The organism is Brevundimonas sp. FG128 (assembly GCF_057809775.1).
In genome coordinates, this window is the sequence record NZ_JBMDKP010000004.1 from 279,416 (window position 1) to 393,163 (window position 113,748).

The 113,748-nt window shown below is 68.2% G+C and carries 97 protein-coding genes and 2 tRNA genes (2 of these 99 only partly in view); 43 read left to right on the forward strand and 56 right to left on the reverse strand.

Going from position 1 to position 113,748, the window contains the following annotated elements; genetic code table 11:
• Both ACODSC_RS12885 and ACODSC_RS12890 read right to left on the reverse strand, forming a co-directional pair.
• Positions 1-1,467: the 5' portion of a M1 family metallopeptidase gene (locus tag ACODSC_RS12885; protein ID WP_488814379.1), read on the reverse strand. 489 nt of this gene lie to the left of the window's left edge; the window shows 1,467 of its 1,956 coding nt (coding positions 1-1,467); it begins with the start codon at positions 1,465-1,467; the stop codon falls past the left edge of the window.
• 61 nt (positions 1,468-1,528) lie between these two features.
• Complete coding sequence (locus tag ACODSC_RS12890) at positions 1,529-2,791, reverse strand: multidrug effflux MFS transporter (protein ID WP_488814380.1); 1,263 nt, start codon at positions 2,789-2,791, stop codon at positions 1,529-1,531.
• Positions 2,792-2,933: 142 nt separating this feature from the next.
• Between ACODSC_RS12890 and ACODSC_RS12895 the strand changes: the two genes are divergently transcribed.
• Positions 2,934-4,379 (forward strand): AMP nucleosidase, encoded by a 1,446-nt coding sequence (locus ACODSC_RS12895; protein ID WP_488814381.1) that lies wholly within the window; start codon positions 2,934-2,936, stop codon positions 4,377-4,379.
• 168 nt (positions 4,380-4,547) lie between these two features.
• Here the strand turns inward: ACODSC_RS12895 and ACODSC_RS12900 are convergent, their stop codons facing one another.
• Both ACODSC_RS12900 and ACODSC_RS12905 read right to left on the reverse strand, forming a co-directional pair.
• Complete coding sequence (locus ACODSC_RS12900; protein ID WP_488814382.1) at positions 4,548-5,399, reverse strand: metallophosphoesterase family protein; 852 nt, start codon at positions 5,397-5,399, stop codon at positions 4,548-4,550.
• The gene (locus ACODSC_RS12905) at positions 5,399-6,310 is read right to left on the reverse strand and encodes a diacylglycerol/lipid kinase family protein (protein ID WP_488814383.1); all 912 of its coding nucleotides are present in this window, start codon (positions 6,308-6,310) and stop codon (positions 5,399-5,401) included. Before ACODSC_RS12905 ends, ACODSC_RS12900 begins: the two co-directional genes overlap by 1 nt.
• A 207-nt stretch (positions 6,311-6,517) precedes the next feature.
• Between ACODSC_RS12905 and ACODSC_RS12910 the strand changes: the two genes are divergently transcribed.
• The 3 genes from ACODSC_RS12910 (at position 6,518) to ACODSC_RS12920 (ending at position 9,664) form a co-directional block, all read left to right on the forward strand.
• Positions 6,518-6,874 carry a YMGG-like glycine zipper-containing protein gene (locus ACODSC_RS12910; protein ID WP_488814384.1) on the forward strand — a complete coding sequence of 119 codons (357 nt, stop codon included), beginning with the start codon at positions 6,518-6,520 and terminating at the stop codon, positions 6,872-6,874.
• Positions 6,875-6,989: 115 nt separating this feature from the next.
• A complete protein-coding gene (locus tag ACODSC_RS12915; RefSeq protein ID WP_488814385.1) occupies positions 6,990-7,436 on the forward strand; it encodes an OmpA family protein in 447 nt (148 codons plus the stop codon).
• Positions 7,437-7,501: 65 nt separating this feature from the next.
• Positions 7,502-9,664 carry a protein-disulfide reductase DsbD family protein gene (locus ACODSC_RS12920; protein ID WP_488814386.1) on the forward strand — a complete coding sequence of 721 codons (2,163 nt, stop codon included), beginning with the start codon at positions 7,502-7,504 and terminating at the stop codon, positions 9,662-9,664.
• Positions 9,665-9,667: 3 nt separating this feature from the next.
• On the opposite strand, the gene ACODSC_RS12925 is transcribed toward ACODSC_RS12920, so the two are convergent.
• Genes ACODSC_RS12925 through mutM form a run of 5 tightly spaced genes read right to left on the reverse strand, consistent with a single transcriptional unit; the run spans position 9,668 to position 13,368 of the window.
• Positions 9,668-10,579: an alpha/beta fold hydrolase gene (locus ACODSC_RS12925; RefSeq protein ID WP_488814387.1), complete on the reverse strand. Its 912-nt coding sequence runs from the start codon at positions 10,577-10,579 to the stop codon at positions 9,668-9,670.
• Positions 10,580-10,631: 52 nt separating this feature from the next.
• Positions 10,632-11,420, reverse strand: a complete 789-nt coding sequence (locus tag ACODSC_RS12930; RefSeq protein ID WP_488814388.1) for an enoyl-CoA hydratase-related protein — start codon at positions 11,418-11,420, stop codon at positions 10,632-10,634.
• A 25-nt stretch (positions 11,421-11,445) separates the two neighbouring features.
• Positions 11,446-11,928 (reverse strand): hypothetical protein, encoded by a 483-nt coding sequence (locus ACODSC_RS12935; RefSeq protein ID WP_488814389.1) that lies wholly within the window; start codon positions 11,926-11,928, stop codon positions 11,446-11,448.
• 38 nt (positions 11,929-11,966) lie between these two features.
• Complete coding sequence (locus ACODSC_RS12940) at positions 11,967-12,500, reverse strand: DUF1697 domain-containing protein (protein ID WP_488814390.1); 534 nt, start codon at positions 12,498-12,500, stop codon at positions 11,967-11,969.
• A gap of 4 nt (positions 12,501-12,504) precedes the next feature.
• Positions 12,505-13,368 carry a bifunctional DNA-formamidopyrimidine glycosylase/DNA-(apurinic or apyrimidinic site) lyase gene (gene mutM, locus ACODSC_RS12945; protein WP_488814391.1) on the reverse strand — a complete coding sequence of 288 codons (864 nt, stop codon included), beginning with the start codon at positions 13,366-13,368 and terminating at the stop codon, positions 12,505-12,507.
• A 258-nt stretch (positions 13,369-13,626) separates the two neighbouring features.
• Between mutM and ACODSC_RS12950 the strand changes: the two genes are divergently transcribed.
• Both ACODSC_RS12950 and ACODSC_RS12955 read left to right on the forward strand, forming a co-directional pair.
• On the forward strand, positions 13,627-14,295 hold the full coding sequence (locus tag ACODSC_RS12950) for a phosphatase PAP2 family protein (RefSeq protein WP_488814392.1): 669 nt from the start codon (positions 13,627-13,629) through the stop codon (positions 14,293-14,295).
• Positions 14,296-14,356: 61 nt separating this feature from the next.
• The gene (locus tag ACODSC_RS12955) at positions 14,357-16,402 is read left to right on the forward strand and encodes an OPT family oligopeptide transporter (RefSeq protein ID WP_488814393.1); all 2,046 of its coding nucleotides are present in this window, start codon (positions 14,357-14,359) and stop codon (positions 16,400-16,402) included.
• Between the two features lie 54 nt (positions 16,403-16,456).
• Here the strand turns inward: ACODSC_RS12955 and ubiG are convergent, their stop codons facing one another.
• Positions 16,457-17,272 carry a bifunctional 2-polyprenyl-6-hydroxyphenol methylase/3-demethylubiquinol 3-O-methyltransferase UbiG gene (gene ubiG, locus ACODSC_RS12960; protein ID WP_488814394.1) on the reverse strand — a complete coding sequence of 272 codons (816 nt, stop codon included), beginning with the start codon at positions 17,270-17,272 and terminating at the stop codon, positions 16,457-16,459.
• Between the two features lie 56 nt (positions 17,273-17,328).
• Between ubiG and ACODSC_RS12965 the strand changes: the two genes are divergently transcribed.
• The 4 genes from ACODSC_RS12965 (at position 17,329) to ispG (ending at position 23,336) form a co-directional block, all read left to right on the forward strand.
• The gene (locus tag ACODSC_RS12965) at positions 17,329-18,603 is read left to right on the forward strand and encodes an aspartate kinase (protein WP_488814395.1); all 1,275 of its coding nucleotides are present in this window, start codon (positions 17,329-17,331) and stop codon (positions 18,601-18,603) included.
• Positions 18,604-18,665: 62 nt separating this feature from the next.
• Positions 18,666-20,924 carry a phosphoenolpyruvate--protein phosphotransferase gene (gene ptsP, locus ACODSC_RS12970; protein ID WP_488814396.1) on the forward strand — a complete coding sequence of 753 codons (2,259 nt, stop codon included), beginning with the start codon at positions 18,666-18,668 and terminating at the stop codon, positions 20,922-20,924.
• A 112-nt stretch (positions 20,925-21,036) separates the two neighbouring features.
• Entirely contained in the window at positions 21,037-22,152 is a 1,116-nt protein-coding gene (locus tag ACODSC_RS12975; protein ID WP_488814397.1) for a helix-turn-helix domain-containing protein, read from the forward strand.
• A gap of 47 nt (positions 22,153-22,199) precedes the next feature.
• Positions 22,200-23,336, forward strand: coding sequence for a flavodoxin-dependent (E)-4-hydroxy-3-methylbut-2-enyl-diphosphate synthase (ispG, locus tag ACODSC_RS12980; protein ID WP_488814398.1), 1,137 nt, complete (start codon positions 22,200-22,202; stop codon positions 23,334-23,336).
• A gap of 30 nt (positions 23,337-23,366) precedes the next feature.
• Here ispG and ACODSC_RS12985 read toward each other — a convergent pair whose 3' ends face one another.
• On the reverse strand, positions 23,367-24,143 hold the full coding sequence (locus tag ACODSC_RS12985) for a sulfite exporter TauE/SafE family protein (RefSeq protein WP_488814399.1): 777 nt from the start codon (positions 24,141-24,143) through the stop codon (positions 23,367-23,369).
• A gap of 34 nt (positions 24,144-24,177) precedes the next feature.
• Positions 24,178-24,615 (reverse strand): RrF2 family transcriptional regulator, encoded by a 438-nt coding sequence (locus ACODSC_RS12990; RefSeq protein ID WP_488814481.1) that lies wholly within the window; start codon positions 24,613-24,615, stop codon positions 24,178-24,180.
• 149 nt (positions 24,616-24,764) lie between these two features.
• Between ACODSC_RS12990 and prfA the strand changes: the two genes are divergently transcribed.
• Complete coding sequence (gene prfA, locus ACODSC_RS12995) at positions 24,765-25,832, forward strand: peptide chain release factor 1 (RefSeq protein ID WP_488814400.1); 1,068 nt, start codon at positions 24,765-24,767, stop codon at positions 25,830-25,832.
• Here the strand turns inward: prfA and ACODSC_RS13000 are convergent, their stop codons facing one another.
• From ACODSC_RS13000 to ACODSC_RS13035, 8 genes are all read right to left on the reverse strand, one after another.
• Positions 25,833-26,171, reverse strand: coding sequence for a hypothetical protein (locus tag ACODSC_RS13000; RefSeq protein WP_488814401.1), 339 nt, complete (start codon positions 26,169-26,171; stop codon positions 25,833-25,835).
• A 153-nt stretch (positions 26,172-26,324) separates the two neighbouring features.
• Positions 26,325-26,948 carry a glutathione S-transferase family protein gene (locus ACODSC_RS13005; RefSeq protein ID WP_488814402.1) on the reverse strand — a complete coding sequence of 208 codons (624 nt, stop codon included), beginning with the start codon at positions 26,946-26,948 and terminating at the stop codon, positions 26,325-26,327.
• Between the two features lie 62 nt (positions 26,949-27,010).
• Positions 27,011-28,531: a 2-oxoglutarate dehydrogenase complex dihydrolipoyllysine-residue succinyltransferase gene (gene odhB / locus ACODSC_RS13010; RefSeq protein ID WP_488814403.1), complete on the reverse strand. Its 1,521-nt coding sequence runs from the start codon at positions 28,529-28,531 to the stop codon at positions 27,011-27,013.
• Between the two features lie 42 nt (positions 28,532-28,573).
• Positions 28,574-31,582, reverse strand: coding sequence for a 2-oxoglutarate dehydrogenase E1 component (locus tag ACODSC_RS13015; protein WP_488814404.1), 3,009 nt, complete (start codon positions 31,580-31,582; stop codon positions 28,574-28,576).
• A gap of 233 nt (positions 31,583-31,815) precedes the next feature.
• A complete protein-coding gene (sucD, locus tag ACODSC_RS13020) occupies positions 31,816-32,718 on the reverse strand; it encodes a succinate--CoA ligase subunit alpha (protein ID WP_488814405.1) in 903 nt (300 codons plus the stop codon).
• Positions 32,719-32,777: 59 nt separating this feature from the next.
• Positions 32,778-33,968, reverse strand: a complete 1,191-nt coding sequence (sucC, locus tag ACODSC_RS13025; protein WP_488814406.1) for an ADP-forming succinate--CoA ligase subunit beta — start codon at positions 33,966-33,968, stop codon at positions 32,778-32,780.
• Between the two features lie 86 nt (positions 33,969-34,054).
• Positions 34,055-35,590, reverse strand: a complete 1,536-nt coding sequence (locus ACODSC_RS13030; protein ID WP_488814407.1) for a spinster family MFS transporter — start codon at positions 35,588-35,590, stop codon at positions 34,055-34,057.
• 137 nt (positions 35,591-35,727) lie between these two features.
• Positions 35,728-37,953 carry a TonB-dependent receptor gene (locus ACODSC_RS13035; RefSeq protein WP_488814408.1) on the reverse strand — a complete coding sequence of 742 codons (2,226 nt, stop codon included), beginning with the start codon at positions 37,951-37,953 and terminating at the stop codon, positions 35,728-35,730.
• Between the two features lie 176 nt (positions 37,954-38,129).
• On the opposite strand from ACODSC_RS13035, the gene ACODSC_RS13040 reads away from it, so the two are divergent.
• On the forward strand, positions 38,130-38,888 hold the full coding sequence (locus ACODSC_RS13040; protein WP_488814409.1) for a TetR/AcrR family transcriptional regulator: 759 nt from the start codon (positions 38,130-38,132) through the stop codon (positions 38,886-38,888).
• Here the strand turns inward: ACODSC_RS13040 and ACODSC_RS13045 are convergent, their stop codons facing one another.
• Positions 38,889-39,419 carry a DUF2306 domain-containing protein gene (locus ACODSC_RS13045; protein ID WP_488814410.1) on the reverse strand — a complete coding sequence of 177 codons (531 nt, stop codon included), beginning with the start codon at positions 39,417-39,419 and terminating at the stop codon, positions 38,889-38,891. It lies immediately after the preceding gene.
• 156 nt (positions 39,420-39,575) lie between these two features.
• Between ACODSC_RS13045 and ACODSC_RS13050 the strand changes: the two genes are divergently transcribed.
• Positions 39,576-40,337, forward strand: coding sequence for a LytTR family DNA-binding domain-containing protein (locus ACODSC_RS13050; protein ID WP_488814411.1), 762 nt, complete (start codon positions 39,576-39,578; stop codon positions 40,335-40,337).
• 4 nt (positions 40,338-40,341) lie between these two features.
• Here the strand turns inward: ACODSC_RS13050 and ACODSC_RS13055 are convergent, their stop codons facing one another.
• Positions 40,342-40,785: a COG3650 family protein gene (locus tag ACODSC_RS13055; protein WP_488814412.1), complete on the reverse strand. Its 444-nt coding sequence runs from the start codon at positions 40,783-40,785 to the stop codon at positions 40,342-40,344.
• 81 nt (positions 40,786-40,866) lie between these two features.
• On the opposite strand from ACODSC_RS13055, the gene ACODSC_RS13060 reads away from it, so the two are divergent.
• On the forward strand, positions 40,867-41,985 hold the full coding sequence (locus ACODSC_RS13060) for a DNA cytosine methyltransferase (RefSeq protein ID WP_488814413.1): 1,119 nt from the start codon (positions 40,867-40,869) through the stop codon (positions 41,983-41,985).
• Positions 41,986-42,272: 287 nt separating this feature from the next.
• Here the strand turns inward: ACODSC_RS13060 and ACODSC_RS13065 are convergent, their stop codons facing one another.
• The 3 genes from ACODSC_RS13065 to ACODSC_RS13075 form a co-directional block, all read right to left on the reverse strand.
• Entirely contained in the window at positions 42,273-42,632 is a 360-nt protein-coding gene (locus tag ACODSC_RS13065; protein WP_488814414.1) for a DUF1318 domain-containing protein, read from the reverse strand.
• Between the two features lie 32 nt (positions 42,633-42,664).
• The gene (locus tag ACODSC_RS13070; protein ID WP_159847615.1) at positions 42,665-42,853 is read right to left on the reverse strand and encodes a YnbE family lipoprotein; all 189 of its coding nucleotides are present in this window, start codon (positions 42,851-42,853) and stop codon (positions 42,665-42,667) included.
• A 77-nt stretch (positions 42,854-42,930) separates the two neighbouring features.
• Positions 42,931-46,149: an intermembrane phospholipid transport protein YdbH family protein gene (locus tag ACODSC_RS13075; RefSeq protein ID WP_488814415.1), complete on the reverse strand. Its 3,219-nt coding sequence runs from the start codon at positions 46,147-46,149 to the stop codon at positions 42,931-42,933.
• A 377-nt stretch (positions 46,150-46,526) separates the two neighbouring features.
• Here ACODSC_RS13075 and ACODSC_RS13080 point away from each other — a divergent pair, with 377 nt between their 5' ends.
• Positions 46,527-47,882, forward strand: coding sequence for a M23 family metallopeptidase (locus ACODSC_RS13080; protein WP_488814416.1), 1,356 nt, complete (start codon positions 46,527-46,529; stop codon positions 47,880-47,882).
• A 6-nt stretch (positions 47,883-47,888) separates the two neighbouring features.
• Here the strand turns inward: ACODSC_RS13080 and ACODSC_RS13085 are convergent, their stop codons facing one another.
• The 3 genes from ACODSC_RS13085 to ACODSC_RS13095 form a co-directional block, all read right to left on the reverse strand.
• Positions 47,889-49,553: a TadG family pilus assembly protein gene (locus tag ACODSC_RS13085; RefSeq protein ID WP_488814417.1), complete on the reverse strand. Its 1,665-nt coding sequence runs from the start codon at positions 49,551-49,553 to the stop codon at positions 47,889-47,891.
• Positions 49,550-49,978: a TadE/TadG family type IV pilus assembly protein gene (locus ACODSC_RS13090; RefSeq protein ID WP_488814418.1), complete on the reverse strand. Its 429-nt coding sequence runs from the start codon at positions 49,976-49,978 to the stop codon at positions 49,550-49,552. Before ACODSC_RS13090 ends, ACODSC_RS13085 begins: the two co-directional genes overlap by 4 nt.
• A gap of 95 nt (positions 49,979-50,073) precedes the next feature.
• The gene (locus ACODSC_RS13095; protein WP_488814419.1) at positions 50,074-50,658 is read right to left on the reverse strand and encodes a helix-turn-helix transcriptional regulator; all 585 of its coding nucleotides are present in this window, start codon (positions 50,656-50,658) and stop codon (positions 50,074-50,076) included.
• A gap of 844 nt (positions 50,659-51,502) precedes the next feature.
• On the opposite strand from ACODSC_RS13095, the gene ACODSC_RS13100 reads away from it, so the two are divergent.
• The 5 genes from ACODSC_RS13100 to ACODSC_RS13120 all read left to right on the forward strand — a co-directional run bounded on the left by ACODSC_RS13100 (position 51,503) and on the right by ACODSC_RS13120 (position 57,323).
• Complete coding sequence (locus ACODSC_RS13100) at positions 51,503-52,093, forward strand: hypothetical protein (RefSeq protein ID WP_488814420.1); 591 nt, start codon at positions 51,503-51,505, stop codon at positions 52,091-52,093.
• Between the two features lie 68 nt (positions 52,094-52,161).
• On the forward strand, positions 52,162-52,899 hold the full coding sequence (locus tag ACODSC_RS13105) for a fimbrial biogenesis chaperone (protein WP_488814421.1): 738 nt from the start codon (positions 52,162-52,164) through the stop codon (positions 52,897-52,899).
• A gap of 9 nt (positions 52,900-52,908) precedes the next feature.
• Entirely contained in the window at positions 52,909-55,512 is a 2,604-nt protein-coding gene (locus ACODSC_RS13110; RefSeq protein ID WP_488814422.1) for a fimbria/pilus outer membrane usher protein, read from the forward strand.
• Complete coding sequence (locus ACODSC_RS13115; RefSeq protein WP_488814423.1) at positions 55,484-56,431, forward strand: hypothetical protein; 948 nt, start codon at positions 55,484-55,486, stop codon at positions 56,429-56,431. Before ACODSC_RS13110 ends, ACODSC_RS13115 begins: the two co-directional genes overlap by 29 nt.
• A gap of 217 nt (positions 56,432-56,648) precedes the next feature.
• Complete coding sequence (locus ACODSC_RS13120; RefSeq protein WP_488814424.1) at positions 56,649-57,323, forward strand: helix-turn-helix transcriptional regulator; 675 nt, start codon at positions 56,649-56,651, stop codon at positions 57,321-57,323.
• A gap of 109 nt (positions 57,324-57,432) precedes the next feature.
• Here ACODSC_RS13120 and ACODSC_RS13125 read toward each other — a convergent pair.
• A tRNA-Arg gene (locus ACODSC_RS13125) sits at positions 57,433-57,509 on the reverse strand.
• A 146-nt stretch (positions 57,510-57,655) separates the two neighbouring features.
• Between ACODSC_RS13125 and ACODSC_RS13130 the strand changes: the two genes are divergently transcribed.
• Complete coding sequence (locus tag ACODSC_RS13130; RefSeq protein ID WP_488814425.1) at positions 57,656-59,407, forward strand: gamma-glutamyltransferase family protein; 1,752 nt, start codon at positions 57,656-57,658, stop codon at positions 59,405-59,407.
• A gap of 4 nt (positions 59,408-59,411) precedes the next feature.
• Here ACODSC_RS13130 and ACODSC_RS13135 read toward each other — a convergent pair whose 3' ends face one another.
• Positions 59,412-60,287, reverse strand: coding sequence for a lipid A-modifier LpxR family protein (locus tag ACODSC_RS13135; protein ID WP_488814426.1), 876 nt, complete (start codon positions 60,285-60,287; stop codon positions 59,412-59,414).
• A gap of 172 nt (positions 60,288-60,459) precedes the next feature.
• The gene (locus tag ACODSC_RS13140) at positions 60,460-62,349 is read right to left on the reverse strand and encodes a ribonucleoside-diphosphate reductase subunit alpha (RefSeq protein WP_488814427.1); all 1,890 of its coding nucleotides are present in this window, start codon (positions 62,347-62,349) and stop codon (positions 60,460-60,462) included.
• Positions 62,350-62,659: 310 nt separating this feature from the next.
• Here ACODSC_RS13140 and ACODSC_RS13145 point away from each other — a divergent pair, with 310 nt between their 5' ends.
• The 3 genes from ACODSC_RS13145 to ACODSC_RS13155 are packed head-to-tail and all read left to right on the forward strand — an operon-like array spanning position 62,660 to position 66,146.
• Positions 62,660-63,421, forward strand: a complete 762-nt coding sequence (locus tag ACODSC_RS13145; RefSeq protein ID WP_488814428.1) for a phosphatase PAP2 family protein — start codon at positions 62,660-62,662, stop codon at positions 63,419-63,421.
• Positions 63,422-63,478: 57 nt separating this feature from the next.
• Complete coding sequence (locus ACODSC_RS13150; protein WP_488814429.1) at positions 63,479-64,798, forward strand: acetyl-CoA hydrolase/transferase family protein; 1,320 nt, start codon at positions 63,479-63,481, stop codon at positions 64,796-64,798.
• Between the two features lie 46 nt (positions 64,799-64,844).
• Positions 64,845-66,146: a PQQ-dependent sugar dehydrogenase gene (locus ACODSC_RS13155; RefSeq protein ID WP_488814430.1), complete on the forward strand. Its 1,302-nt coding sequence runs from the start codon at positions 64,845-64,847 to the stop codon at positions 66,144-66,146.
• On the opposite strand, the gene ACODSC_RS13160 is transcribed toward ACODSC_RS13155, so the two are convergent.
• Positions 66,143-67,381, reverse strand: coding sequence for an argininosuccinate synthase (locus ACODSC_RS13160; protein WP_488814431.1), 1,239 nt, complete (start codon positions 67,379-67,381; stop codon positions 66,143-66,145). The two genes, ACODSC_RS13155 and ACODSC_RS13160, sit on opposite strands and share 4 nt — an antisense overlap.
• Before the next feature lie 205 nt (positions 67,382-67,586).
• Between ACODSC_RS13160 and ACODSC_RS13165 the strand changes: the two genes are divergently transcribed.
• Entirely contained in the window at positions 67,587-70,454 is a 2,868-nt protein-coding gene (locus ACODSC_RS13165; RefSeq protein WP_488814432.1) for a M16 family metallopeptidase, read from the forward strand.
• Between the two features lie 242 nt (positions 70,455-70,696).
• Here the strand turns inward: ACODSC_RS13165 and yihA are convergent, their stop codons facing one another.
• From yihA to rpmH, 4 genes are read right to left on the reverse strand one after another with little or no spacing between them, the layout of a single operon-like run.
• Positions 70,697-71,350, reverse strand: coding sequence for a ribosome biogenesis GTP-binding protein YihA/YsxC (gene yihA / locus ACODSC_RS13170; protein WP_488814433.1), 654 nt, complete (start codon positions 71,348-71,350; stop codon positions 70,697-70,699).
• Positions 71,347-73,143, reverse strand: coding sequence for a membrane protein insertase YidC (gene yidC, locus ACODSC_RS13175; RefSeq protein WP_488814434.1), 1,797 nt, complete (start codon positions 73,141-73,143; stop codon positions 71,347-71,349). The genes yihA and yidC overlap by 4 nt, the downstream gene beginning before the upstream one ends.
• Positions 73,140-73,544: a ribonuclease P protein component gene (rnpA, locus tag ACODSC_RS13180; RefSeq protein WP_488814435.1), complete on the reverse strand. Its 405-nt coding sequence runs from the start codon at positions 73,542-73,544 to the stop codon at positions 73,140-73,142. The genes yidC and rnpA overlap by 4 nt, the downstream gene beginning before the upstream one ends.
• 29 nt (positions 73,545-73,573) lie before the next feature.
• Entirely contained in the window at positions 73,574-73,708 is a 135-nt protein-coding gene (gene rpmH, locus ACODSC_RS13185; protein WP_003164000.1) for a 50S ribosomal protein L34, read from the reverse strand.
• Between the two features lie 126 nt (positions 73,709-73,834).
• Here rpmH and ACODSC_RS13190 point away from each other — a divergent pair, with 126 nt between their 5' ends.
• The 3 genes from ACODSC_RS13190 to ACODSC_RS13200 all read left to right on the forward strand — a co-directional run bounded on the left by ACODSC_RS13190 (position 73,835) and on the right by ACODSC_RS13200 (position 76,653).
• A complete protein-coding gene (locus ACODSC_RS13190; protein WP_488814436.1) occupies positions 73,835-74,584 on the forward strand; it encodes a TVP38/TMEM64 family protein in 750 nt (249 codons plus the stop codon).
• A complete protein-coding gene (locus tag ACODSC_RS13195; RefSeq protein ID WP_488814437.1) occupies positions 74,581-76,053 on the forward strand; it encodes a sensor histidine kinase in 1,473 nt (490 codons plus the stop codon). The genes ACODSC_RS13190 and ACODSC_RS13195 overlap by 4 nt, the downstream gene beginning before the upstream one ends.
• A 105-nt stretch (positions 76,054-76,158) precedes the next feature.
• Positions 76,159-76,653: a hypothetical protein gene (locus tag ACODSC_RS13200; RefSeq protein WP_488814438.1), complete on the forward strand. Its 495-nt coding sequence runs from the start codon at positions 76,159-76,161 to the stop codon at positions 76,651-76,653.
• A 10-nt stretch (positions 76,654-76,663) separates the two neighbouring features.
• Here the strand turns inward: ACODSC_RS13200 and ACODSC_RS13205 are convergent, their stop codons facing one another.
• Both ACODSC_RS13205 and ACODSC_RS13210 read right to left on the reverse strand, forming a co-directional pair.
• Complete coding sequence (locus tag ACODSC_RS13205) at positions 76,664-77,713, reverse strand: ribonucleotide-diphosphate reductase subunit beta (protein ID WP_488814439.1); 1,050 nt, start codon at positions 77,711-77,713, stop codon at positions 76,664-76,666.
• Between the two features lie 233 nt (positions 77,714-77,946).
• A complete protein-coding gene (locus ACODSC_RS13210) occupies positions 77,947-80,112 on the reverse strand; it encodes a hybrid sensor histidine kinase/response regulator (RefSeq protein ID WP_488814440.1) in 2,166 nt (721 codons plus the stop codon).
• A gap of 136 nt (positions 80,113-80,248) precedes the next feature.
• Between ACODSC_RS13210 and ACODSC_RS13215 the strand changes: the two genes are divergently transcribed.
• From ACODSC_RS13215 to ACODSC_RS13240, 6 genes are all read left to right on the forward strand, one after another.
• Positions 80,249-81,028 carry a nucleotidyltransferase family protein gene (locus tag ACODSC_RS13215; protein WP_488814442.1) on the forward strand — a complete coding sequence of 260 codons (780 nt, stop codon included), beginning with the start codon at positions 80,249-80,251 and terminating at the stop codon, positions 81,026-81,028.
• An 11-nt stretch (positions 81,029-81,039) separates the two neighbouring features.
• Positions 81,040-81,828, forward strand: a complete 789-nt coding sequence (locus tag ACODSC_RS13220; protein ID WP_488814443.1) for a metallophosphoesterase family protein — start codon at positions 81,040-81,042, stop codon at positions 81,826-81,828.
• Positions 81,829-81,907: 79 nt separating this feature from the next.
• Positions 81,908-82,354 carry a translation initiation factor IF-2 gene (locus ACODSC_RS13225; protein ID WP_488814444.1) on the forward strand — a complete coding sequence of 149 codons (447 nt, stop codon included), beginning with the start codon at positions 81,908-81,910 and terminating at the stop codon, positions 82,352-82,354.
• Between the two features lie 78 nt (positions 82,355-82,432).
• Positions 82,433-83,005 (forward strand): hypothetical protein, encoded by a 573-nt coding sequence (locus ACODSC_RS13230; RefSeq protein WP_488814445.1) that lies wholly within the window; start codon positions 82,433-82,435, stop codon positions 83,003-83,005.
• Positions 83,006-83,085: 80 nt separating this feature from the next.
• Entirely contained in the window at positions 83,086-83,718 is a 633-nt protein-coding gene (locus tag ACODSC_RS13235; protein ID WP_488814482.1) for a LysE family translocator, read from the forward strand.
• A 100-nt stretch (positions 83,719-83,818) separates the two neighbouring features.
• Entirely contained in the window at positions 83,819-84,388 is a 570-nt protein-coding gene (locus tag ACODSC_RS13240; RefSeq protein WP_488814446.1) for a CC0125/CC1285 family lipoprotein, read from the forward strand.
• A gap of 165 nt (positions 84,389-84,553) precedes the next feature.
• Here ACODSC_RS13240 and ACODSC_RS13245 read toward each other — a convergent pair whose 3' ends face one another.
• A complete protein-coding gene (locus ACODSC_RS13245; RefSeq protein WP_488814447.1) occupies positions 84,554-85,321 on the reverse strand; it encodes a DUF6065 family protein in 768 nt (255 codons plus the stop codon).
• Between the two features lie 38 nt (positions 85,322-85,359).
• Here ACODSC_RS13245 and ACODSC_RS13250 point away from each other — a divergent pair, with 38 nt between their 5' ends.
• Positions 85,360-85,884, forward strand: a complete 525-nt coding sequence (locus ACODSC_RS13250; protein WP_488814448.1) for a prolyl-tRNA synthetase associated domain-containing protein — start codon at positions 85,360-85,362, stop codon at positions 85,882-85,884.
• A 91-nt stretch (positions 85,885-85,975) separates the two neighbouring features.
• On the opposite strand, the gene infB is transcribed toward ACODSC_RS13250, so the two are convergent.
• From infB to trmB, 8 genes are all read right to left on the reverse strand, one after another.
• The gene (infB, locus tag ACODSC_RS13255) at positions 85,976-88,975 is read right to left on the reverse strand and encodes a translation initiation factor IF-2 (RefSeq protein WP_488814449.1); all 3,000 of its coding nucleotides are present in this window, start codon (positions 88,973-88,975) and stop codon (positions 85,976-85,978) included.
• Positions 88,976-89,083: 108 nt separating this feature from the next.
• Positions 89,084-89,758 carry an RNA-binding protein gene (locus tag ACODSC_RS13260; RefSeq protein ID WP_488814450.1) on the reverse strand — a complete coding sequence of 225 codons (675 nt, stop codon included), beginning with the start codon at positions 89,756-89,758 and terminating at the stop codon, positions 89,084-89,086.
• A gap of 18 nt (positions 89,759-89,776) precedes the next feature.
• On the reverse strand, positions 89,777-91,534 hold the full coding sequence (gene nusA / locus ACODSC_RS13265) for a transcription termination factor NusA (protein WP_488814451.1): 1,758 nt from the start codon (positions 91,532-91,534) through the stop codon (positions 89,777-89,779).
• Positions 91,534-92,133 (reverse strand): ribosome maturation factor RimP, encoded by a 600-nt coding sequence (gene rimP / locus ACODSC_RS13270; RefSeq protein ID WP_488814452.1) that lies wholly within the window; start codon positions 92,131-92,133, stop codon positions 91,534-91,536. The genes nusA and rimP overlap by 1 nt, the downstream gene beginning before the upstream one ends.
• Positions 92,134-92,234: 101 nt before the next feature.
• A complete protein-coding gene (locus tag ACODSC_RS13275; protein WP_488814453.1) occupies positions 92,235-92,762 on the reverse strand; it encodes a hypothetical protein in 528 nt (175 codons plus the stop codon).
• Between the two features lie 9 nt (positions 92,763-92,771).
• On the reverse strand, positions 92,772-93,275 hold the full coding sequence (locus ACODSC_RS13280; protein ID WP_488814454.1) for a DUF1993 domain-containing protein: 504 nt from the start codon (positions 93,273-93,275) through the stop codon (positions 92,772-92,774).
• Between the two features lie 72 nt (positions 93,276-93,347).
• Positions 93,348-95,285 carry a methyl-accepting chemotaxis protein gene (locus tag ACODSC_RS13285; RefSeq protein WP_488814455.1) on the reverse strand — a complete coding sequence of 646 codons (1,938 nt, stop codon included), beginning with the start codon at positions 95,283-95,285 and terminating at the stop codon, positions 93,348-93,350.
• 96 nt (positions 95,286-95,381) lie between these two features.
• Positions 95,382-96,098 (reverse strand): tRNA (guanosine(46)-N7)-methyltransferase TrmB, encoded by a 717-nt coding sequence (gene trmB / locus ACODSC_RS13290; RefSeq protein WP_488814456.1) that lies wholly within the window; start codon positions 96,096-96,098, stop codon positions 95,382-95,384.
• A 102-nt stretch (positions 96,099-96,200) separates the two neighbouring features.
• Here trmB and ACODSC_RS13295 point away from each other — a divergent pair, with 102 nt between their 5' ends.
• On the forward strand, positions 96,201-98,507 hold the full coding sequence (locus ACODSC_RS13295) for a GH92 family glycosyl hydrolase (protein ID WP_488814457.1): 2,307 nt from the start codon (positions 96,201-96,203) through the stop codon (positions 98,505-98,507).
• A 218-nt stretch (positions 98,508-98,725) separates the two neighbouring features.
• Here ACODSC_RS13295 and ACODSC_RS13300 read toward each other — a convergent pair whose 3' ends face one another.
• The gene (locus ACODSC_RS13300; protein ID WP_488814458.1) at positions 98,726-100,120 is read right to left on the reverse strand and encodes a glycoside hydrolase family 47 protein; all 1,395 of its coding nucleotides are present in this window, start codon (positions 100,118-100,120) and stop codon (positions 98,726-98,728) included.
• 148 nt (positions 100,121-100,268) lie between these two features.
• On the opposite strand from ACODSC_RS13300, the gene ACODSC_RS13305 reads away from it, so the two are divergent.
• Entirely contained in the window at positions 100,269-101,741 is a 1,473-nt protein-coding gene (locus ACODSC_RS13305) for an amidohydrolase (protein ID WP_488814459.1), read from the forward strand.
• Entirely contained in the window at positions 101,741-103,081 is a 1,341-nt protein-coding gene (locus ACODSC_RS13310; RefSeq protein ID WP_488814460.1) for an amidohydrolase family protein, read from the forward strand. Before ACODSC_RS13305 ends, ACODSC_RS13310 begins: the two co-directional genes overlap by 1 nt.
• A gap of 55 nt (positions 103,082-103,136) precedes the next feature.
• Here ACODSC_RS13310 and ACODSC_RS13315 read toward each other — a convergent pair whose 3' ends face one another.
• Together ACODSC_RS13315 and ACODSC_RS13320 are read right to left on the reverse strand one after the other, a co-directional pair.
• Complete coding sequence (locus ACODSC_RS13315) at positions 103,137-105,755, reverse strand: HWE histidine kinase domain-containing protein (RefSeq protein WP_488814461.1); 2,619 nt, start codon at positions 105,753-105,755, stop codon at positions 103,137-103,139.
• On the reverse strand, positions 105,752-106,300 hold the full coding sequence (locus ACODSC_RS13320; RefSeq protein WP_488814462.1) for a biliverdin-producing heme oxygenase: 549 nt from the start codon (positions 106,298-106,300) through the stop codon (positions 105,752-105,754). The genes ACODSC_RS13315 and ACODSC_RS13320 overlap by 4 nt, the downstream gene beginning before the upstream one ends.
• Positions 106,301-106,727: 427 nt before the next feature.
• Here ACODSC_RS13320 and ACODSC_RS13325 point away from each other — a divergent pair, with 427 nt between their 5' ends.
• Together ACODSC_RS13325 and arfB are read left to right on the forward strand one after the other, a co-directional pair.
• On the forward strand, positions 106,728-107,186 hold the full coding sequence (locus ACODSC_RS13325) for a YaiI/YqxD family protein (RefSeq protein WP_488814463.1): 459 nt from the start codon (positions 106,728-106,730) through the stop codon (positions 107,184-107,186).
• On the forward strand, positions 107,183-107,587 hold the full coding sequence (gene arfB, locus ACODSC_RS13330) for an alternative ribosome rescue aminoacyl-tRNA hydrolase ArfB (RefSeq protein ID WP_488814464.1): 405 nt from the start codon (positions 107,183-107,185) through the stop codon (positions 107,585-107,587). The genes ACODSC_RS13325 and arfB overlap by 4 nt, the downstream gene beginning before the upstream one ends.
• On the opposite strand, the gene ACODSC_RS13335 is transcribed toward arfB, so the two are convergent.
• The 5 genes from ACODSC_RS13335 to ACODSC_RS13355 form a co-directional block, all read right to left on the reverse strand.
• Positions 107,584-108,282 carry an EF-hand domain-containing protein gene (locus tag ACODSC_RS13335; RefSeq protein ID WP_488814465.1) on the reverse strand — a complete coding sequence of 233 codons (699 nt, stop codon included), beginning with the start codon at positions 108,280-108,282 and terminating at the stop codon, positions 107,584-107,586. The genes arfB and ACODSC_RS13335 overlap by 4 nt on opposite strands.
• Positions 108,283-108,371: 89 nt before the next feature.
• Positions 108,372-108,833 carry a hypothetical protein gene (locus ACODSC_RS13340; RefSeq protein ID WP_488814466.1) on the reverse strand — a complete coding sequence of 154 codons (462 nt, stop codon included), beginning with the start codon at positions 108,831-108,833 and terminating at the stop codon, positions 108,372-108,374.
• Between the two features lie 13 nt (positions 108,834-108,846).
• The gene (gene ubiB / locus ACODSC_RS13345) at positions 108,847-110,427 is read right to left on the reverse strand and encodes a 2-polyprenylphenol 6-hydroxylase (protein WP_488814467.1); all 1,581 of its coding nucleotides are present in this window, start codon (positions 110,425-110,427) and stop codon (positions 108,847-108,849) included.
• The gene (locus tag ACODSC_RS13350) at positions 110,415-111,203 is read right to left on the reverse strand and encodes a class I SAM-dependent methyltransferase (protein WP_488814468.1); all 789 of its coding nucleotides are present in this window, start codon (positions 111,201-111,203) and stop codon (positions 110,415-110,417) included. The genes ubiB and ACODSC_RS13350 overlap by 13 nt, the downstream gene beginning before the upstream one ends.
• A 52-nt stretch (positions 111,204-111,255) precedes the next feature.
• Positions 111,256-111,957: a Crp/Fnr family transcriptional regulator gene (locus tag ACODSC_RS13355; protein WP_488814469.1), complete on the reverse strand. Its 702-nt coding sequence runs from the start codon at positions 111,955-111,957 to the stop codon at positions 111,256-111,258.
• Between the two features lie 153 nt (positions 111,958-112,110).
• Here ACODSC_RS13355 and ACODSC_RS13360 point away from each other — a divergent pair, with 153 nt between their 5' ends.
• The 3 genes from ACODSC_RS13360 to ACODSC_RS13370 all read left to right on the forward strand — a co-directional run bounded on the left by ACODSC_RS13360 (position 112,111) and on the right by ACODSC_RS13370 (position 113,469).
• Complete coding sequence (locus tag ACODSC_RS13360) at positions 112,111-112,416, forward strand: 4a-hydroxytetrahydrobiopterin dehydratase (RefSeq protein ID WP_488814470.1); 306 nt, start codon at positions 112,111-112,113, stop codon at positions 112,414-112,416.
• Complete coding sequence (locus tag ACODSC_RS13365; RefSeq protein ID WP_488814471.1) at positions 112,413-113,207, forward strand: SDR family oxidoreductase; 795 nt, start codon at positions 112,413-112,415, stop codon at positions 113,205-113,207. Before ACODSC_RS13360 ends, ACODSC_RS13365 begins: the two co-directional genes overlap by 4 nt.
• 185 nt (positions 113,208-113,392) lie before the next feature.
• A tRNA-Arg gene (locus tag ACODSC_RS13370) sits at positions 113,393-113,469 on the forward strand.
• 277 nt (positions 113,470-113,746) lie between these two features.
• Here ACODSC_RS13370 and ACODSC_RS13375 read toward each other — a convergent pair.
• A protein-coding gene (locus ACODSC_RS13375; protein ID WP_488814483.1) for a transposase crosses the window boundary here: on the reverse strand, positions 113,747-113,748 show a 2-nt sliver of it. It continues 136 nt past the right edge of the window; just 2 of its 138 coding nucleotides fall inside the window; the start codon falls outside the window, past its right edge; its stop codon straddles the right edge of the window (only 2 of its three bases are visible, at positions 113,747-113,748).

Here is a 113,748-nt window from a genome sequence, read left to right on the forward strand (position 1 = left end):
CTGATAGACCCAGGCGTCCAGTTGCAGTTCGGATTCCAGGGCCGCGTCGCCCTTCACCAGATGGGTGCGGATGTCGTCCAGGAACATGGCCGTCGTCATGGGCCGATAGGCGTTGCGGTCGAAATAGCCGCGCAGCCAGGCGTCGAACCGCTCACGGCCCGTGATCCGCTCGATAGTGCGCAGGAAGGCCGAGCCCTTGTCGTAGGCGATGGTGTTCATGCCGTCGTCGGGGTCGCGCCCCTTCAGGTCCAGATGCAGCCGGGTGTCGGCGGCCGGCAGGGACTTCAGCTCGTCCTGAAGCCCGTCCCAGCTGAGCACCTGTTCCTGCACCGCGCGGTCATGGCCGTAGAGCGACTCCATGATGCGGTTCTCGAAATAGGTGGTGAAACCCTCGTTCAGCCAGAAGTCGTTCCAGGTGGCGTTGGTCACCAGATTGCCCGACCACGAGTGCGCCAGTTCGTGCGCCACCAGCGACACCAGCGAGCGGTCGCCGGCGATGATGGTGGGGGTGGCGAAGGTCAGTTTGGGGTTCTCCATCCCGCCGAACGGGAAGGAGGGCGGCAGGACCAGCAGGTCGTAGCGGCCCCAGCGATAGGGGCCATACAGCTTCTCGGCCGCCGTCACCATCTGGGCGGTCGGCTCCAGTTCCCAGGCGGCGGCGCGCAGGCGGCCGGGCTCGGTCCAGACCCCGGTGCGGCCGTCGAACGGCGCGAAGGCCAGGTCGCCTATGCCGACCGCGATCAGATAGGGCGGGATCGGATTGTTCATCCGGAAGCGCCAGGCCTTCATGCCGTTTCCAGCAGGTTCGCCCTGCGGCGTCAGATGGTCGGCGCTCATGACCACGGTCAGATCCTCGGGCGCGACGATGCGGGCCGAATAGGTCTGGCGGATGCCGGGGCTGTCCTGGGTCGGGACCCAGGTTCGGGTCAGGATCGCCTGGCCCTGGCTGAACAGATAGGGCTTTTCGCCGCCCGCCGTCTGGGCGGGGTTGAGCCATTGCAGGGCCGCCGCATCCGGCCGCGTTGAATAGCGGACGGTGATCTTGCGCCGCTCATTGGCGGCGAAGGCCGGGAAATAGACGGTCAGGGGCTGGCCCTTGATGGCGTCGTTGTCGCCGACGACATAGCGCAGCGGCTGGCCGGCGGCGTCGCGCACGTCCTGAATGTCCAGGTTGCGGATGTCCAGGATCACCTCATTGGCCCCGGGGACGGCCAGGATGTCCAGGGTCGCCGTACCCGACAGGGTCTTGGCCTCGAAGTTCGCGGTCAGGTCCAGCGCCACATCGACGACGCGGGCGATCTCGGGCCGGGCGTAGGTGTGGCTGTCCACGGCCTCAGGGCCGGGCGCGGGGGCGATGGCGGGCGGGGTCATCGAGGCGCCTCCTGCGGTCGTGGTGGAACAGGCGCTGACCCCCAGGGCGGCGGCGAGGGCGAGGGCGGAGACGAGACCGAAGGCTTTGCGCTTCATCGAGGCTTTCCGGGGCTGACCGTAAGGATTGGCCGGAGAACGCGCGGAAACGCCGAAAAGATCAAGCCTTGGCGGTCGTCTTCGCGGCCGGCGGCAGATGATGGGCCCGGAACAGCCGCCCCCGTTCGGCGAACAGCACCCAGCCCAGGGCGATCAGGCCGAAGACCGTGAAGCCCAGCGACATGGGGATCGTCGTCCCATTGAACTGCTGACCCACAGCGAAGCCCAGCAGCGAGCCGACGACGGTGGAGACGAAGCCCTGGATCGAGGCGGCGGTGCCGGCGATATGGCCCATCGTCTCCATGGCCATGGCGCCGAAGTTGCCGGCGATCAGGCCGAAACAGAACATGGTCAGGGTCTGCAGCACCGCGAAGGTCCAGATCGATTCATGCCCGCTGATCGCCACCGCCGCATGGACGGCCGAGATGGTCGTGAAGCCGATCAGGGCCGTGTGCGAAATCTTGCGCGACCCCAGTTTCACCACCATCCGCGCATTGACGATCGAGGCCACGGCGATGCCGCCCGCGATCAGGGCGAAGACCGCCGGGAAGGCCGCCTCGGCATGAAACACGTCGGCGAAGATTTGCTGCGAGGAGTTGATGAAACCGAACAGGGCGCCGGTGATGGCCGACATGGCCAGCATGTAGCCGACGGCGGTCCGGTCGGTCAGGGCGGTCTTGTAGGCCGCCGTCAAGCGCTTGACCTGAATGGGCAGGCGATCCTCGGGCTTCAGCGTCTCGGGCAGGCGCAAGCTGGCCCAGACGATCAAACCCACGCCGATCAGGCCCAGCCCGGCGAAGATCCAGCGCCAGGGTCCGACCAGCATGATCATCTGGCCGATCGACGGCGCCAGGATCGGCACGCCCAGGAAGACCAGGAAGCTGAAGGACATGACCCGCGCCATCGTGCGGCCGTCGTACCGGTCGCGCACGATGGAGACGGCCAACACGCGGGTGCAGGCGCTGCCCAGACCTTGACCGATGCGGGCCAGGATCAGCATGTCGAAGGTCGGCGCTAGCGTCGCCAGCAGGCTGAAGGTCACATAGACGCCCACGCCGGACAACAGGACGGGCTTTCGCCCAAACCGATCCGCCAGAGGGCCGTAGAACAGCTGGGCGCCGCCGAAGCCGAGCAGATAGGCGGTCACCACCCACTGACGGCTGTTCTCGTTCGCCACCCCCAGATCCGCGCCGATGTGCGGCAGGGCGGGCAACATGGAATCGATCGCCAGGGCGTTCAGCGCCATCATCAGGGCGATGAGACAGACGAACTCGACGAAGCCGAGCTCCTTCTTGGCGGGCGCTGACGCGAGGGAAGAGGACATTTGCGCCAGATGCTCCGTCACGCCCCGATCCGCAACCGCAACCCTGTCATAAATTGCTGCAATGCAGCGAAATCGGGGCGGCGAAATCGAGATTGAAGCCGCGACGCCTCGCCATTGTCACGAAGCTTCGCTAGAGGAAGTCATGACAGAACAGATGACAGCACAGGCGGCGCTGGACCGCCTCGAAACCCTCTACACCCAATCCGTGACCAACCTGCGCGACGCCGTGCGGGATTTCGTCAACACCGGCGAGCGGCCCGATCCGCTGAAACGCGCCGACGGGGTGTTCGCCTATCCCGAACTTCGCATCCGCTGGGACGGGGATCGCCCCCAGGACCTGGAGCCGCGCGCCTACGCCCGGCTGTCCAAACAGGGCGCCTACGCCACCACCATCACCCGACCGGACCTGTTCCGCCCCTATCTGACCGAACAGCTGGGCCTGCTGGAGCAGGAATATAATGCGACCTTCGAGGTCGGGATCTCGCGCCAGGAAATCCCCTTCCCCTATGTGACCGACGGGCTGGAGGTCGCGCTGGACCGGTCGATGACGGCCGCCCTCGCGCGCTGGTTCCCGACCACCGACCTGGCCCATATCGGCGACGAGATCGCAGACGGCCTGTTCGAGATGGGCGGCGACTTCCCCCTGTCGCACTTTGACGGTTTGCGGACCGACTTCTCGCTGGCGCGGCTGAAACATTACACCGGCACGCCGGTCGACGATGTTCAGTCCTATGTCCTGTTCACCAACTACAATCGCTACGTCGACGAGTTCGTGCGCTGGGCCATCGAACAGCTTCAGACGCCGGGCTCGCCGTATGAGACCCTGTCCTGCGCCGGCGGCGTGGTCATCACGCGCGACACGCCCAACCCCGAGGCGGCGATCAGCGACACGGCCTGGAAGAAGCACCAGATGCCGGCCTATCACCTGACCGCGCCGGGCCATAAGGGCGTGACCCTAGTCAATATCGGCGTCGGCCCGTCCAACGCCAAGACGATCACGGATCACCTGGCCGTCACCCGTCCGCACGTCTGGCTGATGATCGGTCACTGCGGCGGCCTGCGCGCCAGCCAGACCATCGGCGACTATGTCCTGGCCCACGCCTATCTGCGCGACGACCACGTGCTGGACGCGGTTTTGCCGCCAGACATCCCCATCCCCTCGATCGCCGAGGTCCAGCGCGCGCTTTACGACGCGACCAAGTCGGTCAGCGGCATGCCCGGCGACGAGGTCAAGCTGCGCCTGCGCACCGGCACGGTGGTCACGACCGACGACCGGAACTGGGAGCTGCGCTATTCCAAGTCGGCGCTTCGTTTCAACCAGAGCCGCGCCGTCGCCATCGACATGGAAAGCGCCACCATAGCCGCGCAAGGCTACCGCTTCCGCGTGCCCTACGGCACGTTATTGTGCGTGTCGGACAAGCCGCTGCACGGCGAGATCAAACTGCCGGGCCAGGCCAATCGCTTCTACGAAGGCTCGATCTCCGAACACCTTCAGATCGGCATTCAGGCCGTGGACCTGATGCGCAAGGAAGGCCCGCGCCTGCATTCGCGCAAGCTGCGCGCCTTCGACGAGCCGCCGTTCCGGTGAACCAAACCGTCTCCTCCCCACATCGTGGGGAGATGGCGCGGCGCGCCTTCGCGCCGTGACGGAGGGGCTCTTTACCGCACTACCAGCGCCTGTGGGACGTCGAGAGCCCCTCCACCGCTGCGCGGTCCCCCTCCCCGCAAAGCGGGGAGGAGACGGATTTGCGGGTCGTCAGACCGCCGCCTTCTCCAAGGCCCCCGGCTCGATGGGACTCGGGGCCGTCTGGGCCTTGCGGGTGTCCTGACGACGCGGGAGTCGCCAGATCTGGTGCGATCGGTAGCTGACGCCGTCCCAGGCCAGGGCCGTGACCGTGATGGTCTTGGCGTCCCAGTCGATCTGGTTGAAGCCCGGCGGCGCGCCCCGCTCGCGGTGCGACAGGGTTCCGCAGCCGACCGCATAGGAGCAGCGATCCGCCAGCGGGATCGGCATGGCGAAGGGCACATGGACATGGCCGGTCATGATCAGATCGACGCCCGCCTCGGCGAAGATCAGCGCCGCCTCGTCGCCGCGCTTGACGTCGCCGGTCATGGGCGTGCCGACCATCTCGATCAGCGGATGGTGGCAGGCCAGGATTCTTAGCGCGCCGATGGGCGCCTGGCGCAGGGCCTCAGCCGCGCGCCGCGTCTGATCCAGATCGATGACGCCCTTGGACCAGTTGGGCCGCGCCTGCCAACCGCGCGCGGTGACCACGCCGCGCACCATGACCGTATCGCTGAGGAACTGACCGTCGTGGGCGGGAAAGCCGGTCGCCGTCTCGAACGCCCGCCACGGATGCAGCACCCGCGCCACCGCGTCCCAATAGGGCACGTCGTGATTGCCCACGATGACGAAGCGCGGCTCGGGCATGGCCCGCATCCATTCGCCCGCCGCCGTGAACTCGTCGGGGAAACCCTTCTGGGTGATGTCGCCGGTGATCAGCACCAGATCGTTGGGCGTGGCGTGGGCGTAATCCAGGGCGGCGGCGCAGGCGTGTTTGTGCTCGCAGCCGAAATGGACGTCGGAAAACTGAAGAACGCGCCCCATCAGACGCTGTCCTCGGCCGAAGGCGGGCGGGGCGCAAGAGCCCTGAAGGCCTTGGGCACGAAGCGGATCACGGCCTCGGGCTTCAGCAGGATCGGCTCGCCGTCGATCACGGCCGGGATTTTGGAGCGGGCCCGCACCTCGATCCGTTTGGCAGGCCGGGTCGAGACCGCCGGATCCTGGCGCCAGTCGCTGAACAGGGCGGTGGCCGCCAGCCGGAAGGCCTGGGTCGTGTCGCTGGGGTCCATGGCCGCCGCCTCCAGTCCGACGAGATCGTCCATGGCCTTGGAGATCATCGGGCTGATCAGCACAAGGGCCTCGGTGCGCCGCTTCTCGCCGCCGTCCAGGCTGAAGCGCAGCCGACCGGAGAAAGCGCGCTTCAGGGCGCGGCGGCCATACTGCCAGGCCAGCTTGATCTTGCCGGTCCGCATCGCCTCACGCGCCGGCGCCCACAGGGCGGGCGATCCGAGAATGGCGGCACAGTAGAAATATTCGCCCTGCACCTCGCCGCCCGAGACGGACTGGGGCTCGCCCTCCTCCAGCGCGCGCTTCAGCGCCAGCTTCCAGTCGGCCGTGCCGTAGAGCGCCTTGGGCAGCATGTTCATGGTCCCGCCCGGCAGGGGCGCGATCATCGGGCCGTCCGGCTTGGCCTTGGACGCCACCGAGCGCGCCGTACCGTCCCCGGCCAGCACGAAAATGACGTCCGGCTTGGCGGCGAAGGCTTCGGCGATAGCCTGATCGAAGTTCCCGCCTTCCAGCACCACGACCTGGGTTTCCAGTTCATAGTCGGCCAGAATGTCCTCGGCCTCGCCAGCGGCGCGCGGCCCTACGCTGCCGGACAACGGATTGACCAGGATGACGGCGCGCTTCAGCGGCGCGTGTGGCGTCAGGATGCGCGTTTCGGCGGCTTCCATCGGGGGACTCGAAACGTCTGTCATGGCGGCCGAACGTCCCGCAGCGCCGCCCGTTCCGCGCAAGCGTGGCCATATTTCAATTGCGCTCGCCCGACGCGCCGACGATTGTGAGTCCATCCTCCGGCCGGCGTGCAGGCGCAAGGAACCTAAGCGGGACCGATACGTTTGCCGATCCAGGGGACACCCCAGGGACAAAAGGATTTCACCATGAACAAGGCGATTATCGCGATTGCAGGCGCCGGCCTTCTGGCTTCGGCCTGCGCCAGCGACCCGTACGGCTACAATAGCGGCGGCGGCACCAACCAGACCGTACGCCAGGGTGCCATCGGCGCAGGCCTCGGCGCTGTCGCCGGCGCCATCATCGGCAACAACGTCGGCGGCGGCAACGCAGCGACCGGCGCCCTGATCGGCGGCGCCCTCGGCGGCGCAGCTGGCGCGGTCCGTGGTTCCAACCAAGACCGCAACAACCAGCAGCGTTACCGCGACAGCCAAGGCCGTTACTACTACTGCTACGACAACCGCCAGGACGAATGCTACTGGGACAACGGTCAACGTCGTTATTGATCAATGACTTGCCGGTCGCGGAACTCAGCGATCGGCGGTAGGTTGAGGAGGCGGTCGGTCGGAAGACGGGCCGCCTCTTTTGCGTTTGGGCCGGCGTCGCCGGAGGAGGGCTGAGATGAAGCGATCGACCGGACTTGCGATGGGGGCCGTGGCGGCGATGACGCTGGCGGCGTGTGCGCCGACGCCGAAGCGGGCGGCGCTGGTGATGGGCGAGTCGCCATGCATGTCGGGGCGGTTCGATGTCTATTTCGTCGAGAACGAAGCGCGGCTGACGGACGCGGCCGAGGTGGTGCTGCAGGCCGCCGCCCAGAAGGCCGAAGGGTGCGACGTGCGGCGGGTGCGGGTGCTGGGCCTGGCCGATGCGACGGGAGCGGCGGACGCCAATATGAGCCTGTCGCAGCGGCGCGCCCGCGTGGTGGCCGAAGCTTTGGCGCGCGCCGGAATGCCCGCGCCGGCCTTCGAACTGAGCGCCGCCGGGGATGCGGGCGCGACGACAGCGTCCGGCACGGACGAGCCGCTACGTCGCCGCGCCGAGGTGGTGATCGAGGCCGGCCCGCGCTGAGGCGATGGCGCGGGGCCGCCCGAGGGGTTAGTTAGGCGCCAGTCCTCAACTCCGGAACCTGCCGCTTGCGTCCCTTCGCCCTCCTCGCCGGCCTGTTGCTGGGCCTGTTGTCTCTTTCGACGGTCCAGGCCCAGCCGGTCCAGAGCCAACCCTCCGGCCTGGTCGCGTTCGGCCCGCAGCGAACCGAGCGGATCGAGGCGGAACTGGTCCCCCTGTCCCAATGGACGGCGCCGGGATCCACCGCTGTCGTCGCCGTGCGTCAGAAGATCGCGCCGGGTTGGCACACCTATTGGCGCAATCCCGGCGATTCGGGCGGGGCGACCAGCCTGGTCTGGACCCTGCCCGACGGCGTGACCGCCGATCCCATCCTGTGGCCCCTGCCCCGCCCCCAGCGGCTGATGAGCCTGATGAACTACGGCTATTCGGACGAGGTCCTGCTGCCCGTGCCGGTCCATGTGCCGGCCTCGGCCCGACCGGGCGAGGTGCTGACCCTGACGGCGGACGCCCTGTTCCTGGTGTGCAGCGACCAGATGTGCGTGCCCGAGCCGCTGACCCTGTCGCTGGCCCTGCCGGTGCGCGACGGCGCCGCGCCCCTGGCCCAGCCTTGGGGGGCCGAGATCGAACGGCTGGTGGAGACCGCTCCGCGTCCCGCCGGGATCGAGGCACGCCTGACGGCGGACGGCGGCCGTCTGACCTTGAGCGCCACGGGCGGGCCGCTGGCCGGCGCGGATGTCGGACAGGCCTATTTCTTCCCCTATGACGGCGGGCGGATCGACCATGCCGCGGTCCAGACGGGCGAAAAAGGCTCAGCAGGCCTGAGCCTGACGCTGACGCCCGGCCGGGGCGCCGCCGCTTCGCCCTTGGCCGGGGTGCTGGCCACCGACAAGGGCGCCTGGGAGATCACGGCCCAGCCCGGTCCGCCGCTGGCCGGCGCACAAGGACGCGGTGCGCTGGCGCCGCTGGACGAGGCGGCCAAGCCCGAGGCGAGGAGCCTGCTGGCCTTCGCCCAGGCCCTGGGTCTGGCCCTGCTGGGGGGGCTGGTGCTGAACCTGATGCCCTGCGTCTTCCCGGTCCTGGCGATGAAGGCCGCCTCGCTGTCGGCGGCGGCGCATGATCCGGCGCAGGCGCGGCGCGACGGCCTGGCCTTCACCGCCGGGGTGCTGGTCAGCTTCTTGGTGCTGGCGGGGGCGCTGCTTGCGCTGAGGGCGGCGGGTCAGGCGATCGGCTGGGGGTTCCAGCTTCAGTCGCCGGGCGTGGTCGCGGCCTTGGCCCTGATCATGCTGCTGGTCGGGCTGAACCTGTCGGGCGTCTTCCATGTCGGCGCTGGGATGCAGAACGCCGGGTCCGGGCCGCTGTCGCGCCTGCCCGGCGCGGCCGGCGCCTTCTTCACCGGCGTTCTGGCCGTGGTTGTCGCGGCCCCCTGCACCGCACCCTTCATGGCGGCGGCCCTGGGCGCGGCCCTGGTCCTGCCGTGGCCGATGGCGTTGGCGGTCTTCCTGATGCTGGGGCTGGGCCTGGCCCTGCCCTATCTGGCGATCAGCCTGTCGCCGGGCCTGCTGTCGCGTCTGCCCCGGCCGGGCGTCTGGATGGAGCGGCTGAAGGGCGTGCTGGCCTTTCCCATGTATGGGGCGGCGCTGTGGCTGATCTGGGTGTTCACGCGACAAGGCGGCGTGGATGCGCTGGGCCTGTTGCTGATCGCGGCCCTGATGCTGGCCTTCGGCGCCTGGCTGTTCGGTCTGGCGCAGAGGAGTCGTCAGGAGGGCAGGCGGTCGGTGATCGCCACGGTCGCCGCGACCCTCGCCTGCGTCATCGCCATCGGCCTGGCGGGCGCCGCAGCCGGCGCAGCGCGCGAACCGGGCCCATCATCGCCCGACGGCGAAGGCGGCCCCCTCGCCGCCCAGCCCTGGTCGGCCGAGGCGGTGGCCCAGGCGACGGCGGCGGGACGTCCGGTGCTGGTCAATCTGACCGCCGACTGGTGCGTGACCTGCAAGATCAACGAGCGCGCGGCCCTGTCCTCGCCCCGCGTCGCCAAGGCGATGGCGCAGGCGAACGCCGCCTATCTGGTCGGCGACTGGACCCGCCGCGACGACGCCATCACCCGCGAGCTTCAGGCCCACGGCCGATCCGGCGTGCCGCTTTATCTGCTGTATCGACCGGGCCGGGCCGAGCCCGAGGTTCTGCCGCAACTGCTGACCGAGGGCGTGGTGATCGAAGCGCTGGAGGACTGAGCCTCAGCTCAGGAACCGCTGCACCGCCGCCATGAACCGCTGCGGCTGCTCGATCATCACCTGGTGTTCGGCGCCCTCGATCCGCTCGAACCGGGCCGTACGCGGCAGTCCGTCGAAGCCGTAACGATAAAGCCCCTCCAGACGGTTGCGCGGACTGTCGGGATTTGGGGTCCAGCCATAGACCGCCGTCACGGGGGCGGTGATCTGGGCCAGGCGGGGCCGCAGATCGACGGTCAGGGCCTCGTACAGCCCCTGGGCCAGCACCCGCCGGTCGCCGCCCTGAAGGCCCAGGCCCTGGAACACCATGTCGCCCGCCAGGCCCAGGTCGCCGCCCAGGGCCGCCACCTGGGACTTCAACGCCTGGTCGCCGAACAGCAGCAGAGCCTGATAGCCCAGCCGCGCCAGAGGCTCGACCTGGGCCGAGGTGGCGCGGGCGTCCACCAGGGACGGGAAGAAGGGCGAGGAATCGACCACCATCACCCGTCCGATACGATCGCCCATGTCCGCGGCGACGCGCAGAGCGATCTGACCGCCCAGCGAATGGCCGATCAGGGCGGGACGATCGATCCGCTGCTCGCGGATATAGCGTTCGATCTCGGCCGCCGCCGGGCCAGCGAGGCCCCCGCCCGCATTCGCGCCGATATCGGTCTGGCCGAAGCCGCGCAGGGTCACCAGATGGACCCGGTATCGGTCGTCCAGCCGGTCCGCCGTCGAGCGCCAGGCGTCGCCGGTCGATCCCAATCCCGGAATGAACAGAATGTCCGGCCCCGCCCCCCGCGTCTCGACGATGATCCGGCTCGACTGGAAGACGGGCGCAGGCGTCGCAGGATAGGGCTGGGGGGCCGTTTGGGCCTGGACGGCGGCGGGCAGGACGACGAACAGCGCCGCCAGAAGCGAGACGAAGGGACGGATCATGATCCGCTCCTAACGCCGGATCGCGGCGATCGGTTGACGGATCACCTAAGGATCACCGCCCCTTGAAGTCGGGTTTGCGCTTTTCGACGAAGGCGGACATGCCTTCCTTCTGGTCTTCGAAGGCGAATAGGGAGTGGAACAGGCGGCGTTCGAACTGGACCCCTTGCGTCAGGGTGGTCTCCAGGGCGGCGTTGACCATTTCCTTGTTGGCCATGACCGCCAGCGGGCTTTGCGAGGCGATCCTGGCGGCGATCTTGCGGGTCTCTTCCAGCAGGGTCTCGTGCGGGAAGACGCGCGAGGCGAGGCCGGCGCGTTCCGCCTCCGCCGCGTCCATCATGCGGGCGGTCAGGACCATGTCCATGGCCTTGGACTTGCCCACCAGACGGGTCAGGCGCTGCGAACCGCCGATGCCGGGGGCGACGCCGAGATTGATCTCGGGTTGGCCGAACTTCGCCTTGTCCGACGCCACGATGAAGTCGCACAGCATGGCCAGCTCGCAGCCGCCGCCCAGGGCGAAGCCGTTGACGGCGGCAATGATCGGCTTTCTGAAGCGTGTGATGCGGTCGTGGCCGAGGGCGAAATAGTTGCCCGTGTACATCTGGGCGTAGGTCTGGTCCGCCATCTCCTTGATGTCGGCGCCGGCGGCGAAGGCCTTGTCGCCCGCGCCGGTGAGGATGAGGCAGCGCACGCCGTCGTCGTGCTCGACGCTGTCGAGGAAGTCGGCGAGGTCCTTGAACAGGGCCGAGTTCAGGGCGTTCAGCGCCTCGGGCCGGTTCAGGGTCACTACTGCATAGCCGTCGGCATGACGTTCGATCAGCAGGTTGGAATAGGTGTCGGCCATGTCGGTCTCCTGTTTTGGCGTCGGTCTAGCGCCTGGCGCGCAGCAGGGCGAGGGTCATGGCGAAACGGATCAGCTCCGACAACACGACGCAGCCCATCAGGCCGTTGGCGATCAGCACCAGCAGATTGGCCGGCGTCACCGCCGTCAGCAGCCGCGACAGGACCGGCTGGTCGATCCAGCCGACGACGAACAGGGCGGCGGCCGCCACTGTGATCATGGCGATCAGCGCCATCAGCGAGATGTGGCTGGCCTGAAGCGAGGCCTTGCGCTCGGCCGCCCCCTCGCGCGTGTCGGCATGGGGCAGCAGGCGGGCGACCAGGGTCAGCGCCCCCTCGGCGATCCCGATCAGCAGCAGGCCGAACAGGAACAGCCCGCCCATTTCGCCCGCGAACCCCGGCGTCGCCAGATCGCCGACCCGGATCCGTTCGATCAGTTGCCAGAGATAGAGGCCCCAGACGACCACCGTCGTGACGATGGCGATCCACAGGTGACGTTCGCGAAGGCTCATCCGGCGATCTGGCACGAAAGCGGCGGCGAGATGAAGGCCTAAAGCCCGGCCATTTCCGCCAGTTTCAGCACGGTGTTCCAGTTGCGCCCCGTGCCCATGCCCAGCATCCGGGGCGTGGCCTTCTTGAAGATGGCCGACTGGCCCTGGCCGTTCGGGAACCAGAAGTAGAGGACGTCGCCTACGGCCTCGACCCGTTCGCCGCCCTCGGCCAGGGCGCCGGCGGCCTCCACGGCGCCGGTCTTGATCCCGGCCTTCATCACCATGGCCAGGACCTTGGCGGGATGGGCCGCCGCCTCCGTGGCGAAGGGATTGGCGGCGATCAGGGCGGCCCACTGATCGGGGGTGCGGACCATGGCGGAGATCGTCAGGTCGAAGCGGCGCTTCATCTCCGCCTCGACGGCGGCTTCCAGATCGGCCGGCGCGCGGTCGCTTTCGACCACCAGATTGCCGCTGGCCTGGAGAGTGCGCGGGTTGGTCAGCCCCATCGCCTCGGCCATGGCCCGCTGCTCGCCCACGGGCGCGCGGACGCCGCCCGTGTTCATGCCGCGAAACAGGATGATGCGCTGGCTCATCAGCTTACCGCTTCTGGCAGGACGGGCAGTAGAAGGTGGAGCGGCCGCCCTGGACGATGCGGGCGACGACGCCGGTGCATTTTTCACCCCGACAGGGCTCGCCCTCGCGGCCATAGACGTCGAACCGGTGCTGGAAATAGCCTTGGCCGCCCTCGGCGTTGGCGAAGTCGCGCAAGGTCGAGCCGCCCGCCGCGATGGCGTCGGTCAGGACGTTCCGGACCTCGGTCGCCAGCCGTTCCAGCCGCGCCTTCGACACCGATCCGGCCGCGACCAGGGGCGAGATGCGCGCGCGGTACAGGGCCTCGCACACATAGATATTGCCCAGGCCGGAAACGATCCGCTGATCCAGCAGACTGACCTTGATGTTCTGTTTCTTGCCCGCGAACGCCTCGACCAGATGCGCGCCGGAAAAACCGTTGCCCAGGGGTTCGGGGCCCAGGCCGGCGAACCAGGGATGGGTCTCGACCTGGTCGGTGGGGATCAAGCCCATGAAGCCGAACCGGCGGGCGTCGGCATAGCCGATGCGGGTCGCGGAGCCGTCGCGTATGGCGCAGCCGCTGAAATGTTCGTGCTTGCCGGCGATGGGCGCCGCCTCCTCGAACTCGCCCAGCAGGGTTCCGTCCAGGGTGAAGCGGCCGGTCATCCCCAGGTGGGTGATCCAGGTCTCGCCGGTCGACAGGGGCATGAGCAGATATTTGGCCCGGCGGTCGATCCGCTGGACCGTGGCGCCCTCCAGACGTTCGACGAACCGCTCGGGGAAGGGAAACCGCAGGTCGGGCCGGTTGATCCTGACCCGCGACAGCCGCGCGCCCTGAAGCACCGGCGTCAGGCCGCGTCGGACGGTTTCGACCTCGGGAAGTTCAGGCATGAAGCGGTCCTAGCCCGCCCACGCGGCCCCGCCAAGCCGAGGCCATCACGTCGCCGTCGCAAGACCGACACGGCGACGACGCGGTTTCCTCATCGGGGCGACACGACCGGCGGGCATGGAGGGCGGACGACTATCCGGGGGGACGATCGTGACCGACTTCACCATCGACGCCTTGCCCACGCCCACGCGCAAGGCCGCAGCGAGATCGAAGACGCGGCCGTCCAGCGAAGAGGCCGCCATCATCGCCGCGCCGCCATCGTGGGACTGAGCGTCGCCTTCCTGATGTTTCCCGGCGCGGACCTGGCGGTCAGCGGCCTGTTTCACCGTTCGCGGGACGGCTTCTATCTGGCGCACGATCCCGTGCTTCGCGCGCTGAGGAAAAGCTCGACCCTGGTCATGTCGCTGATGCTGGCGACGGCGATCGGGCGGTGGGGCTGGCGGGTCATGCGACGGCGCAAGTCCGATCTGGCGGCGCGGCGAGCCCTGTTCGTGATCGCCGGCCTGGCCCTGGGGCCGGGGCTGGTGGTCAACAGTCTGTTCAAGGAAGTGTGGGGTCGGGCGCGGCCCGTGGACATACGGATTTTCGGCGGCGACGATGTCTTCACCGCCGCCTGGGCGCACAGCACGGCGTGTCAGTCCAACTGCTCCTTCATCTCGGGCGAGGGGGCGGGCGCGGCCTGGATGGTGGCGGCGGCCCTGGTGCTGGCGCCGCGCCGCTGGCGGCCGGTCGCGGGCGGCCTCGCCCTGGCCTACGCCGTCAGCCTGTCGGCCAATCGCATCGCGTTTGGCGGGCATTTCCTGTCGGACGTGCTGCTTTCCTGGGCGGTGACGGCCCTGGTGCTGGCCCTGCTTTATCGCGGCCTGAAGATCGCCTCCGCCGCGTTTCGTCGGCGCAAGCTCCGCACCCTGAGCGTCGCGACCGCCTGAGACCGGTTGCCGCCTGAGACAGAATGCGCTTACGTCCGCCGCGAACGTGGGGACTTTTTCGATGACTGACGCCGCCGCCGCCCCGAAGGGCCGGCTTGAGCTTACCCTTCGCGCCCTGGTGCTGGGCGTGCTGCTGGCGGTGGTCTTCACCGCCGCCAACACCTACCTGGGCCTGAAGGTGGGCCTGACCTTCGCCTCGGCCATTCCGGCGGCGGTCATTTCGATGGCCATCCTGCGCAGTTTCCGCACCTCGACCATCTGGGAGAACATGACCGTCCAGACCGTCGCCTCGGTCGGCGGCGCCATGAGTTCGATCATCTTCGTCCTGCCCGGCCTGGTGATGATCGGTTGGTGGCTGGAGTTTCCGTTCTGGGAATCGACCCTGATCTGCATCTTCGGCGGGATCTTAGGGGTGACCTTCTCGATCCCGCTGCGACGCGCCCTGGTGACCAATGGCGGCCTGCCCTACCCCGAAGGCGTCGCCGCCGCCGAGGTGCTGAAGGTCGGCTCGCGCGGCGCCGAACAGACCGAAAGCGCCGTACGCGAGAACAAGTCCGGCCTGTGGGTCGTGGTCGCCGGCGCCGTGGTGTCGTCCGGTTACGCCCTGCTGGTCGCGGGCCGCGTCTTTGCAGGTGAAGCGGCGAAGTTCTTCAAGCTTCCGGCCGCCCTGGGCGGCGGCGCGACGGGCGTGGGCTTCGGCATGCAGTTCGCCCTGCTGGGCGCCGGGCATCTGATCGGCCTGACGGTCGGCCTGGCGCAACTGTTCGGCCTGATCCTGGCCTGGGTCATCGCCGTGCCGATCCTGACCAGCCCCGACACCATCGCCTGGCTGACGGCGCACGGCCTGCCCTCGATCGCCGCGACCCTGCCGGCCGGGACGGGCGCCGAAGAACTGGCCATGACGGTGTGGAGCCGCGAAGTGCGGTTCATGGGCGCCGGCGTCATCGGCGTCGCCGCCATCTGGACCCTGATCAAGCTGGCCGGGCCGCTGATCGGCGGCCTGACCTCGGCCCTGGCGGCCCAGTCCAAACGCTCGCACGGCGAGGTGCTGGAACGCACCGAACAGGATATTCCGATCAAGATCGTCGGCGCCGTGTCGGTTGCGGCCCTGATCGCCATCGCCGGCCTGTTGACCTGGGTCGCCCTGGCCTCGCCGACGCTGGCGGCGTCCGCGCCCCTGCTGGTCATCGGCGGCCTGGTCTATGTGGTGCTGATCGGCTTCGCGGTCGCGGCCATCTGCGGATACATGGCCGGCCTGATCGGATCGTCCAACAGCCCGGTGTCCGGCGTCGGCATCCTGGCCATCATCGTAGCGTCCCTGCTGATGCTGGGCGTGATGAAGATCGCGGGCGTGCCGGCCGACGGCTCCATCATCGCCTTCGCCCTGATCGTGACGGCGGTCGTCTTCGCCGTCGCCGTCATCGCCAACGACAATCTTCAGGACCTGAAGACCGGCCAGTTGGTCGACGCCACGCCGTGGCGCCAGCAGCTCGCCCTGATCGTCGGCGTCATCGCCGGCGCCCTGGTCATCCCCTTCATCCTGAACAAACTGAACGGCGCCTTCGGGTTCGAGGGCGGCCCTCCCGGCATCGCCAACGAGCCGCTGGCGGCGCCCCAGGCGACGCTGATCTCGGCCCTGGCGCGCGGCGTCATCGGCGGCGATCTGCGCTGGGACCTGATCGGCCTGGGCGCGGTGATCGGCGTGATCATCATCGTGCTGGACGCCGTCGTGTCCAAGTCCACGAACGGCAAGATCAAGCTGCCGCCCCTGGCCGTGGGCATCGGCTTCTATCTGCCGGCGGCCGTGACGACGATGCTGGTCATCGGCGCCGTGGTCGGCTGGTTCTACGACAAGGCGGTCAAGACGACCCGGTTCGCCGACGTGGCGCGCCGCATGGGCGTGCTGCTGGCGTCCGGCCTGATCGTGGGCGAGAGCCTGTTCGGCGTCTTCTACGCCAGCGTCATCGTCGGCACGAACAGCGAGGCGCCCTTCGCCATGATCCCGGAGGGCTCCGGCTGGCCCGCCATGCTGGTCGGGATCATCGTCTTCGCGGCGGCGGTGTTCGGGCTTTACAGCTGGACGCGCAAACGGGCCGAGAAGGTCTGAGCCTGACGCCTGATCAAAGAAGAAAGGCCGCCCTTCGGGGCGGCCTTTTGCATTTCAGGTCCGCGTCGCCACCATCATGTAGTTGATGCCCGCGTCGTCGGTCTGGCTCCAGCGGTCGTGCAGCGGGTCGTAGTTGAGACCGTAGGGGCCTTCGACCGTCACGGGCTCGGCCGCCAGCATCGACCGGATCTCGTCGGGCTTCAGGAACTGGCGCCAGTCGTGCGTCCCGGCCGGCACCCAGCGTAGAATGTATTCCGCCGCCACCTTGCCCAGAGCCAAAGACTTCAGCGTGCGGTTCAGCGTAGCGACCATCATGACCCCGCCAGGCCGGACCAAACGCGAACAGGCGCGCACGAAGGCTTCCGGGTCGGCGACGTGCTCGATCACCTCCATGGTCAGAACCACGTCGAACGGCCCCGCGCCCTCGGCCTCGATCTGTTCGACCGTGGCGGCGCGATAGGCGATGTCCAGGCCGACCATGTCGGCGTGCGCCCGCGCCGTGCCGATGTTCTCGGACGAGGCGTCGATAGCGGTGACGGTGAAACCCATCCGCCGCATCGGCTCGGCGATCAGTCCGCCGCCGCAGCCGACGTCGAGCAGGGTCAAGCCCTCGAAGGGCGCGCGCGCCTTGGGATCGCGGTCCAGGCGCGTGCAAAGCTGGTCGCGGATCAGGGCCAGACGCGCCGGATTGAACCGGTGCAGAGGCGCGAACGGCCCCTTTGCATCCCACCATTCGGCCGCCTGGGCGGAGAAGCGGGCGACGTCGGCAGGGTCGATCGATGCGCCGAACGCGGCGTCTGACGAATTTTGCGAAAAACCATGCCCTTCGCGGGGTAGGCGAGACGGTGCGGCGTCGCTAGAAGCGGTCATGACGCGAGGGATGAACCTTCGCGCCCTTTCACGCAAGCAGGGGGCGGAACGCCACGATGACGCGGCCTGATAGCACACGACTGGTGATGAAGTTCGGCGGCACCTCGATGGGTGATCTCGAACGGATTCGTCGCGCGGCGCGGATCGTCGCGGCCGAGGTGTCTGCGGGCAAGAAGGTCGCCGTCGTCGTCTCCGCCATGGCGGGCAAGACCAACGAACTGGTCGCCTGGACCGACGGCGCGGGTCCGGCCGCCGCCGGCCTGCCCCTGTCGGACGACGAATATGACGTGGTTGTCGCCTCCGGCGAGCAGGTCACCTCGGGCCTGCTGGCCGCGACCCTGCGCAACATGGGCTTCAACGCCCGCTCGTGGATGGGCTGGCAGGTGCCGATCATCACCGACGACGCCCATGCCCGCGCCCGCATCATCGACATCCCCGGCGAGAAGCTGGGGGCCGCCGTCGATTCGGGCGAGATCGCCATCGTCCCCGGCTTCCAGGGCGTGACGACGGACGGCAAGATCACCACCCTGGGCCGGGGCGGATCCGACACCTCGGCGGTCGCGGTCGCGGCGGCCCTGGGCGCCCCGTGCGACATCTACACCGACGTGGACGGCGTCTATACGACCGACCCGCGCATCGAGAGCCGCGCGCGCCGCCTGGCCAAGGTGTCGTACGAAGAGATGCTGGAGATGGCGTCCCTGGGGGCCAAGGTGCTGCAGACCCGCTCGGTCGAGCTGGCCATGGCCAAACAGGTGCCGGTCCGCGTCCTTTCAAGCTTTATCGAACCCGACGCGAATGGCGTCATGCCCGACAAGGGTGGAACCCTGATCTGCGACGAGGAGGAGATCGTGGAAAAACGTATCGTGTCCGGTGTGACCATGAGCCGTGACGAGGCCCGCATCACCCTGCTGGGCCTGTCCGACCGCGTGGACGCCCCCGCCGACGTCTTCACGCGGCTGGCCGAGGCCAACGTCAATGTCGACATGATCGTGCAGAGCCAGTCGCGCACGGCGGGGACGGTCAACCTGACCTTCACCACGGGGCGCCGCGACGCCGTGCGCGCCGCCGAACTGATGAACGCCGCGCAGGCGCAGCTCGGCTTCGAGGAAATCCGCGTCGACGAGGACGTGGCCAAGGTCTCGGTGGTGGGCGTCGGCATGCGCAGCCATGCGGGCGTCGCCCAGACCATGTTCAAGGCCCTGGCCGACAAGGGCGTCAAGTTCCAGGCCATCTCGACATCCGAGATCAAGATCAGCGTGCTGATCGATGCGGCCTACGCCGAACTGGCCGTGCGCGCCCTGCATTCGGCTTATGGGCTGGACGCGGTATAGGGTGATTTCAGAAGGCGCATGAGCGCCGGGGCGCGGGAGACATGATGCCGGCAGGCGGCGCGATGACCAGGGGACCTCGGATCCTCCTGCGCCAGATCCGCGAGGCTCTGGGCGGGGCCGGCGCGGGCGCGACCCCCGCGCAGGACCGTCTGAACATGGTGGTGAAGATCATCGCCCGGTCGATGGTCGCCGAAGTCTGCTCCATCTATCTGCGCCGCGCCTCGGGCGAACTGGAGCTGTTCGCCACCGAGGGCCTGAACCCCGACGCCGTTCACAACACCCGCCTGCGGCCCGGCGAGGGTCTGGTCGGCGAGGTGGCGCGGCTGGCCCAGCCGATCAGCCTGTCGGACGCCCCGTCACATCCGTCCTTCTCCTATCGGCCGGAGACGGGCGAAGACCCCTATCACGCCTTCCTGGGCGCCCCCTTGCTGCGCGGCGGCCGGGCCATCGGCGTGCTGGTCGTCCAGAACCGCACCGAGCGGCGCTATGACGAGGAAGAGGTCGAGGACATCCAGACCATCGCCATGGTCCTGTCCGAGACGGTGTCCTCCGGCGAACTGCTGGATCAGGACGAGCTGCGCGACGTCGAACTGGCGCCGCACCGACCCGAGCGGCTGAAGGGACAGAAATTCTCGGACGGCCTGGCCTTCGGTCATGTGGTGCTGCACGAGGCGCCCCTGCCCCCCGAAAAGCTGCTGTCCGAAGACCCGGCGATGGAGGAGGCGCGGCTGAAGCTGGCGCTCGCCACGCTGAAGACTGGCCTGGACGTCATGCTGGACAAGGGCCAGGGCCTGGCCGGTCCCTCGTTCGAGGTGCTGGAAACTTACCGGATGTTCGCCGACGACCGGGGCTGGAACCGGTCGCTGGAAGAGGCGGTGCGCAACGGCCTGACGGCCGAGGCGGCGGTGGACCGGGTGCGTAATGAACACCGCGCCCGCTTCGCCCAGGCGCGCGACCCCTATATTCGCGAACGGCTGCACGACTTCGAGGATCTGGCCAACCGGCTGCTGCGGGTGCTGGCGGGCGACAAGCCGGGCGAGCGCGAACTGCCCGACGACGCCATTCTGGTGGCCCGGAACCTGGGGCCGGCCGACCTGCTGGAATATCCGCGCGACAAGCTGAAGGGCCTGTTGCTGGAAGAAGGCTCGGCCGCCAGCCACGCCGCCATCGTCGCCCGCGCGCTGCAAATCCCTTGCGTCGGTCGCCTTATGGGCCTGCGCGACCGGCTGTCGGAAGGCGACATGGTCATCGCCGATGGCGAGACCGGCGAGACCTATCTGCGGCCCCGCCCCGACATGCTGGAGGCCGTGCAGTCGCGCATGGCCGTACGCGAGCAGCGCCAAGCCGAGTTCGCCCAGCTGCGCGACGTGCCGGCCGTCACCCTGGACGGCCAGAGGATCACGGTCCTGACCAATGCGGGCCTCGCCGTCGATCTGGAGAACATGGTCGAGACGGGCGCGGAGGGCATCGGCCTGTTCCGTACCGAGTTCCAGTTCATGGTCTCGGACGAACTGCCCCGGCTGAATGCCCAGACGGCGCTCTACAAGCTGGTGCTGGACGCGGCGGGCGACAAACCCGTCACCTTCCGCACCCTGGACATCGGCGGCGACAAGGTCCTGCCCTATCTGGAGGCCGAGCGCGAAGAGAACCCGGCCCTGGGCCGTCGCGCCATCCGGCTGGGACTGGACCGGCCGTCGCTGTTGCGGATGCAGCTTCGTGCGTTGCTGGCGGCGGGGGCGGGGCGCGAGCTGAGGGTCATGTTCCCGATGATCGCCACGGTGGACGAGTTCCGGGCCGCGCGCGAACTGGTCGACATCGAATGCGCCTGGGCCAAGCGTCGCGGGCGCGCCCTGCCGGCCCTGCTGCGGGTCGGGGCCATGGTCGAATGCCCGTCGCTGCTGTGGCATCTGGACGCCCTGTTGCCGCTGACGGATTTCGTCTCCATCGGCACCAACGACCTGTTCCAGTATATGTATGCGGCCGACCGGACCAATCCGCTGGTCTCGGACCGTTACGACCCGCTGTCGCCGCCGACCCTGCGCGCGCTTCAGTCGATCCAGAAGGCCTGCGCCGACACCGGCACGCCGGTGTCGATCTGCGGCGAACTGGCGGGCCGGCCGCTGGAGGCCTTCGCCCTGATCACGCTGGGCTTCACCCGCCTGTCTGCTCCGGCGGGCGGGGTCGGGCCGGTCAAGCGGATGATCCTGTCGGCGGACCTGACGGCGGCGCGGCGCGGCATGGCCAATCTACTGAACCTGTCCACCGGCTCGGTGCGCAACGAGATCGAATCCCTGGCGCGCAAGCTGAACGTCGCCGTCTGATCCTGGCCGCTGCGACGTGCGCGGCGTTGCTGGCAGGCCTGCAATCCGCTATCTCCGCTCCTATCCAGACGGCGCTCGGGCGCGATGTCGTCCGAACATGGGATCAGGCGTAATGGCGCGGAATGCGGGGCCCGCCCCCGACACGGTGAACACGGGTTCGGACGGGCACGATCTGACGGCCGCCTTCACCGACGCCGCGACCCTGGGCGACGGCCTGCGCGACGCGCGCGAACGGTCGGGCAAGGCCCTGGCCGAACTGGCCGCCGAGACCAAGGTGCATCGCCGGTATCTGGTCGCCCTGGAACAGAGCGACTGGTCCTCCCTGCCCTCGCGCGTCTTCGCCCTGGGCTATGTGCGGGCCTACGCCTCGGCCCTGTCGGTGGACGAACAGCTGGCGGTGGAGCGGTTCAAGCGCGAAAGCCCCGACACCTCCGTTCCGCTGAAGGCGCCGATCGGCATCGCCTTCGAGGACGTGAAACGCCATTCGCCGCGCATCGTCGCCGGGGTCGTGGTCGTGGCCCTGGGCGTGATCGGCTGGAACGTGTTCCAGCGCATCAGCCTGCATCAGACGGCCCACCCCTCGGACATCGCCGCCGTACCGAAAAGCTGGGCCGGCGGGGATGATCCCGATCCGCAGATCGCCCTCAGCGCCCCCATGGCCGCGCCCCCCGACCAGACGACGCCCGCCCTCTACATCACGCGCGGGCTGGAGGCGGAACTGACCGGCGTCGATCCGACCGATCCCGCCGTGATCGCCGCCGCCGCCAACCCCGAGCCGGTGCAAAAGGCTTTCAATCCGCGCGGCGCCGTATACGGCGCCGCGGCCAACGCCTCGCAGGTGGTGATCCAGGCCAAGACGGCCGGCGCCCTGGTCGTGCGGCTGGGCGACGGACAGGCCCTGTTCGCACGGCAGATGGCCCCGGGTGAAGCCTGGCGCGCGCCCATCGGCGTGTCGGCCACGGTGGACGTGTCGGACCCCGCCGCCTTCGACGTCTATCTGAACGGGGAATACGACGGCGCCCTGGCCGGTGTCCTGACCCCCCTGGCCCAGTTGAACAGCCGCGCCGAACAGGCCGCGCGCCAGCTGGCCGCGAACCAGGCTCGCATTCAGGCACAGGCCCAGGCTCAAGCCCAGGCGCGCGCCAAGGCCCTCGCGCAGTCGCAGGCCCAATCTTCGGCCCAATCGTCGGCCCAGACGACGGCTCCCGCCCCGACCACGGCGAACTGAGCAGGCGCCGTGGTCCCGCCGTCATCATCGGCCTATATGATCCTTCCATGAGCGATCACACGCACGTCCGACCCTGGCGCCATATCGAGCGTCGCAAGAGCCGCCAGATCCGCGTCGGCTCCGTCCTGGTGGGCGGCGACGCCCCAATTAGCGTCCAGTCGATGACCAATACGCCGACGACCGACGCGGCGGCGACGATCGATCAGATCCGGCAGTTGGAAGAGGCCGGCGCCGACATCGTGCGCGTCTCCTGCCCCGACGTGGAATCGACCCAGGCCTTCAGGACCATCGCCCGCGAGGCCAAGGTCCCCTTGGTCGCCGACATCCATTTCCACTACAAGCGCGGCATCGAGGCGGCCGAGGCGGGCGCCGCCTGCCTGCGGATCAATCCCGGCAATATCGGCTCGGCCGACCGCGTCCGCGACATGATCCAGGCCGCCAAGGACAACGGCTGTTCGATGCGGATCGGCGTCAACGCCGGGTCGTTGGAGAAGGAACTGCTGGAGAAATACGGCGAGCCCTGCCCCGACGCCATGGTCGAGAGCGCGCTGAACCATGCGCGCATCCTGCAGGACCACGACTTCCACGAGTTCAAGATCTCGGTGAAGGCGTCCGATCCCTTCCTGACCGTCGCCGCCTACCAGCAGCTGGCCGAGGCCATCGACTGTCCGTTGCACCTGGGCGTGACCGAGGCGGGTCCCTTGCGCACCGGCACGATCAAGTCGGCCATCGGCATGGGCAATATGCTGTGGTCCGGGATCGGCGACACCATCCGCGTGTCTCTGGCCGCCGATCCGGTCGAGGAGATCAAGGTCGGCTTCGACATCCTGAAGTCGCTGGGCCTGCGTCACCGGGGCGTCAACATCATCGCCTGCCCGTCGTGTGCGCGCCAGGGCTTCAACGTCATCGAGACCGTGACCCTGCTGGAAGAGAAACTGGCCCATATCTCGACGCCGATGAGCCTGTCGGTGATCGGCTGCGTCGTGAACGGCCCGGGCGAAGCCCTCTATACCGACGTGGGCTTCACCGGCGGCGGCAAGGGCGCGGGCATGATCTATCTGAACGGCAAGATCGCCCACAAACAGGCCAACGACGGCATGATCGACCACATCGTCGACCTGGTCGAACAGAAGGCGGCCGAACTGAAAGCCGCACGGGCGGCGGAGCTTCAGGCGGCGGAATAGGCGAACTTTTCTCCGCCTCCGCTCTCGACTTCAGATCACCTTGAACAGCCGCAGGGCCTGATAACCGGCGGACAACAGCACGACCGCGCCGACGCCGTAGGTCAGCACCCGGCGGGGCGCGATGCGGGCGATGATCCCGGCGAAGGGCGCCGCGATCAGGCCCCCGAGGATCAGGCCCAGCACCGCCATCGCATGGCTCGAAACGCCCTCGGCCTCCTGCCAGTGGCCGGTCAGCAGGGCGGCGAGGAAGGTCGCCGAGATGGCCGAGGTGACGAAGAACTCCGCGGTGTTGGTCGTGCCGATGGAGGCCCGTGGGTCCTGCCCTGAGCCGACCAGGGTGGTGGTGACCGTCGGCCCCCAACCGCCACCGCCGATGGCGTCGAAGAAACCGCCGACGACGCCCAGCGGACCGGCGAACTTCAGCGGGAAGATACGCTCTCGCGTCTGGCGGGTGGCGCGCCAGATGATCACGGCGCCCATGACGGCCAGATAGAGGGTGATCCACGGCTTCAGCAGGTCGCCGTCGATGCTGGTCAGGACGAAAGCGCCCAGGCCGCCGCCGACCACCCCGCCCAGGGCCAGGGGCACGAACAGCTTCCAGTTCACGTTCTTGTTGACCGTGTGCGACCCCGCCGAAGCCGCCGTGGTGAAAACCTCGGCGGCGTGGACGCTGGCCGAGGCGGTCGCGGGCGGCACGCCGAACGACAGCAGCACGGTGGAAGAGATCACGCCGTAGGCCATGCCCAGGGCGCCGTCGACGACCTGGGCCAGGAATCCGACGAGCAGGAAGAGAAGGAAATCTTGCATGGTCGCTCCGCGTGTCGGGCGACGTTGGGATCGATTACCCTAGTGCGTCAATAGGAGAAGAATTGGCGACGGCTTGCAGCAGGGTTCGCGTCTCGAACACCGTCGCCATCGCATCGCGCCCTTCGGTCAGGATCGGCCGCAGGGGACAGGTCTCGACATCGGGACAGGTCTCGCACGGTCGATAGGCCGTGCGAGAGGCGCAGGGCGCCAGGGCCAGCGGCCCCTCCAGCGCCCGGATGACATCGGCGAAGGTGATGGCGTCCGCCGCCGCCGCCAGGGCGTAGCCGCCGGTCCGCCCGCGGCGCGACACCAGCAGATGGCGCCGACGCAGGTCCAGCAGGATGGCCTCCAGAAACTTGCGCGGCGCGCTGGCGGCGTCGGCGATCTCGGCGATCGTCGCCGGGCCTCCGCCAGGAAGCCCCGCCAGATGGATCATGGCGCGCAAGGCGTAGCGTGACCGGTTCGACAGCATCGCCCGTGATCGCGCGCCGCGCGCCGCGACGCAAGGCGGTTCGACCAGCGGCATCGTTGGGCTGGTTTGGCCGGCATGACGTTCCAATCGACATGACCGGCCCTGCCGGGGTAAGGACGGCCCCTCTCGTTCTCCAGGATATTTCCGACTTGCGACTGCCCCAGGCCCGTCTCGATCAGGTGCTCGACCGCTTCCACGAAGTCGAGGCGCGCATGGGCGCGGTCACCGACGGCGCCGAGATCGTGCGGCTGTCCAAGGAACATGCGGAGCTGAAGCCCGTCGCCGACGCGGTTCAGGGTCTGGCCCGCGCCCGCGCCGAGATGGCGGATCTGGAAACCATGATGGCCGACCCCGAAATGGCGGCGATGGCGCAGGACGAGCTGCGGACGCTGGGCGAGCGCCTGCCCGATCTGGAGCGCGAGGTCGCCCTGCTGCTGGCGCCCCGCGACGCCGACGAGAACGCCTCGGCCGTGCTGGAAGTGCGCGCCGGCACCGGCGGGGACGAGGCCGCCTTGTTCGCCGGCGACCTGTTCCGCATGTATTCGCGATACGCCTCCACGCGCGGCTGGCGGGTCGAGCTGGATTCGGCGACCGAGGGCGACGCCGGGGGCTACAAGGAAATCATCGCCACCGTCACCGGCGACGGCGTGTTCGGCCGGCTGAAGTTCGAGAGCGGCGTCCACCGGGTGCAGCGCGTGCCGACGACCGAGTCGCAGGGGCGCATCCATACCTCCGCGGCGACGGTCGCGGTCCTGCCCGAGGTCGAGGACGTCGAGATCGAGATCCACGACAAGGACATCCGCATCGACACCTTCCGCGCCTCCGGCTCGGGCGGCCAGCACGTCAACACGACCGATTCCGCTGTGCGCATCACCCACCTGCCCACCGGCATCATGGTGACGTCGTCGGAGAAGTCCCAGCACGTCAACCGCGACAAGGCGATGAAGAACCTGCGCGTCCGACTGTACGACATGCAGCGACAGGCCAAGGACCTGGCCCGGTCCGATACGCGCAAGTCCCAGGTCGGATCGGGCGACCGGTCGGAGCGGATCCGCACCTACAACTATCCGCAGGGCCGGGTCAGCGATCACCGCATCAACCTGACCCTGCACAGCCTGCCCCAGATCATGGAAGGCGACATCGACCCCCTGCTGAACGCCCTGATCGCCGAGGATCAGGCCGCGCGCCTGGCGGACCTGGAAGCCGAGTTCGGCTGATCAGCCCAGCACGCCGGTCATCGGCAGCCACAGCACCAGGCCGGTGACGACGGTGTAGCCGGCGAAGGCGTGGACCGATCGATGGCGGCCGCAGGCGGCGGGATCGTTCAGATTGAAGCGGTTGGCCCACAGCAGATAGAGGGCCTGGATGGCCCACCCCGCCAGAAAGGCCGCCACGGCCCAGGCGCTGAGAGCCGTAAGCGCCACGCCCGACGCCAGAACCAGCACGCCGCCCAGAGCGATGACGCCGTCGGCCAACCGGTCGTTGGTCGAGACGGACATCAGTTCCGACAACGCGCGTTGCAGTCGCCAGTTGAGCCAAGCCTGATACAGAAGCATCAGCCCGCCCAAGACGTAAAACACCCCTATCGCGCGCGCCGCCCACTCCATGGCAGGAATAAGGCGCCATTTTCGGCGGTTGTAATGCACGAAAACGCGCGCAGGTTCAGGATGGTGACGGACCGGCGCAAAATAGACACAACCGTTGGTCTCTCAACCTTCCCGCCGCGCCTCTGCGGCCAGGGCGCGCACCACGGCGGGTCGGGCCTGCATCCGCTCGAAATGGGCCTGGACCTTGGGGAACCGGGCGATGTCGACGCCGTCGCCTTCCAGCCAGGCCGAAAAGGTGAACAGATAGGGGTCCGCCACCGTATAGGCGTCGCCCATCACCCAGTGCCCGTCCAGACCGGCCTCGATCAGGGCGAAGCCGTCACTCATGTTCTGCGTCACCTTGGCGGCCATGGTCTTCTGGGCGGCGACGTCGTCGCTCCAGCGCGAGGCGCGCGGCCCGTGGGCGTGGGCGACGTGGACCGTCGTCGCCAGATAGAGGTTGAAGGCCTGCATCCGCGCAAAGGCGAAGGGATCGACGGGCGCCAACAGGCCGGACGGCGCCAAGGCGGCGATATAGGCCAGGATGGCCGGGCTTTCAGTCAGCACCCCCTGGTCGGTCGCCAGGGCGGGGACGCGTCCCTTTGGGTTGATCGACAGAAACGCAGGCTGGCGCTGATCGGCCTTGGCGAAGTCCACCAGCCGGATGTCGAAGTCCAGGCCGGACTCCTCCAGCGCGATATGGCTGGCCCGGCTGCACGAGCCCGGCGACGTATGGAGGGTCAGCATGATCGAACCTCGGATCGAAAAAAGAAGAAGGCGGCGAGATCGTCGCCGCCTTTCAGGGTCTTTTACAGGTCCAGCAGGGCCCGTTGCGGATCTTCCAGCAGTTCCTTGACCCGGACCAGGAAGGTCACGGCTTCCTTGCCGTCGACGATCCGGTGATCGTAGCTGAGGGCCAGATACATCATCGGGCGGATCTTGACCTCGCCGTTGATGGCCATCGGGCGCTGGACGATGTTGTGCATGCCCAGGATGCCCGACTGGGGCGCATTCAGGATCGGCGTGGACATCAGCGAGCCATAGGTGCCGCCGTTGGTGATGGTGAAGGTGCCGCCCTGCATCTGGTCCATGGTCAGGTCGCCGTCGCGGGCGGCCTTGCCCAGGGCGCCGATGCCCTTTTCGATGCCGGCGAGGGTCAGGGTGTCGGCGTCGCGCAGGACCGGAACCACCAGACCCTTGTCGGTGCCGACGGCGACGCCGATGTCGTAGTGGTTCTTGTAGATGATGTCCGTGCCGTCGATCTCGGCGTTGACGGCCGGGATCTCATGCAGGGCCGCGACGACGGCCTTGGTGAAGAAGGACATGAAGCCCAGCTTCACGCCGTGGCGTTTCTCGAACACGTCCTTGTACTGGGCGCGCAGCGCCATGACGTTGGTCATGTCCACCTCGTTGAAGGTGGTCAGCTGGGCGGCCGTGTTCTGCGATTCCTTCAGGCGACGGGCGATGGTCTGACGCAGGCGCGTCATCTTCACCCGCTCTTCGCGCGGACCGACGGCACGCGGGGCCGACGGGGCGGCGGCGGCAGGGGTCGGCGCGGCCTGGCCGATGGCGGCGATGGCGTCGGCCTTGGTGATGTTGCCCTTGGGCCCGGTGGCGGCGATGGCCTTCGGATCCAGATTGTTCTCGCCGACGACCCGCGCGACGGCCGGCGACAGGGTCTCGTTCTTGGCGCCGGAGACCTGGGCCGAGCCGGTGTTGGCCGGAGCAGCAGCCGCAGAGGCGGCGGCGGCCGGTGCAGCAGCGGCGGCGCCCGAGCTCGAGCCCGAACCCGAGATGGAGCCTATCTTCTGGTTCGGGGTGACGGTCGCGCCCTCGTCGGCGGCGATGGTCAGAACGCCGTCGGCGGGGGCCGAAACCTCGACCGCGACCTTGTCGGTCTCGATCTCGACCAGCAGTTCGTCCTTCTTGACCTGGTCGCCGGACTTCTTGAGCCACTTGCCCATCGAACCCTCGGCGACGCTTTCGCCCATCACCGGCACGGTAATGTCGATCGCGGCGGCTGCAGCGGCTGCGGGCGCCGATTTGGTTTCAGCCTTGGCGGCGGGAGCGGCCTTGGCTGAGGCGGGAGCCGACGCGCCTTCGGTCACGGCGCCCAGAACCGTGCCGGGAACGACGGTGTCGCCCTCGGCGGCGTTGATGGCGCCCAGGACGCCATCGGCGGGCGAAACGACTTCCAGCGAGACCTTATCGGTCTCGAGCTCGACCAGCAGTTCGTCCTTCTTGACCGGATCACCGACCTTCTTGGTCCATTTGGCGATCGAGGCTTCGGTGACGGATTCACCGAGTGCGGGGGTCAGGATGTCGGCCATGTCAGGTCCAGCTCGTCTCTAGGTCGGTCTTTTATACGTGTATCAGGCGAAGGCTTCGGTCGTGAAGGCGTCGAGTTCCTTCAGGTGCCGGCTCATCAGGCCAGCGGCGGTCGAGGCGGAACCGGGACGGCCGACGTAGCGGGCGCGCTTGGAGGCGACGTCCAGCTTGTCGAGCGTCAGCTCCAGCCACGGATCGACGAAGGTCCAGCCGCCCATGTTCTTGGGCTCTTCCTGGCACCAGACGACCTCGGCCTTCGGGAAGCGGGCCAGTTCCTTGCGCAGGGACTGGATCGGCCACGGATAGAACTGTTCCAGACGCAGGATGTAGACGTCGTCCACGGCCTGGCCGTCCTTGGCCTTCTTCTCGCGCGCGTCCAGCAGGTCGTAATAGACCTTGCCCGAGCACAGGATGACGCGGCGGATGTCCTTGTCCGCCTTGATCTTGATCCCGGCGACGTCGGGGCGGGTCTGGGCGTCGTCGTGCAGGACGCGGTGGAAGGCCGAACCCTCCGCCAGGTCCGCCATCGACGAGACCGCCTTCTTGTGACGCAGCAGGGACTTGGGCGTCATCAGGATCAGCGGCTTGCGGAACGGCCGATGCATCTGGCGACGCAGGATGTGGAAATAGTTGGCCGGCGTGGTGCAGTTGGCGACCTGCATATTGTCTTCGGCGCACTGCTGCAGGAAGCGCTCGAGGCGAGCTGAGGAGTGTTCCGGACCCTGGCCTTCATAGCCGTGCGGCAGCAGCATGGTCAGGCCGCTCATCCGCAGCCACTTGCGTTCGCCCGAGCTGATGAACTGGTCGATCACCACCTGGGCGCCGTTCACGAAGTCGCCGAACTGGGCTTCCCACAGGACAAGCGTATTGGGGTCGGCCAGCGAATAGCCGTACTCGAAGCCCAGCACCGCCTCTTCCGACAGGGCCGAGTCGATGACCTCGAAATTGGCCTGGCCTTCGCGCAGGTTGTTCAGCGGGATGTAGCGCTCTTCGGTCGTCTGATCGATGATGCCCGAGTGACGCTGCGAGAAGGTGCCGCGCACCGAATCCTGACCCGACAGGCGGATCGGGAAGCCTTCATCGACCAGCGAGGCGAAGGCCAGGCTCTCGGCCGTGGCCCAGTCCAGACCCTGGCCCGAGGTGATGGCCTCGCGGCGACCGTCGATGACGCGCTTCAGCGTCTTGTGCATATCGACGCTGTTGGGGATCGTGGTCAGGCGGTGACCCAGGTCCGTCAGCTTGGCCAACGGCACGGCGGTGTCGCCGCGCAGCTCGTCCTTGGGCGTCTGGAAGCCCTGCCACTGGCCGTCCAGCCAGTCGGCCTTCTCGGCGGACCAGGTCTTGCCCGCATCGAACTGTTCGTCGAGGAAGGTGTCGAACCGCTCCAGTTCGGCGTCCACCTCGGCCTGGGTGATCACGCCCTCGGCGACCAGGCGCTGCGAATACAGTTCGCGCGTGGACGGCTGGGCGCGGATCTTCGAATACATCAGCGGCTGGGTGAAGGTGGGGTCGTCGCCTTCGTTGTGGCCGAAGCGGCGGTAGCAGAACATGTCCACCACCACGTCCTTGTGGAATTTCTGACGGTATTCGGTGGCCACCTTGGCGGCGAAGACGACCGCCTCGGGATCGTCGCCGTTGACGTGGAAGATCGGCGCCTGAACCATCAGGGCGACATCCGACGGATAGGGCGAGGAGCGCGAGTTCCGCGGGCTGGTGGTGAAGCCGATCTGGTTGTTGATCACGAAATGCATCGTGCCGCCGGTGCGGTAGCCCTTCAGCCCCATCAGGGCGAAGCATTCGGCCACCACGCCCTGGCCGGCGAAGGCGGCGTCGCCGTGGATCAGCAGCGGCACGACCTTGGAGCGATCCAGCGCCCACTGGCCCTCGGGCACGCCCTCGTTGGCCTCGCGGATATCGAACGCCTGTTTGGCGCGCGCCTTGCCCAGGACGACCGGGTTGACGATCTCGAGGTGCGACGGGTTGGCGGTCAGCGACAGGTGAACGTGGTTGCCGTCGAACTCGCGGTTCGACGAGGCGCCCATGTGGTATTTGACGTCGCCCGAGCCGTCGATGTCGCTCGGCACGGCCGAGCCGCCCTGGAATTCGTGGAAGATGACCTTGTAGGGCTTGCCCATCACAGCGGCGAGCACGTTCAGACGGCCGCGGTGGGCCATGCCCAGCACGACCTCGTCGACGCCCAGATTGCCGCCACGCTTGATGACCTGCTCCAGCGCCGGGACCATGGCCTCGCCGCCGTCCAGGCCGAAGCGCTTGGTGCCGGGGAAACGCTTGTGCAGGAAGCGTTCGAAGCCCTCAGCCTCGATCAGCTTGTTCAGGATCGCCAGCTTGCCTTCCTTGGTGAAGGCGTTCTGCTCGAACTTGTCGGCCCCCTCGAAGCGCTGCTGAAGCCAGGACTTCTCGTCCGGCTCGGCGATGTGCATGTACTGGATGCCGATATTGCCGCAGTAGGTGCGCTTCAGGATGTCCAGCACCTCGCGGATGCTGCCGGTCTGAAGGCCCAGGACGCCGTCCAGGAAGATCGGGCGATCCAGGTCGGCTTCGCTGAAGCCGTAGAAGGCTGGCGTCAGCTCCGGGTTTTCGACCGGCTGTTCGATGCCCAGCGGGTCGAGATTGGCCTGCAGATGGCCGCGCACCCGGTAGCTGCGGATCAGCATCAGGGCGCGGATGGAATCATGGGCGGCGGCGCGGATGGCGTCGCCTGAAACCTCAGTTGGTGCGGCCTTGGCGGACGCGGGCGCTGAGCCCGGCTTCTTGGGATCGGGTTTCGGAGCCGGCCAACGGCCGTCGAAGACGCCGGTCTCCTCGGTGGGTTCGGTCGCGACGCCCCGTCCCCAACTTCCCGCTCCCGCCGAGGCGGTCACCAGCGCGGCGTTGTCGCGCAGCTGGTCGAAGAAGGCCTTCCATTCCGCAGAGACCGAGCCGGGGTCCTTGGCCCACTTCTCCTGAAGCTCCTCGACGTAGGCCGCATTGGACCCGTAGAGGAAGGAGGTCTCGGCAAAGACCTGGTTCAGCCGACCCGCATCGTCCGCCATCGTTCTCGTCTATTCCCTGGGCCCGCCGGACACATCTCCGTGAGGGGCGCGCCTGTCATATAGGCTCGCTTTCCTTATGGGTCATGACCGAAACAGGGCATTTGGGTGAGAAATTCGTCGCATATGCGAAGAAAAACGCCCCCGGCCTGAGCCGAGGGCGTTCATCACCGCCGTAAGCGGCATTTTTTGTCCTGCTCTCAAGGGAGGGCAAGGCGCCTGAGCGCCCTCGCGCCTCAGCCCTTGAGGACTTCGACCAGGGTCTTGCCCAGGCGAGCGGGCGATTCCGACATGCGGATGCCGGCGGCTTCCATGGCCGCGATCTTGGATTCCGCATCGCCCTTGCCGCCCGAGACGACGGCGCCGGCGTGGCCCATGGTGCGGCCCTTGGGCGCGGTGCGTCCGGCGATGAAGCCTGCCATCGGCTTCTTGCGGCCCTTCTTGGCTTCGTCGATCAGGAACTGGGCCGCGTCTTCTTCCGCGCCGCCGCCGATTTCACCGATCATGATGATCGAGGTGGTTTCCGGGTCGGCCAGGAACATTTCCAGCACGTCGATGAACTCGGTGCCCTTGACCGGGTCGCCGCCGATGCCGACCGCCGTGGTCTGGCCCAAGCCTTCGTTGGTGGTCTGGAACACGGCTTCATAGGTCAGGGTGCCCGAACGCGACACGATGCCGACCGAGCCCTTCTTGAAGATGTTGCCCGGCATGATGCCGATCTTGCACTCGTCCGGCGTCAGGACGCCCGGGCAGTTCGGACCCAGCAGGCGCGACTTGGAGCCTTCCAGGCGGCGCTTGACGTTGACCATGTCCAGCACCGGGATGCCTTCGGTGATGCAGGTGATGAAGGGGATCTCGGCGTCGATGGCTTCGATGATGGCGGCGGCCGCGCTCGACGGCGGGACGTAGATCACCGAGGCGTCGGCGCCCGTGGCGTCCTTGGCTTCCGCGACCGAGGCGTAGATCGGCAGGGTTTCGCCGTGCGAGCCGGTCCAGTTCGTGCCGCCCTTGGTCGGGTGCACGCCGGCGACCATCTTGGTGCCGTGATAGGCCAGGGCCTGTTCGGTGTGGAAGCCGCCGGTCTTGCCGGTCAGGCCCTGGACGATGATCTTGGTGTCTTTGTTGACGAGGATGGACATGGGTCTATCGATCTCTGGAATGTGTCAGTCAGCAGGGCGGTGGCGGTGAGGCGATAGCCTCAGCCGACCGCCGCGACGATCTTCTGGGCGGCGTCGTCGAGGTCGTCGGCGGCCGTGATGGCCAGGCCCGACTCGTTCAGGATTTTCTTGCCCAGTTCGGCGTTGGTGCCTTCCAGACGCACGACCAGCGGCACCTTCAGACCGACTTCCTTCACCGCGGCGACGACGCCCTCGGCGATGACGTCGCACTTCATGATGCCGCCGAAGATGTTGACCAGGATGCCCTGGACGTTCGGGTCGGCGGTGATGATCTTGAAGGCCGCAGCGACCTTCTCCTTGCCGGCGCCGCCGCCGACGTCGCAGAAGTTGGCCGGCTCCTTGCCGTACAGCTTGATGATGTCCATCGTCGCCATGGCCAGGCCCGCGCCGTTGACCATGCAGCCGATGTTGCCGTCCAGCGAGACATAGGCCAGGTCCCACTTGGACGCTTCGATTTCCTTGGCGTCTTCCTCGGTCTCGTCGCGCAGGGCCTTCATGTCGTCGTGACGGAACAGGGCGTTGCCGTCGAAGCTGACCTTGGCGTCCAGGACGCGCAGATGGCCGTTCTCCATGACGATCAGGGGGTTCACCTCCAGCATGTCCATGTCCTTCTCGACGAAGGCCTTGTACAGGGCGGGGAACAGCGACTTGCCGTCTTCGGCGGCGTCGCCGGTCAGGCCGTAGGCGGCGTTGATCTTGGCGACGTCGGCGTCGGTCACGCCCGTGGCGGGGTCGATGACGATGTTCTGGATCTTCTCGGGCGTGTCATGGGCGACGGCCTCGATGTCCATGCCGCCCTCGGTCGAGACGACGAAGGCCACGCGGCCGTACTGACGATCGACCAGCAGCGAGCAATACAGTTCGCGGTCGATGTCGGCGCCGTCCTCGATATAGAGGCGGTTGACCTGCTTGCCGGCGTCGCCCGTCTGGGCGGTGACCAGGGTGTTGCCGAGCATGTCCTTGGCGTTCTTGACCACGTCCTCGATCGAGAAGGCCAGGCGCACGCCGCCCTTGGCGTCGGCCGGCAGTTCCTTGAACTTGCCCTTGCCGCGTCCGCCGGCGTGGATCTGCGACTTCACGACATAGAGCGGGCCAGGCAGTTGCTTGGCGGCGGCTTCGGCCTGATCGGCCGAGGTGATGGGCACGCCCTCGGCGACCGGGGCGCCGAAGCCTTTGAGGACCTGCTTGGCCTGATATTCGTGGATGTTCATGGGGGACCGTCGCAACCGCTGCTGGGAGAGTTGCGGGGCTTATAGGCCCCCCGCGTTCGCAGGTGCAACAGGCGGTGGTCCGACTTTTAGTCGACCCAGTCCCTCTTGAGGGTGCGAGAGGCCCCGATCAGCAGGATGGCCGCCAGCACATAGAAGCCCATGCCGGTATAGATGGCCCACCGCAGGCTCTCCTCGCCGAAGCGCGGCGCCAACAGGTCGCTCATCCAGCCGAAATAATAGAAGCCGACTGCGATCCCCAGCAGATTGTTCAGCAGCAGGAACAGGGCCGAGGCGGTGGAGCGCATGGCCGCCGGGACCAGATGCTGGACCGCCGCCGTGATCGGTCCCAGCCAGGCCAGGTTCAGACCCGTCGGCAACAGGAAGATCAAAAAGGCCAGGGTCAGTTGCTGCGCATGGCTGCCGCCGCCAGGCAGGACCAGGCCGATCAGCCACGGCGAGTTCATCGCCAGGATGAAACAGGGCGCCGAGATCAAAAAGGCGATGGCCGGCGTCAGCGGATAGGCGCCCTTGCCCTTCCTCGACAGTTTGTCGGCGATCATGCCGCCCAGCCAGATGCCCAGGATGCCGCCGATCAAGGCGATGCCCGCGTAGTAGATGCTGGTCTGACGCAAGGTCAGGTCGAAGCTGCGCATGAAGAACAGGGGCAGCCAGCCGGCGACGCCGTAACCGCACACCGACGACGAGGCGGCCCCCAGGCCCAGCAGCCAGAAGCTGGGCTTACGGATCACCACCGAGGCCGTGCGACGCGCGATCATCAGCGATATGCCGATCACCATCGCCAGCAGGCCGCCGAAGGCCAGCACCAGCGGATTGCCCAGCGACGTGCCCATCAGCCAGCTCAAGGCCCCGAGGATCAGCAGGCCGGCCCCCAGTCCCAGCATGATCTGGGCGGCGATCTTGCCGGCCCGGTCCGTGCCGACGGGGGCGGCGGCTAAAGCCGCAACCTGGGCCGGGGTCTTGATCGCATCGGTTCCGCCCCGCCTGGGATCGCGCACCGTCAGCCGCAGCAGCGGCGCGACCAGCACACCCATCAGGCCGACCACGACGAAGGCGGTGCGCCAGCCGTAGGTCGCCGCCAGCAGCCCGCCGACCAACGTCCCCGCCGCCATGCCCAGCGGAATCCCGAAGGCGAAGGCGGCCATGGCGCGCGCGCGCTGATGCGGCGGGAAATAGTCGGCGATCAGCGAATAGGCCGGGGCCACCCCGCCCGCCTCGCCGATGCCCACGCCCATCCGGCACAGGAACAGCTGGCCGAACGAGCCCGCCATGCCGCACAGGGCGGTGAAACCCGACCAGACGGCCAGCGCCCCCGTCATGATCCAGACCCGGCTGTAACGGTCCGCCATCCAGGCCAGGGGAATGGCCAATGTCGAATAGACCGAGGCGAAGGCGATGCCGCCCAACAGGCCGAACTGGCTGTCGGACATGCCGAATTCTTCCTTCAGCGGCGCAGCGAGAATGCCGATGATCTGGCGATCCAGGAAGTTCAGCATGTAGATCAGGATCAGCACCGCCAGCACATAGAAGCGGTAGCCGGGCCGCTCGGGCCGCGCACCGCCTTCGACGGCCTTGTCCTCGACCGTCAGCGTATCCGTCGTCATCGGCGTTTCCCTCGGTGCGTTCTTCTTGTTGACGCGAGCCTAGCCCCAAGCCCCGTCGCTGCAAAGCTGACCCTGAAAACATGAGGGGCGGCGGCCCGGAGACCGCCGCCCCTCGCGTCAGGCGTTCCTGGTCGCGATCAGAACCGGTAGGTCAGACGCGCCGAATAGGTGGTCGGCGGGCCGTAGAAGGCGCTGATCGAGTTGTTGTAGGTGGCCCCGGCGAAGTTGTAGCCCCCGACCTTGTAGCGGACGTCGGTCAGGTTGCGACCGAACAGACCGACCTCCCATTGTTTGCTGGGCGCGATCCAGACCACGCTGGCGTCGGCCAGAACATAGCCGTCCTGGTCCAGGATGGGATCGGGCGCGTCGAACAGGTGGTAGTCCGAGCGGTAGGACAGCGACGGGGTGACGAGAATCTCGCCGCCCAGGATGTCGCCCCGCCAGGTCATGCCGTAATAGGCCGACCATTCCGGCGAGTTCTGGGGCTGGCGGGTGTCGGAGATATCGACCGGCGTACCCGTCACCAGGGTGACGAACTCGTCGAACTCGTTCTTCAGATAGCCCAGCGAGAAGTTGGCAGTGATGTCGTCGGTCAGGAAGGCGGAGCCCTCCAGCTCGAAGCCGTAGATGGTCGAGGCGCCGGCGTTGTCGACCACCGAGGCGATGCCGACGGCCGGCGCCGTCGCCACCTGCTGGGTCGTGATCTGCTGGTCCTTGTAATCGGAATAGAAGACCGCCGAGGCGAAGTTCATCCGCCGGTCGAACGCCGACCCCTTCAGGCCCAGCTCATAGGTGGTGACCGTCTCGGGCTGGTAACCATCGACCGTCTGGGGCACCAGGGCGGCGTCGCCGCGCATGTCCCAGCCGCCGGACTTGAAGCCCTGACCGACCGACGCGTAGCCGGTGACCTCATCGCTGAAGTCATACGAGATGCTGGCGCGCGGCGTGAACTTCTCGAAGGTGTCCGAGGCCGTGTAGTTGGTGCGGGTGGCGAAGATCGGACGATCGACACCGCCCGTGAACGGCGACGGCGTTGCGCCCAGATAGAACAGACGCAGGACCGAGGCGTCCTTGTCGTCCCTGGTGTAGCGGCCACCCAGAGAGACGTGCAGACGGTCGGACAGGTCGTAGCTGAAATCGCCGAACACCGAGAACGATTTGGTGTCCACCGAACCGGCCGCTGCAATGGCCAGACCCAGGTTGCCGGCGATGGTGTCGAAGGCGCCTGAAGATGTTCCGTCCAGATAGAAGACGCCAGCCACGCCAGACCAGCGGTCGCCCGTGAACAGAGCCTGGAATTCCTGGGTGAATTGGTCGTCCGAATAGATCGCCGGGACGTCCAGCGTCGGCGACGGCGTCTGGTCGAAATCGATGACCGTCGCGGTGTCGCCGCTGCGATAGGCAGTGATCGACTTCAGGGTCAGCATGTCGTTGACACGGTATTCGCCGGTCAGGGCCACGCCCTCGGTGACCACCTTCTGCTCGCCGGTGATGCCGGCGTAGGTGTCGTATTCATTGGCCGGCGGCGTCCACAGGCCGTCGGTCGAGACGACCTCGCGGTGGCCGTGGCGAGGGCTGGAATCGTCCTCGACCCGGTCCCAGGCCAGACGGAAGAACAGGCTGTCGTTCGGCGTCCATTCGGCGCTGGCGCGATAGGCGGTGACGTCCTTGTCGTACTGGTCCTGGCCGGTGTTCAGGTTCTTGCCGTAGCCGTCGTGCTGATAGGTGGCGACCGCTCCGCCGAGGGCGAAGGTGTCGCCCACGGGGACCGAGCCGGAGACCAGGAAGTTACGCTCATTATAGGAACCGACCTCGGCGCGCGCCGTCAGGCTGGGATCGCGATCCAGGCGTTTGGTGACGTATTTGATCGCGCCGCCGATGGTGTTGCGGCCGTACAGGGTGCCCTGCGGTCCGCGCAGAACCTCGATGCGCGAAATGTCGAAGATGTCGAGCACCGCGCCCTGGGGGCGGGCGACATAGACGTCGTCGATGTAAAGACCCACGCCCGGCTCGAAGCCCCACAGCGGATCCTGCTGGCCGACGCCGCGGATGAAGCTGATCAGGGTCGAGTTTGAGCCCCGCGCGATCTGCACCGTGGCGTTCGGCGTCTGCTGTTGCAGGGCGGTGATGTCGGTCGCGCCGGTCTGTTCCAGCCGCTCGCCGCTGAGAGCCGAGACGGCGACCGGCACGTCCTTCAGCTGTTCGTCGCGACGGCGCGCGGTGACGACGATGTCGTCGACGGTCGCAGCGTCCTGATTGTTTGCGGCTTGAGCCGCCGCCTCCGCATCCTGGGCGACCGAGGCCCCCGCAAGCACGCCCCACGCCGCGCCGGCCAGCAGCGCGCACTTCACATGACGATTCATGATCGAAAAACCCCTATGTCGTTTCCAGCCGTTGACGCTTTTATTCAGCGTTCAATGATTTTCACGAAGGTGGACTCGTTTCGACCGGCTGTCAAACGCCCAGCTTCCCCAGAGGCATCACCATCGTCGGGCGTGGCGCCGTTGCACCAGGGCCCGCGCCCGCCTAGCCTTGCGGCATGAGCAAGCCGGACGCCGCAGCCCCCGCCCCCCGCCCCGTGGCCGCCGCGCGTCGCAAGGCGGCTGGAGCGACCCCGGCGCGGCGGGGCCGTCCGCCCAAGGCCCAGGCCAAGGCGGCGGGCGAGACCCGCGACCTGATCCTGGACGCGGCCGAGGACCTGTTCTCCAAACACGGCTTCTACGGCGTCACCATCCGCGAAGTGGCGCGCGAGGCGGGCGTGGATACGGCCCTGGTTCACTATTATTTCGGGGCCAAGCGGGAGCTGTTCGACGCCGTCTTTCTGCGTCGGGCGGAGGTGTGGAACAACGACCGGGTCGCCGCCATCGACCGTTACGCCGAGGCCGCCGGGGCCGACATGACCCTGGAAGGCCTGCTGGAGGCCTTCCTGCGCCCGCCGTTCGAATGGTCGCTTAAGGGCGGGCCGGGCTGGAAACACTATTCCGCCCTGGTGGCCCAGACCAACGCCAACCCCACCTTTGGCGGCGAGACCATGGCCCGCTATTTCGACCCGGCCATCCACCGACTGATCGAGTTGATCTCCGTGGTGCTGCCTGACGCCAGCGAGGTCGATCTGTACTGGGGCTATCACAATCTGTCCGGGGCCCTGACCCTGACCCTGGGCGAGACGGGGCGGCTGGACCGGCTGTCGAACGGCCGGGCGCGGTCGGGGGATCTTGAGACGGCGGGCGACTATATGGTGCGGTTCGCGGCGGCCGGCTTCCGCGCCGTAGCCGGGATGTCGCCCCGCCCGGACTGATCAGTTCGGGCCGAAGAAGATCGCCCACATCAGCCGGCCGGGCAGGAAGGTGAAGGCGCCGGCGACGATCAGGCCGCCGACGAACATGCCCGTCATGGCGCGCCGATGGTCCGCCACTCGGTGACGCCGTGCGGCATAGACCGCCATCGGCAGGGCGATCACCGTCCAGCCGCTGAGCAGGTGGATCAGCGACAGGCCGGCCGGACCGCCGGGATTGAGTCGGTGGATGAAGAAGGAGCTGACCGCCGTCGTCGCCATGGCCAGCACCCAGATCCAGCCCAGGGTCCGGTGCAGCCGGTTTCCCTTGACGCCGATCAGCAGGACGACGCCGATCGCCAGGGCCGTCAGGGCGGCGGCGACGTGGATCTGGATCGCCGTCGGCGAGCTCAGCAGCAGCCGCCAGTCGGGCGCGTGCGGGGTGAACCCCATCCGCGCCAGCCGCCCGTCGTCGACGGCCAGATAGGCGACCAGGGGCGCGATCAGCAGGAACAGGGCCAGGGCGGACGAGGCGCGGCGAGACAGACGAGGCATGGGAAGATCTCCGTTTCCCCGGCCTTGCCGCAGCGCTCCGCCGACCGCATTCGGCGTTTCGCCAACGCCCACCTCCGCTGCGTCAACGCCCACCCGTCTTCCGTTGGGCGGGCTTTCATGATCTCAAGGCGCGATCTTCCAATGCCGAAAGCCGCCATGACGCCTCTTGCCGCCGACCGTCGTCGAAGCTTCCTGCGCGGCCTGGTGGTGGCGATCCTGGCCGGCGCCTTTCTGGCCGTCACGGGGGCGTTCGGGACCGCCGGCGCGAGCCTGGGGCCACGACTGGCTTACTGGGTGGTGGTCATGGTGTTGGGCGGGCTGTGGGGTCATCTGTGCAGCGCAGGGGTAAGCCGGTATCTGGACGTGGACGAGCGGCCGTGGCTGACCATCGCCGTCATGGTGGTGGTGATCACGGGGCCGCTGTGCGTCATCGTCTGGGCGGCGACAGGCCTGTTCTTCGCCCAGAGGCTCTATCCGCTGGGCGTCCTGCCGCAGCTGGTCGCGCCGGTCCTGGTCGTCACGGCGGCGGTGACGACGCTGAACGTCTTCCTGGGGCGCGCCCGACCGGTCCAGACCCATGCGGCGACGCCACAGGCCGCTCGGCCCGTCCGGTTTCTGGATCGGCTGCCGATGAGGCTGAAGGGGGCGACGCTGCGGGCGGTCCAGGCCGAGGACCACTATCTGCGCATCCACACCGACCGGGGATCGGACCTGATCCTGATGCGGCTGTCGGACGCGGTGGAGGAGCTGGAGGGGCTGGAAGGCGCCCAGACGCACCGCAGCTGGTGGGTGGCGCGCGACGCGGTGCGCGGGGTCGAGCGGGGCGACGGCCGGGCGACCCTGACGCTGGAGGCCGGCCTGTCCGCGCCGGTCAGCCGCCGCTACGCCCGGATGCTGCGCGACGCCGACTGGTGGTGAGCGATCAGGGCGCGGGCTGGGTCTTCAGGGCCGAGGCGGGCGCAGCGCAGCCGTTCAGCGTGTCGTCGCCGATCTGAACCTGGGCGGTCAGCGGATAGGTGCGGTCGCTCATGCCGTCCGAACATTCGGTGGCGATCAGGGTGACGTTCAGCGCCTCGCTGAGGTCGGTGGAGCTGGCGAAGGTCGCCACCGTGCCCTGCACCGTCGCCCCGTGGTTCGGCGCCCGCTGGGTCGGCTGATCGACGCGGGTATAGATCAGGGCGTCCGGCGTAATCTCCACGCCCCAGAAGGGTTCGGTGCCCAGCGCCCGCACCGGCTTGCCCAGATCGACGCCGCCCAGGGTCGCGGCCGTCTCCGGCGCAGCCGCCGCTTTCGGCGCGTTGGCCTCGCGGTCGTAGCAGCCGGCCAGTGCGGCCCCGACCAGCAGGACGGGCAATATGAAACGCATGGACGGCCTCCCTTTCGTCCCTTCGCAGGTGTGGTCGCGTGCGGCCTCGGTCAAGGGCGGAGCCTGGGTTATGCTGGCGGGATGTCGATTCGCCCCAGCGCCTACGAGTTCTTCGCCGGGGGCGGTCTGGCGGGGCTGGGCCTGTCCGGCGCAGGGCTGGACACGGTCTTCGCCAACGACATGGATGCGGCCAAGGCGCGGGCTTTCATAGCCAATCATCCGCACACGCCGTTTCGCCAGGGGGACGTCTGGGGTCTGACGGTCGAGGACCTGCCGGGGCGGCCCGATCTGGCCTGGGCCTCGTCGCCCTGTCAGGACGTCAGCCTGGCGGGCGCGCGGGGCGGGCTGGAGGCCGGACGGTCGGGGGCCTTCTGGGGGTTCTGGCGGCTGATGCAGGGGCTGGCGGCGGAGAACCGGGCGCCGGGCGTCATCGTGCTGGAGAATGTGATCGGCCTGCTGACCTCCGGCCAGGGGCGGGATTTCGCCGCCGTCTGTGAGGCGATGGCGAAGGCGGGCTACGCGGTCGGGGCGCTGGAGATGGATGCGGCCCACTGGCTGCCCCAGTCGCGGCCGCGTCTGTTCGTGGTCGCGGTGCAGGGCGAAGCGCCGCAAGCGGCGGGGCCGATCGCGCCCTTCCATTCGCCGCGCCTGGTCGCGGCCCATGAGCGCCTGCCCGAGGCGGTCAAGGCGGCCTGGGCCTGGTGGTCCCTGCCGGCGCCGGCCCAGCGCAATCTGGACCTGGCCGCCGCTCTGGAGCCGGACGAAGGCATGAACTGGCTGGAGGACGGGGAGGCCGTGCTGGCCCTGGCGGCGCCATTGCACCGTGCGCGGATCGCGGCGGCCGTGGCCTCGGGCCGGCGCTGCGTCGGGGCGGCCTATCGCCGGGTGCGGACCGAGGACGGCCGCAAGGTCCAGCGGCTGGAAATCCGGTTCGACGGCTTAGCCGGATGTCTGCGGACGCCGGCGGGCGGGTCGTCGCGGCAGTATGTGGTGGTGTGCGACCAAAGCCGGGCGCGGGTGCGGCGGCTGACGGGGCGCGAGGCGGCGCGGCTGATGGGGGTGGGCGAGGACTATCGCCTGCCGTCCAGCGAGAGCGCGGCGCTGAAGCTGATGGGCGACGCCGTCGCCGTGCCGGTGGTTCGGGCCCTGGCGGAGGGACTGTTGCTGCCCGCCCTGTCGGATCGCCGGGCGGCGGCCTGAACGGCGAAATTAAAAAAAGAGAGTGCACTTTCGTGCACTTCTCCGGCGAGCGTGGGCGGCGAAAAGCGGGGCCTGAAAGCCGTTCGACGCGTTCAGGCCGGGGATGGCGATGTCAAAGACCGGCGGCCATCATAACCCCGATCGACATCGTGCGCAGGTAAAGGCCGCGAGCGAGCGTCAACCGCCTGAAAACAAAGCGGCTGGTCTTTAGAAATAGGATGGCAGGCGGCGGAAACCCATCAGGCGCGACCGCCGGAACCGCAAGCGGTCCGGCGGCGCGATTGGGATCAGCGCTGGACCCACTGGCCCTGGGCGTTGCGATACCACTGGCCCGAGGAAATGCGGGGCAGCAGTTGGGCCTCGAACATGCGGGCGCCGGCCACATCGGCCGAGGTGCCGGCGTCGGCGGCGCTGCGGGCGTAGGCGGCGCGGCGGCCGGCGTTGGTGGCGTCCACGGCGGCGCGCAGGCCGGCGTCCGAGGTCGGGGTACGGAAGCCCAGATAGCCGTCGGCCTGTTCGCCGACCACGCCGGCGGCCTTGGCCTGGTCGATCTGGGCCTTTTGGGCGCTGGTCTGGGCGACGGCGGCGCCGGCGACGCCGAGAGCGGCCACGGCGGCGCCGATGACGAAGAGTTTGCGGAAGGTCATGTCAGCCTGTCCCTTTCAAAAGAAGCGGGCGTTCAGAAGAGATTGGGGTTCTGCTGGAGCAGGGTCTGCAGTTCCTGATCCAGACGAACGCGCACGTCGGCGTCAAGCTTAGCGTAGATCTGGATCGGCGCGACCTCGAGACGGATGGTCGGGGCGCAGGCCGCGAGGGCGACGACGACCGCTCCGAAGCCGAGGCCGGCCAGTTGGCGCTTGTGGATCATGACGTGGGCTCCGGTTCGGCCGAGAATGATGCGTCTAATAGCACGTCGCCAAGTGAACGCGCGCTGAATGGTGAAGTTCATTCGGCAGGCGCCGGCGTCGGGTCCTGCTGACCCTCGTCGACTTGGCCCTGACGGGCGCGATTGACCGCCAGCAGGTCCGAGATCAGCTGGTTGGCGTTCAGGGTGGTGTCCAGGGTCAGATCGATCTGGGTGTTGGACGGCAGGGGCAGTTTGCGGTTCAGGAACTCGCGGCTGATCAGCTCGGCCAGGGTCAGGCGCAGCTCCTGGCGCTGGGGCGGATCGTGACGGCCGCGAATGTGGAACAGCACCGCCACCCGCCCGCCGTCGAGGCTGTTCACATCGGCGCTCAGCATGTCGAAGGACAGATTCTCCATCGCCTGATAGGCCAGGTCCTCGACCATGTTCTCGGACACCTCTCCGCCGCCCCCGCTGGCGGCCACGTCGGTCAGGACCTCGCGCTTGATCGACAGCCGCCCCGGCTGGACCGCCTCCAGCTTGCCGGCGGTGATCTTCAGCCCGGTCTTGGGGTCCATGATGAAGGGCAGACGGCCCGAGACCACCGCGTCCAGCAGGACCTTGTCGTCGAAGCCGGTGTCGGCGACCACGTCGCCGAGCTGCACCCGGTCGAGAACGATCACGCCGCTGTAGGACTGGGTCGCGTCCAGCGGCACGGTGAAGGGCTCGACCGAGACGGTTCCGCCGCCCGCGACGACCTGGGCGCCGTCGATCAGCACCCCGGCTTCGTCGATGGAGAAGGTCAGGTCCAGGGCCGTGACCGCCGTGCCGACCTCCAGGCCGTCGGCCGTCAGCTTCTGGTTCGGGGCCGTGATCAGGGGCGTCAAACTGCTGAACACCACGTCGCCGCGCAGGCCCTTGACCGCGCCCGCCGGGCTGACGAAGTCCAGACCGGGCGTGACCAGACGCCCGCTTGAGGTCGGCTCGGCGTCCTTGGTCCAGTCGAAGCGGCCGTCGAAGCCGACGGAGCCCGTCACCGGCGACTGGACGAAGTCCGCCACCAGGGGGCTGAGCATCGCCGGCTGAAGGCCGTTCTCGGCGAAGGTCACATCGGGGGCTGTGATGACGACGCCGCCCGCGCCCGTGCGGCCGTCGTGCGCCAGGGTCAGTCGGCCCAGCGTCTGCGCCGCCGCCTCGCCCGTGCCCTTCAGGTCGAAGGCGCCGGTCCAGCGTTCTTTGGCCAGGGTCGCCTGTCCGGCGGCGGCCAGGGCCTCGAACCGTTTGGGCAGGATGGCGTCCACGGCGCGGACGTCCGCCACGGTCGCCGTCAGGCCGACGCCGGCCTTGGTCCCGTCGACGACCACCCGGCCCGAGGCGTCGGCGAACCGCATGCCCAGGAAGGGCGCCTGGGCCGAGACCTGGTCGAAGGCGCCGACGACCCGCCAGACGCCGTCCTTGGATGTCAGCAAGGGACCGCCGGCGGGGCACAGTTGGCCGGCGACCTGATGCACGTCGTTCTCGTCCAGCTCCAGCCGCTCGACCGTCAGGTCCACGCAGTCCGGCGTCGTATAGGTCAGCCGGCCGTCGGCCATGGCCAGGACGCCCCGCGTCCGGGCGTCGATGCCGCGCGCAAGGTCGAAATCGAGACGGGCGCGGCCGTCCAGCGTGGCCTCGAACCCGGTCTCGGTCAGGCGCCAGTTCGGCACGGCGACGGCCATCTCCGGCAGGCCCTTTCCGCGCGTCGCCGTCAGGGTCAGCGCCCCGCCGCCTAACCGGCCCGGCTCGGCCTGATAGGCGCCCTGCCCGGCCTGGGCGACCGTCAGGACGCCGCCGTTCGCGGGGGTCAGGGTGACCGGACGCGGCAGGGCCACGGTCGTGCCCGCCGACCCGGTGGCGAACCGGATCGCCGGGGCGTTCAGGGCGAAGCGTCCGAGCGCGCGCTTCATCTCGGCCAATTCGGCGATGTCGTCGGCGGCGACGGGTCCGAACAGGGGCCAGGCGCCGTCAGCGGCGCGCAGGGCGCCGTCGGCTGCGATCCGCGTCACCCCGTCGTTGACGAGGTCCAGGTTCAGGTCGGCGCGCCCCCGCTTCAGCGCCAGGTCGCCGAAACCGGCCTGGTCGAAGGTCGCCGTCACCGGGCCGGTCGCCTCGAAGGCCGCATCCCGACCGCCGAAGGACAGGGCGCGTGACGTCAGGGACAGGCGGCGCACATTCGCCTGGCCCGATCGGCCGGAGGCGGCCGTCAGGGCGACCGGGCCGTTCACGCTCCAGCGCACGTCCTCGTCGCGCGAGACCGCCAGCCGGGCCTTCGTCGCCGTCGCCGCGACGTCTGCGATGCGCAGGTCGGCGCCCTCGACGGACGCCGCCGTCAGCCGGGTCGTCGTCGCCCCTTCCAGCCGGAAGGTCTCGATCCAGCCGGAGACGGACCCGTCGAAGCGGGCCGTCACATCGGCGTCGCGCGCCAGGGTCTCGCCGGCGCCCAGAACTCCGCCGGTCAGATGCGCGTCCAGCACCACCCGGCCGTCGCCGCGCCGGGTCTTCAGATCGGGATAGGGCAGATCGCCGGTCAGGGTCAGGCGCGCCGCCTCGCCCCGGGCGGCGGGCGTGTCGAAACCGTCGGCGGCCGCAGAAAGGCTCAGCGCCATCCGGTCGCCGGTCGTGGTCAGGTCCAGCGTCGCGGACAGCCCACGCGCCGCGATCTCGCCGCTCTTCAGCGCGGCTGCGGGCAGGCGCGCGGCCAGCCGCATCAGCTTGCCGTCGTCGATCCGGGCATCGGCCAGCAGCTGGATCGGCCCGTATTCCGTGTCGAGCCGCGCCCGACCGCCCTCGACGATGACCAGGGGGCCGCGCGCATCGGGACGCGGCGGGGCGCCGGTGAACTCTTCGACCAGGGGATCGAGCGACCCCAGCGACAGCTGGCCCGCCTTCCAGCTGGCCCGCACCACAGGCCGCACCAGCCGGATGCGGCTGGGCGTGACGCCGAGGCCGGTCTTGGACCACGGCAGGGCGACGGCGTAATCGACCTCGGCCCGCTCGACCACGACATCGGGGTTCCTGGGGTCGCCGATGCGGATGCGGCCGACGAAGCCGTCCATCTCGATCCGCTCGACCTCGACGTCGGCCTGGATGCCGCGCTGGTCCAGCCAGCCCACGAGCACCTGACGCGCCACCGCACGGCGATTGAGATAGAGCGCCGTCGCCGCCACGGCGACCAGGACCGCCAGGATCAGGACGACCCAGGCCGCGCGGCGCATCAGGCGGCGGCTGAAGGGGCGGGTCGTGCGCGCGGGTCGAGGGGATTTCGCCGGATCGTCGGTCAAGGAGATGGATCGCGTGGATGAAAAACAGGTCGCCCGATCACCATCGCCATCCTGATCCCAAGCACAAGATCAAAGCGCGACCGTTAAACATTCGGCGCGCGATCCTTCGCAGCCAAGCTGGGCGACAAAGGGGCGCTGCGCCTGAGTCATCGCCGTGATCGTGAGGCGATGATTTGCTCGCGCGACCCCGCGCCTTACTGTTCGTGACTACGCGATTCTACGGATTTGATTGAGCCGTTAAGGGTTTGTAACGGTCTGTCTTCCCAAAGTGAGACAGGCGGGCTATAGCTCCGCCTTCGCGTCCGGGATGATGGGCGCGGGCTTTGAGATGAAGTACCGCTTTGGCGCCGAAGGGCGTCGCAATACGTCGGGGACCGATGGCTCAGTTCGACCCACGCCGCCAGCCGATGCGGCTCGCGCCGCACATGCTGACCGCAGTCGCCGCGATCTCGGTGGCGATGATCGCCGGTAGAGCCTATCAACCCGCTCAGGCCGAAGAGGTTCCCGCGCTGACGTCGGCCCAGATGGCGGCCATGGAAGCGCAGGCCTTCGCCGCCGCCAACGCCCCCGCCGGCATGACCGCGCCGGAAGCCGTTCCCGTCCAGATTCGCCGCGGCGAAACCTTCGAGCAGGCCGTCGCCCGCACCGGCGTCGCGCCGGAAGAAGCCAGCGCCGTCGCCGCCACCGTCGCCAACGCCTTCGACCTCGCCGACCTGCGCGCAGGCCTGCGTTTCGAGACCGCCATCGCCAAGCCGCGCAACGGCCGCGGCGACGCCCGCCTGATCGGCCTGACCATGCGCACCGGCCCGGCCAGCCAGCTGACCGTATCGCGCAGCTTCGACGGCGCCCTGCGCCTGCGCTCGCTGGAAGAAAAGGTCACGCACGAGACCGTGGTGCTGAAGGGCGACGTCGAACGCTCGCTGTCCGCCAGCGCCCGAGAACTGGGCGCCACCGCCTCGATCGTCCGCTCGGCCAGCCGGTTGTTCGCCACCAAGTTCGACATGCAACGCGACATCCGCGCCGCAGACGAGTTCACCATGGTCTTCGACCGCGACGTGACCGAGGCCGGTCGCACCGTGGACGTCGGCGACCTGATGTACGCCGAACTGCGCGGCGTCACCTTCTATCGCTTCAAGCCGGCCGGTTCCAAGGACGCCCAGTTCTTCGACGCCTCGGGCAAGAACCTGCGCTCGGCCATGATGCGCACCCCGCTGCAGAGCTTCCGCCGCATCTCCTCCAGCTTCGGCGTCCGCACCCATCCGATCTCGGGCTATCGCAAGATGCACCAGGGCATCGACTTCGCCGCCGGCGCCGGCACGCCGGTCGTGGCCCCCGCCGACGGCGTGGTGGTCGAGGCGCGGCGCTGGGGCGGCTATGGCAACTGGCTGCGCATCCGTCACAACAACGGGCTGGAAAGCGGCTACGGCCACCTGTCGCGCTACGGCTCGGGCATCCGCGCCGGCCAGCGGGTCAGCCAGGGCCAGATCGTCGCCTATGTCGGCTCGACCGGCGCCTCCACCGGCCCGCACCTGCACTATGAGCTGTGGCGCGGCGGTCGGCGGATCAATCCGGCCGGCGTGAAGACCCAGGAAGGCACCGAACTGTCGGGCGCCGACCTCGCCGCCTTCCGCGCCGAAAAGGCCCGTATCGACCGCATCATCGCCTCGGGCGGACAAAAACGTCCGGCCGTGCAGCAGGCCTCGGTCGACGGCCTGCGCCCCGCGCGCGGCTAGATCGGTTCAGCCGACCAGCCGGGGCGTCGATCGCCCCTCGGTCGGGCAGGACAGGCCGTGCACCGTGACGTCGGCCTCGCCCAGCTTAAGCCCCAGCACGTCCAGCACCGGGTTCAGCACCCCGTCCAGCACCGGGCCCAGCGGCGTCAGCAGCTGACCCAGGGCCTTGGTCAGGTCGCCGAGACCCAGGCCGAGACCGACCACGTTCACCGTCACGTCCAGCCGCTGCAACAGGCTGGCCACCAGGCCGCTGGCGAAGCTGCGCGACGCCACGGTCTTAAGCCTTTGGGCCTCGATGTCCGCCGCATCGAACGTCAGCGGCTTGAAGCCCGCATCGGCCGCCTCCACGTCCGCCTGACCGGTGACGTTGACCAGACCCAAGACCGACAGCAGGGTCGCGGGGCGGGGTGACAAGCCGGTCTTGAAATCGTCCAGCTTGGTCTCGTCGATCGCGCCGATCATGGCGCGCGCCACGCCCGGCCGCACCTCGACCTGAACCGACCGCGCAGGCCCGCAGGACAGGGATTTCAGCCGCGCCTCTGACGCCGCCAGCTCGACCAGTATGGGCAGTTCGACCCGCGCCAGACCCGACAGGGACTGGGCCGTCTTGGCCCGCACATAGAGCCGCGCCTGGGCCGTGCGGATCACCGGCTGGCCGTTGGCCGTGACCGTCAGCCAGGGCGACCGGTTGGGCCGTTCGCCGATCGCCAGGCTGGTCTTCAGATCGGCCAGGCCCGCCGGCACGTCCAGTTTCAGGGCGATCTGGCGGTCGCCGCCCGTCTCCAGCATGGCCATGACCAGATCCATGGCCGAGACCGAGGCGTCCAGACCCTCGCGCACGCCCTGGGGCGCCTGGGCCTCCACGCCGATCAGTTCGCCCAGCGCCACCTTGGTCCCGACCGAGGCCGAGGCCAGCCGCCCCAGGGCGCCGCCGTCGTCGCCCCCGGCCAGCCGCTCCAGAACCTTCAGCGCCCGCCCCGCATCGACGGTCGTGCCCAGCAACTGATCATAGTCGCCGACCTCCAGCCCCAGGTCCGTCGCCAGGGCGTCGGTGAAGCCCAGCAGATTGACGTCCAGATCCGCCAGCGCGCGATAATCCATGACGCTGAGCGACACCTTCGAGCCGGTCAGGCCGCTGAGGACCTGATTGGCGACGCCGCCGTCCAGCCGCGCCAGCCGAGAGCCGACCGAGATCATCGCCTTGGGCATGGCCCCCGCCTCAACCGCCGCCGTGGCGCGACGATGCACCCGCACCTCGTCCCGCCCCAGCAACAGGCGCGAGAAGAACAGGGGCGCGCGACTGGTCACCTCCACCCGCGCCGCATTGGGCGTGCCGCCGTCGGGGGTGAAACGCTGATCCCTCGCCTTTTCGGGGTCCGGCGCATAGACGCCCAGCGTAGTCGCCACCGTCACCGAGACGTCGGGCGCCACATTGGCCTGGACCGTCGCGGACGCCGCCTGGCGCACGATCGCCTCGCCCTGCGCCAGGTTCTGCACCGCCGACAGGGCCGCCAGATCCGCCGCCCCCTGAACGCGGCGGGTGTGCAGGACCAGGGCGCCCAGATCGATCACCGCCGCCGTGATCAGGCACAGGACGCCGCCCGCCACGGCCGCCATCACCGCGACCGCCCCGCGACGATCCCCGCCGAACCGCCTGCGAAAGCGGGTCATCGGTCGTCGCCCACATGGATGACCGCCGCCCGTTCGATGACCATGGGCGGACGCGGCAACATGCCGCCCAGCGCCATGACGGCGCTGTCGCTGGCGTCATAGACCACCACGACCCGCAAGCGCCCGGCGTCCTCGGCCACCCGGATGCGGGTCCGGTCCGGGTCCAGCGCGACGCCCTTGACCGCCTGGGTCACCTCCTGCCGGGCCAGGGCCTCGCGTTCGGCCACGTCCAGCCCGCCGATGGCGGCCCGCGCCCCTTCCGACGCCAGGGCCTGGACCGACTGGGCCATCAGGAACCAGCCGCCATACACGACGATGCCGATCAGCAGCAGGATCAGGATCGGCCCGACCAGGGCGAACTCCACCGCCGCCGCGCCCTCGCGCCTTCGCCGCCTTGCCTGAACGATGGGGCCGTGCGTCCGCATGCCAACCTCGCGATCTGCTCGCTTAGGTTGTAGTTCCGGCGCGGTTAAGGGTTCGTATAGGCGATCAGAACGCCCTCCCTTCGTGACCCGCGGCGCTAAAGGCCCGCGAAGTCGACAGCCTTGGCGAAGAGTTCGCCGCGGCTTTTGACGTCCAGTTTTCGGTAGGCGTGCTTGATGTGCGTGCGCAGGGTCTCGATAGAGATGTCCTGCTTCTGCGCGATCCGGCCGGTCTCGACGCCCGCCAGCATCATGGTGACGATCTGGGTTTCACAGGGCGTCAGGTGATGAAGCTGCAGCATGGCCTCGTAGGACACGGGATCGGCCATCCGATGGGCGGCGAAACCGATGCTCGCCTCGTCGTCCGGAATGAGCTGTTGCGCCCACAGCAGCCACTGCCGACCCGACTCCGGCGGGGTGATCCCGAAGAGCGCGGCGTCCATCGGCGCGTTCGTCAGCAGGCGTCCCAGGATGCCCGATGTCTTGTCGTTTTCGGCGACCAGGACATCGTTGATCACGCGAAACCCGCCGCCGCCGTCCTTGAGCATGCGATAGGCGGCGTCATTGGCCCAATGGATCCGGCCGGAGCGCGAGAGCAGCATGCGCGCTCGCGGATCCGTATTGACCCAGGCCGCGATCGCGCGAGACCAGGCGGGCGTCTCGTCCCGATCGTCTTCGAACATCAGGACCGTCTGGTCCGAGTCGGGCTCCTGGATCGAATGACCTCCTGAAAGGAGCCCCGTCACGCCTACCATCATCGCAGCCTCCCCTTCATACCGTGACGCTTGATACGACTTCGGCTCGTCGAGACGATGACAAGCTTTCGCAAGTTCTCGTTCGATCTTCACAATAACCAATAATAATCAAATTGGCATACCCGAGTTAGGGGAGGACTCTTGTCTGGCGACCGGGAACGGCATGCATCGTCTCTGGACCCGCCATGGACGGGTCTCAGGCGCCTTTCTCGCCGCCCATCTGGCGAGAAAGGCATGTTTTCCATCAAATATAGGGCGGCGATATCCCCCGCCATCCCCGAACTAGGTGATCCGTCTGCGGACGGCCTACTATTCAGATATACTATATCGACCGCGATTAGGTCAGGCCGTTAACCTTTTTCAAGTTCTGACCAATAATAGGCGAATGTCCAGAACATCGTCATCAGCAAGGCGGCCACCGATCATGTCTTGGCGCGGAATTTCATCCCGCGACTGACTTTGCCCTCGCTTCAATCCCTTGAGATGTCTCAGTTCTGACGATTCGTTCAGGCCGTCGGCGCATCGCTACGCCGCAATGCGGAGGCGCCCCATCATTCGCGCAAGCCTGGCGAGCCGCGACCGATGCGCGCCGCCCGATCCGACGACGGCTCGACAAACCTGGCGCCACAATTGACTAGGCGATCAGACGTAACCGCTTTGGCGATGCGGCCCCCTCCGCCTCAGACCTAGATGACCCCGTTGCTTCTGGAGGTTGCAATGCCCGGATTCATAAATCCGTTCGGGGACATCTAACGAAGACTTGGAGGATATCATGCGTGCATATCTCGTTGCAGCGGCGACTGCTGCTGCCGCGCTGCTGGCCATGCCGGCGGCGTCGAACGCCCAAACCAACGTCACGGTCTCGACCAGCGTGACCAACTTCTGCGGCATTGGCCTGGCCAATGTCGCCGGCGGCAATGTCGCGGTCGCCAACGGCGCCCGCCAGAAGGTCACCACCCTGCGGATGTCGTGCAACGCCGCCACCGGCGCCAAGCTGACGTCCAGCGCCGCCAACGGCGACTTCAAGTCGCCCGCCGGCGTGCTGATCAACTATGACTGGGATCTGGCCGTGCCGGAAATCCCCAGCCTGGGCTTTGCGGCGGTCGACACCTATCCCGGCAGCCCGGCGATCATCACCAACTCGGGCGGCTACAGCCAGAAGCTGGCGGACGGCATCTACGGCGATCTGTTCCTGAACCTCTGCTACAACGTTCCCGGCGGTTCGGGCGTCGGCGGCACCCAGGGCGATCCGTCCAACCCCGGCTCCTCGGGCTGCGCGGCCTCCCCCTCGGGCCCAGGCGCGGCGTCGGCTCCGGCAGGCACCTACACGGAAATCTTCACCTTCTCGCTTGATCCGGCCTGATCGCAGCGAACAGGGCCGTCCTCGGACGGCCCTGTCTTCTTTCGTGTTTCTGCAAGATGGGGGCAGTCATGAGACATCGGAACCTTGCGACAGTGTTGGCCGTCGGCGCCCTGCTGACCGGCTATGTCGCATCCAGCCAAGCCATGGACGTGTCGCCCATGGTGGCCAAGATCACGCCCGCCGGGTCCGGCTCCAGCTATCGGATGACCGTGCGCAACACCAGTTCGACGCCGGCGACGGTCGAGATCGAAGTCTATCGCATGCAGGTGGACGACACCGGCGCGCGCAGCCTGGTTCCGGAAGAGAACGACATCGCCACCTTCCCGGTGCAGTCGGTCATTCCGCCCAACCGGGACCAGATCGTTCAGGTCCGCTATCTCGGCGATCCGGTCGAGGAAGGGCGGATGTATCTGGTCCGCGCCGCCCAGTTGCCGATCAACATGCAGACGACCAACGCCGAGGGCGAGGCGGGCGCCGATGTCCAGGTCGCCTTCAGCATCAACACCTATGTCTTCGTGGCCCCGGCGCGCGCCAAGGCCTCGGTCGAAATCAGCGCGGTGTCGCGCGCGCCCAACGGCGACATCCTGATCAGCGCCCGCAATCCCGGCGCCGGTTTCGCTCATCTGCGCGAGGCGCGCTATACGCTGACCACCGCCGACGGGCGCGCCCATGAGGTGGCCGCCGCCGATGTCGATGTCGGCGACGTCAGCGTCATCCCCGGCGGCGGCGCGCGGCAAATCCGGGTGCCCGCCGCCCTCGCCTCGTCCATCGCCGGAGACGTCACCGCCTCGATCGTCCTTCTGTGAGGATGGGCGATGGCCGCCACGTCAAGCCGACGGCCCGCCGCCCGCAAGGTGCGGCGATGGGGCGCGATCGCCTGTCTAGGCGGCAGCCTGGCCGCAGCCGCCAACCCCAGCGTGGTGCAGGGCGCCGACGAGGTCATACGCACCGCGCCCGACTATGACGGCGGGGGCGCGACAGGCCCCTGGATGGCGACGGCGGCCATCGACCGCCCAGCCCCGGCGGCGTCTTCGGATCTGAACACGACGGCGTCGCCTGGCGCCCAGGATCAGACCCCCTCGGCCCGGCCGATGCCTGTGCTGAGCCCGATCCAGGGGCCGCTGACGCTGGAGGGCAAATATCTGGGCGACATCAGCGGCGAGGTGGGCGTCCAGGGCGAGGGCCTGGTGGACGCCGCCGGTCTGATGGATCTGCTGGGCGCCCAATTGGCGCCGTCGGTGCGCGAGGCGCTGACCGGCCGGATCGCGGCCCAGTCGAAGGTCGACATGGCCGACCTGAACGTCGAGGGCTTCTCGCTGGTTTTCGATCCATTGTCGCTGACCTTCGTGGCGACCCTCAGCCCCCAGGGCCGCGCCCAGCGCCGGATTGGCTTTTCGCAGGAGGAGAACGTCGATCCCGCCGCCTTCGACCAGCCCGCCGACTTCTCCGCCGCCGCCAACATCACCCTGGCCCAGCAGTATTCGCACAACGAGGACCGGTTTTCGCCGATGCAGGGCGGCGTCGACATGTTCGCCAACTTCGGCGGGTTCGACGGCGTCACCCTGACGGCCGGCGTGGACTATGACGGTGCCGCATCCGGGGATCGGTGGCAGCGACGCGAAATCCGCCTGACCAAGGACCTGTTCGGCTCCGCCGTGCGGCTGACGGCGGGCGAATTCGCACCTCCGGTCGAGAGTTTTCAGGGGTCGCAGCGCTTTCTCGGCGTCTCGGCCGCGCGGGCCTATTCCACCATCCGGCCCTTCCAGAACGTCCGCCCCTCGGGCCGCCGTCAGTTCATTCTGGATCGGCCGGCCCTGGTGGTGGTCGAGGTCAACGGCGTCATCGTCGAACGCATCCGGCTGGACGCCGGTCCCTATTCCCTGGGCGACTTCCCGTTCGGCGAGGGCGCCAATACGGTCCGCCTGCTGGTCGAGGACGACAACGGCCAGCGCGAGATCGCCGTCTTCGACCTGTTCGGCGGCGCGGGCCTGCTGGATCCGGGCGTGGTGGACTTCGGCGTTTCGGCCGGGGTTCTGGAAGAAGGCGGCCAGCTGGAATACGGCTCGACCCTGGCCACGACCGGTTTCGTCCGCAAGGGCCTCAGCGACGTGCTGACCGTCGGCGCCAACGCCCAGCTGGCGAACGGGCGCGGGCAACTGGGCGGCCTGGCCACCTGGGGCTCGCCGTTCGGCCTGTTCCAGTTCAGCGGCGGCGGCAGCCACAACGGCGACACCGGCGCGACCGGCTATGTCGCCGCCCTCGACTATCTGCGCGAGGCGACGCTGGGCCGCGACGTCGATCTGCGCTTTGTCGCCTCGGCCCAGGCTACAAGCCGCTTCTTTCAGAGCGCCTTCGACGAGACCGCCTTCAACCGCGAACAGTGGCGGGCGGCCGCTCGCGTCCTGTTGCGGATACGGGACTATTCGATGACCGCCGGCGCGGCCTTCGTGAAGGGTCGCAACCAACGCGATCGTACGGACCTCAGCCTGTCCCTGGGCCGCAGCTTCCGCAAGTTCGCGGTCAACCTGGCCTGGCAGCAGGGCACGACCGAGGACGGCCGCAAGGAGGACCGCTTCGGCTTCACCCTGACCTCGCGCTTCGGCGGACGGTGGAGCGGCGCGGCCCGCTACGACAGCGACAACGACTTCCGCGAGGTCGGCCTGTCGCGCGCCTCGTCCGGCCGACTGAACGACGTCAGCGGCAATCTGCGCCTGTCCCAGGACAGCACCAATCAGGCCGTGTCCGCCGACGTGCGCTACATCAACAACCGGTTCGACGCGGAGGTGGTGTCCAACCGCCTGGTGTCGTCCGAACCCGGCGGCGTCACCCGGCAGGAATCGCTGTGGCGCGTCTCGACCATGATCGGTTACGCCGACGGCGCCTTCGGCGTTGGCCGCGCGTCGCGCGAAGGCTTCGTCATCGCCAGCCGCCACCCTACCCTGTCGGGCGCGCGCATCAGCCTGACGGACTCCAGCGGCTATGAGATCGCCCACAGCGGCTGGCTCGGCCCGGCCATGGCGGGGATCGATCGCGGCTATGGCGTGCGCCGGTTCGAGATCGCCGCCGATCCCCTGCCCGCCGGATACGACCTGGGATCGGGGGTCGTGACGGCCTTCCCCGGCTTCGGCAGCGGCTATCGCGTCATGGTCGGCAGCGACGCCTCGCGCACCGCTCGGGGCGTCCTGATGTCCCCCTCCGGCCCGGTCGGCCTGGCGGGCGGCGCGCTCCAGCGGGTCGATGGCCCCGCCGACGCCGAGGACAAGCCCTTCTTCACCAACCGTAATGGTCGCTTCATCGCCGATGGCCTGTCGCCCGGACGCTATCGGATCCTCATCCAGGGCGTCGCCGTCGGGGAGTTCGTCATCCCCGCCAATGTGGAAGGAATCGTCGATGTCGGTGAAATTCGCACCACCCCGTGACCCTCGGCTGTTCGCAAGGGCGCGCGGCTGGCTGCCGTCTCTGCTGGTGGCGGCCGTCGCCCTGTGCGCCGCCTTCGAGTGCAAGGCCCAGAGCTGCGACCTGGCCCTCGCCCAGGCGCCGGGCGCGGTGACGATCAACTACAATCCGTTCGGCGCCGGGGGTTCGGCCGCCGCCCTGGACGTCAAGCTGGAGAACCGCGCCGACAGCGCCTGCGATCTGCGACTGGCCTTCGAAGACGACGCCGGAGCGGAAATCGTCGGCCTGCCGCTGGGCGGCGTCGGGGTCCAGTTCCGTCCGCGCGAGACCTCCGGCTTCACGGTCTCGACGCTGGAACCCGGCGTCTTCCATTTCACCCTGGCCGGACACACGACCCAGGAGGTCCAATTCGATGTCGCCGTCGTCGTCGAGGCCGTTCCCGAGGCGGGCGAACACGCCGCCGATCTTCAGCTGATCGTCCGGGACACGGACCGCAACGAACTGCTGCCCTCCGTCCCCGTGCGGGTGGTGCTGGTGTCCACGCCGCGCGCCCAGTTGAACCTGGCGGGCGCGGCCGGCGCATTCGGATCGGACAGCAGCGTGGAGGTGGTCGATTTCGGCGACGCCGTGACCGGCGCCACGCGACGCATCTTCGTGCAGGTGCGCGCCAACACCCCCTCCATACTGACCATAAAGTCCGAACATCGCGGGGCCATGCGACGGGTCACGGACGACAAGATCGCGACGGAGTCCAGCGTCCCCTATGCGGTCGATCTGGCCGGCGAGGCCGTCGATCTGTCGGCCCTCTGGTCCAAGGACGTCGATCCGCCTCGAACCCTCGCCGGCATGTCCTTGCCGATGTCCTTCACTCTGGGCGCCGTTGGAAGCCAGATGGCCGGGCGCTACGAGGACATCCTAACGATCGACGTTTCGCCAAATTGAATACCGCTTACGGATCAATCAGATATACCCCAAAAGGGTTAGCCAAAGCGGGCTATTACGTGCGTGCATCGGCTATGTTAACGATCTGATCACACTGACCAAATGCTGAACGTCAGCAGGGTTCGAGCGTCACGGTTTGCGGTCTTTTTCCGGCGCGAGATCCAGCGCCGACGGCCGCCGCCTGCCGTCCCGGGTTCTGCGGGTGGAGGGACCGGGGATGATCGACCAGGACATCGTGCAGGCGCCGGTGAGAACCGGCGGGTCGTTGCGGCGCTTTCAGGCGCAGACCACCGACCCCGCCCGGCCCAGGGTTCACCTGCTTAGTCGTAATGGGGAACGACTGGAGCCCCAGGACGGCGCGGCCTGGTTCGAGCACGACAGCGTCGCCCGTTTCGTCCTTGATCCTCGCGGCCGCATCCTGCGCTCAAACGCCCGCGCCCGCGCCCTGGCCGCCTCCGGAATCATCGGTTCGGGCGAGATGTTCATCTGCCCCACGCACCGCCATCGACCCGAGTTCGAAGTGCTGCTGAACCGCCTTGCCGAGGGCCGGCAGACCAGCGGCCGCATCCTGTTTCGCGCGGGCGACGACGCCTGGTGCCTGCTCGACCTCGCCGTTCTGCCCGGCGTCGAAGACCGGGTCTTCGCCTCCGCCAGCCAGGCCCGCCCCCTCAGCGCCGAACGGATCGAACCCCTGCGCGCCGTCTTCGGCCTGACGCGCGCCGAGACCTCCGTCCTGTCCCACCTGACCAACGGCGACGCGCCCAAGGACATCGGCCGCAAGATGGACATGTCCATCCACACCGTCCGCGCCCACCTGCGCGCCATCTGCATGCGAATGGGCGTCCGCGGCATCAATGGCGCGCTTCGGCTGAGTTTCCAGCTGACGACGTGAATCAAGGCGATTGCGGCCGGCGGACCTAAATACGGTTACGCCTGGCGGAGCACAATGAGCCGCCATCGCTGCGCTCAGTTCGATTCAAAATGTCGATGAACAGGAAAAGTGGCGCACCCGGAGCGATTCGAACGCCCGACCCCCAGATTCGTAGTCTGGTGCTCTATCCAGCTGAGCTACGGGTGCGGCTGCCTTGCGGCGAGGGCGGGTCTTTAGCTGGTGGATGGGGCGGACGCAAGCGGGGGAATGCAGTTTCTGCGCTGCGGCTGGTTGGCGGAAGGGGCGGGACGGCCTAGGTCGTGAGGGAACGCTCCTTTCGACCGGATTTTTTCATGCGCCTGTTTCGTCGTCGCCTGGCCGCTCTGCTCGTTCCCGTCGTCCTGGCGGGGTGCCAGGCGGGGGCGACGGGGCGTCTTCCAGCGGCGACGCCGAGCGCTGCGGGCGGGGCAAGGTTCGCGGCGGACGCCGCCACGCCCGCGCGCGGGCCGTTCGTGACGGCGGCCAATCCGCTGGCGGTCGAGGCGGGGATGAAGGTGCTGCGGCGCGGCGGATCGGCGGTGGATGCGGCGGTGGCGATCCAGGCGGTGCTGGGGCTGGTCGAGCCGCAGTCGTCGGGCCTGGGGGGCGGCGCCTTCCTGATGACCTATGACGCCGAGACAGGGAGGGTCACGGCCTATGACGGACGCGAGACGGCGCCCGCCTCGGCGACGCCGGAGCTGTTCTATGAGGACGGCAAGCCCCTGGCCTTCATGGACGCCGTTCTGTCGGGGCGTTCGACCGGGGCGCCGGGCGCGGTGGCCATGCTGGCCCTGGCGCAGAAGGATCACGGGAAGCTGGCCTGGCGCGATCTGTTCGGCGACGCCGAGCAACTGGCGCGCGACGGCTTTACGGTCAGCCCGCGCTTGGCCGGCATGATCAGCGGGCCCGCGCCGCAGGCCCGCACGCGTTGGGCCACGGCCTATTTCACCAAGGCGGACGGCCGGCGGTATCAGGCCGGCGACACCCTGCGGAACCCCGCATACGCCGAGACGATCGCGCGGCTGGCGCAACAGGGGCCAGGCGTCATCTACGGCGGGCCGGTGGGGCGAGACATCGCGGCCGCCGTGGCCGAGGGCCCGCGTCCCGGCGGCCTGAGCGAGGCCGACATCGCCGGCTACCGTCCCTTGCGCCGCGACGCCCTGTGCCGGCCCTACCGGGCCTATGTCGTCTGCGTGCCGCCGCCGCCGTCCAGCGGCGTGGCCCTGCTGCAGTTCCTGGCCATGGCCGAGGACACGCCGGACCTGGGCAAGGGCGCCGACAGCCCCGAGGCCTGGGTGGCGTTCGGGCGGCTGCAGCGGCTGATGTATGCGGACCGCGACCGCTATATCGGCGACAACGACTTCGTCGGCGTGCCGATCGCCGGCCTGCTGGATCCGGACTATGTCGCCGCTCGCGCCGCCCTGGTTCCGCAGATCGACGGGCCGGTCGCCGCCGGGACGCCCACGGGGGCGCCGCCGCGCAGCGCGGACGACACGGCCGAGCCGGGCGGCACCTCGCACATGGTGGTGGTGGACGCCTGGGGGAATGCGGTCAGCATGACGACCACGGTCGAAAGCATCTTCGGCAACGGCCGGATGGTGGACGGCTTCTTCCTGAACAACCAGCTGACCGACTTCTCCTTCACCCCGCTGGAGGACGGCCATCCGGCCGCCAATGCGGTGGCGGCGGGCAAGCGGCCACGGTCGTCGATGACGCCGACCCTGATCCTGGATCGCCAGGGGCGTCTGGTCGGGGCCATCGGCTCGCCGGGCGGCTCGAGCATCCTGGCCTATGTGGCCAAGGCCCTGGTCGGGACGATGGAGTGGAACCTGTCGATGCAGGAGGCGATCGCCCTGCCGAACCTGGTGGTGCGCGGCGACATGGTCGGGGCGGATACGGCGATGATCGCGCCGGACATCCGCGACGCCCTGGCGGCGGCGGGCATGACCCTGCGCCCCAATGCGACCGAGACATCGGGCCTGCACGGCGCCCTGTGGCGCGACGGGCGCTGGGATGCGGGCGCGGATCCGCGCCGTGAAGGCGTGGCGGTGTCGGAGGTTCGCTAGGGGGTCAGCGGCTGGGTCGCAAGGTTAGCTGGAAGGCGACCAGGCCTTCGTCCAGATCGGTGTCCAGGCCGTTCATACCGCGAAGGCCCTTGCCGGCGTCGATCTCGCGATAGACCACGCCGACCGAGGTCTGAAGGTCGCCCCGGCGATAGGCCACGCCGATCGAGGCGTCGCCCAGGAAGCTGCCCTTGTCCTGGGTGTAGCCGGAACGGGCGTAGTCGCCGTCGCGGGTGCGGGCGAAGTTATAGCCGACCGCACGGCCCGATCCGGCGGCGTAGAGATACCAGCGGGGGCGTTCGCCGAACCGTTCGCGGCCGTCGGGGGCCAGGCGGTCCAGCCCCTCGCCGATCTTCAGGGTGACGCCGGCCTCGGCCGAACGGCCCTCGCTGCCGACGCCGACGCCGGCGTGGGGCGTCAGGCTGACTTCCAGGCCCGAAGCGGTGCGGCCCCGCGCGGCGCGGAAGCCGCGCACATAGCGCAGGTCATAGGCGTCGGGCTCCAGTTCGGCCCGATCGACCGGCGTGACCGGCAGGGGCGAGCCGTCGGCGCGACGCAGCCGCCCGGCGGTCTCCAGCGTCACACGGTCGGTGAAGTCCGTGCGATCGATCCAGACGTCGCGGCGGGTGCTGGCGGACAGGCCCGACCCATCGTCGGGGCGGAAGGCGGTCGGAATCTCGATCTCGGCGCCGAATCGGGCGTCGGGCGCGACGCGGAAGCTGGTCTGGTCGGTCAGGCGAGCGGTCACGGAGCTGGGCGTATTCGCAATCGCGTCGGGGTCGGTGTCGAAGGCGTTGGGGGCCCAGGTCTGTGCGTCGGCGGCGTTCGCGCCGGCCATCGCCAGCACGCTCCCCACCCCAAGGATCCAGGCCTTCACACGCATTCGGTCTCCCCACCGATCCGCCGATCGTCACCCTGCACCAGGCGAGGCAGGACTCCAACAGACATTTCGACACGCTTTCGTCACTTTTGAACGACGAAGCGCAGCGGGAGTTCCCAAGCGAAAAGGGCCCCGCTTTCGCGCGAGGCCCTTCGGTTTCTTTTGCGCCGTCGGCCTATTGGCAGGCCAGGCACTCGTCGTAGTCGGTCTTGGGCATGGAGAAGAGGTCGGGCTGGTTCGGATCGAACACGGCCTCGGCCTTGTCCTCGGCGCCGGCGAAGGCGGCGCGCTGCACCGACTTGGAGCGCAGATAATAGAGCGACTTCACGCCGCGTTCCCAGGCCGACCAGTGCAGCATGTGCAGATCCCACTTGTTGACGTCGCCGGGGATGAACAGGTTCAGCGACTGGGCCTGGCAGATTTCCGGCGCACGGTCGGCGGCCAGTTCGACCACCCAGCGCTGGTCCAGTTCGAAGGCGGTCTTGAAGATCCCCTTCTCGTCCTCATTCAAGGCGTCGATGTGCTGGACCGAACCCTCGTGCTCGAGGATGGAACTCCAGACGGCCTCGGTGTTGATCCCCTTCTCGTCGAGCAGCCGCTCCAAATAGGGGTTCTTGACCGCGAACGAGCCCGACAGGGTCTTGTGGGTGTAGATGTTGGCCGGGATCGGTTCGATGCCGGCCGACGTGCCGCCGCAGATGATCGAGATCGAGGCGGTCGGGGCGATGGCCAGCTTGTGGCTGAACCGCTCCATGACGCCGCGTTCCTCGGCGTCCAGGCACGGACCCTTTTCTTCGGCCAGCAGGCGGCTGGCCTTGTCGGCCTCGCGACGCAGATGTTTGAACAGGCGCATGTTCCAAGACTTGGCCATGGCGCTTTCGAAGGCGACGCCCTGGCCCTGCAGGAAGGAGTGGAAGCCCATCAAGCCCAGGCCCACCGAACGCTCGCGCTTGGCCGAATAGACAGCAGCAGCCATGGCGGGCGGGGCGCGGCGGATGAAGTCCTCAAGCACATTGTCCAGGAACCGCATCAGGTCCTCGACGAACTTCGGCTCCTCGCGCCATTCCAGGAAGGTCTCGGCGTTGACCGACGACAGACAGCAGACGGCGGTCCGGTCCACGCCCAGGTGGTCGCGGCCGGTGTGCAGCATGATCTCGGCGCACAGGTTGGACTGTTTGACCTTCAGGCCCAGGTCGCGCTGGTGCGGCGCCATCTGGCGGTTCACCGTATCGGAGAAGATCAGATAGGGCTCGCCGGTCTGCATGCGGATGTCGAGCAGCTTGGTCCACAGCGAACGGGCGTCGACCGTCTTCATGACCTCGCCGTTCTTGGGCGACTTCAGATCGAACGTGTCGCCCGCCTTCACCGCCTCCATGAACTCGTCGGTGATGTTGATGCCGTGGTGCAGGTTCAGGGACTTGCGGTTGAAGTCGCCCGAGGGTTTGCGGATTTCGAGGAACTCCTCGATCTCGGGGTGGTGGATGTCGAGATAGACGGCGGCCGAGCCGCGACGCAGCGAGCCTTGCGAAATCGCAAGGGTCAGGCTGTCCATCACGCGGATGAAGGGGATGATGCCCGAGGTCTTGCCCGCGCCCTTCACCTTTTCGCCGATGGAGCGCACGCCGCCCCAGTAGGTGCCGATGCCGCCGCCGTTCGAGGCCAGCGAGACGTTCTCGTTCCAGACGTTCTGGATGCCGTCCAGGCTGTCGCTGACGGCGTTCAGGAAGCAGGAGATCGGCAGGCCGCGATCCGCGCCGCCGTTCGACAGGACCGGCGTCGCCGGCATGAACCACAGTCGGCTCATATAGTCATAAAGACGCTGGGCGTGCTCGGGATCGTCCGAGAAGGCGGTCGAAACGCGGGCGAACATGTCCTGATAGCTTTCGCCGGCCAGCAAGTAGCGGTCTTCCAGGGTCTTCTTGCCGAAGTCGGTCAGCAGGGCGTCACGCGACCGGTCCACCTGGACCGATTTCACCACCTTCAGCTGAGGACGTTCCGGCGCCTGCACTCCCGCAACACCTTGGAATTCCGTCGTCTTCAATGCCTCGCCGCCAGCCATGGTCATCCGCGTCCTGAACAGAAAAAGCCTAGAGCCACCTGCGCCGTAACCACATCATCTAGTGGCTTCTGCGCTCCCCGAGCCCACATATAGGGCGCATATGCCTAATGACCCGTCAACGGGCTTGACGGACGGTTTGTGGGCGAATCGGCGGGACAAGTCCTTCACGACTGGGGAAAAGCCCGCCAGCAAGCCAGCAACTCCCCGCTCGCCCTCTGGAGGCGACACATCACGAACGCGTGATCGGAACCGCCGCCGAGCGTAGCCGTTCCGCCAGCCCATGACCGTCCCCGACCTTCGTCCCTTTTTGATACGCGTGCTGACGGTCGCGCGCACCGAGCTCGCGGCCCTGACCGCGCTGTTCGTCGCCGCCGTCGGCGTCATGACCTTCGTCGAGGTCGCCGACGACATGACCGAGGCGGACGGCCAAGCGCTGGATCATCAGATTCTGGCCCTGATGCGACCCTATGCCGACGATCCCGGCCGTCCCTGGGGGCCGTGGTGGCTGAAGGAGGCGGCGGCGGACATCACCTCCCTGGGCGGCATATCGGTGCTGGGCCTGTTCGCCGTGATCGTGATCGTCTTCCTGCTGAGCCAGCGCAAATGGCTGTCGTCCCTGCTGCTGGCTCTCGGCCTGATCGGCGGGGTGGTGCTGAGCGAGGGACTGAAGGCGGTGTTCGAGCGCGAGCGTCCGCCCCAGGTCATGCAGGCGGTCGAGACGATCAACGCCAGCTTCCCCTCGGGCCACGCCCTGCTGTCGACCGTCTTCTATCTGAGCGTGGCGGTCATGCTGACCCGGGCCTTCCCGCGCCACAGGTTCAAGGTCTTCGTCCTCGGCGTCGGCATTCTGATGGCGCTGCTGGTCGGCCTGACCCGTATCTATCTGGGCGCCCACTGGGCGAGCGACGTCTTCGCCGGCTGGGCGGTCGGGGCGGCCTGGGCCATGGTGCTTTGGCTGGTCGCCTACGCCGTCGCCCGCTGGCAGAAACGCCGCCATGCCCCGCTGCAGGATGAACCGTCGCCAGAGCCTCAGCCAGCGCCAGAGCCGCAACCGGGCCTTGCTCCGACCAAAGTCTAGGCCGGTCGTCGCCCCCGTGACGGACTAGGGTCCGCGCCTGTACGCCGGAGACACGCCATGGACCACGCCGCCCAATACGCCGAACGTCTGAAGACCCCGGATCAGGCGGCCGCCCTGATCCGTTCGGGCGCCAAGGTCGCCATGGGCCTGGGCGTGTCCCAGCCGCCGGCCCTGCTGAAGGCCCTGGCCGAGCGTGCGGAGCGAGGCGAAGTCGAGGATGTGAACCTCTACTATCTGCTCTCAACCGCCATCGCGGGCGACACGGTGCTGCGCTACGAACTGATGGACCGGATCCGGCCATGGAGCCTGTTCCACAGCGCCATCGAACGGCGGCTGGAACAGCGGGCCCATGAGGAGGGTCGGCCCAATCCCGTCCAGTTCATCCCCACCGGCTTTCAACAGTCGCCCCGCCTTCTGTGCGACGAGGTCAAGGTGGACACGCTGGTCTGCACCGTGTCGCCGATGGATGAGGACGGCTTCTTCTCCTTCGGGACCAATACCGACTATTCCAGGCCCGTGTCGCAGACGGCGAAAACCGTGATCGTCGAGGTCAATCCGCACATGCCGCGCGTGTTCGGCGACTGCACAGTCCATGTGTCGAAGGTCGCCGGCATCGTCGAACATTCGGCGCCCCTCCTGGTCGTGCCGCGCGCCGAGCCTCAGCCGGCGGACCTGGCCATCGGGCGGATCATCGCCGGACTGGTCGAGGACGGAGCGACGCTGCAGATGGGGATCGGCGCCCTGCCCAACGCCGTCTGCGACGCCCTGAAGGACCACCGCGACCTGGGCGTCCATACCGAGATGTTGACGCCCGGTCTGGTCGAGCTGATGCAGGCCGGGGTCGCCAACCATGCCCGCAAGACCCTGCATCCCGGCGTGGGGGTGTTCGCCTTCTCGATGGGCGACCTCAACACCTATGAATTCCTGGACGGCAATCGGGGCATGGAGGCCCATCCGGTCTCCTATGTGAACGACCCGGCCGTGATCGCGCGCAATGCGAAGATGATCTCGGTCAACGCCACGCTTCAGGTCGACCTGACCGGCGCCTGCTGTTCGGAGTTCCTGAACGGGCGCCAGTTCACGGCCGCCGGAGGCCAGCTGGACTTCGTGCGCGGGGCCTATGGGTCGCAGGGCGGCAAGTCGATCATCGCCTGTCACTCCACGGCGGCCAAGGGGACGACGTCGCGCATCGTCGCGCGGCTGGACGGGCCGGTCACCACGCCGCGCAACGACACCCACATCGTCGCCACCGAACACGGCTGGACCAGTCTGAAAGGCAAGTCGTCCAGCGAGCGCGCCCGCGCCCTGATCGCCCTGGCCGCGCCCGAGTTTCGCGACGGGCTGACGGCCGCCGCCCGCGAGCAGGGCCTGATCTGACCCCCGACAGCTTGATCTACGGCCGTCGGTAGGGATTTCTACCGCCATGAAGACCGCCCGCCTGCTGGCCCTGCTCGCCCTTCTCGTCGCCGCGCCCGTCAGCGCCAGCGCGGCGCAGGGCGCCTATGCGACACAAGGGGACTGCGGCGGCCGCCCCATGACCGGCGTGCGGATGGCGCCCGGCTATTGCCTGGGGCTGGTCTGGCAGGGTTCGGGCGCCGAGGGGCCTCGGATGCCGCGTGGCCTGTTGGCGCTGTCCGGCGGCGACTGGTTGGTGACCGACCTGGGCAACTGGTATCCGAGCAACGGCGCGATCTGGCGACTGTCGTTCGGGGCGGACGGCGCGCCGCGCTGGCGACGGCTGGCCCAGGGGCTCAACATGCCGCACACGGCGGCGCGGGGGCCGGACGGGCGCCTCTATGTGTCCGAGATGAACCGGATCCTGACCCTGGATCCCGACGCGGCCGATCCGGCGGCGACGGTGCGCACGGTGATCGGCGACCTGCCGGACAACCGGCTGCATGCCAATCGTCACCCCCTGTCCAGCTTCGTTTTCGACGGGAACGGCGACCTGCTGGTCAACGTCGGCGCCCCCAGCGACCGCTGCCTAGACGCGCGCGGCCGGGCACGCACCGATGCTTCGGGCGCCTGCGCCGACAGCGCCGCGACGGCCCAGGTGCGGCGTCACGCCTATCTGGGGAATGGAAGATGGGCCGAGGACAGCACCGTCTTCGCCTCGGGCCTGCGCAATTCCATCGCCCTGGTGCGGCACCCGTCGGGGACCATTCTGCAAGGCGAGAACTCGGTCGACCTGACCACGCCCGACCATCCCTATGACGAGATCAATGTGCTGCGTCAGGGCGGCCATTACGGCTGGCCCTATTGCGTGGACCTGGCGACGCCCTTGCCCGGCTGGACCGCGGCCAAGGCGCGGTGCGGTCAGCGCGAGCGCCCGCTGGCCCTGCTGCCGCCGCACGCCGCGCCGCTGGACCTGATCTATTATGAGGGGGCGATGTTCCCCGAACTGCGCGGCCGGCTGCTGATGAGCTGGCACGGCTATCGTCGCGCGGGCGGCCGGATCGTGGCGGCCGAGACGGACGCGCAAGGCCGGCCCCTGACGGACCAAGGCGGGCGCTACGCCATCTATCCGCGCGGCTCCCTGACCTATCCGGCCGGCGCGCCCAGCATACGCGGCAAGGTGCTGACGCCGGGCTGGGACACGGTCGCAGGCCGCCAGCCGCGCGGGGCGCCGGTGGTCCTGGCGGTCGCCGCGGACGGCTCGATCTGGGTCACGGACGACCGGAACCGGGCGATCCTGAGGATCGCCCGGCCGGAGATCGCTCCCTAGACCTTGCGTGCGTCGCGCTTGGCCAGGACGCGCAGGCGGAGCGCATTCAGCTTGATGAAGCCCTCGGCGTCGTGGTGGTCATAGGCCTGGACGCCTTCCTCGAAGGTGACCAGGTCCTGGTCGTACAGGCTGTTGGGGCTCTCGCGGCCGATGATGCTGACATTGCCCTTGTAGAGCTTGACCTTGACCGTGCCGGAGACCTTCTTCTGGCTGAGATCGATGGCGGCCTGCAGCATCTCGCGCTCGGGCGAGAACCAGAAGCCGTTGTAGATCAGCTCGGCGTATTTCGGCATCAGCTGGTCCTTCAGGTGCATGGCGCCGCCGTCCAGGGTGATGCTTTCGATGCCGCGGTGGGCCGCGATCAGGATGGTGCCGCCGGGGGTCTCATAGACGCCGCGCGACTTCATGCCGACGAAGCGGTTCTCGACCAGGTCCAGACGGCCGATACCGTTGTCGTGGCCGTACTGGTTCAGGGCGGTCAGGATGGTGGCCGGGCTCATGGCCTCGCCATTGATCGAGACGGCGTCGCCTTGCTCGAAGCCGATCTCGATGACCGTGGCCTTATCCGGCGCGTCCTCGGGCGAGATGGTGCGCTGGTGGACGAACTCGGGGGCCTCGACCGCCGGATCTTCCAGCACCTTGCCCTCGGACGAGGAGTGCAGAAGGTTGGCGTCGACGCTGAAGGGCGCCTCGCCGCGCTTGTCCTTGGAGATCGGGATCTGGTTCTTCTCGGCGAAGTCCAGCAGAGCCTCGCGGCTGCGGAACTCCCACTCGCGCCAGGGGGCGATGACGCGGATGTCGGGCTCAAGCGCGTAATAGCCCAGTTCGAACCGGACCTGGTCGTTGCCCTTGCCGGTCGCGCCGTGACAGACGGCGTCGGCGCCGACCATGCGGGCGATCTCGATCTGGCGCTTGGAGATCAGCGGGCGGGCGATGGAGGTGCCCAGCAGATAGTCGCCCTCATATTGCGCATTGGCGCGGAACATCGGGAAGACGAAGTCGCGCACGAACTCCTCGCGCAGGTCGTCGATGAAGATGTTCTCGGGCTTGATGCCCAGCTTCAGCGCCTTCTCGCGCGCCGGGCCAAGCTCCTCGCCCTGGCCCAGGTCGGCGGTGAAGGTCACGACCTCGGCGTTATATTCGGTCTGCAGCCACTTCAGGATGATCGAGGTGTCCAGACCGCCCGAATAGGCGAGGACGACTTTCTTCACGGGCTTGTCGGCGGGGGCGGACATGGCGGCTCTTTCAGCAGGATCGGGCGACAGGATCGGGGAGTTGACGCGCGCATAAGACCGGGGGTCCGGCGATGCAACCTTTTCCGGGGCCGAGGCGTGCAGGGGTCGTCCCGAACATGAAGCTTTGTTCATGTTCAATGGGTCGCGTTGCCAGCGCATCGACCATCGTTATGGTCCGGACCAACTGTAATCGAGGATGTCTCGTATGCGCCGTGCCGGTTCCCTAGTCGCTGCCGCCGCCCTGCTGGCGGTTTCCACGCCCGTCTGGGCTTCTGTCGCCAACACCTCCGCCGCGAGCCAGGCCGCTGGGCAGGCCGGCGCCCCCGCCTTCCAGGCCGCGCCGGTGTCCGAACTGGTCGCCGAAGTCGACATTCCCTACACCAAGTTCACCCTGGACAACGGCCTGACCGTTCTGGTCCACGAGGATCACAAGGCGCCGGTCGTGGCCCTGTCGATCTGGTACAATGTCGGCTCCAAGGACGAGCCGGCCGGCAAGACCGGCTTCGCCCACCTGTTCGAACATCTGATGTTCGGCGGCTCGGAAAATGCGCCGGGCAGCTATTTCACCCCGATGCGCAACATGGGCGCGACGGACATGAACGGGACGACCTATTTCGACCGCACCAACTATTTCGAGACCGTCCCGACCCCGGCGCTTGAACAGGCCCTGTTCATGGAAAGCGACCGCATGGGCTATATGCTGGGCGCCATCAGCCAGGAGACGCTCGATCTGCAGCGCGGCGTGGTCCAGAACGAAAAGCGTCAGGGCGACAACCAGCCCTATGGCCTGAACCAGTACAAGCAGCTGGAGGCCCTGTTCCCCGAAGGCCACCCCTATCGCCACTCGACCATCGGCTCGATGGCCGACCTGGACGCGGCGTCGATGCAGACGGTGCGCGACTGGTTCCGCGACGGCTACGGTCCCAACAACGCCGTTCTGGTGCTGGCCGGCGACATCACGCCCGCCCAGGCGCGCGAACTGACCCAGAAATATTTCGGCCCGATCCCGCGCGGCCCGGTCAACAATCCGGCTCAGGCCTCCGTGCCGACCCTGGCGGCGCCGCTCAGCGAGACCACCCACGATCGCGTCTCCAACGCCCGCGTCGAAATCAGCTGGGCCGTGCCCGGCATGCTGGACGCCGACGCCGTGCCGCTCAGCGTGGGGGCCTCGGTCCTCGGCGGACTGGCAAGCTCGCGCCTGGACAATGAGCTGGTCCGCGGCGATCAGAGCGCCGTCTCGGTCAGCGCCTCCAACAGCGCCTTCCACCGGGTCGGCATGTTCGACATCACCCTGGACGTCAAACCCGGCCAGGACCCCGCCGCCGTCGAGGCCCGCGCCCGCGCCATCCTGGCCGACCTGATCGCCAACGGCCCCACCACCGCCGAGGTCGAGCGGGTCAAGACCCAGTATGTGTCGCGCACCGTCCAGGGCCTGGAACAGGTCGGCGGATTCGGCGGCAAGGCCGTCGCCTTGGCCGAAGGCCAGCTCTACGCCGGCGACCCGGACCACTATAAGAAGGAACTTCAGGCCTATGCGGCGGTGACGCCCGCCCAGGTCCAGGCCGCCATGCAGAAATGGCTGACGCGGCCCGCCTATACGCTGACGACCCTGCCGGGCGAACGCGAGGCGTATGAGAATGCGGCGGCCGCGCCGTCGGGCGCCAACCACACTCCGGCGCCGCCGATCGAACGCGTGGCGCGCATGGCCAGGCCCGAGATCGCCCAGGTCGCCAACGTCGACTTCCCGGCCGTCGAGCGCGGCCGCCTGTCGAACGGCATCGAGGTGGTCTACGCCCAGCGCGACGCCGTGCCGGCCACCAAGGTCGCCATCGACTTCGACGCCGGCCTGGCCGCCGACGAAGCGTCCAAACTGGGTCTCCAGACCCTGATGCTGGACCTGATGGAAGAAGGCACCCGCACCCTGAACGCCACCCAGCTGGCCGAGGCTCAGGAAACCCTGGGCGCCAGCATCACCACCGGCGCCACCATGGACAGCTCGCTGGTCCAGCTTTCGACCGTGACGCCGAACCTGCAGCCGTCGGTCGCCCTGCTGGCCGATGTGGTCAAGAATCCGGCCTTCGCCCCGGCGGAACTGGAGCGTCTGCGCGCCACCCGCCTGTCGCGCATCGCCGCCGAACGCACCCAGCCGGCCGCCCTGGCCAGCCGCGCCCTGCCGGAACTGATCTACGGATCGGCCAATCCCTACGGCCGCCCGTTCAGCGGCAACGGCGACGAGGCCAGCGTCAAGGCCATCACCGACGCCGACATCCGCGCCGACTACGCCGAATGGATTCGCCCGGACAACGCCAAGATCTATGTGGTGTCGGACAAGCCCCTGTCTGAAATCACGCCGATCCTGGAGGCCGAGTTCGGCCGCTGGGCGCCGCCGGCCGGCGCCAAGGGCGTGAAGGACTTCTCCGCGCCGATCCCCGCGCCGACGTCCAAGATCGTGCTGATCGACCGTCCGCAATCGCCCCAATCCTACATCATGGGCGGCGAAGTGCTGGCGGCCTCGGGCAAGGACGACCTGCTGGTGCTGAACGCGGCCAACAATGTGCTCGGCAACGACTTCCTGTCGCGCATCAACACGGACCTGCGCGAGACCAAGGGCTGGTCCTACGGGGTGAACGCCTCGATCGCCGGTTTCGAGCAGCGCGTGCCCTATCTGGTTACCGCCCCGGTCCAGGCCGACCAGACCGGTCCGGCCATCGCGGCGCTGAACGCCCAGTTCAACGACTTCCTGTCGGGCGGCAAGGGCGTGACGGCCGAGGAGCTGCAACGCACCATAAACGGCAACACCCGCCGTTTGGCCGGCAGCTACGAGACCTCGGGGGCCGTTTTGGGCGCCATGCGCACCAACGACCTGCTGGGCCGTCCGGACGACTACCCCGAGACCATCGCCGCGCGCACCAACGCCCTGACGGCGGCGCAGCTGGACGAGGCCGCCAAGGCCGCAATCGACCCGTCGAAGTTCGTCTGGGTCGTCGTCGGCGACGCCTCGGTGGTCAAGCCGCAGCTGGACGCCCTGGGCCTCCCCGTTGAGGTCCGCTCGGCGGCGGGCGCCGCCCAATAGGGTTTAGGACAGTCTGAAACGACGAAGGCCCGGAGAGCGATCTCCGGGCCTTTTTCGTGTCTGTTTTTCTTTCGTCATCCTCCGGCAAGCCGCGTCTTCGCGGCGCAGACCGGGGGACCCAGCGGCGCGCGTGAGCGCGAACCTGTCGCGAACGAGGTCCAGGAATGGCGCCGCAGAACATCGCCTTCGGCGCCGCTGGCTCCCCCGGTCTCGCTACGCTCGCCGGAGGATGACGAAAGGAATTAATCCAGCGTCGCGCCGGTGGTGCGCATGATCTCGGCGCGCAGTTCGGGCAGGCCCAGGCCCTTCTCGGACGACGTCAGGGCCACGACCGGGAAGGCGGCGGGGCGTTTGGAGATGGCCTTCAGCGTGGCCTCCTGCACAACCTCGCCCTCGCCCTTCTTCAGCTTGTCGGCCTTGGTCAGGACGATCTGATAGCTGACGGCGGCCAGGTCCAGAGCGTCCAGCGCCTCTTTGTCCACGCTCTTCAGACCGTGGCGGCTGTCGATCAGCAGATAGACCCGCTTCAGCGTCACCCGGCCGCGCAGATAGTCGCGGCCCAGGTCCTGAAACTTGCGCACCGTCGTCTTGGACGCCTTGGCCCAGCCGTAACCGGGCAGGTCGACCAGACGCATCCGGCCGTCCAGGTCGAAGAAGTTGACCTCGCGCGTCCGGCCCGGTTCGTTCGAGGCGCGGGCCAGCTTGTGCATGCCGACAAGGCCGTTGATCAGGCTGGACTTGCCGACGTTGGAGCGGCCGGCGAAGGCGATCTCGGGCAGGTCGGGTTCGGGCAGTTGCTCGATCTTGGCCGCGCCCATGATGAAGGTCGCGGGCCGCGCAAACAGGATGCGCGCGGCCTCGATCTCTTCGGGCGTGAACTCGGTTTCGTCGATCACGCCGGTGATTTCTTGAAGCGGGCGAAGAAGGTGTCGATCGGGTTCTCGGCCTTGTAGCGGTGCATGATCACATACTGCTGCAGGATGGTCAGGACGTTGGACCAGGCCCAGTAGATCAGCAGGCCAGCCGCGAACGGCGCCATGATGAAGGTGAAGATCAGCGGCATGAACTGGAAGATCTGGCGCTGGACCGGATCGGCCGCCGGCGGGTTCATCGCTGTCTGCAGCCACATGGTCAGGCCGTAGGCGATGGCCAGAAGGCCCAGATGCAGCGGGCCGGCCAGCAGGCCGCCGATCAGCGGCGCCATGGACGGATCCCACGGGATCAGGCCGAACAGGTTCCAGATCGACGACGGATCGCGCGCCGACAGATCCTGGATGAAGCCCAGGAACGGCTGGTGGCGCATTTCGATGGTGACGGTCAGCACCTTGTACAGGGCGTAGAAGACCGGGATCTGCAGCACCAGGGGAAGACAGCCGGCGACCGGATTGATCTTCTCCTTCTGGTACAGGGCCATTGTCTCCTGCTGCTGCTTCTGCGGGTCGTCTTTGAACTTCTTCTTGATCTCCTCCATCTTGGGCTGGAGGTTCCGCATCTTGGACATCGAAGCGTAGGCGTTGTTGGCCAGCGGGAACATGATCAGCTTGACGATGACGGTCAGGGCCAGAATGGCGACGCCGAAGCTGCCGACCAGGCCGAAGACGTTCTCCAGGATCCAGAAGATCGGCCGCGTCAGGAACCAGAACATGCCCCAGTCGATCGCATAGACGAAGCGCGGCAGGCCCAGGCTCTGCTCATAGGCCTTCAGCACCTCTGCGCGCTTGACGCCCGCGAACAGGCGCTGGGTCTCGACGGCCGTGGCGCCCGGCTGGATCGTGCGGGACGTGCCCAGCACATTGGCTTCCAGCTGCTGGCTTCCGTTCAGGTCGCGGACGCGGAATTCGGTCTCGACCGCCTCGTTCTGCTGGGGCAGCAGGGCCGCCAGCCAGTATTTGTCGGTGATGCCCAGCCAGCCGCCCGTCGAGGCGTTCTCGATCCGGGGCTCCTTCAGCCAGTCCTTGTACTTCTTCTGCTCGGTGCGATAGCCGCCGGGCTTGCCGAAGGTGCCGATCGCGCCCTCGTGGACGATGTGCGACGAGCCGGCTGCGGGCGGCACGCCCTGGCGCTGGACGCTGCCGTAGGGGGCGATGGTGATCGCTTGCGTGCCCAGGTTCTGGACCGTGTCCTTGACCGAGAAGACGTAGCGGTCATCGACCGACATCACGCGGGTGAAGCGCAGGCCCTGGCCGTTGTCCCAGGTCAGGGTGATGGGCGTGGTCGGCGTCAGGGTCGAACCGTTGGTCAGGCGCCAGACGGTGTTGGGTCCGGGCACGCCGCCGGCGACGTTGGGGCCGGTCCAGCCGAACTGGGCGAAATAGGCGTTCTGCATCCCCTGCGGGCGGAACAGCTCGACGGGTTCAGGCTTGTCCTGCACCTCGCGGTAGTCGGTCAGGAACAGGTCGTCGATGCGGCCGCCCTGAAGCGACAGCGACCCCTTCAGCGTGCCGGACTGGATCGGCACCCGCGCGGCGGTGCTCAGCGCCTGGCCGCGGTCGGTGACGAAGGTCGGCCCCTGCGGGCTCAGCGCCGTCTGTGCCGCGTTCTCGGCGGTCTGCGACTGTTCGGCCTGGGCCTGCTGTTGCACCGCGCGGCGCTCGGCCTGCGGCCGCAGCACGGCGAAATAATAGATCCCCATGATCAGGACCGAGCACACGATGAAGATGATCGTGTTGCGCGTGTTTTCGTTTTTCATGGATTCTGGCGGTCCTGGCCGGAGGTGGCGCGGGCGTGCGAAGGCTTGTGGGCCTTGGGTGTCGCCAGCCTTGTAAGCGTCGATTTCACGTCGTCAAGCAGACGGTCCCACGCACGCTCGGTCGTGCCCATGCGGGCGATGAAGACATAGTCGCTGCCGGGCACGCCGTGATCGGCCAGCATGGCCCGCGCAGCCTCGCGCAGACGGCGTTTGGCGCGGTTGCGAACCACGGCGCCGCCGATCTTTTTCGTGGCGGTGAAACCCAGTCCGATGTGCGGCGAGCCATCGCCGCGCTCCAGACGCTGGATCACCACGGCGCCGCGCGCCTCGGAAACGCCTTTGGCGGCCGCCAGGAACTGGGGCCGCCGCAACAGACGTTTGATCTGTAAAAGGTCGCTCATGCGTCCAGGTTTCAGGACGCGTAAGCCGCTTACGCCGTCAGGCGCTTGCGGCCCTTGGCGCGACGGCGCGCAACAATCTTCTGGCCGTTCTTGGTGGCCATCCGGCTGCGGAAGCCGTGACGGCGCTTGCGCACGAGTCGCGACGGCTGATAGGTCCGCTTCACGGTCGGCTCCTGACGTTAAAAGGTTGGGCGACGGGGCAAGAGGCGTCCGTCGCAGGAAGGGCGGGCGTATAAGTCGCATGTCCGCGCGAGTCAACGCTCGGACGGCATTTCGGGAACGACAAACGGATGGCGAAACGAACGGCGAAGGACTGGGCCCTGCGGCTGGCGCCGCTCGTGGCCATCGCCGGCCTGGTGGTCGCCTTCTTCGCCCTGGGCTGGAACCGCTATCTGTCGATGGACCTGATCCGCGAGCACGGCCTGAACCTTCAGGCCTATGCCCGCGCGCACTGGTGGACGGCGCTGGCCGCCTTCATCGCCGTCTATGCCTTGGCGACCGCCTCGACCATCCCTGGGCCGGTCTTCCTGACCCTGCTGGGGGGAATGATGTTCGGACCCTATGTCGGCGCCCTGGCCCAGGCGACGGGGGCCACCATCGGCTCTGTCGTCATCTACTATGTGTACCGCACCGCGATTGGCGCCTGGCTTCGCGCCAAGTTCGAGGCCGACGCCGGTTTCATGGATCGGCTGGCCAAGGGGATCGACCGCAACGCCTTCACCACCCTGTTCACCCTGCGCGTGATCCCCAGCGTGCCCTTCGTCCTGGTCAACGCCACGGCGGGGATGATGGCGGTGCCGCTGCGGCCCTATGTGATCGCCACCTTCATCGGCCTGTTGCCCTCCACCTTCATCTACACCTGGATCGGCTCGCAACTGGGGGCTCTGCTGCGCGCCGGGGTGCGGCCGGACCTGCCTCTGCTGCTGCATCAGTTCTTCTGGCCGCTGATGGGGGTGGTCTTCCTGTCACTACTGCTGCCCCTCGGCATCAAGCTTTTCCAGATGGCGCGTGCGCGGCGCGGCGCGGGGGCGCCGGCATGAGCGCCCTGTTCGACCGGATCGCCACGCGGCTGAACCTGTCGCCGGAACAGGCGACCCTGTGGCGCGAACGCCTGACGCCGCGCGCGCCGGACGGCCTGTCGGCGCGGCTGCTGCTGCTGACCGTCGCCTTCACCCTGGCGGTGGAGGCCGTGATCATGGGGCCGAACCTGGCGGCCTTCCACGAACGCTGGCTGCGCGACCGCCTTCAGGCCGCCGAACTGGCCTCGGTGGGCGTCGAGGCCCTGCCCTATAGCGCGGTCGAGGACGACACCGCCGCCGAACTGATGCGGATCGGCGGGGTCCAGGCCGTGGCTCTGACCGAACAGGGGGTGCGGCGTCTCCTGCTCCAGGCTCCCAACCTGCCCCGTGCGCCCGAGTTGATCGACCTGCGCCGCCAGGACAGCTGGGCGCGGCTGTCCGACCCCTGGCGCACCCTGTTCGGCCACCCGGACCGCTCGCTGAGGGTCCAGGCCAAGCCGCGCTACCGCTCGGGCGACTTCATCGAGATCGTCACCCCGGCCCAGCCGCTGAAGCTGGAGCTGCGCGCCTTCCTGCTGAACAGTCTGTTGGTGTCGCTGCTGGTCTCGGTGACCGCCGGCGCCCTGCTGTACGGCGGCTTGGCCCTGCTGGTGCTGCGGCCCCTGCGCCGCGTCACCCGCTCCATGGAACGGTTCGCCGCCGATCCCGAAAGCGAGGCCGAACCGCCCTCGGACCGGCACGACGAGATCGGCCGGGTCGAGCGCGAACTGTCGCGGATGCAGGAAGAGGTCCGCCAGTCGCTGCGCTCGCGCGCCCGTCTGGTGGCTTTGGGCGAGGCGGTGGCCAAGATCAACCACGACCTGCGCAACATGCTGACCTCGGCCCAGATGGCGTCCGACCGGCTGGCCAGCTCCGCCGACCCCCAGGTCGCCAAGGCCCTGCCCCGGCTGGAGCGGGCGCTGAGCCGCGCCGCCAGCCTGTCGCGCAATGTGCTGGAGTACGGCCGCAGCGAGGAGCCGCAGCCGCAGAAGACCCGCGTGGTCCTGACTAAGGCCCTGACCCTGGCCGCCGAGGACGCCGGGCTGGATCAGGACGGGGTGCGGCTGGTCAAGCAACTGCCCGCCCGGTTCGCCGTCGAGGCCGACCCGGACCAGCTCTATCGCATCCTGGTCAATCTGATGCGCAACGCCCGTCAGGCCATCGAGGCCGACCCCGGCCGCCCCGCAGAGCGCCGCGGCAAGGGCGCGATCACCGTCAGCGCCTTCGGCGAGGACGGCCTGTGCGTCATCCGGCTCGCCGACGACGGGCCGGGCATTCCCCCCCGCCTGGCCGAGCGGCTGTTCGAACCCTTCGTCAGTTCCAAGAGCTCGGACGGCTCAGGCCTGGGCCTGACCATCTCGCGCGAACTGGCCTCCCTGCACGGCGGCGAGCTGCGCCTGGTCGAGACCGACGAGGCGGGCGCGGTGTTCGAACTGCGGCTGCCCGCCTAGGCCTCAGGGTCCCGCGCGCCACCTTTTCGTCGCGGGTGCGTTGATGCGGTCTGGTTCCGCCACGGTCAAGGTTCGGCGGGTCGAGGTCTAGCCGAGGAGATCCGCATGAGCGTCCGCAAATCCCTGAGCCTAATCCTGCTGGCGACGACGGTCGCGAGCCCCGCCCTGGCCCAGACGGCTCCCTATGCGGCGCCGAGCCCCTATCGTGATCAGAGGGTCCTGCCCGACGCCAGCGATCCGGCGGCGCGCGAGGCGCTGGAGCGGGCGCGGGGCGAGGCCTATCACCGGGCCGGGGACGATCAGCAGACCGAAGAGGAGTTGCGGACCACCCGCGCTCTGAACGACGAGATCGCGGCCCAGAACGCCCTGGCGGACAAGGCGGACGCGGCCGCCCGGCTGGACTATGACGCCGCCCTCGCCCGCCGCCAGATCGAGATGAGCCAGGCCGAGGAACGGGCGCGGACGCAAGCCGAGGCGGCCCGCACGGCCCAGGAGCAGTATGACCGCGACTACGCCGCCTGGCGCGAGCAGGTGCGGCTGTGCCAGTCGGGCTTCCGCGAGGCCTGCACGGCCCGACCCGCCTGGGTCAGGCCGCAGTAGCCGACAGGGTTCAGCCGGCGACCAGACTCATGTCGCGCCGCGCCATCATGCGGTCGAACTCGGTCCAGACGCCGTCGGCGCCGTGCCAGTTTCCTTGCGTCGCCGCCTTGGAATATTCGGTGGCGCGGGCCTCGAAGAAGTTGGCGTGTTCCACGCCCGACAGCAGGGACTGCAGCCAGGGCAGAGGGTTCTCCGTCACCCCATAGACTTCCGGCAGCTTCAGCTGGCGCAGGCGCCAGTCGGCGATGAAGCGGATGTATTGCTTGATGTCCTCGGGGGTCATGCCCTGGACCGAGCCCATTTCGAAGGCCAGGTCGATGAACTTGTCCTCCATGTTCACCACCGTCTTGCAGCAGTCGACGATGTCGTCGGCGACGCTCTTGGTGACGGCGCCCGTCTCCTTGTTGAAGGCGTGGTACAGTTTGATGATGCCTTCGCAGTGCAGGCTTTCGTCACGCACCGACCAGGACACGATCTGGCCCATGCCCTTCATCTTGTTCTGACGCGGGAAGTTCATCAGCATGGCGAAGCTGGCGAACAGCTGAACGCCTTCAGAGAAGCCGCCGAACATGGCCAGGGTCCGGCAGATGTCTGCGTCGGAATCGACCCCGAACTTGCCCATATAGTCGTGCTTGTCCCGCATGGCCTCGTATTCCATGAAGGACCCGAACTCGCTCTCGGGCATGCCGATGGTTTCGAGCAGCAGGGCGTAGGCCGCGATATGGATGGTCTCCATATTGCCGAAGGCGGCCAGCATCATCTTCACCTCGGTCGGTTTGAAGACCCGGCCGTAGCGCTCCATGTAGTTGTCCTGAACCTCAATGTCCGCCTGGGTGAAGAAGCGGAAGATCTGGGTCAGCAAATTGCGTTCGTTGTCGTTCAGGGTCGAGGCCCAGTCCTTGATGTCCTCGCCCAGCGGCACCTCTTCCGGCATCCAGTGGACCTGCTGCTGCTTCTTCCACATGTCGAACGCCCACGGATAGCGGAACGGCTTGTAGGCGGCGGACGGGGTCAGCAGACCGGCGCGGTCGGGGCGGATGATCGGAGTGATGGCGTTCATCGAACTGGACCTGAAAGAGCGATTCCGGAGAGGCCCCACCATGCGGCCCGACGACCCCGGCGCCAAGGGGTAAATGGGCTATATTGCGATCACATTTACCCAAACATCTAGATGTTGTGGTTTCGTCGCACGAAGTTGGGGACGGGCCTGGGGATGACGCGCCGAGGTCATCAGGACGGCGACAGGGCTTCGCGCCCGGCGGCGCGCGGCGCGGGCGGGCTCGCGTCAGGAGATTAGGCTGCGACCCCGGATAGGGGAGCGGCGCTGTCCGCCTCGGTCTGACGCTGGGCGGCGGCGTCGAACACGGCCTCGATCGCGGCGTAGAGTTTGGCCTGGGTGACGGGTTTGGCCAGATGGCCGTCCATTCCGGCGTCGAGACAGCGGGCGACGCACTCGGGCATGGCCTCGGCGGTGACGGCCAGGATCGGCACGTCGCGCAGGGGCGCGTCCAGGGCGCGAATGGCGCGGGTGGCGGCGAGGCCGTCCATCACCGGCATCCGCACGTCCATCAGCACTAGGTCGAAGGGCTGGGTCGCCAGGGCGGCCAGGGCCTGCTCCCCGTCCCCGGCCTCGGCGGTTTCGCAGTCGGCGGCCTGAAGCATGATCCGCAACAGATCGCGGTTGGCGGGGTGGTCGTCGACGATCAGGATCCGCGTCCGGCGGCTGTCCAGCGGCGTGGAGCCTTCGCTCTCGACCCCTTCGACCGTCTCGGCGGGGACCGTCAGGGTGAAGGTCGAGCCGGCCCATTTCGTGCTTTCGACGGTCACGAGCCCGCCCAGCCGGTCGATGTGGTTCTTGGCCAGGGCCAGGCCGACGCCGGCGCCTTCATGGGCCCGGCTGGTGGTCGCGTCCGCCTGTTCGAACAGGCGGAAGACGCCGGCGCGCGTGTGTTCGTCCATGCCGCAGCCGGTGTCGGAGACGACGAAGGACAGCCGGTCGTCGATCCGATCGACGGCGAGGGTCACCCCGCCCTTGGCGGTGAATTTGACCGCATTGTTGCTGAGGTGGTGCAGGATCTGGCGCAGGCGGCGCGCGTCGATCATCACCTGGCCTTCGGCGGCGGGCGCGATCGTCAGGGTGAAGTCCAGGTGTTTGACGCTGGCCCATTCGCGCGCGGGGGCGACGGCCTCTTCGACCAGCTGGCGCACGTCGCTGGCCTTGGGCGTGACCTCGGCCCCGCCACAGGCGACCTCGAGCAGGTCCTCGACCAGCCGCAGCATGGTCTCGCCGCAATGCCGGATGGCGTCCACCTGACGCAGGCCCTCGGCGTCCAGGCCGGGGTGGCGCGACAGCAGATCGGCATAGCCGGTGACGCCGGTCAGGGGGGTGCGCATCTCGTGGCTCATCATGGCCAGGAACCGGCCTTTGACGGCGCGGGCCGCCTCGGCGCGTTGACGCGCCGCCTGGGCGACCTCGGTCCGGGCCTGCAACCGCGCCACCAGCCGCCGACGCTCGGTCGACAGGGTGGTGATCGGCAGGGCCGTGCCCACCACCGCCAGCAAGAACAGGTGGAAGACGTTCATCTGGCGCATCGCGTCCGGCACGCCTGCGAAGGCGGGGTCCGACGTCAGGCGCGTCAGGGCGACGGGGCCGTGCCCCATCATGGTCGCGGCGCCGCCGACGGCCGCGATCAGCATGACGGTCGCGGCCGTCCAGGGCGGCGACAGCCGGAACGCCGCCAGGATCAGGGGCGGAAAGACCAGGAACAGGATCGGAGCCTGGGTCTGGCCGAAGACGCCCGCAGTGGTGATGACGCACAGGGTCACCAGGGCGGCCACCTCGGGCCAGCGTGCACGGGAATCGTCCCGAAACCGATGCTGGCGCGCCAGCAGAAGCAGGGAGGTGGCGACGATCATCATCGCCAGCAGCTCCATGTCGAACAGATGCCGCATGCGGAAGCCGAGCCCGCCGACCGGGACGCGGTTGATAACGACGGCCAGAAGCCCGGCGAGAAGGGTGCTGACCGCCACGGCCGGCACGACGGCCAGGATGGCGAAACGGAACAGCCGCTTCGGACGGCGCATGTCCAGCGCGGCGCCGCAGAACCGGCGGGCCAGGACGGCGACGATCACCACCTGGATCAGGTTGAACGCGACATTGGCCACGACGAAGACGCCGGGGTCGCCGCGCACCGTATTGCTGAGCAGATTGATCCCGAGACAGGCCGCCAGCACGCCCAACGCCTGGGGACGATGCAGTTGCAGCACGGCGGCCAGCAGCACGGCGTTGGCCGGCCACATCATCGTCACCTGGAAGTTGCGGGCGCTCCACAGGCCGATCAGCTGGCAGGCGGCGAACAGCAGCACATAGGCCCACGCGGGCGGGCCGGCGGCAAGGCCGGCGTCGTGGCGAAACAGTCGCCACCGCACGTGCTTGGTCGAGGCCTGAGACACGGTCATGTCGGCTATGTGACATACAGGTCTTAACGATCCCGTTTCGGCGCGACTACGTAGTTGCCCCGATCCGACGCGCACGATCACGGAACCGGCGTGGAACGGCGCCGTTTTCCTGCCCTCGCCAAGCAGGGCCTTTCCGATGTCCGACGTGATCGCCGAACCGACCTTCGAACCGCCCGCCGACGCCCTGGCCTTCTATGAGGAGAGCCTGCGCCTGCTGAAGGAAAGCGGCATCCCCTTCCTGCTGTCCGGCACCTATGCGGTCACGGCCTATACGGGCATCCGCCGCCCGACCAAGGATCTGGACGTCTTCTGCAAGCCCGGCGACTATCCCCGCATCCTGGCCTTCTTCCAGAAGCGCGGCTACCGCACCGACGTCGAGGACGAACGCTGGATCGCCAAGGTCTGGAAGGACGAGAAACACTTCTTCGACGTCATCTTCGCCATGTCCAACGGCACGATCGCCGTGTCCGACAGCTGGTTCAGCGAGGACCGGATCACCGTCTATGGCCATCAGGTCCAGATCACCCCGCCCACGGCCCTGATCCTGTCCAAGGTCTTCATCCAGGACCGCTATCGCTATGACGGCGCCGACGTGAACCACGTCATCCTGAAACAGTCCGACGCCATCGACTGGAAGAGCCTGTTGGACCAGATGGACCTCTATTGGGAGGTGCTGGCGGCCCATCTGTTGAACTTTCGCTTCGCCTATCCGACCGAGCGCGACCGGGTGCCGCGCTGGCTGATGGAGGAGCTGACCCAGCGGCTGACGGCCCAGATCGACCTGCCGGCGCCCCGCGTGAAGGTCTGTCGCGGCCGGCTGTTCAGCCCACGCGACTATGTCGCCGACGTCGCCGAATGGGGCTTTGGCGATGTGGTCGGCAAGGGGCTGGAAGAGCGCCACGACCCGGTGAACTGAAGGAGCCAGCCATGACCGATACGCCCCAGGTCGATACCCAAAAGGACATGCAGACGCCCCAGCCGGGGCTTGAGCCGGGTCCGGCTCGAAAGATGCGCGTCGCCGCCGTCGGCGATCTGCATGTCGGCGAGACCAGCCAGCGGGCGCACCGCGAACTGTTCGAACGGGTGTCCGACGACGCCGACGTCCTGTGCCTGTGCGGCGACCTGACCAACTACGGCAAGACCGGCGAGGTCGAACGGCTTCTGGAGGATCTGAAACTGTGCCGCATCCCCATGGTCGGGGTGCTGGGCAATCACGAGCACGAGTGCGGCCAGCCCGACCATGTGACCCGGATGCTGTGCGACGCCGGGGTCAAGATGCTGACCGGCCAGGCCTATGAGATCGACGGCGTCGGCTTCGCCGGCGGCAAGGGGTTCGTCGGCGGCTTCGGCCGTTACATGCTGAGTTCGTTCGGCGAGGCCTCGATCAAGCGGTTCGTGCAGGAGGCGGTCGAGGACGCCAACCAGATCGAGAACTCGATCCGCATGCTGCGCACCGAGCGCTCGGTGGTGCTGCTTCACTATGCGCCGGTGGTCGAGACGGTGATGGGCGAGCCGCCCGAGATCCACGCCTTTTTGGGGTCTTCGCGGTTGGCCGAGACCATCGACCGCTACGACAATGTCAGCCTGGTCGTCCACGGCCATGCCCATCGCGGCGGGCCCGAGGGGCGCACCAACAAGGGGGTGCCGGTCTATAACGTCGCCCTGCCGGTGCTGCGGACCCTGGGCGACACGCCCTATCGGGTCTTTGAAATCTGAGGCGACTGGGTCAGGATGGCGCTTTCAGGGGGTCGGACGGCTCCTTTCGCGGCCGCCTCGGCCAGCTTCGGAGTATCCCATGCGTCTTCTGTCTTCCGTCGCGGCCGTCGCCGTGCTGACGTTCGCCGTTCCCGCATTCGCCACTGTCCAGGCCGAACCCCAAGCCACCCCCGCTCCGGCCGCGCCCACCGAAGAGGCGGACAGCCCCGATGAAGCCGCCTTCGAAGCCAAGGCCGAGGCCTTCGGCGAGAAGATGGAGGTCATGTCCACCGAGATGCAGGCCGCAGCCGCCCAGGCCGACAAGGCCAAAGCGAAGACGGACCTCGACGCCCTGCAGGCCCGTTATCAGACGGAGGTCGACGCCTTCGCAGACGCGCTTCAGACATTTGCCGCGACCCAAAGCGCGCCGGTCGATCAGGTCGCCGCCGCCGCTCAGCAGATCAAGGGCATTCCCGCCATGGTCCGCGCTCAGGCCGAACAGGCCGCCGCCACGCCAGCCGCCGCAGCCCCCGCCCAACCGCAGTAAGGCGCCTTACCGCGATTTCACTTGAGACGGGGCGGCGTACGGCGGAGTTTGCACGGGTCATTCAACGGGAGCCCTCCCATGATCCGCCTGCTCAGCCTGACCGCCGCCCTGGCCCTGCTGCCCCTGTCCTCGGCCCTGGCGCAAGACGCGGCGCCCGCGCCCGACTCGGCCGAAGCCAGGCTGGAAACCGCCGCCGACGCCTTCGAGGCCCGGATGGAGGCGTTCGGCAAGCGCGCCGAGGCCATCTCCGAAGACGAAAGCCTGAGCGAGAGCGTGCGCGGCCAGCGCGTCGCCGCCCTGTGGGCCGAATATGCGCCCGACGTCGCCGCCTTCACCGCCGAGGCGACGAAACACGCCTCCGAACTGGCGGCCGAGGCGCTGAAGGACATCGACGTCAACGCCCTGGTCGAGGACGCCCTGAACGATCCCGAGGTCAAACAGGCGATGGAGAACGGGGTCGCGGCCGGAACCGGCATCGCCCGCAACAGCGCCTGGACCAACCCCGATCCCGAACAGCTCGAGACCTACGGCCTGATCGCCCAATATGCGCTGGACCAGGCCGCCGACGAAGTCGTCGCCGAAGACATCGAGGCCCCCGAAGCGCCCGAGCCGCCGCAAGCGCCTGAAGCCCCGGAACGCCCGACGGCGTAACGCCGCCTCTCCTCCCCCTTTGCGTGGAGAGGAGACGCAGGTCCTTGACCGCGCTGAACGAAGCAGCGACATCGCGCCGCATGCCCGTCCTGCCCGTCGATCCGCACCTCTATTCGACCTTCCTCGGCGTGATGGCGGTGATGGCGATCACGCCCGGCCCGGCCAATCTGTTCGCGGTGGCGACGGGCGTCGAGAAGGGGCGCGCCTCGGCCCTGGTGGGGGTCGTGGGCATGAATGCGGCGACCCTGGTGTGGTTCGGGGCGGCGGCGCTGGGCCTGGGCGCCCTGGTCAAGGCCTTTCCCGCCGCCTTCAGGGTGATCGCCGTCCTGGGTGCCCTCTATGTCGCCTGGCTGGGGATCAAGGCCCTGCGCGGCGCCTTCGCCACCGCCGCCCAGCCGGACCATGTCGTGGTCAGGAAGGGCCGCAGCGCCCTGATCGACGGTTTCGCCGTCCAGATCGCCAACCCGAAGGCCATCCTGTTCTTCACCGCCGTCCTGCCGCCGTTCCTGGACGTGAACCGGCCGGTGGCGCCGCAACTGGCCCTGTTCGCCCTGGCCGTGATCGGCATGGATATGATGTCGATGAGCGCCTACGCCGTGTCCGGCGCCGCGCTGTCGCGCCGCATGCAGCAGCCCCGGTTCCGGCGCGGTTTCGGAGTCTTCGTCGGCATCCTTTTGCTGACGGCCGCCGTATTGATCGTATTGCGGCTCTAGACGCGGCCCCGCTTCGTCCTAAGTTGATCGGGACCAATGGCCGTTCATGCGTCGTTCAGCCGCCAGCGCGCCCTATAGGGCGATCAAGGAGTTGATTTTTATGAAAGCTCTACCCTTCAAGGCCCTGGCGATGACCGTCGCCGCCGGCCTGGCGCTGGCCGCTTGCGCCACCGCCACCCCCTACCAGCCCGCCGGCTTCAACGGCCAGCGCGGCGGCTATGCCGAACAGCGTCTGGAGAACAACCGGTTCCGCGTCAGCTTCGCCGGCAATTCGGTGACTTCGCGCGAACAGGTCGAGATGTCGCTTCTGCTGCGGTCGGCCGAACTGACCGTCGAAAGCGGCTATGACTGGTTCTCCACCGTCAACCGCGCCACTGACCGCGACACACGCTTCGTCGGGACGCCTGATCCCTTCTATTCGGGCTACGGCCGTTACGGCCCCTACTGGGGTCCGTCGTGGCGCTACTATCGCAGCGGCTTCTGGAGCCCGTGGGACCGTTACGGCCCGTGGGGCGCCAACGACTTCGACGTTCGCCAGGTCGATCGCTTCGAGGCCAACGCCGAAATCGTGATGGGCCGCGGCGCCAAGCCCGCCAACGACCCCAACGCCTTCGACGCCCGCGAAGTCGTCCAGAACCTGGGCCCGCAGGTCACGCGCCCGGGGATGTAAGACATCCACAGCCCTTCTCCCATCGGGAGAAGGTAGCCCGTAGGGCCGGATGAGGGTCGGCGAATAGGCCAAGTCGCACGGACCCGCCCCTCATCCTTTCGCCTTGCGGATCCGTCTTCGGCTCTTCGAGGCTCAAGCCCTTTCCCAATGGGAGAGGGCTTTTTCTTACCCCACGCGCGGCGACTTCAGCCGGCGCTTGTTGGAGTGGGTGGCCGGCGCCGTGCCCAGGGCCTCGGGCACCTCGCCCTTGAAGTAATATCGCTGCCACGCCTCCTTGGCCGCATCGGGATCGCCGCCGGCGAGGCGTTGGTTGAAGTCGGTGCGTGCGCGGTTCCAGGCCTCGAACTGGCCCTTCATCACCGGGTTGGATTCCAGGGTGCGGATGATCGGCTGGAACTGCTCGACCTTCTTGTGCTCGATCAGATTGATGAAGCAGAAGGGCTCGCCCTTCTCGAAGGTGATCCGGCCCGGCCGGGTGAAGATCCAGTTCATCGTGAAGGGGAAGGGCAGCCAATCGGTCTCGATCAGGCCGACCAGCGGCTGGATCCCGTCCTTCACATGGTTGGGCGACCCCGAGCACATCATCCCCCAGCCCGGCGGCGTGCGGAACAGATATTGCGGGTGCATGGTCAGGACGCCGCGCGAGAAGTGCGAGGTGACGAAATGGTCCAGATCGTGCTGGGGCCGGTCCGGCGTGATGACGATGTCTTCCTGACGCGGGCCGCCGTTCCATTCGGCCGAGAAGCCGAACGGGCACAGGATCTCCCACCCGGTGGTGTTGGCCATGTTCAGCGGCAGGCATCGATACGGGTGGCGGCTGATGAAGGCGTCCATCCAGTTGCGTGACTGGCGGCCGGGCACGAGGTCCGGCGGCCGGGCCGTCATCGGATAGCATTCCAGTTCCAGCGGGCGCGTCTGCACGGTATCGACCATGGACCCGTTCCTAGCGCCCCAGACCTGACTGCTCAACCATGACGCCAGACTCCGCTCCTCCACCCGCTTTCGACCGCGAGGCCCTGACCGCCTGGCTGGCCGCGAACGGCGTGGATCACGTCACCCACGACCACCCGGCCGTCTTCCGCGTCGAGGAAGGTCTGGACCTCAAGGCCGACCTGCCCGGCGCCCACACCAAGAACCTGTTCCTGAAGGATCACAAAGGCCGGCTGTGGCTGATCTCGGCCCGCCAGGACACGGTCATCGACCTGAAGCGCGCCGCCGCCGCCATGGGCTCGGGCCGCCTGTCGTTCGGAAACGAGACGCTGATGTACAACACCCTGGGCGTCCGCCCCGGCTCGGTCACGGCGCTGGGCCTGATCAACGACACGAACCGCCGCGTGACCTTCGTCCTGGACCGCCGCCTGTGGGACGCCGACATCGTCAACTTCCACCCCCTGACGAATACGGCGACGACCGCACTGGATCAGGCGGCGTTCCGGCGGGTGCTGGCGTTGCTGGGACGGGAGGCGCTGGTCATGGATTTCGGAGCGCCGGACTGACCGGCGCCCGCCACGACAAGGCCGCAGGAAACGACCTCGCCGGACTTGTATCGTCGCCGCCGTCACGCTCAGGGCCAAACGCCCCCCGGACCTAGTCCAGGGTGCGCTTGATCTCTTCGACCGTGAAGCACTCGATGTAGTCGCCTTCCTTGATGTCCTGGAAGCCCTGGAACTGCATGCCGCACTCCTGGCCCGCCGTGACCTCGTTGACCTCGTCCTTGAAGCGTTTGAGCGTGTTGAGCGTGCCCAGCTCCAGCACGACCACGTCGTCGCGCACGATACGGACCCGCGCGCCCTTGCGGACCACGCCTTCCGACACCCGGCAACCGGCGATCTTGCCGATCTTGGAGATGTCGAACACCTGCAGGACGGCGGCGTTGCCCAGGAAGGTTTCCCGTTGCAGCGGCGCCAGCATGCCCGACAGCACGCCCTTAATGTCGTCCAGCAGGTCGTAGATGATCGAATAGTAGCGGATCTCGACGCCCTCGCGGTCGGCCAGATCGCGCGCCTGTTTCGACGCACGGACGTTGAAGCCCAGGATCGGCGCGCCGGCCGACTTGGCCAGGTTGACGTCGCTCTCGGTGATGCCGCCGGCGCCGGAATAGACCGTGCGCGCGCGCACCTCGTCGGTGCTCATCTTGTCCAGCGAGCTGACGATGGCTTCGGCCGAACCCTGCACGTCCGCCTTGATGACGACCGGCAGTTCCGAGACCTTCTTGGACTGCAGCTTGGACATCATGTCGACCAGCGACACCGAGCCGCCCGACACCTGAGCCTTCTCGCGCTTCACGCGCTGACGGTATTCGGTCAGCTCGCGGGCGCGGCCTTCCGAATCCACCACGGCGAAGACCTCGCCCGGAGACGGCGCCTCGTCAAGGCCCAGGATCTCGACCGGGACGGAGGGACCGGCTTCGGTCAGTTGCTCGTTGCGCTCGTTCAGCAGGGCGCGAACCTTGCCCCACGATCCGCCGGCCACGACGATGTCGCCGCGCTTCAGCGTGCCGCGCTTGACCAGGACGGTGCCGACAGGGCCGCGACCCTTGTCCAGCTTGGCCTCGATGACCACGCCCTCGGCCGAGCGATCGGCGTTGGCGCGCAGGTCCATGACCTCGGCCTGGACCAAGATGGCTTCCAGCAGGCCGTCGAGGTTCATCCGCTCCTTGGCGGACACCTCGATGATCTGGGTGTCGCCGCCCAGGCTTTCGGCGATGACTTCATACTGCAGCAGTTCGTTGACGACCTTCTGCGAAGTCGCCCCCGGCTTGTCCATCTTGTTCACGGCCACGATCAGGGGCGCATTGGCCGCCTTGGCGTGCTGGATGGCTTCGATCGTCTGCGGCATGACGCCGTCGTCGGCGGCCACGACCAGGACCACGATGTCGGTCACATTGGCGCCGCGCGCCCGCATGGCCGAGAAGGCGGCGTGGCCCGGGGTGTCCAGGAAGGTGACCTTCTGGTCGTCCGGCAGACGCACCTGATAGGCGCCGATGTGCTGGGTGATGCCGCCGGCTTCGCCACCGGCGACGTCGGTCGTGCGCAAGGCGTCCAGCAGCGAGGTCTTGCCGTGGTCGACGTGGCCCATGATGGCCACGACCGGCGCACGCATGTCCGCCGCTTCGGCGTCGTCCGCATCGCCCAGGAAGCCGAACTCGATGTCGGATTCCGACACGCGCTTGACCGCCATGCCGAACTCCTCGGCCACCAGTTCGGCGGTGTCGGAATCGATCACGTCGTTGATCTTCATCATCAGGCCCTGTTTCATCAGGAACTTGATGATGTCGACGCCGCGCACGGCCATCCGGTTGGACAGCTCCTGAACGGTGATGACGTCGGGAATGACCACTTCGCGCGGACGGTTCGGCGCGTCGGTCGAGCCGCCCTTACGCTTTTCCTTCTCGCGTTCGCGGGCGCGGCGGACCGAGGCCAGCGAGCGCATCCGCTCGGCGGCGTCGCCGTCGCCGACCACGGACTGAATGGTCATGCGGCCTTCGCGGCGCTTGGGCTCGCCGCGTGTGCGGCTGACCGCCTTGCCGGCGTCGGAGAAGCGCTTCTCGCGATCGTCGTCGCGGCCGACCGGACGGCCGAAGCCGGCGCCGGGCGCGCGGGCCGGACGCAGAACATTGGCCTCGGCCGGAGGCGCGTTCGGGGTCGGACGACCGCCAGGGCCGGGGCGTGCGCCGCCGGGACGGGCGGCGCCGGGGGCCGGACGCGGGTTCAGAGCCGAATAGCGAACGGGCTCGGCCGGCCTGGCGCCTTGCGGACGGGCGCTCTGCGGACGGTCGGTCTGGGGCCGATCCGAATAGGACCGTTCGCCGCCGCCCATCGCCTGTTCACGCGCCGAACGACCGCCGAAGGCGGGACGCTCGGGCGCCGCGCGCTGGGGATTGCCGGGCTTGGGCACGCGCTGGCCGAAGTTGACGACCGGACGGGCAGGCGCCGCCGGACGCGCCGGAGCGGCGGGCGTCGCCGCTGCGGGCGGCGTCGGGGTCGGGGCGACCGGCGCGGGAGCCGCAGCGACGGGCGCGGCCGGCTTGGGCGCAGGCTTGGCCGGGGCGGCGGGCGCGGCGGCGGTCAGTTTGGCGGCTTCGGCGCGGGCGGCTTCGGCGGCGGCCTTGGCGGCGGCGGCCTCGTCGCGGGCGGCCTGGGCGGCGCGTTCGGTGGCGGCGGCCTGGTCGCGAGCGGCGGCGTCGGCTGCCGCCTTGGCGGCGGCGGCGGCGTCAGCCTTGGCGGCGTTGGCCTGGGTCGCCAGGGCGATGGCGCGACGACGCGCTTCCTGCTCCTCGGGCGACAGGGCGCCGCCGGCGGGCTGGGACGGGCGCTGGCCCTGCGGACGCGGCGCCTGCGAGGTCTGCTGCGGACGCGCGACATCGAAGCCCTGCGGACGTTGCGGCCCCCCGGCGCCGGCGCGGCGCTTGGTCTCGACCACCACCGTCTTGGATCGGCCATGGCTGAAGCTCTGCTTCACGGTCCCGGTCGGGACCGATCCCACAACGCGCGGCTTCAGGCTCAGCGGAGCGCGGGGCCCCGTCTGGGACGGCGTGCCGCCTGCGTTGCCCTGGCCTTCGTTGGTCTTGTCGTTTTCGTCGCTCATCCGGTCGCTTTACTCGGGGCGGAAAGGCCCGCCGTCCTCATCTAATACCCATGAACGACCGTGAGCCCGTCTCCGCCCTTGGAGACAGGCCCTCGGTCGTTGTAATCCTCAGCGCGCCCCACCTTCATCAAGGTCAGTCGGGGTTGCTCCCGCCGATCCGTCCTCGACACCGGAAACATCCCAGTGAGGGGGGCGAAGCGGCCGAAATCCAGCCAGTCGTTCGACCTCTATGGTCCACCGATCGGCCCGTCCGCCCGCAAGCAGGACGGCGTGTATCGCATTTTCCAGCCCAAGGGCCAAACTCAAATCGTCCGCCGTGAACGCGCCGCAGATCTTTGAGTTCTGATGACGGGCCAGGGCGAGGATCTTTCCGCGTCCATCGGCCGAGCCGTCGGCGGCTTCCACCACCCAGGCGGCCTTGCCCGAACGGATGTTCGCGGCGGATTTCTCGAAGCCAGAGATAAGCACGCCTTCGCGCCGGGCAAGACCCAGCTGGTCGAGACAGCGCCGGACCAGCAGCCGTTCGACGACGTCGGCCAGGTCCGCCGGGGCGGTCAGCTTGGTCTTGGCCGAGCGGGTGAAGCCGTTCTTCTTGACCGCCGCCTCGACCGAGGCGCGGCTGGCTTCGACCCACAGGCCGCGTCCGGGCAGTTTCCTGCCCAGGTCGGGAACCACCTGGCCATCGGGCCCGGCGACGAAACGGATCAGGCGAGATTCGTCCATGACCTCGTGAGAGACGAGGTCCCGGCGTTCCCTATCGATCGTTGCGTCGCGCAAGCTCATATGTGGCCAGGTCTCCCATCACGCGTTCGACGGTTCGGAGCCGTCCTCGGCGAGGACCTCCGTTTCGTCGGATGCGGCCTCGGCGCCTTCGGCCTCGGCGGGCGCGTCGCCGAACACCTGGTCCGGATCGTATTCGCCCTCGGCGTATTCGCCCTCTTCCTCGAACTCTTCCGGCGCAGGCTGCGGCAGTTCCGAAGCGTCGATCCAGCCGGCGGCGACGCGCGCCTGCAGGATCAGCATTTCGGCGTCTTCCTGGGCCAGGTTGAAGCTTTCCAGCACGCCCGGCACCTTGACCCGTTCGCCGTTCTTCACCTCATAGCCGCCGCGGATTTCGTCGGTGGCCAGGTCGGCCAGGTCCTCGACCGTCTTCACGCCGCCTTCGCCCAGGGCGACCGCCATGGGCAGGGTCACGCCCGGCACCTGAAGCACGCCGTCCTCGACGCCCAGTTCGACGCGCTTGGCGTCCAGCTCGGCGGCCTTCTTGTCCAGGAATTCGCGGGCGCGGGCCTGCAACTCCTCGGCGGTCTCCTCGTCGAAGCCCTCGATCTCCGAGACTTCATACGGATCGACATAGGCCAGGTCTTCCACCGTGGCGAAGCCTTCGGTGACCAGCAGCTGGGCGATCACCTCGTCCACGTCCAGGGCTTCCTGGAACAGGCCGGTGCGTTCGGCGAACTCGCGCTGGCGACGCTCGGAGTCCTGGGCCTCGGTGATGATGTCGATCTGCCAGCCGGTCAGTTGGCTGGCCAGGCGCACGTTCTGGCCGCGACGGCCGATGGCCAGCGACAGCTGTTCGTCAGGCACGACCACTTCCACGCGGCCGGCTTCTTCATCGAGCACGACCTTGGAGACTTCGGCCGGGGCCAGGGCGTTGACGATGAAGGTCGGCTCGTCCGGGTTCCACTGGATGATGTCGATCTTCTCGCCCTGAAGTTCGGCGACGACCGCCTGAACGCGCGAGCCGCGCATGCCGACGCAGGCGCCGACGGGATCGATCGAGCTGTCGTTGGACAGGACGGCCATCTTGGCGCGCGAGCCGCTGTCACGCGCAGCGGCGCGGATCTCGATCACGCCGTCATAGACTTCCGGCACTTCCTGGGCGAACAGCTTGGCCATGAAGCCGGGGTGGGCGCGCGACAGCATGACCTGCGGGCCCTTGGCCTCGGGCCGGACGTCGTAGATGTAGGTGCGGATCCGGTCGCCGATGTTGAACACTTCGCGCGGGATGGACTGGTCGCGACGCATGACGCCCTCGCCCCGGCCCAGGTCGACGATGGTGTTGCCGTATTCGACGCGCTTGACCGTGCCGTTGACGATCTCGCCGACGCGATCCTTGAACTCTTCGTACTGGTTGGCGCGCTCGGCCTCGCGGACCTTGCCGGTCACGACCTGGCGGGCCATCTGGGTCTGGACGCGGCCGAACTCGAACGGCGGCAGGGTCTCGACATATTCCTTGCCGACCTCGGCCTCGGGATCGCGCTTGGAGGCGTCGGTCAGGCGCACCATGGCGCTGTCGTTGAACTCTTCCAGCTCGTCTTCCGGCTGCCAGTCGTCCGCGACGATGGTGACGTGACGCGTCAGGGCCAGTTCGCCGGTCTTGTGGTCGATCTTGGCGCGGATGTCGTGGTGGGCGCCGTAACGCGACTTGGCGCCCTTCTGGATCGCCTCCTCGATCGCCTCGATGACGATCTCGCGCTCGATGTTCTTCTCTTGCGCGACCGCATTGGCGATCTGCAGCAGTTCGAGGCGGTTGGCGGAAATACCGGTGACGGCCATCAGGCGTTGTCCTCAGAAGGGGTCGTGGTGTCGGTTGTCAGTTCAGCGGCCTCACCTTCCGGCAGGCCGTCGTCTTCGGGTTCGCCGCGCGCGGCGCGAATGGCGGCGCCGCGCTTCATCAGGGCGTCGGTCAGGACCAGTTTCGCATCGCTCAACCAATCGAACGGGATCAGGGCGGTCTCGTCCTCGCCGTCCAGGTCGATCAGGACGTTGCCGTCCTCATAGCCGGCCAGCACGCCCTTGAAGCGTTTGCGGCCCTCGATCATCCGGTCGGTCTCCAGACGCGCCTCCTCGCCCTCGAACAGGTCGAAGTCGATGGGACGGGTCAGGGGCCGGTCGATGCCGGGCGACGAAACCTCCAGCATATATTCGCCAGCGATGGGGTCGGCGGCGTCGAACACCTCCGACACGGCGCGGCTCAGCTTGGCGCACTGTTCGACCGAGATGTCGTGGTCGGATGGGCGCTCAGCCATGACCTGCAGGCGCTGGCGCTTGGAGCCGGTCATCAGGCGGACGCGCACGACTTCCAGACCGAGCGACTCCGCGATGGGATCGATCAGCTCCAGCAGTTGGCGGTCCTGGGCGGTTCTTGCGCGCAAGCGACGAATATCCAAAACAAAAGCGGCGGTCCGTCCGGGCCGCCGCTTGGAACGACGCCGTTGGACGCCGGTCTAACGATGTGAGGGGCCATATAGGCCGTTCACGATCGCTTGTCAGCCCCTTTCGGCGTGGGCGGTTTCGTCGCCGCACGATACAGGCTCGCCGCCACGGCGCCGGCGACGACGATGCTGAACACGATGGAGCCCGACGCCACCACTGGTGCAGGCGGCTTGTCGCCCGTTCCGACGAAGGGGCCGATCCATAGCGTCGGCTCTCGAATGTCGAACACAAGGCCCATCACCAGGAACACGACGACATAGGCCAGAGCCGAGCCCGCACCGGCGAGGCTCCAAAGCCATGCGGGCGACTTTGACAGCAAGGCCGTCGCGGCCATGCAACCCAGCGAACCGAAGACGAAAGCCGGGATCGCGCCGTAAGCGACCGCGAACACGAAGGCCAAGGGATTAAACAAGGCGCCGGGCACAGGAATGGTGGAACTCATCAGGTGAAATCCGCAGACCGCAGACAGGGACCCGAAGAGCAACAGCGAGAACGCCGGCGCAAACAGCGCCAGCAGGATCAGAAGCAGGATATTTATCCGCCCGTCTCGCTTGCTGGCCTGTTTCATGATCCGCCCCTATGCGAGCGCCAGCTGACCCAGATAATCCATCTTGCCCAGCGGCACGCCTTCCTTGCGCAGGATGGCGTAGGCGGTCGTGAGGTGGAAGTGGAAGTTGGGCAGGACGAAGCTGGTCAGATAGCCGGCGCCGTCGAAATGCAGTTCGCGGTTGGGCGTCTTGACCACGATGGGCCGGCTCTCGGCGCCGGCGAAGGCGGCGGGCTCCACGCTTTCGATGAAGGCCAGGGTGCGGGCGATGCGGTCCTTCAGCTCGGCGAAGGTGGTCTCAGTGTCGGCCATGGCCGGATTGTCCACGCCCGCCAGCCGCGCGACGGCGCCCTTGGCCGAGTCGGACGTCAACTGGATCTGCGACGCCAGCGGCCGCATGTCCTCATACAACCGGGCCTGGACCAGAACGGCTTCGTCGAAGCCCTCCGCTGCGGCCTTGTCGAGCAGGCCGGACAGATTGGTCAGGCCGCGCACGAAGATCGGCGAGGCGGCGTCGTAGATCGAGAAGGTCATCATATGGCTCCGGTTGGCGCCATAGCTGGGCGGTGCGGCGCCGAAGCGCCAGCCCCTTTCAGACCGTTAGGCTTAAAACTCTTCCCACCCGTCTGCGGCGGCCATGGCCGCGACGCGCGGCGCGGCGCCGCCCCGGCCGACGGTCTTCAGCGCGGCGACGAGGTGGGGCGAGCGCGGCGCGGCGGCGGGCGCCGGCGCCCTGTACACGACCGGAGCCGGGGCGACGGCCGAACCGACGCGGAACTGGGCGACCGAGGCCTGCAGGCTTTCGGCCTCCTGGGCCAGCGAATGGCTGGCGGCGGTCGATTCCTCCACCATGGCGGCGTTCTGTTGCGTGACCTGGTCCATCTGGTTCACCGCGGTGTTGACCTGGGCCAGGCCGACAGCCTGTTCCTGGGCCGAGGCGGCGATTTCGGACACCAGGCCGTCGATCTCGGCGACCCGGTCCACGATCCGTTGCAGGGCCTCGCCCGTCTGACCGACCAGTTTGACGCCCGATCCGACCTGGGTGGTCGAGGTCGAGATCAGGGTCTTGATCTCTTTCGCCGCTTCCGCCGAACGCTGGGCCAGGGCCCGGACTTCGGACGCCACGACCGCAAAGCCGCGACCGGCCTCGCCTGCACGGGCGGCTTCGACCCCGGCGTTCAGGGCCAGCAGATTGGTCTGGAAGGCGATCTCGTCGATGACGCCGATGATCTGGCTGATCTGCGACGATGAGCCTTCGATGGCCTGCATCGCCTGGACCGCGTCGCGCACGATGACGCCCGAGGTCTCGGCGTCGCCCTTGGCGGCCTGGACCACGTCCGAGGCCTGACGCGCGCCGGACGCCGTCTTGTTCACCGTGGCGGTGATTTCGTCCAGCGCAGCGGCCGTCTCTTCCAGCCCGGCCGCCTGTTGTTCGGTGCGGCGCGACAGGTCGTCGGCCGCCTGCGAAATCTCGCCGGCGCCCGAACGGATGCCCGAGATATTGGCCACCACCACCGACACGGCCTGCTGCAGCTGGGCGATGGCGGCGTTGAAGTCGGTCTTCAGCTGCGCCGCCTTGGGCGCGAACTCGGCCTCGATCCGATAGGTCAGGTCCCCGTCGGCCATGGCCGAGAGGCCCTGGCCCAGGGCGGTGATGGTCACACGGTCGGCCTCGGCCTCGGCGGCCTTGTCGGCCTCGCGCGCGGCCCGTTCCTGTTCGCTCATCGAGCGCTGCGACAGGGCCTCGGCCTCCAGCCGGTCCTTCTCGATGGCGGCGTCGCGGAAGATGGCCAGGGCGGCGGCCATCTGGCCGATCTCGTCCCCGCGCGCCACGCCCGGAATCTCGGCGGTCTTGTCGCCGTCCGCCAGGCCGCGCATCCGGCGACCCAGGGCCACCACGGGCGCCGACACCGACCGGCCGATGAACCAGCCTGCCGCCCCGACCGCCAGCGCCACCAGCAGGGCCATGGACCCCAGGGTCAGCGCCGCCTTGGCCACGGCCGCCGCGATCTGGTCGGTATAGACGCCCGATCCGATCACCCAGCCCCAGGGCGCGAACCCCTTGACGAAGGAGATCTTGGGCGAGGCCTCGGTCTGGCCCGGCTTGTCCCAGTCATAGGCGACGAAGCCTTCGCCGTCGGCCTTCACCACCGCCACCATGTTCTGGAACATCAGCACGCCGTTGGCGTCCTTGTTCTGGCTGATGTCCTTGCCCTCCAGGGCCGGCTTCATCGGGTGCATCACCATGGTGGGATGCATGTCGTTGATCCAGAAATAGTCGTCCTGGCCATACCGCATCGCGCCCACGGCGGCCTTGGCGGCGTCCTGCGCCTGGGCGCGGGTCAGGCGTCCCGCCTGTTCCTCGGCCTGATAGTGGGCGACGACGCTGTAGGCGATCTCGACGGACTTCTTGGTGCGGTCGGCGATGTCCTCGCGCATGACCGCGTCCACCCGCATCAGGGACAGACCCGTGACGACCAGCAGGCCCGCCATCGTCACCAGAGCCAGGAGGTTGATCCTCCCGCCGATCGTCAACGCCTTCATCCGCCCCGTCCCATCTCAGTTGTTGGGACCAGAACTAACGAAGTTCGTTAAATAACCTTCAAACAGCGCCCTAGGTGAGACTACGCGCAGGCCGCGTCATAGTGTCCGCCGGAACTCCAGGAAGACCGGCGCGGTGTCGCCCAGCTTCTTTTCTTCATAGCGGGTGACGACATGGTCGGCCGGCGGGACGAACCAGTCCTGGTCCGCATCCCCGATCCGCTCCAGCCCCGGCGTGCGGTTCAGCCGCTCCAGCGCCCATTGCGCATAGTCCAGCCAGTCGGTGACGAACCGCAGCGTCCCGCCCGGTTTCAGGATGCGGGCGAAGGCCTGGGCGGTCTCGTCCTGCAACAGGCGGCGCTTGTTGTGCCGGGCCTTGTGCCAGGGGTCGGGGAACAGGATCAGCACCCGGTCCACCGAGGCGTCCGGCAGGGCGTCCACCAGGTCGCGCGCGTCGTCGGCGTGGATGCGGACGTTCTTCAGCCCGCCCTCCTCGACGTGGCGCAGGGCCGAGGCCACGCCGTTCAGGAAGGGCTCGCAGCCGATCACCAGCGCGTCGGGCCGCGTCGCCGCCTGGGCCGCCATATGTTCGCCCCCGCCGAAGCCGATCTCCAGCCACACCTCGGCGGCGTCGGACATCATCGCCTTCGGGTCCACCGGCCCGGCCCTGGGATCGGGCACGGCGATTTCGGGCAGCAGGGTCTCCATCAGCGCGGCCTGGCGCGGCTTGATGGGGCGGGCCTTGATGCGGCCGAACGACCGCAGCGGGCGGTCGAGATGGGGGTTTTCGTCCTCGGGACGGTCGTCGTCGCTCATGCGCCAGCCGTTAGCCGTCGCAGGGTCGGGCGTCCACCTTTCCCCCTTGCCTTTCGCGCGCGGCGCCTGTCACCTCCCGCCACCTTCAGGGAGGATTTGCGGATGAAAAGACTGGGTCTGGCCATTGCGGCGATGATGTTCACGGCGGGGACCGCCTGCGCCCAGACCGCCTCGACCCCGTTCGACGCCGTCGACCCCTTCATCGGCACGGCGGGCAAGGGCCATACCTTCCCCGGCGCCGTCGCCCCCTTCGGCATGGTCCAGCTCAGCCCCGACACCGACATCAAACCCTTCCGCCAGTCCTATGACTGGGCCTCGGGCTATCGCCACGACGACCCGACCATCCTGGGCTTCTCCCACACCCACTTCTCCGGCTCGGGCCATTCGGACCTGGGCGACGTCCTGCTGACGCCCCTGTCGGGCGAGGTGAAATGGGAGCCGGGCGACATCGCCCAGCCCGGCTCCGGCTATCGCTCGCGCTTCGACAAGGCCACCGAGACGGCCGAGCCCGGCTATTACGCCGTCAGCCTGACCGATTCCGGCGTCCGCGCCGAACTGACGGCGGGCACGCGCGTCGGCCTGCATCGCTACAGCTTCCCGGCCGGCCGGCCGGCCCATGTGCTGCTCGATTTCCGCCGCTCCATCTACGACTATCCGGGCAAGGTCCTGTGGTCGCGCATCCGCGTGCGGCCCGACGGCGTGGTCACGGGTTTCCGTGAGACGCGCGGCTGGGCCCCGGCGCGCCAGCTCTATTTCGCCATGCGCTTCTCCCAGCCCATGACCGGCCACGCGATAAAGAACGCCGAGACCGACGTCCCCTACAACGGCTTCAAACAGCCGGGCCGGACGCCGGAGGAGAAGTTGGTGCTGGAGGGCCGGGCGCTCGAGGCCGCCTTCGACTTCGGTCCGCTGGACGGCCCCCTGCTGGTCAAGGTCGCCATCTCGACCGTGGACGAGGAGGGCGCGATCCGGAACCTGGACAGCGAAGGCGGCGATTTCGACTTCGACGCCCTGCGCGCCTCGACCAAGACCGCCTGGGAACAGGCCCTGGGCGCCATCGACATCGAGGCGTCGCCGGACATGAAGACCAGCCTCTACACCGCCCTCTATCACGCCCTGATCGCCCCCAGCGTCTCGGGCGACGTGGACGGCCGCTATCGCGGGCCGGACAACCAGGTCCACACGGCAGAGGGCTTCACCTTCCACTCGTCCTTCTCGCTGTGGGACACCTTCCGCGCCGAACACCCGCTGCTGACCCTTGTCCAGCCGGAGGCCAGGAACGTGGACATGATCCAGTCCCTGCTGGCGTCCCAGCAGGCCAGTCCGCATGGCGTCCTGCCCGTCTGGCAATTCGCCGGCCAGGAGACCTGGACCATGATCGGCTATCACGCCGTCCCGGTCATCGCCGACGCCTGGATGAAAGGGCTGCGCGGCTTCGACGGCAACGCCGCCCTGGACGCCATGATCGCCAGCGCGACCTACCGCCCCTACGGCGGCCTGGGCGACTATATGGACCTCGGCTACGTCCCCATCGACCGCGAGCCCGAGGCGGCGTCCAAGACCGTCGAATACGCCTATGACGACTGGACCATCGCCCGCATGGCCCGTTCGCTGGGCCGCGATGACGTGGCCGAGACCTTCGAGCGCCGCGCCGGCTTCTGGAAGAACAGCTTCGACGCCAAGACCGGCTTCGTGCGCGCCCGCAAGGCCGACGGGACCTTCCGCGAGCCGTTCGATCCTGTCGCGATCAACTATGGGTCGGACTATACCGAGGGCAACGCCTGGCAATATTCCTGGTTCGCGCCCCAGGACCTGGGCGGCCTGGTCGGGATCATGGGCGGCGATGCGGCCACGGTCGCCAAGCTGGACGCCATGTTCGACTACGACAACACCGGCCTGGACTATTCCCACGCCGAAGACATCGCCGGCCTGATCGGCCAGTACATCCACGGCAACGAACCCAGCCACCACACGGCATACATGTATGTCTATGCGGGCCAGCCCTGGCGCACCCAGGAGCGGCTGAAGCAGATCGTCGAGACCCAGTACAAGACCACGCCCGACGGTCTGGCCGGCAACGACGACCTGGGCCAGATGTCGGCCTGGCTGATGTTCACCGCGCTCGGCTTCTATCCGGTGACGCCGGGCTCCAACGAATATGTCATCGGCCGCCCCTTCGTGGACCGCGCCACCCTGAACCTGCCCAACGGCCGCAAGTTCACCATCCGCGCCGAGGGCCTGTCGGACGCCCACCCCTACGTCGGCTCGGTCACCCTGAACAGCCGCCCCCTGGACCGCTCGGTCGTGACCCACGACCAGATCCTCGCCGGCGGCGAGCTGACCTTCACCATGACCCCGCCCCCAACCGCACCTGGGCCACCACGCCCGACGCCCGCCCGTTCTCGATGACGGATTACGGCCGTTAGGAACCATCACCTCCCCATTCGCGAAGGCGAATGGGGAGGACAGGTCGCGCCAGCGACCAGGAGGGGGCGACTCCGCCCTATCCGTCGCCCCGTCTTTCCCGCACCGCCGCCAGGATGAAGCCGAGCACGCCCTCCAGCTCATCCTTCACATGGACGGCGCGCAGTCGGATGACCTTGACCCCGCGCCCGGCCAGCGCGCCCCTATCCCCGCACGAACCCGCGCAGCACGTTCGCCTCGGTGCTCAGCTGCAGCTGGGCGTAGTCCACGCGGCGGCAGTCGGAGAACAGCAGCCAGTAGTATTTCATCTGCTCGGACCACCAGTAGCCGGGGCAGTTGTCGCCCTGGGCCATGGGCCGCGCGGTGATGTCGGCCAGGGCCGTGTAGCCGAACGCCGCCCGGCTGGTCGCCTTCATGTTGCGATAGTGGATGGCCGACAGGCTCCGGTATCGCTCGTCGCGGTCGCCCAGCCACAGGTTCAGGCAGGCGTCGGGATATTCGGGCCGCAGGCCCGTCGCCTTGGTGCGCGGACGGCGGGTCGTCACATCGATGGATTCCGGGATGATGGTCCAGGCCTGCTGCATCTCGGTATAGCTGGCCAGGAAGTCGTCGCCCTCGGCCTTCTTTCCCACCTGTCCCAGCAGGCCGGCCAGATAGGCGCCCAGTTCGGTCTGGCTGGTCCCGGTCGGTTCGCCGGTCTCGAAATCCACCATCGGGAACCACAGCCGCCCGTCATAGCGTTTGGCCTGATGCCTCACGATGGCGTCGGTGGTCTCCACCGCCCAGGCCTTCATCTCGGCGTCGCCGAACAGTTCCCAGCTGTCCCAGAGGTATTCGTAGAAACTGTCGGCATAGACGTCGATCGAGGCGTTGCGGCTGATGAACTCGCCCGTCTCGGCATGGATGTTGGCCGCCATCAGGCCGATGTCCGACCGCCGGTCCAGCGCGTGCTTCATCGCCCGCTTGGCCGCCATATAATAGCGCTCGTCCCCCAGCAGCCGGCCCAGCACCCCGAACTCGGTCGCATAGGTGCCGATCTCGGCCAGGTTGGTCTCCGGGTCGCGCACGGCCCCGGTCTTCAGGTTCACATAGCGATAGGGCAGGCCGTGAGGCGAGGCCTCGAACGCCTTCATCAGCCGGTCGGCTAAGTCCTTGGCCTTGGCCAGCAGCACCGGATCGCCACACGCCAGGTGCGCCGACAGCAGGCCGCCGACCAGGCGGATATTGGTCTCGAACACCTGGCTCTCGCCGTCGATGTCGAAGTCCAGGTTCGTCTTCACCCAGTCGAGCCCCTGCTGGAACTCCTCGTCCAGCTCCATCATCCACAGGGTGTCCAGCGCCTCGACCAGCGACAGGCCCAGGTCGTGGCCGGGAATGAAGAAGGACTGGGCCGTGCCCGAGACCGGATTGATCTCGTCCTTGCCCCAGGCCTTGGCGCGATAGTGCCCCCACGCCCACTGGAACTCCGAGCGCACATCGGCGGCCAGGGCGGTCCAGTCTTCGGTCGGGCCCTCGGTCTGTCGGGCGAAGGGCGGGGGCGCCAGAACGGCGGCCGAACCGGCGGCGAGGAAGAGGCGGCGATCAAGCTTCAGGGTCATGCCGCGATACTTCCCCAGATCGCGCGGCCTGTCATGCCCCGCGTCGCGCCAACCCCCGTCGAAATCTTTTGACGCCTCCGCCCGAACCCCCTTCTATGACGGCCGCAAGACACGTCGGGCTGGCGTGTCGTCGGGAAAAGGGGATCCGATGATCGGACATCATCTGCGGGGCGTCAGCCTCGCGGCCATGGGCTGCGCTGTGCTGGGCCTGTCGGCCTGCGCCACCACCAGCGCAGAATCTGAGGCCGCCGCGCCATCCGAGACCAAGACCCTGGCCGCCGGCCTGGATCCCTCGACAACGCTGGACCCCTATCCCTCCACCTACCAGCCCCTGCCGCGCGAGAACTTCGCCGTGGTGGGCGCCACCGTCCTGACCGGCACGGATCGCAAGATCGAGAACGGCGTGGTCGTGGTCACGGACGGCAAGATCGCCGCCGTCGGCGACGCCTCGACCCCCGTCCCCGCCGGCTATCGCGTCGTCGAGGCGCGCGGCCGTTATGTCACCCCCGGCGTCATCGACGTCCACAGCCACCTGGGCGTCTATCCGTCCCCCGGCGTTCAGGGCATGAGCGACGGCAACGAGGCGACCAGCCCGAACACCGCCCAGGTCTGGGCCGAACATTCGCTGTGGCCCCAGGATCCGGGCTTCAACACCGCCCGCGCCGGCGGCGTCACGACCATGCACATCCTGCCCGGCTCGGCCAATCTGTTCGGCGGTCGGGGCGTGACCATCCGCAACGTGCCCTCGATCACCATGCAGGGCATGAAGTTCCCGTCCGCCCCCTATACGGTCAAGATGGCCTGCGGCGAGAACCCGTCGCGGGTCTATGGCGGCCGCAACCAGAGCCCGGCCACCGGCATGGGCAATATGGCCGGCTACCGCGCCGCCTTCATCGCCGCGCGCGACTACAAGGCCAAGTGGGACAAGTGGCAGGAGGATCACGAAGGTTCGCCCCCCACCCGCAACCTGCAGAACGAGACCCTGGCCGGAGTGCTGGACGGGTCGATCCTGATCCAGAACCACTGCTACCGCGCCGACGAGATGGCGCTGATGATGGATATGGCCAAGGAGTTCGGCTACCGCATCTCCACCTTCCACCACGCCACCGAGGCCTACAAGCTGGCCCCGCAACTGGCCGCCAACGGCATCTGCGCCGCCGTCTGGACCGGCTGGTGGGGCTTCAAGATGGAGGCGCTGGACGCCATCGAGGAGAACGCCGCCCTGGTGGACGCCCAGCCCGGTTCGTGCGCCGTCATCCACTCCGACGACCCCGAACTGACCCAGCGCCTGAACCAGGAGGCCGCCGCCGCCCTGTCGGCCGGCCGTCGCGCCGGGCTGAACATCTCCGAGGAACACGCCATCGGCTGGTTCACCTCCAACGCCGCCCGCGCCATCGGCATCGCCGACCAGACCGGCTCGCTGGAGGCCGGCAAGCGCGCCGACGTGGTGATCTGGAGCGCCGATCCCTTCTCCATCTACGCCCGCGCAGACCAGGTCTTCATCGACGGCGCCCTGGCCTTCGACCGCACCAACCCCGCCTATCAGCCGACCAGCGACTTCGAACTGGGCCAGCCGGGCTACGGCCAGACCGCCGCCAACGTCACGGAAGGAGCCCGCTGATGCGCCTGTCTCACATCCTCGCGGGCGCTGTCGCAGCCCTCTCTCTCGCCGCCCCTGCATTGGCTCAGGAAACGGTAGCGATTGTCGGCGGGCGTATCCTGACCGGCACCTCCGTCATCGAGAACGGTACGGTCGTCATCCGCGACGGCAGGATCGTCTCGGTCGGCGCCGGCGCCGCCCCTTCCGGCGCCCGCGTCATCGACGCGGCGGGCAAGACGGTCGCCCCCGGCTTCGTGGCGGTGGACTCAGGCCTGGCCGGCACCGAGGTCGGCTCGGTCAGCGGCACCAACGAACTGCGCAACAGCTCCAACACCCTCAGCGCCGCCTTCGACGTCTCCTACGGCCTGGACCCCTGGTCCTTCACCCTGCCGGTCGCCCGTCTGGGCGGCATCACCCGCGCGATCGTGGTGCCCCAGCATCCCGGCTCGTCCGGCGGCCATGTGCATGAGGAGGACACGGCCGGCGCCGGCGACGGCGGCTTCCAGACGCCGGGCCTGTTCGCGGGCCAGGCGGCGATCATCGACCTGGGTCAGGGCACGGACATCCTGGTCAAGCCCCGCGTGGCCATGGTCGCCCCGTTCGGCGAGGCCGGGGCCGCCATCGCCGGCGGCGCGCGCGGCGCCCAGTTCGTCCTGTTCAAGGAGACGCTGGCCGAGGTCCGCCTCTACGCCCGCAGCAAGTCGGCCTATGAACGCGCCGGCCTGCGCGACCTCAGCCTGTCGCGCGCCGACCTTGAGGCCCTGATCCCGGTCGCCAACGGGTCCATGCCCCTGATCGTCAGCGTCCACCGCGCCTCAGACATCCAGCAGGTGCTGCGCCTGGCGCGCGAGGAAGGGATCAAGCTGATCCTGGACGGCGCCGAAGAGGGCTGGCTGGTCGCCGGCGACATCGCCTCGGCCGGCGTGCCCGTCCTGCTCAACCCCATTTCCAACCTGCCCAGCGATTTCGAGATGCGGGCGGCGCGGATGGAGAATGCGGCGGCCCTGAACGCGGCCGGCGTGGTCATCGCCATCAAGGGCAATGAGGGTTCGACCCACCGCGCCCGCGAGGCCCGCTACAACGCTGGCAACGCCGTGTCGCACGGCCTGCCCTACGACGCCGCCATCGCCGCCCTGACGGTCAATCCGGCGAAAATCTTCGGCATGGCCGGACAGTTCGGCCAGATCGCGCCGGGCGCCGCCGCCGACGTCGTGGTCTGGTCCGGCGACCCGCTGGAGCCGCTCAGCCAGCCCTCGGCCGTCTTCATCGACGGCGTCGAACAACCCCTGACCAGCCGCCCGCTGATGCTGCGCGACCGCTACCGCCAGCAGACCCCCATGCCGCCGGCCTATCGCAACTGACGACGGCTGGCCTAACGGAAAGGGCGGGACCGCAAGTCCCGCCCTTTTTCGCGTCTCAGTCCCCGCGCGACGTCTCGCCCACCATACTGTCCATCGCCCGCGCGATATTCTCCAGCGTATAGGGCTTCTGCACCACCAGCCGGCCGCGATGATCCATCGGCAGGCTGGCCTGCTCGCCATATCCGGTCGCGAACAGGAACGGCACATTCAGCTCCGCCAGCCGGTCCGCGACCGGGAAGCTGGTCCGGTCGCCCAGATTGATGTCCAGGATCGCCACCGTCGGCCGCTGCACGTCGATCTGGTCCAGCGCGCCCTGCACGGTGGCCGCCGTCGTCACCGTCGCGGCGCCCAGCCGGTTGGCGATGTCCTCGGCGTCCAGCGCTATGATCAAACTGTCCTCGACCAGCAGCACGTCGTGGCCGTTCAGCATCGTGTCCGGCGCGGTCTGCGGATGGCCTGCGGACGGCCGGGGGTACCGGATCGGCTTGGCGGCCTCCAGCGTACGCGGCTCGGACAGGTGTCGCGCGGGAATGCGATAGGTCGCGACAAGCCCCTTGGGATCATAGTCCACCGAGGCGGTCCCTCCCAGGTCATAGGGCACGGACCGGTCGATGATGGTCGTCCCGAACCCCTTGCGCGTCGGCTTGACGACCTCGGGCCCGCCCGTCTCGCGCCACTCCAGCATCAGGTCGCCGGCGGGGTTGCGGCTCCAGCTGATCGTCACCCTGCCGCCCTCCGCCGACAGGCTTCCGTATTTGTTCGAATTGGTGACCAGTTCGTGCACCACCAGCGCCATCGTCGAATAGGCGTTGGGGTTCAAAAAGATCGCCTCGCCCTGGGTCACGATCCGCTCGTGATCGCCGACGAAGGCGGCGGCTTCGGCGTCGATCATCGCCTGCATCGGCGCCGGCCCCCAGTGGTCGTCGGTGATCTGGTTGTGGGCGCGGGCCAGGGCGTGGATCCGGCCGTCCACCACCTTGACGAAGTCCGAGACGTCGCCGCCGGTCGGCTGGGACTGCCGGATCAGGCCCCGAATCAGGCCCAGGATGTTGCGGACCCGGTGATTGAGTTCGGCGATCAGCAGCTCCTGGCGGGCGCCGGCCTGCTGACGCTCGGCCGAGGCCTCGTCGGCGAGCCGCAGCACCACCTCGATCAGGGTCGCCCTGAGCGTTTCCGCCACACGCACCTCGGACGCCGAGAAGGGCTGGGAATGGCCTTCGACCAGCTGTTTCCATTCTTCGAAGCTCTGGCGCGGGGTCAGGCGAGGGCCGTTGGGACCGAATTCGACCGGCTTGTGCGGATCGCCGGCCCATCGCACCGAATGGATCAGCTCCTTGCGGAACAGGACGACATAGTCGCGCGGCGACCGCGAGATCGGGATGGCCAGCATGCCCGCCGCGTCGGAGGCGAAGGCGTCCGCGTCCGGCACGATCGCGCCGATGTGGTCTGTCGCATAGACCTTGCCCGCCGCCGTGCCGTTCAGCGCACGCACGATGCGACGAAAGTCGTCCAGAGGCGGGACCGTGCCGGAAAAGGCGTAGTTGCCGCCCAGCCAGACGCCCACCCCGTCGGCGGGGATGGCGTGGGTCAGGATGTCGCCCAGCCAGTCCGGATCCTTGAGCAGGGTCTCGTCGGACGCCACGGCCCCCAGCAGCTGGTCGGAGATGTCGCGCGCCCGGCGCTCGTATTCGACGGTGTCCTTACGCTCCCGGCTTTCCAGCCGCATCGCAAACATCTGCACGAACAGCTCAGCGACCGACCGGCGCTCGAACGTCGGACACCGGGGCGCATAGTGGTGGCAGGCGAACAGCCCCCACAGCTTGCCGTCCACGATGATCGAGATCGACATGGAGGCGTCGACGCCCATGTTCTTCAGATATTCGATGTGGATGGGCGACACGGCGCGCAGGGTCGAAAGCGACAGGTCCAGAGGCTGACCGGCCTCGTCCCGCTGAGGCAGGATCGGCGCGGGCGCGGCGTGCACATCGGCGATGATCCGCAGCATGTTGCGGCGATACAGTTCGCGCGCCTGGGTGGGGATGTCGCTGGCCGGGTAATGCAGGCCCATGAACTTGCCGATGCCGGCGCGAACGGCTTCGGCGACCACCGCGCCGTGACCGTCGGCGGCGAAGCGATAGACCATGACCCGGTCGAAGCCGATCAGGGCCCGCACCTGGCGGGCGCCCTCCCTGTAGAAGGCCGCGAACTCTGCGGTCTGGTCCAGGCGCGCGATCATGGAGCGGACCATGCCTGTGGCGTCGCCGTGCTCACCCGACGCGGGCTCCCCCTCGATGACGATCTGGCCGCCCGAGACGTGGATCGCCAGGTCGAACGCCTGCCCGCCGTCCTGCAACACGCAGTCGAACAGCCGTTCCACCGAGTCCGCGCCGCGCAGCAAGGACGCGCGGTTGCGCAGATCGTGGACCGCCCTGGGCGACAGGATGTCCTGCAGCGGTCGTCCGAACAGATCCGCCGGCGCCTCGCCGATGAAGTCCGCGATATTGGCCGACACCCGCGCGACCATCCAGTCGGCGGTCAGGGCGATCAGGAAGCCGATCGGCTGGATGGCGCCCAGAATATGGATCGGCTCGCGGTCGCAGTTGGTCAGGTCGATCTTCTGGCCAGGAGTGGGGCCGGGCGCGGGCCCAGGCGTGGGGGCGGAGTCTGTCGTCACGATCGGGAGTCCCCAAGGATGCGGTTGGCCGAGGACTCAAACGCGCGAAATACGGATGTGGCCGCGCCCGCGGCCTGTTTCAGATCGTCCGGCGAGCTTAGCCGTTCATCCAGAAGCTGAACGAATGCGCGCCAGGCCGACGGGTTCCCGTGCCTCAGAAAGGCCGTCGGCAGATCATCGGGCACGCTCCGCACCAGCATGGCGCCGCCCAGGCGAGAGCCTTCCAGAACATAGACGCCGCCCAGGATCTCCGGTTCGGTCGTGAACGTCGGCGCCGTCATCGCGTCGGGGGTGATGGACAACAGGCCCATGTCCTCGGCCAGGGCCGCCGAACGCCGACGCGCCTCCCAGTCCGGCAGGATCGCGCCCGCCCCGGCCCGGTCGAGCGCCGCCTCCACCGCCAGAAAGGCGCCGGCCTGGGCCTTGAGAAAGTCGCCGTAACCGAGGCGGTCGGACAGGTCGAACCGTGAAAACAGCGCGTCCAGCCTTTCGTGGGCGTCAGCCGTCGCCGACCTCAGGGCAAATCTGGCGTTCGCAGGGCTCAATCGTTCGTCTCATACAGGCGGCGCACGGACCGCCATGTACGGTGACCGACATAAGTGAGCGCCATCAATAGCCTAGAGGCGCAGGCGGGTCCCGGCAAGGCGAACCGACGCCGCCTCACCCCCTGCGCCGACCGTCCCCCTGTCCATTGAACGTGCAGGGCCGGGAAAACCACCGCTTCCATCCTAATGTCGCTAAATAATCCTTGTCTTTTCAAGGCTCTCGCACTCGAAAAAGACAATCGACCTGACGCTCCCTCGAACCGTGCGATAATGCCTGCCCGGTCTTTGAAATCTGAATCCGCCTCGACGATCCGACCTCACGCCATCCCGGCGCCCGCGCGAAAAGTGCACGAAAGTGCACTCTTATTTTTTATTGCGCCCGCCGTGCACTTTTCCCCCCGCCCCCGTCCGCGCTAGGTCTGGCCCCATGCCGACCGCCCTCTACATCGACGCCGACGCCTGCCCGGTGAAGGAGGAGGTCTATCGCGTGGCCCGCCGCTATGGGCTGAAGACCTATGTCGTCTCCAACGGCTGGATGCAGGTCCCGCGCGAGGCCCTGATCGAACAGGTGGTGGTGGACGCCGGGCCCGACATCGCCGACGACTGGATCGCCGAACGGGCGGGCCTGGGTGATGTGGTCATCACCGCCGACATCCCCCTGGCCGACCGCTGCCTGAAGGCCGGCGCCCAGGCGCTGAAGTCCAACGGCCAGCCCTTCACCCCGGACTCGATCGGCTCGGCCCTGGCCGGGCGGATGGTGGGCGAGCATCTGCGCTCCATGGGGGTCGCCACATCCGGCCCGCCGCCCTTCTCGGCCGCCGACCGCTCGCGCTTCCTCCAGGCCCTGGACCAGGCCGTGGTCAAGGCGCGCAGGGTCGCAACATGACCACCGTCATCCCCGAGGACGAGCTGGAGTTCCACTTCTACCGCGCCGGCGGACCGGGCGGCCAGAACGTCAACAAGGTCTCGACCGCCGTCCAGATGCGGTTCGACGTCAGGAACTCCCCCTCCCTGACCGATCCGGTCAAGGAACGGCTGATGAAGCTGGCGGGCAGTCGCCTGACGCTGGAGGGGGTCATCCTGATCACCGCCGTCCGCCACCGCACCCAGGAGCGCAACCGCGCCGACGCCATGGAACGGCTGCAGGCCCTGGTGGACGAGGCCTCGATCCGCCCCGTCTTCCGCGTCCCGACCCGCCCGACCCGCGCCTCCAAGGAGCGCCGCCTCCAGGCCAAGACCAGCCGCTCGGCCATCAAGTCCGGACGCGGCAAGCCCTCGCTGGACTAGCGGCGGCCCTGAAGGGCCGTCCGGGGCAGGGTGTCCAGGGTCAGCACCCCGTCATGGTCCGTGTCCAGCAGGCCGAACCAGCGTTCGCCGGCGGCGGCCCATTCCGGCGTCGTGATCCGCTGGTCCATGTTCCGGTCCGCCGACCGCACCGGCTGGGGCACCGACAGCAGGCCCGCCCGCGCCATCCGCTCGGCCGACTCCGACGCCGCCGAGACCTTGGGGATGTGGGGCTGGATATGGGACACGTCATCCTCCTGCCCCGCCCCTTCGCCAATCCCCATGCGGCCGCCAGATCCGCCGCGACCGCCGCCGCCCCGCCCCCGGCCCCCGTGCCCGGAACCGCGCATCGGGCCCGCGTTGGCGTGAAGGAAGGCGGCGTCGATCTGACCTTCGTAGGCGGCGATCTCGCCCGGCGTCAGCACCGTATCGCCGTCGGCGTCCAGGCGCGCGAACCAGCGCCGTCCGTCGACCGAGAACTCCTCCGCCGTCAGGCGTCCGTCATGATCGGCGTCGGCTCCGGCGAACCAGGCGGCGACCGGATAGGGCTCGCCCGGCTGCGACACGAACGGCTCGCCGAACGGGCTGATGAAGATCTCGGAGCGATCCTGCGGCGGTCCTTCCGGCGGACCTCCCGGATCGGTGGCGCAGGCGCCGAGCAGCGCCACAAGGCCGAGGCCGACGAGCGAGCGTTTCATGGACAGTGACCTTCAGGCTCAAGGACGCCCCCGTCCCACGCTCCAACGGCCCAGGTTGCGACATTCCGTCGCAACCTCAAAGCGGAATCTCAGTCCTCGGCGGGCCGGAACAGCAGGGCGGCGATCTTGTCGTCGGCGTCGAAGCCGATCATCCATTCTGTGACCTGGTTGTCGAAGGTCACCTTGAACAGATGGGCCTCGCCTTCCGGCCGCTCGAACGCCACGGTCTTGACCGCGCCGAAGCCCTTGATCAGCGTCGTCATCTGTTTGGACTGCTGGCGGATCTGCGCGGCCAGACCATCGGTGAAGACCGAATAGTCGAAGCCGGGACCTTGCGCCGCCGCGATCACGGCCCGCAGCGCCTCTTCCGACCGGGCGATGTCGGGCGCAGCCGCTGCCGGGGCGGCGGGCGCCTCCGCAGCCGGACGGGTCGGCTGGGTTTGAGCCTGGGCCGGCTGGTCGAAACTGTTCGGCACGGCGCCGGCAGCCGCCTGGGCCAGGGCGGGAACGGGGGCCAGCAGCAGGGCGGCGGCGATCAGGGTCGTCTTCATGCGAAGGCTCCGGTCAGGACAGGTAGGGCCAGAGCGAAAGGCCCAGGGCCGTCAGGGCCGCGAGAACCGCGACCGTGACTGAAGCCGCCACCCAAGCGGGAGTTCCCGACTTTTCGATGACCACCGCCGCCGGACGCGGCGGCTCCTGCACCAGGCGCGAGATGGCCCGCGCCGCCGCAATCATCTCGTTCAGGGCGTCCCTGGCCTGGGCCTGCGGTCCCAGTTCGCGCCGGATCCAGCGTTCAACCACCGGCTGGGCGGCCTTCCACAGGTCGTGGTCGGGTTGAAGCCGGCGCGCCACCCCCTCGACCGAGACCATAGTCTTCTGCAGCAGGATCAGCTCGGGCCTCAGCCGCATGTCGAACAGGGCGGTGATCTCGAACAGCTGGCCCAGCAGCCGGCCCATCGACACCTGGCTGGCGGCCCGGCCGATCACCGGCTCGCCCACCGCGCGCAGGGCCTGGGCGAAGGTCTCGACCGAATGGTGGGCGGGCACATAGCCGGCCTCGAAATGGACCCGGGCGATCCGGTCGTAGTCGCGGCTGATGAAGCCCCACAGGATCTCGGCCAGATAGCGTCGCTCGGCCGGACCCAGCCGCCCGACGATGCCGAAATCGATGGCCGTCAGGTGCGCCGGGGCGCTGGCGAACAGATTGCCCTCGTGCAGGTCGGCATGAAACACCCCGTGGTCCAGGGCCTGGACCAAGAAGGCGCGCACGACATTGTCGGCCAACAGGTCGGTATCCAGGCCGGGCAAGTCCGCCAGGGCCGGATCGGTCATGGGCACGCCCTGCGCCCATTCCAGGGTCAGCACCCGCTTGCCCACCCCATCCCAGATGACAGCGGGGGCGGACATGTATCCGTCCTTGGCCAGGACATCGGCCATCTCGCTGGCCGCGGCGGCCTCCAGCCGCATGTCCAGCTCCAGATCGAGCGAGTTGGCGATGGTTTCGACGAAGGCGGAGGGCTCCAGCCGCCGCGCCATGGGCACGAGGCGCCATACCAGACGCGCGGCCAGCCGCATGGAATCCAGCCCGTTGAAGACCCGGCGCTCGACCCCAGGCCGCAGCACCTTGACCGCCACGGCGCGGCCGTCGGCCAGGGTGGCGCGGTGCGCCTGCGCCAGCGAGGCGGCGGCGACCGCAGGACCCAGGTCAGTGAACAGGCTCTCGACCGGCCGACCCAGCGACTTCTCGATCTCGCGCCGCGCTTCTTCCAGCGCAAAGGGCGGCAAGGCGTCCTTCAACCGGCCCAGGTCGCGCGCGAACTGCAGGCCGAAGATGTCGGCGCGGGTGGCCAGGACCTGACCCAGTTTGATCGCCACCGGTCCCAGATGTTCGAACGCCTTGCCCAGCCGCTGGCCGGGCCGTCCCTGACGCCCCGCCTTGCCGGACAGCATCTGCACGAACCGGGCGAAGGGCCGGGTCCAGACGGGCAGCAGCGGCGTGACCTCGCGCGGGATCAGGGCGTCGTGGCGCGCCAGCACCCACAGCCAGCCCAGCAGGCGCAGGAAGGCCGCGACCGGGTTCTGCACCGCCACGGTCGCGGGCGGCGGCGGGGCCGTGCGATAGATCCGGCTGGTCAGATCGCCCACCCGTGATGGATGGCGGCGATCCCGCCCGACAGATTGGTCACCGACACGCGGCCGAATCCGGCGTCCTCGATCAGGGCCTTGAACGCCGCCTGGTCGGGGAAGCGGCGGATGCTCTCGACCAGATACTGATAGCTGTCGCGATCCTTGGCCACCCAGCCGCCGATGCGGGGAATGGCGTGGAAGGACCAGGCGTCATAGGCCTTGCGCACCGGCCCCGTCGTGGGGCGCGAGAATTCCAGGCACAGGAACCGCCCGCCCGGCTTCAATACGCGCCGCGCCTCGGCAAGGGCCTTGTCGATATGGGCCACGTTGCGGATGCCGAAACTGATCGAATAGGCATCGACCGAGGCGTCGGGCAGCGGCAGGTTCATCGCGTCCCCGACCGACCAGCTCATCTCCGGCTCGCCGCCCTTGTGGACGCCCGCCAGGATCATCTCGGCGTTGTAGTCCAGCACGATGACCGAGGCGTCCTCGCCCCCGCGCCGTTCCTGGGCCGCGCGCGCCATCTTCGCATAGCGCCGGGCCATGTCGCCGGTGCCGCCCGCCACGTCCAGAATGGTCTCGCCCGGACGCGGGTTCAGCTTGGCCGCCGCCGCGTCCTTCCACAACCGGTGGACGCCGACGCTCATCAGGTCGTTCATCACATCGTAGCTGGAGGCGACGGAATCGAACACGCCGCGCACCATCCTGACCTTCTCGCGCGCATCCACATCGCGAAAGCCGAAGGAGGAACGGTCGCCCGACGAATGCGGGCCGTGCGAGGAGGCGTCTGTCATGGACGACGGTCTAGCGCGTCGCCGCGCCGCCGTCACCCGATCAGACGCCGCATCAGGCGGCTTCCGGCTGCGGCAATTCCAGATCCTTCATCACCTCGCGCATCAGGCCGTAGCAGCCGCACGAGGCCGCCTCCAGCCCGTCGCGGTCCAGCACCCTCACCCAACCCCGGCCACGTTCGATCAGCTTCTTGCCCTCCAACGCCGTCCCGACCTCGGACACGGTGGCCCGTCGCACTCCCAGCATGCCGGCGATGTCGGCCTGGGTCAGGTCGAACCGATCGTCCTCGGCCCGGTCGTGCAGGGTCAGCAGCCAGCGCGCCAGCCGCTCGTCCAGCTGGTGCTGGGCGTTGCAGGCGGCGGCCTGCTGCACCTGGGCCATCAGGCCTTCGGTGAAGCGCGACAGGGCCAGGCGCAGGCTTTCGCTGGCGTCCAGCGCCTCGCCAAAGGCCTCGGCCGAACAACAGACGGCCACGCCATCTCGCTGGGATATGGCGCGGCTGGCGGCGCGTGCGTTGAACGGGCCGCACGTCACCCCCACCAGCCCCTCTCGTCCAATGGCCGCGGTCTCCACCATCTTGTCGTCGGGCAGGATCGTCATCAGCGACACGACCCCCTTGATCGGAAACCAGACCTGATCGACCGCGTCGCCCGCATCGTACAGCACCTGGCCGCGCGTCATCTCGCGCTCGCCCAGATGGGGCTCCAGACGCTTGCGGTCGGCCGCGTCCAGGGCGGCGATCCAGAGATTGTCCATCGTCCTCATCCTCCGGCCGGAAACGGCGACGCTTGTCCAGCTTATCTCAACGCGAAAGCTTGACCGGGCGTTCCGCGACCATTTCACGGCCCTTTCTGGGCGCTTGCGGCGGCCCGTCGGGCGCCTTACGCCAAAGGAAAAGAGGAAACCCCGATGACCGACGGCCGTATTGACGTTGCGGAAACACTGAAGCGGCTTCCGGCCTGGACCGCTTCCAACGGCGACCGGCCGGCGATCGAACGACGGCTGACCTTCGCCGACTTCAACGCCGCCTTCGGCTTCATGACGCGGGTCGCCCTGATGGCGGACAAGATGGATCACCATCCCGAATGGTCGAACGTCTACAACCGGGTCGAGGTGTTGCTGACCACCCATGACGCGGACGGCGTGACCGACAAGGACGTCGCCCTGGCCCGCTTCATCGACCAGGTCGCCGCCGACATGGGGGTGACGTCGTGAGCGCGCCGCGTCCGGGCCGCGTCGCCGGCAAGACCGTCCTGATCACCGGCGCCGCCGGCGGCCTGGGCGAGGCCATGGCCCTGATGCTGGCGCGCGAGGGCGCCCGCGTCGCCGTGACCGACATCGACGGCGACCGCGCCGGCCTGCTGGCCGCACGGATCAACGCCGAAATCCCCGACGCCGCCTCCGCCTATGACCACGACGTGGCTTCTGAGGCGGACTGGGAGCGGGTCATCGCCGCTGCCGTCGCCGATCTCGGCGGCCTGTCGGTCCTTGTCAACAACGCCGGCGTCGGCGGCCCCCTGGCCTTCGTCGAACAGGACACGGTCGAGAACTGGCAGCGTCAGTACGAGATCAACCTGCGCTCCATCATGCTGGGCGCCAAACACGCCATGCCGCACCTGCGCGCCGCCGCCCACGCTTCGATCATCAATATCTCTTCCATCGCCGGCCTGGTCGCCGCCCCCGGCATGGGCGCCTACAACGCCACCAAGGCCGCCGTCTGGATGTACACCAAGACCCTGGCGCTCGAGGCCGCCAAGGCCGACTGGAACGTACGCTGCAACTCGGTCCATCCGGTCTTCATTAAGACCCCGATCCTGGATCCCTTCATCGCCATGGCCGGCGGCGACGAGGACAAGGCCCACGAACGCCTGGCGCGCGGCATCCCTCTGAAGCGCATCGGCGAACCGGACGACGTCGCCTATTGCGTCGTTTACCTGGCCTCAGACGAATCCAAATTTGTCACCGGTTCCGAGTTCAAGATCGACGGCGGCATGACCGCGCAATAGGACGCGAGCGCCTATTGCTTTCTTAGGGGCCTATCGCGCTTCGCGCTGCTTGAGGCTTTAGGCCTCCGTGTCGTGCCGATGGCGGATGCTGCTTTGAAGTGATCAGACGTCCTCATCCGCGCATTCGGGATTGAGACCGCCCGCGCCTTGCTGTAAGCGGCCTTCTCCGGCGTCACGCCGCATGCGCACCCGTAGCTCAGCTGGATAGAGTACTGCCCTCCGAAGGCAGGGGTCACAGGTTCGAATCCTGTCGGGTGCGCCACTTCGGTTTGAAACCGAGACCCACCCAAATGGTGAAATCCCCGTGAACATTGGACGCCAACGGTCTTAGCAGGTCTTTTCGCGAACCAATGATCCAAGCTTCGGTCTTGCTGATGACCTCTACGCGACGCGTTAGAGCCGCAGATGGTCGCGGCGTTATCCACATTCGCGGTCCCTCAACCTCCGGTGGGCTGCTGTTTCAAAGCGATTCTCAGTTTCCGTAGTGATGGCTGGCGCGATGCTCGACCGAAGCCGTGCTCTTTCCACGAATGGCCTCGTT

Coding starts and splice junctions, on each gene's coding strand:
- ACODSC_RS13100 (WP_488814420.1), top strand. CDS start 51,503: ATGCGTGCATATCTCGTTGCAGCGGCGACTGCTGCTGCCGCGCTGCTG.
- ACODSC_RS12985 (WP_488814399.1), bottom strand. CDS start 24,143: ATGCAAGATTTCCTTCTCTTCCTGCTCGTCGGATTCCTGGCCCAGGTC.
- ACODSC_RS13240 (WP_488814446.1), top strand. CDS start 83,819: ATGAAAGCTCTACCCTTCAAGGCCCTGGCGATGACCGTCGCCGCCGGC.
- ACODSC_RS13045 (WP_488814410.1), bottom strand. CDS start 39,419: ATGCCTCGTCTGTCTCGCCGCGCCTCGTCCGCCCTGGCCCTGTTCCTG.
- yidC (WP_488814434.1), bottom strand. CDS start 73,143: ATGAAAAACGAAAACACGCGCAACACGATCATCTTCATCGTGTGCTCG.
- ACODSC_RS13140 (WP_488814427.1), bottom strand. CDS start 62,349: ATGACCATGGCTGGCGGCGAGGCATTGAAGACGACGGAATTCCAAGGT.
- ACODSC_RS12965 (WP_488814395.1), top strand. CDS start 17,329: ATGACGCGGCCTGATAGCACACGACTGGTGATGAAGTTCGGCGGCACC.
- ACODSC_RS13285 (WP_488814455.1), bottom strand. CDS start 95,285: ATGAAGGCGTTGACGATCGGCGGGAGGATCAACCTCCTGGCTCTGGTG.
- odhB (WP_488814403.1), bottom strand. CDS start 28,531: ATGGCCGACATCCTGACCCCCGCACTCGGTGAATCCGTCACCGAAGCC.
- ACODSC_RS13250 (WP_488814448.1), top strand. CDS start 85,360: ATGACGCCAGACTCCGCTCCTCCACCCGCTTTCGACCGCGAGGCCCTG.
- ACODSC_RS13260 (WP_488814450.1), bottom strand. CDS start 89,758: ATGAGCTTGCGCGACGCAACGATCGATAGGGAACGCCGGGACCTCGTC.
- ACODSC_RS13190 (WP_488814436.1), top strand. CDS start 73,835: ATGGCGAAACGAACGGCGAAGGACTGGGCCCTGCGGCTGGCGCCGCTC.
- ACODSC_RS13035 (WP_488814408.1), bottom strand. CDS start 37,953: ATGAATCGTCATGTGAAGTGCGCGCTGCTGGCCGGCGCGGCGTGGGGC.
- ACODSC_RS13130 (WP_488814425.1), top strand. CDS start 57,656: ATGCGCCTGTTTCGTCGTCGCCTGGCCGCTCTGCTCGTTCCCGTCGTC.
- ACODSC_RS13210 (WP_488814440.1), bottom strand. CDS start 80,112: ATGACCGTGTCTCAGGCCTCGACCAAGCACGTGCGGTGGCGACTGTTT.
- ACODSC_RS13155 (WP_488814430.1), top strand. CDS start 64,845: ATGAAGACCGCCCGCCTGCTGGCCCTGCTCGCCCTTCTCGTCGCCGCG.
- ACODSC_RS13080 (WP_488814416.1), top strand. CDS start 46,527: ATGGCTCAGTTCGACCCACGCCGCCAGCCGATGCGGCTCGCGCCGCAC.
- ACODSC_RS13355 (WP_488814469.1), bottom strand. CDS start 111,957: ATGGACAATCTCTGGATCGCCGCCCTGGACGCGGCCGACCGCAAGCGT.
- ACODSC_RS13150 (WP_488814429.1), top strand. CDS start 63,479: ATGGACCACGCCGCCCAATACGCCGAACGTCTGAAGACCCCGGATCAG.
- mutM (WP_488814391.1), bottom strand. CDS start 13,368: ATGCCTGAACTTCCCGAGGTCGAAACCGTCCGACGCGGCCTGACGCCG.
- ACODSC_RS13015 (WP_488814404.1), bottom strand. CDS start 31,582: ATGGCGGACGATGCGGGTCGGCTGAACCAGGTCTTTGCCGAGACCTCC.
- ACODSC_RS13195 (WP_488814437.1), top strand. CDS start 74,581: ATGAGCGCCCTGTTCGACCGGATCGCCACGCGGCTGAACCTGTCGCCG.
- ACODSC_RS12910 (WP_488814384.1), top strand. CDS start 6,518: ATGAACAAGGCGATTATCGCGATTGCAGGCGCCGGCCTTCTGGCTTCG.
- ACODSC_RS13310 (WP_488814460.1), top strand. CDS start 101,741: ATGCGCCTGTCTCACATCCTCGCGGGCGCTGTCGCAGCCCTCTCTCTC.
- ACODSC_RS13005 (WP_488814402.1), bottom strand. CDS start 26,948: ATGCTGACCCTCCATACGTCGCCGGGCTCGTGCAGCCGGGCCAGCCAT.
- ubiG (WP_488814394.1), bottom strand. CDS start 17,272: ATGACCGCTTCTAGCGACGCCGCACCGTCTCGCCTACCCCGCGAAGGG.
- ACODSC_RS13245 (WP_488814447.1), bottom strand. CDS start 85,321: ATGGTCGATACCGTGCAGACGCGCCCGCTGGAACTGGAATGCTATCCG.
- ACODSC_RS12915 (WP_488814385.1), top strand. CDS start 6,990: ATGAAGCGATCGACCGGACTTGCGATGGGGGCCGTGGCGGCGATGACG.
- ACODSC_RS12930 (WP_488814388.1), bottom strand. CDS start 11,420: ATGGCCGACACCTATTCCAACCTGCTGATCGAACGTCATGCCGACGGC.
- ACODSC_RS12925 (WP_488814387.1), bottom strand. CDS start 10,579: ATGATCCGTCCCTTCGTCTCGCTTCTGGCGGCGCTGTTCGTCGTCCTG.
- ACODSC_RS13305 (WP_488814459.1), top strand. CDS start 100,269: ATGATCGGACATCATCTGCGGGGCGTCAGCCTCGCGGCCATGGGCTGC.
- ACODSC_RS13090 (WP_488814418.1), bottom strand. CDS start 49,978: ATGCGGACGCACGGCCCCATCGTTCAGGCAAGGCGGCGAAGGCGCGAG.
- ACODSC_RS13205 (WP_488814439.1), bottom strand. CDS start 77,713: ATGAACGCCATCACTCCGATCATCCGCCCCGACCGCGCCGGTCTGCTG.
- ACODSC_RS13220 (WP_488814443.1), top strand. CDS start 81,040: ATGACCGATACGCCCCAGGTCGATACCCAAAAGGACATGCAGACGCCC.
- sucC (WP_488814406.1), bottom strand. CDS start 33,968: ATGAACATCCACGAATATCAGGCCAAGCAGGTCCTCAAAGGCTTCGGC.
- ACODSC_RS13280 (WP_488814454.1), bottom strand. CDS start 93,275: ATGACCTTCTCGATCTACGACGCCGCCTCGCCGATCTTCGTGCGCGGC.
- ACODSC_RS13135 (WP_488814426.1), bottom strand. CDS start 60,287: ATGCGTGTGAAGGCCTGGATCCTTGGGGTGGGGAGCGTGCTGGCGATG.
- ACODSC_RS13000 (WP_488814401.1), bottom strand. CDS start 26,171: ATGCTTCTGTATCAGGCTTGGCTCAACTGGCGACTGCAACGCGCGTTG.
- ACODSC_RS13225 (WP_488814444.1), top strand. CDS start 81,908: ATGCGTCTTCTGTCTTCCGTCGCGGCCGTCGCCGTGCTGACGTTCGCC.
- ACODSC_RS13215 (WP_488814442.1), top strand. CDS start 80,249: ATGTCCGACGTGATCGCCGAACCGACCTTCGAACCGCCCGCCGACGCC.
- ACODSC_RS13295 (WP_488814457.1), top strand. CDS start 96,201: ATGAAAAGACTGGGTCTGGCCATTGCGGCGATGATGTTCACGGCGGGG.
- ACODSC_RS12905 (WP_488814383.1), bottom strand. CDS start 6,310: ATGGAAGCCGCCGAAACGCGCATCCTGACGCCACACGCGCCGCTGAAG.
- ACODSC_RS13065 (WP_488814414.1), bottom strand. CDS start 42,632: ATGACCTTCCGCAAACTCTTCGTCATCGGCGCCGCCGTGGCCGCTCTC.
- ACODSC_RS13350 (WP_488814468.1), bottom strand. CDS start 111,203: ATGACAGACGCCTCCTCGCACGGCCCGCATTCGTCGGGCGACCGTTCC.
- ACODSC_RS12975 (WP_488814397.1), top strand. CDS start 21,037: ATGGCGCGGAATGCGGGGCCCGCCCCCGACACGGTGAACACGGGTTCG.
- ACODSC_RS13160 (WP_488814431.1), bottom strand. CDS start 67,381: ATGTCCGCCCCCGCCGACAAGCCCGTGAAGAAAGTCGTCCTCGCCTAT.
- nusA (WP_488814451.1), bottom strand. CDS start 91,534: ATGGCCGTCACCGGTATTTCCGCCAACCGCCTCGAACTGCTGCAGATC.
- ACODSC_RS13165 (WP_488814432.1), top strand. CDS start 67,587: ATGCGCCGTGCCGGTTCCCTAGTCGCTGCCGCCGCCCTGCTGGCGGTT.
- ACODSC_RS13300 (WP_488814458.1), bottom strand. CDS start 100,120: ATGACCCTGAAGCTTGATCGCCGCCTCTTCCTCGCCGCCGGTTCGGCC.
- rnpA (WP_488814435.1), bottom strand. CDS start 73,544: ATGAGCGACCTTTTACAGATCAAACGTCTGTTGCGGCGGCCCCAGTTC.
- ispG (WP_488814398.1), top strand. CDS start 22,200: ATGAGCGATCACACGCACGTCCGACCCTGGCGCCATATCGAGCGTCGC.
- ACODSC_RS13275 (WP_488814453.1), bottom strand. CDS start 92,762: ATGAAACAGGCCAGCAAGCGAGACGGGCGGATAAATATCCTGCTTCTG.
- ACODSC_RS12990 (WP_488814481.1), bottom strand. CDS start 24,615: ATGCTGTCGAACCGGTCACGCTACGCCTTGCGCGCCATGATCCATCTG.
- ACODSC_RS13070 (WP_159847615.1), bottom strand. CDS start 42,853: ATGATCCACAAGCGCCAACTGGCCGGCCTCGGCTTCGGAGCGGTCGTC.
- ACODSC_RS13095 (WP_488814419.1), bottom strand. CDS start 50,658: ATGTTCGAAGACGATCGGGACGAGACGCCCGCCTGGTCTCGCGCGATC.
- trmB (WP_488814456.1), bottom strand. CDS start 96,098: ATGAGCGACGACGACCGTCCCGAGGACGAAAACCCCCATCTCGACCGC.
- ACODSC_RS13055 (WP_488814412.1), bottom strand. CDS start 40,785: ATGCGTTTCATATTGCCCGTCCTGCTGGTCGGGGCCGCACTGGCCGGC.
- sucD (WP_488814405.1), bottom strand. CDS start 32,718: ATGTCCATCCTCGTCAACAAAGACACCAAGATCATCGTCCAGGGCCTG.
- ACODSC_RS13335 (WP_488814465.1), bottom strand. CDS start 108,282: ATGAAACGCTCGCTCGTCGGCCTCGGCCTTGTGGCGCTGCTCGGCGCC.
- ACODSC_RS13115 (WP_488814423.1), top strand. CDS start 55,484: ATGTCGGTGAAATTCGCACCACCCCGTGACCCTCGGCTGTTCGCAAGG.
- ACODSC_RS12890 (WP_488814380.1), bottom strand. CDS start 2,791: ATGTCCTCTTCCCTCGCGTCAGCGCCCGCCAAGAAGGAGCTCGGCTTC.
- ACODSC_RS13200 (WP_488814438.1), top strand. CDS start 76,159: ATGAGCGTCCGCAAATCCCTGAGCCTAATCCTGCTGGCGACGACGGTC.
- ACODSC_RS13085 (WP_488814417.1), bottom strand. CDS start 49,553: ATGACCCGCTTTCGCAGGCGGTTCGGCGGGGATCGTCGCGGGGCGGTC.
- arfB (WP_488814464.1), top strand. CDS start 107,183: ATGACCACCGTCATCCCCGAGGACGAGCTGGAGTTCCACTTCTACCGC.
- ACODSC_RS13325 (WP_488814463.1), top strand. CDS start 106,728: ATGCCGACCGCCCTCTACATCGACGCCGACGCCTGCCCGGTGAAGGAG.
- ACODSC_RS13030 (WP_488814407.1), bottom strand. CDS start 35,590: ATGACGACGGATACGCTGACGGTCGAGGACAAGGCCGTCGAAGGCGGT.
- ACODSC_RS13040 (WP_488814409.1), top strand. CDS start 38,130: ATGAGCAAGCCGGACGCCGCAGCCCCCGCCCCCCGCCCCGTGGCCGCC.
- ACODSC_RS13110 (WP_488814422.1), top strand. CDS start 52,909: ATGGCCGCCACGTCAAGCCGACGGCCCGCCGCCCGCAAGGTGCGGCGA.
- ACODSC_RS13060 (WP_488814413.1), top strand. CDS start 40,867: ATGTCGATTCGCCCCAGCGCCTACGAGTTCTTCGCCGGGGGCGGTCTG.
- ACODSC_RS12955 (WP_488814393.1), top strand. CDS start 14,357: ATGACTGACGCCGCCGCCGCCCCGAAGGGCCGGCTTGAGCTTACCCTT.
- ACODSC_RS12895 (WP_488814381.1), top strand. CDS start 2,934: ATGACAGAACAGATGACAGCACAGGCGGCGCTGGACCGCCTCGAAACC.
- ACODSC_RS13340 (WP_488814466.1), bottom strand. CDS start 108,833: ATGAAGACGACCCTGATCGCCGCCGCCCTGCTGCTGGCCCCCGTTCCC.
- ACODSC_RS12900 (WP_488814382.1), bottom strand. CDS start 5,399: ATGGGGCGCGTTCTTCAGTTTTCCGACGTCCATTTCGGCTGCGAGCAC.
- ACODSC_RS13235 (WP_488814482.1), top strand. CDS start 83,086: ATGCCCGTCCTGCCCGTCGATCCGCACCTCTATTCGACCTTCCTCGGC.
- ACODSC_RS13360 (WP_488814470.1), top strand. CDS start 112,111: ATGACCGACGGCCGTATTGACGTTGCGGAAACACTGAAGCGGCTTCCG.
- infB (WP_488814449.1), bottom strand. CDS start 88,975: ATGAGCGACGAAAACGACAAGACCAACGAAGGCCAGGGCAACGCAGGC.
- ACODSC_RS13230 (WP_488814445.1), top strand. CDS start 82,433: ATGATCCGCCTGCTCAGCCTGACCGCCGCCCTGGCCCTGCTGCCCCTG.
- ACODSC_RS12935 (WP_488814389.1), bottom strand. CDS start 11,928: ATGAGCCTTCGCGAACGTCACCTGTGGATCGCCATCGTCACGACGGTG.
- ptsP (WP_488814396.1), top strand. CDS start 18,666: ATGACCAGGGGACCTCGGATCCTCCTGCGCCAGATCCGCGAGGCTCTG.
- ACODSC_RS13120 (WP_488814424.1), top strand. CDS start 56,649: ATGATCGACCAGGACATCGTGCAGGCGCCGGTGAGAACCGGCGGGTCG.
- ACODSC_RS13105 (WP_488814421.1), top strand. CDS start 52,162: ATGAGACATCGGAACCTTGCGACAGTGTTGGCCGTCGGCGCCCTGCTG.
- ACODSC_RS13050 (WP_488814411.1), top strand. CDS start 39,576: ATGACGCCTCTTGCCGCCGACCGTCGTCGAAGCTTCCTGCGCGGCCTG.
- ACODSC_RS12940 (WP_488814390.1), bottom strand. CDS start 12,500: ATGAGCCAGCGCATCATCCTGTTTCGCGGCATGAACACGGGCGGCGTC.